Source organism: Paracoccus wurundjeri, from assembly GCF_030678915.1.
Classification (GTDB): Bacteria; Pseudomonadota; Alphaproteobacteria; order Rhodobacterales; family Rhodobacteraceae; genus Paracoccus; species Paracoccus onubensis_A.
Window position 1 is genome coordinate 1 of the sequence record NZ_JAUUTZ010000004.1, and the last position, 115,343, is coordinate 115,343.

103 protein-coding genes (1 of these 103 running past the window's edge) are annotated in these 115,343 nt (G+C 58.7%); 58 read left to right on the top strand and 45 right to left on the bottom strand.

Translation table 11 applies throughout. The features are described 5' to 3' along the window. On the top strand, window positions 1-275 hold a 275-nt coding region (locus Q0601_RS05340; RefSeq protein ID WP_305287900.1), incomplete at its 5' end, for a hypothetical protein. A gap of 204 nt (window positions 276-479) precedes the next feature. Here Q0601_RS05340 and Q0601_RS05345 read toward each other — a convergent pair. Further along, window positions 480-848: a DCC1-like thiol-disulfide oxidoreductase family protein gene (locus Q0601_RS05345; protein WP_305287902.1), complete on the bottom strand. Its 369-nt coding sequence runs from the start codon at window positions 846-848 to the stop codon at window positions 480-482. A gap of 117 nt (window positions 849-965) precedes the next feature. On the opposite strand from Q0601_RS05345, the gene Q0601_RS05350 reads away from it, so the two are divergent. Beyond that, window positions 966-2,327, top strand: coding sequence for an HTTM domain-containing protein (locus tag Q0601_RS05350; protein WP_305287904.1), 1,362 nt, complete (start codon window positions 966-968; stop codon window positions 2,325-2,327). Window positions 2,328-2,791: 464 nt separating this feature from the next. Here Q0601_RS05350 and Q0601_RS05355 read toward each other — a convergent pair whose 3' ends face one another. Continuing rightward, window positions 2,792-4,099 carry a S8 family serine peptidase gene (locus tag Q0601_RS05355; protein WP_305287906.1) on the bottom strand — a complete coding sequence of 436 codons (1,308 nt, stop codon included), beginning with the start codon at window positions 4,097-4,099 and terminating at the stop codon, window positions 2,792-2,794. A 114-nt stretch (window positions 4,100-4,213) separates the two neighbouring features. Between Q0601_RS05355 and Q0601_RS05360 the strand changes: the two genes are divergently transcribed. The 11 genes from Q0601_RS05360 (at window position 4,214) to Q0601_RS05410 (ending at window position 16,175) form a co-directional block, all read left to right on the top strand. Next, complete coding sequence (locus Q0601_RS05360; protein WP_305287908.1) at window positions 4,214-4,705, top strand: sigma-70 family RNA polymerase sigma factor; 492 nt, start codon at window positions 4,214-4,216, stop codon at window positions 4,703-4,705. Window positions 4,706-4,757: 52 nt separating this feature from the next. After that, a complete protein-coding gene (locus Q0601_RS05365) occupies window positions 4,758-5,489 on the top strand; it encodes an anti-sigma factor family protein (protein WP_305287911.1) in 732 nt (243 codons plus the stop codon). Between the two features lie 201 nt (window positions 5,490-5,690). Then, entirely contained in the window at window positions 5,691-6,203 is a 513-nt protein-coding gene (locus tag Q0601_RS05370; protein ID WP_305287913.1) for a L,D-transpeptidase family protein, read from the top strand. Between the two features lie 399 nt (window positions 6,204-6,602). Further along, entirely contained in the window at window positions 6,603-8,069 is a 1,467-nt protein-coding gene (locus Q0601_RS05375; protein ID WP_305287915.1) for an SLC13 family permease, read from the top strand. A gap of 126 nt (window positions 8,070-8,195) precedes the next feature. Beyond that, the gene (locus tag Q0601_RS05380; RefSeq protein ID WP_305287917.1) at window positions 8,196-9,356 is read left to right on the top strand and encodes a glycerate kinase family protein; all 1,161 of its coding nucleotides are present in this window, start codon (window positions 8,196-8,198) and stop codon (window positions 9,354-9,356) included. Between the two features lie 889 nt (window positions 9,357-10,245). Continuing rightward, a complete protein-coding gene (locus Q0601_RS05385; protein WP_305287920.1) occupies window positions 10,246-11,190 on the top strand; it encodes a Bug family tripartite tricarboxylate transporter substrate binding protein in 945 nt (314 codons plus the stop codon). 60 nt (window positions 11,191-11,250) lie between these two features. Next, window positions 11,251-11,757 (top strand): tripartite tricarboxylate transporter TctB family protein, encoded by a 507-nt coding sequence (locus Q0601_RS05390; protein WP_305287922.1) that lies wholly within the window; start codon window positions 11,251-11,253, stop codon window positions 11,755-11,757. Between the two features lie 15 nt (window positions 11,758-11,772). Then, a complete protein-coding gene (locus Q0601_RS05395; RefSeq protein WP_305287924.1) occupies window positions 11,773-13,281 on the top strand; it encodes a tripartite tricarboxylate transporter permease in 1,509 nt (502 codons plus the stop codon). Further along, a complete protein-coding gene (locus Q0601_RS05400; RefSeq protein ID WP_305287926.1) occupies window positions 13,274-13,984 on the top strand; it encodes a GntR family transcriptional regulator in 711 nt (236 codons plus the stop codon). Before Q0601_RS05395 ends, Q0601_RS05400 begins: the two co-directional genes overlap by 8 nt. A gap of 48 nt (window positions 13,985-14,032) precedes the next feature. Next, window positions 14,033-15,193, top strand: a complete 1,161-nt coding sequence (locus Q0601_RS05405; RefSeq protein ID WP_305287928.1) for a mandelate racemase/muconate lactonizing enzyme family protein — start codon at window positions 14,033-14,035, stop codon at window positions 15,191-15,193. 265 nt (window positions 15,194-15,458) lie between these two features. After that, entirely contained in the window at window positions 15,459-16,175 is a 717-nt protein-coding gene (locus Q0601_RS05410) for a ribonuclease activity regulator RraA (RefSeq protein ID WP_305287930.1), read from the top strand. Between the two features lie 297 nt (window positions 16,176-16,472). Here the strand turns inward: Q0601_RS05410 and Q0601_RS05415 are convergent, their stop codons facing one another. Then, window positions 16,473-17,192 (bottom strand): GntR family transcriptional regulator, encoded by a 720-nt coding sequence (locus Q0601_RS05415; protein ID WP_305287932.1) that lies wholly within the window; start codon window positions 17,190-17,192, stop codon window positions 16,473-16,475. Between the two features lie 39 nt (window positions 17,193-17,231). On the opposite strand from Q0601_RS05415, the gene Q0601_RS05420 reads away from it, so the two are divergent. The 3 genes from Q0601_RS05420 to Q0601_RS05430 all read left to right on the top strand — a co-directional run bounded on the left by Q0601_RS05420 (window position 17,232) and on the right by Q0601_RS05430 (window position 20,727). Next, the gene (locus tag Q0601_RS05420; RefSeq protein WP_305287934.1) at window positions 17,232-18,818 is read left to right on the top strand and encodes a TRAP transporter permease; all 1,587 of its coding nucleotides are present in this window, start codon (window positions 17,232-17,234) and stop codon (window positions 18,816-18,818) included. 52 nt (window positions 18,819-18,870) lie between these two features. Further along, entirely contained in the window at window positions 18,871-20,037 is a 1,167-nt protein-coding gene (locus Q0601_RS05425; protein ID WP_305287936.1) for a mandelate racemase/muconate lactonizing enzyme family protein, read from the top strand. Window positions 20,038-20,541: 504 nt separating this feature from the next. Continuing rightward, window positions 20,542-20,727 (top strand): hypothetical protein, encoded by a 186-nt coding sequence (locus Q0601_RS05430; RefSeq protein ID WP_305288357.1) that lies wholly within the window; start codon window positions 20,542-20,544, stop codon window positions 20,725-20,727. 524 nt (window positions 20,728-21,251) lie between these two features. Here the strand turns inward: Q0601_RS05430 and Q0601_RS05435 are convergent. From Q0601_RS05435 to Q0601_RS05450, 4 genes are all read right to left on the bottom strand, one after another. Beyond that, a complete protein-coding gene (locus Q0601_RS05435; protein WP_305287938.1) occupies window positions 21,252-22,001 on the bottom strand; it encodes a ParA family protein in 750 nt (249 codons plus the stop codon). Beyond that, the gene (locus Q0601_RS05440) at window positions 22,001-23,518 is read right to left on the bottom strand and encodes a CHAD domain-containing protein (RefSeq protein ID WP_305287939.1); all 1,518 of its coding nucleotides are present in this window, start codon (window positions 23,516-23,518) and stop codon (window positions 22,001-22,003) included. Before Q0601_RS05440 ends, Q0601_RS05435 begins: the two co-directional genes overlap by 1 nt. Then, window positions 23,515-23,694, bottom strand: coding sequence for a hypothetical protein (locus tag Q0601_RS05445; RefSeq protein ID WP_305287941.1), 180 nt, complete (start codon window positions 23,692-23,694; stop codon window positions 23,515-23,517). Before Q0601_RS05445 ends, Q0601_RS05440 begins: the two co-directional genes overlap by 4 nt. Before the next feature lie 329 nt (window positions 23,695-24,023). Further along, on the bottom strand, window positions 24,024-25,424 hold the full coding sequence (locus tag Q0601_RS05450; protein ID WP_305287943.1) for a serine hydrolase domain-containing protein: 1,401 nt from the start codon (window positions 25,422-25,424) through the stop codon (window positions 24,024-24,026). Between the two features lie 420 nt (window positions 25,425-25,844). On the opposite strand from Q0601_RS05450, the gene Q0601_RS05455 reads away from it, so the two are divergent. Beyond that, entirely contained in the window at window positions 25,845-27,056 is a 1,212-nt protein-coding gene (locus tag Q0601_RS05455) for an MFS transporter (RefSeq protein ID WP_305287945.1), read from the top strand. A 163-nt stretch (window positions 27,057-27,219) separates the two neighbouring features. Here Q0601_RS05455 and Q0601_RS05460 read toward each other — a convergent pair whose 3' ends face one another. Continuing rightward, entirely contained in the window at window positions 27,220-27,969 is a 750-nt protein-coding gene (locus Q0601_RS05460) for an isochorismatase family protein (RefSeq protein ID WP_305287947.1), read from the bottom strand. A 195-nt stretch (window positions 27,970-28,164) separates the two neighbouring features. Between Q0601_RS05460 and Q0601_RS05465 the strand changes: the two genes are divergently transcribed. Continuing rightward, window positions 28,165-29,148, top strand: a complete 984-nt coding sequence (locus Q0601_RS05465) for an ABC transporter substrate-binding protein (protein ID WP_305287949.1) — start codon at window positions 28,165-28,167, stop codon at window positions 29,146-29,148. A gap of 36 nt (window positions 29,149-29,184) precedes the next feature. Here the strand turns inward: Q0601_RS05465 and Q0601_RS05470 are convergent, their stop codons facing one another. From Q0601_RS05470 to Q0601_RS05480, 3 genes are read right to left on the bottom strand one after another with little or no spacing between them, the layout of a single operon-like run. Beyond that, on the bottom strand, window positions 29,185-29,709 hold the full coding sequence (locus Q0601_RS05470) for a TIGR02444 family protein (protein ID WP_305287951.1): 525 nt from the start codon (window positions 29,707-29,709) through the stop codon (window positions 29,185-29,187). Window positions 29,710-29,712: 3 nt separating this feature from the next. Next, complete coding sequence (locus tag Q0601_RS05475; protein ID WP_305287953.1) at window positions 29,713-30,537, bottom strand: alpha/beta fold hydrolase; 825 nt, start codon at window positions 30,535-30,537, stop codon at window positions 29,713-29,715. A 1-nt stretch (window position 30,538) separates the two neighbouring features. Continuing rightward, a complete protein-coding gene (locus tag Q0601_RS05480) occupies window positions 30,539-31,510 on the bottom strand; it encodes a LysR family transcriptional regulator (protein WP_305287955.1) in 972 nt (323 codons plus the stop codon). A gap of 190 nt (window positions 31,511-31,700) precedes the next feature. Between Q0601_RS05480 and Q0601_RS05485 the strand changes: the two genes are divergently transcribed. From Q0601_RS05485 to Q0601_RS05505, 5 genes are all read left to right on the top strand, one after another. After that, a complete protein-coding gene (locus tag Q0601_RS05485; RefSeq protein ID WP_305287958.1) occupies window positions 31,701-32,666 on the top strand; it encodes an ABC transporter substrate-binding protein in 966 nt (321 codons plus the stop codon). A gap of 30 nt (window positions 32,667-32,696) precedes the next feature. Next, window positions 32,697-33,530, top strand: coding sequence for an ABC transporter ATP-binding protein (locus tag Q0601_RS05490; RefSeq protein WP_305287960.1), 834 nt, complete (start codon window positions 32,697-32,699; stop codon window positions 33,528-33,530). Between the two features lie 11 nt (window positions 33,531-33,541). After that, entirely contained in the window at window positions 33,542-34,363 is an 822-nt protein-coding gene (locus tag Q0601_RS05495; protein ID WP_305287963.1) for an ABC transporter permease, read from the top strand. Window positions 34,364-34,467: 104 nt separating this feature from the next. Further along, window positions 34,468-35,565 carry an AbrB family transcriptional regulator gene (locus Q0601_RS05500; protein ID WP_305287965.1) on the top strand — a complete coding sequence of 366 codons (1,098 nt, stop codon included), beginning with the start codon at window positions 34,468-34,470 and terminating at the stop codon, window positions 35,563-35,565. A 1-nt stretch (window position 35,566) separates the two neighbouring features. Further along, window positions 35,567-36,142: a UbiX family flavin prenyltransferase gene (locus Q0601_RS05505; RefSeq protein ID WP_305287967.1), complete on the top strand. Its 576-nt coding sequence runs from the start codon at window positions 35,567-35,569 to the stop codon at window positions 36,140-36,142. A 26-nt stretch (window positions 36,143-36,168) separates the two neighbouring features. Here the strand turns inward: Q0601_RS05505 and Q0601_RS05510 are convergent, their stop codons facing one another. After that, window positions 36,169-37,146, bottom strand: a complete 978-nt coding sequence (locus Q0601_RS05510; protein ID WP_305287969.1) for an XdhC family protein — start codon at window positions 37,144-37,146, stop codon at window positions 36,169-36,171. Window positions 37,147-37,207: 61 nt separating this feature from the next. After that, a complete protein-coding gene (locus Q0601_RS05515; RefSeq protein WP_305287971.1) occupies window positions 37,208-38,851 on the bottom strand; it encodes a UbiD family decarboxylase in 1,644 nt (547 codons plus the stop codon). Window positions 38,852-39,019: 168 nt separating this feature from the next. Here Q0601_RS05515 and Q0601_RS05520 point away from each other — a divergent pair, with 168 nt between their 5' ends. The 6 genes from Q0601_RS05520 (at window position 39,020) to Q0601_RS05545 (ending at window position 45,025) form a co-directional block, all read left to right on the top strand. Then, a complete protein-coding gene (locus tag Q0601_RS05520) occupies window positions 39,020-41,470 on the top strand; it encodes a xanthine dehydrogenase family protein molybdopterin-binding subunit (RefSeq protein WP_305287974.1) in 2,451 nt (816 codons plus the stop codon). Continuing rightward, window positions 41,467-42,408: an ABC transporter substrate-binding protein gene (locus Q0601_RS05525; RefSeq protein ID WP_305287976.1), complete on the top strand. Its 942-nt coding sequence runs from the start codon at window positions 41,467-41,469 to the stop codon at window positions 42,406-42,408. Before Q0601_RS05520 ends, Q0601_RS05525 begins: the two co-directional genes overlap by 4 nt. Beyond that, window positions 42,405-42,860 carry an SRPBCC family protein gene (locus Q0601_RS05530; protein ID WP_305287978.1) on the top strand — a complete coding sequence of 152 codons (456 nt, stop codon included), beginning with the start codon at window positions 42,405-42,407 and terminating at the stop codon, window positions 42,858-42,860. The genes Q0601_RS05525 and Q0601_RS05530 overlap by 4 nt, the downstream gene beginning before the upstream one ends. Before the next feature lie 24 nt (window positions 42,861-42,884). Further along, window positions 42,885-43,382, top strand: coding sequence for a (2Fe-2S)-binding protein (locus tag Q0601_RS05535; protein ID WP_305287979.1), 498 nt, complete (start codon window positions 42,885-42,887; stop codon window positions 43,380-43,382). A gap of 10 nt (window positions 43,383-43,392) precedes the next feature. Further along, window positions 43,393-44,211, top strand: coding sequence for an FAD binding domain-containing protein (locus Q0601_RS05540; RefSeq protein ID WP_305287981.1), 819 nt, complete (start codon window positions 43,393-43,395; stop codon window positions 44,209-44,211). A gap of 124 nt (window positions 44,212-44,335) precedes the next feature. Next, entirely contained in the window at window positions 44,336-45,025 is a 690-nt protein-coding gene (locus Q0601_RS05545) for a GntR family transcriptional regulator (RefSeq protein ID WP_305287983.1), read from the top strand. Window positions 45,026-45,156: 131 nt separating this feature from the next. Here the strand turns inward: Q0601_RS05545 and Q0601_RS05550 are convergent, their stop codons facing one another. Both Q0601_RS05550 and Q0601_RS05555 read right to left on the bottom strand, forming a co-directional pair. Then, window positions 45,157-45,618: a hypothetical protein gene (locus Q0601_RS05550; protein ID WP_305287985.1), complete on the bottom strand. Its 462-nt coding sequence runs from the start codon at window positions 45,616-45,618 to the stop codon at window positions 45,157-45,159. Between the two features lie 438 nt (window positions 45,619-46,056). Continuing rightward, window positions 46,057-46,890: a serine hydrolase gene (locus Q0601_RS05555; protein ID WP_305287987.1), complete on the bottom strand. Its 834-nt coding sequence runs from the start codon at window positions 46,888-46,890 to the stop codon at window positions 46,057-46,059. Window positions 46,891-47,217: 327 nt separating this feature from the next. On the opposite strand from Q0601_RS05555, the gene Q0601_RS05560 reads away from it, so the two are divergent. Both Q0601_RS05560 and Q0601_RS05565 read left to right on the top strand, forming a co-directional pair. After that, window positions 47,218-48,144 (top strand): glutaminase, encoded by a 927-nt coding sequence (locus tag Q0601_RS05560; RefSeq protein ID WP_305287989.1) that lies wholly within the window; start codon window positions 47,218-47,220, stop codon window positions 48,142-48,144. Window positions 48,145-48,935: 791 nt separating this feature from the next. Beyond that, window positions 48,936-49,922, top strand: coding sequence for a serine hydrolase domain-containing protein (locus Q0601_RS05565; RefSeq protein ID WP_305287991.1), 987 nt, complete (start codon window positions 48,936-48,938; stop codon window positions 49,920-49,922). A gap of 167 nt (window positions 49,923-50,089) precedes the next feature. Here Q0601_RS05565 and Q0601_RS05570 read toward each other — a convergent pair whose 3' ends face one another. Next, on the bottom strand, window positions 50,090-51,094 hold the full coding sequence (locus tag Q0601_RS05570) for a helix-turn-helix transcriptional regulator (protein ID WP_305287993.1): 1,005 nt from the start codon (window positions 51,092-51,094) through the stop codon (window positions 50,090-50,092). Between the two features lie 204 nt (window positions 51,095-51,298). Here Q0601_RS05570 and Q0601_RS05575 point away from each other — a divergent pair, with 204 nt between their 5' ends. Genes Q0601_RS05575 through Q0601_RS05595 form a run of 5 tightly spaced genes read left to right on the top strand, consistent with a single transcriptional unit; the run spans window position 51,299 to window position 57,474 of the window. Then, complete coding sequence (locus tag Q0601_RS05575) at window positions 51,299-53,467, top strand: TonB-dependent siderophore receptor (protein WP_305287995.1); 2,169 nt, start codon at window positions 51,299-51,301, stop codon at window positions 53,465-53,467. Next, window positions 53,461-54,603, top strand: coding sequence for an ABC transporter substrate-binding protein (locus tag Q0601_RS05580; RefSeq protein WP_305287998.1), 1,143 nt, complete (start codon window positions 53,461-53,463; stop codon window positions 54,601-54,603). The genes Q0601_RS05575 and Q0601_RS05580 overlap by 7 nt, the downstream gene beginning before the upstream one ends. Then, window positions 54,600-55,634 carry a FecCD family ABC transporter permease gene (locus Q0601_RS05585; protein ID WP_305288000.1) on the top strand — a complete coding sequence of 345 codons (1,035 nt, stop codon included), beginning with the start codon at window positions 54,600-54,602 and terminating at the stop codon, window positions 55,632-55,634. Before Q0601_RS05580 ends, Q0601_RS05585 begins: the two co-directional genes overlap by 4 nt. Next, window positions 55,631-56,425 carry an ABC transporter ATP-binding protein gene (locus Q0601_RS05590; protein ID WP_305288002.1) on the top strand — a complete coding sequence of 265 codons (795 nt, stop codon included), beginning with the start codon at window positions 55,631-55,633 and terminating at the stop codon, window positions 56,423-56,425. The genes Q0601_RS05585 and Q0601_RS05590 overlap by 4 nt, the downstream gene beginning before the upstream one ends. Next, window positions 56,422-57,474, top strand: coding sequence for a siderophore-interacting protein (locus Q0601_RS05595; protein ID WP_305288004.1), 1,053 nt, complete (start codon window positions 56,422-56,424; stop codon window positions 57,472-57,474). Before Q0601_RS05590 ends, Q0601_RS05595 begins: the two co-directional genes overlap by 4 nt. A gap of 187 nt (window positions 57,475-57,661) precedes the next feature. On the opposite strand, the gene Q0601_RS05600 is transcribed toward Q0601_RS05595, so the two are convergent. From Q0601_RS05600 to Q0601_RS05630, 7 genes are all read right to left on the bottom strand, one after another. Then, on the bottom strand, window positions 57,662-59,287 hold the full coding sequence (locus tag Q0601_RS05600; protein ID WP_305288006.1) for an MFS transporter: 1,626 nt from the start codon (window positions 59,285-59,287) through the stop codon (window positions 57,662-57,664). A gap of 109 nt (window positions 59,288-59,396) precedes the next feature. After that, window positions 59,397-61,247 carry an amidohydrolase gene (locus Q0601_RS05605; RefSeq protein ID WP_305288008.1) on the bottom strand — a complete coding sequence of 617 codons (1,851 nt, stop codon included), beginning with the start codon at window positions 61,245-61,247 and terminating at the stop codon, window positions 59,397-59,399. Between the two features lie 77 nt (window positions 61,248-61,324). Further along, entirely contained in the window at window positions 61,325-61,504 is a 180-nt protein-coding gene (locus tag Q0601_RS05610) for a hypothetical protein (protein WP_305288010.1), read from the bottom strand. 136 nt (window positions 61,505-61,640) lie between these two features. Beyond that, window positions 61,641-62,330 carry a hydrolase gene (locus Q0601_RS05615; RefSeq protein WP_305288012.1) on the bottom strand — a complete coding sequence of 230 codons (690 nt, stop codon included), beginning with the start codon at window positions 62,328-62,330 and terminating at the stop codon, window positions 61,641-61,643. 42 nt (window positions 62,331-62,372) lie between these two features. Then, window positions 62,373-62,624 carry a DUF1427 family protein gene (locus Q0601_RS05620; RefSeq protein WP_305288014.1) on the bottom strand — a complete coding sequence of 84 codons (252 nt, stop codon included), beginning with the start codon at window positions 62,622-62,624 and terminating at the stop codon, window positions 62,373-62,375. Next, window positions 62,621-63,250 (bottom strand): alpha/beta hydrolase, encoded by a 630-nt coding sequence (locus tag Q0601_RS05625; protein WP_305288016.1) that lies wholly within the window; start codon window positions 63,248-63,250, stop codon window positions 62,621-62,623. Before Q0601_RS05625 ends, Q0601_RS05620 begins: the two co-directional genes overlap by 4 nt. Before the next feature lie 47 nt (window positions 63,251-63,297). Beyond that, window positions 63,298-64,230 (bottom strand): VOC family protein, encoded by a 933-nt coding sequence (locus Q0601_RS05630; RefSeq protein WP_305288018.1) that lies wholly within the window; start codon window positions 64,228-64,230, stop codon window positions 63,298-63,300. 121 nt (window positions 64,231-64,351) lie between these two features. On the opposite strand from Q0601_RS05630, the gene Q0601_RS05635 reads away from it, so the two are divergent. Beyond that, the gene (locus Q0601_RS05635; protein ID WP_305288020.1) at window positions 64,352-65,251 is read left to right on the top strand and encodes a LysR family transcriptional regulator; all 900 of its coding nucleotides are present in this window, start codon (window positions 64,352-64,354) and stop codon (window positions 65,249-65,251) included. 99 nt (window positions 65,252-65,350) lie between these two features. Here Q0601_RS05635 and Q0601_RS05640 read toward each other — a convergent pair whose 3' ends face one another. The 6 genes from Q0601_RS05640 to Q0601_RS05665 form a co-directional block, all read right to left on the bottom strand. Further along, the gene (locus tag Q0601_RS05640) at window positions 65,351-66,754 is read right to left on the bottom strand and encodes an MmgE/PrpD family protein (protein WP_305288023.1); all 1,404 of its coding nucleotides are present in this window, start codon (window positions 66,752-66,754) and stop codon (window positions 65,351-65,353) included. 14 nt (window positions 66,755-66,768) lie between these two features. After that, the gene (locus Q0601_RS05645) at window positions 66,769-67,869 is read right to left on the bottom strand and encodes an ornithine cyclodeaminase family protein (RefSeq protein WP_305288025.1); all 1,101 of its coding nucleotides are present in this window, start codon (window positions 67,867-67,869) and stop codon (window positions 66,769-66,771) included. A 9-nt stretch (window positions 67,870-67,878) separates the two neighbouring features. After that, window positions 67,879-69,870, bottom strand: a complete 1,992-nt coding sequence (locus Q0601_RS05650) for a tripartite tricarboxylate transporter permease (protein ID WP_305288028.1) — start codon at window positions 69,868-69,870, stop codon at window positions 67,879-67,881. A gap of 69 nt (window positions 69,871-69,939) precedes the next feature. After that, entirely contained in the window at window positions 69,940-71,061 is a 1,122-nt protein-coding gene (locus Q0601_RS05655) for a Bug family tripartite tricarboxylate transporter substrate binding protein (RefSeq protein WP_305288030.1), read from the bottom strand. 59 nt (window positions 71,062-71,120) lie between these two features. Next, window positions 71,121-72,641, bottom strand: coding sequence for an FAD-dependent tricarballylate dehydrogenase TcuA (tcuA, locus tag Q0601_RS05660; RefSeq protein WP_305288032.1), 1,521 nt, complete (start codon window positions 72,639-72,641; stop codon window positions 71,121-71,123). After that, complete coding sequence (locus Q0601_RS05665; RefSeq protein ID WP_305288034.1) at window positions 72,634-74,040, bottom strand: MmgE/PrpD family protein; 1,407 nt, start codon at window positions 74,038-74,040, stop codon at window positions 72,634-72,636. The genes tcuA and Q0601_RS05665 overlap by 8 nt, the downstream gene beginning before the upstream one ends. A 133-nt stretch (window positions 74,041-74,173) precedes the next feature. Between Q0601_RS05665 and Q0601_RS05670 the strand changes: the two genes are divergently transcribed. The 8 genes from Q0601_RS05670 to Q0601_RS05705 all read left to right on the top strand — a co-directional run bounded on the left by Q0601_RS05670 (window position 74,174) and on the right by Q0601_RS05705 (window position 84,861). After that, a complete protein-coding gene (locus Q0601_RS05670) occupies window positions 74,174-74,926 on the top strand; it encodes a GntR family transcriptional regulator (protein WP_305288036.1) in 753 nt (250 codons plus the stop codon). Beyond that, window positions 74,926-75,822 (top strand): methylisocitrate lyase, encoded by an 897-nt coding sequence (prpB, locus tag Q0601_RS05675; RefSeq protein WP_305288038.1) that lies wholly within the window; start codon window positions 74,926-74,928, stop codon window positions 75,820-75,822. Before Q0601_RS05670 ends, prpB begins: the two co-directional genes overlap by 1 nt. Before the next feature lie 40 nt (window positions 75,823-75,862). Beyond that, on the top strand, window positions 75,863-77,260 hold the full coding sequence (locus tag Q0601_RS05680) for an MmgE/PrpD family protein (protein WP_305288040.1): 1,398 nt from the start codon (window positions 75,863-75,865) through the stop codon (window positions 77,258-77,260). Between the two features lie 6 nt (window positions 77,261-77,266). Beyond that, complete coding sequence (locus Q0601_RS05685; RefSeq protein WP_305288042.1) at window positions 77,267-78,289, top strand: AbrB family transcriptional regulator; 1,023 nt, start codon at window positions 77,267-77,269, stop codon at window positions 78,287-78,289. Between the two features lie 1,210 nt (window positions 78,290-79,499). Continuing rightward, window positions 79,500-80,711 (top strand): glycosyltransferase, encoded by a 1,212-nt coding sequence (locus tag Q0601_RS05690; protein ID WP_305288044.1) that lies wholly within the window; start codon window positions 79,500-79,502, stop codon window positions 80,709-80,711. A gap of 11 nt (window positions 80,712-80,722) precedes the next feature. After that, window positions 80,723-82,615, top strand: coding sequence for a class I SAM-dependent methyltransferase (locus tag Q0601_RS05695; protein WP_305288046.1), 1,893 nt, complete (start codon window positions 80,723-80,725; stop codon window positions 82,613-82,615). Window positions 82,616-82,841: 226 nt separating this feature from the next. Next, window positions 82,842-83,879, top strand: a complete 1,038-nt coding sequence (locus tag Q0601_RS05700) for a hypothetical protein (RefSeq protein ID WP_305288048.1) — start codon at window positions 82,842-82,844, stop codon at window positions 83,877-83,879. Between the two features lies 1 nt (window position 83,880). Then, entirely contained in the window at window positions 83,881-84,861 is a 981-nt protein-coding gene (locus tag Q0601_RS05705) for a Stf0 family sulfotransferase (RefSeq protein WP_305288050.1), read from the top strand. Between the two features lie 18 nt (window positions 84,862-84,879). Here the strand turns inward: Q0601_RS05705 and Q0601_RS05710 are convergent, their stop codons facing one another. Genes Q0601_RS05710 through Q0601_RS05720 form a run of 3 tightly spaced genes read right to left on the bottom strand, consistent with a single transcriptional unit; the run spans window position 84,880 to window position 88,305 of the window. Then, a complete protein-coding gene (locus Q0601_RS05710) occupies window positions 84,880-85,608 on the bottom strand; it encodes a hypothetical protein (protein ID WP_305288052.1) in 729 nt (242 codons plus the stop codon). Beyond that, window positions 85,608-86,549, bottom strand: a complete 942-nt coding sequence (locus Q0601_RS05715) for an NAD-dependent epimerase/dehydratase family protein (RefSeq protein ID WP_305288054.1) — start codon at window positions 86,547-86,549, stop codon at window positions 85,608-85,610. The genes Q0601_RS05710 and Q0601_RS05715 overlap by 1 nt, the downstream gene beginning before the upstream one ends. Continuing rightward, on the bottom strand, window positions 86,539-88,305 hold the full coding sequence (locus Q0601_RS05720; RefSeq protein ID WP_305288057.1) for a glycosyltransferase: 1,767 nt from the start codon (window positions 88,303-88,305) through the stop codon (window positions 86,539-86,541). The genes Q0601_RS05715 and Q0601_RS05720 overlap by 11 nt, the downstream gene beginning before the upstream one ends. Before the next feature lie 1,498 nt (window positions 88,306-89,803). On the opposite strand from Q0601_RS05720, the gene Q0601_RS05725 reads away from it, so the two are divergent. After that, complete coding sequence (locus Q0601_RS05725; protein ID WP_305288058.1) at window positions 89,804-90,790, top strand: M4 family metallopeptidase; 987 nt, start codon at window positions 89,804-89,806, stop codon at window positions 90,788-90,790. A gap of 42 nt (window positions 90,791-90,832) precedes the next feature. After that, window positions 90,833-91,117, top strand: coding sequence for a protealysin inhibitor emfourin (locus tag Q0601_RS05730; protein ID WP_119749991.1), 285 nt, complete (start codon window positions 90,833-90,835; stop codon window positions 91,115-91,117). Window positions 91,118-91,160: 43 nt separating this feature from the next. Here Q0601_RS05730 and Q0601_RS05735 read toward each other — a convergent pair whose 3' ends face one another. The 6 genes from Q0601_RS05735 to Q0601_RS05760 are packed head-to-tail and all read right to left on the bottom strand — an operon-like array spanning window position 91,161 to window position 96,068. Beyond that, the gene (locus Q0601_RS05735; RefSeq protein ID WP_305288063.1) at window positions 91,161-91,919 is read right to left on the bottom strand and encodes an aminoglycoside adenylyltransferase family protein; all 759 of its coding nucleotides are present in this window, start codon (window positions 91,917-91,919) and stop codon (window positions 91,161-91,163) included. A gap of 22 nt (window positions 91,920-91,941) precedes the next feature. Then, window positions 91,942-92,649 (bottom strand): fumarylacetoacetate hydrolase family protein, encoded by a 708-nt coding sequence (locus Q0601_RS05740; protein WP_305288065.1) that lies wholly within the window; start codon window positions 92,647-92,649, stop codon window positions 91,942-91,944. Next, a complete protein-coding gene (locus tag Q0601_RS05745; protein WP_305288066.1) occupies window positions 92,649-93,401 on the bottom strand; it encodes an ABC transporter permease in 753 nt (250 codons plus the stop codon). Before Q0601_RS05745 ends, Q0601_RS05740 begins: the two co-directional genes overlap by 1 nt. A gap of 4 nt (window positions 93,402-93,405) precedes the next feature. Next, window positions 93,406-94,218, bottom strand: a complete 813-nt coding sequence (locus Q0601_RS05750; protein WP_305288068.1) for an ABC transporter ATP-binding protein — start codon at window positions 94,216-94,218, stop codon at window positions 93,406-93,408. Beyond that, window positions 94,218-95,027 (bottom strand): ABC transporter permease, encoded by an 810-nt coding sequence (locus Q0601_RS05755; RefSeq protein ID WP_305288070.1) that lies wholly within the window; start codon window positions 95,025-95,027, stop codon window positions 94,218-94,220. The genes Q0601_RS05750 and Q0601_RS05755 overlap by 1 nt, the downstream gene beginning before the upstream one ends. Window positions 95,028-95,087: 60 nt before the next feature. Continuing rightward, window positions 95,088-96,068 carry an ABC transporter substrate-binding protein gene (locus tag Q0601_RS05760; RefSeq protein ID WP_305288072.1) on the bottom strand — a complete coding sequence of 327 codons (981 nt, stop codon included), beginning with the start codon at window positions 96,066-96,068 and terminating at the stop codon, window positions 95,088-95,090. A gap of 208 nt (window positions 96,069-96,276) precedes the next feature. On the opposite strand from Q0601_RS05760, the gene Q0601_RS05765 reads away from it, so the two are divergent. Then, complete coding sequence (locus Q0601_RS05765; protein WP_305288073.1) at window positions 96,277-96,999, top strand: FadR/GntR family transcriptional regulator; 723 nt, start codon at window positions 96,277-96,279, stop codon at window positions 96,997-96,999. A 102-nt stretch (window positions 97,000-97,101) separates the two neighbouring features. Here the strand turns inward: Q0601_RS05765 and Q0601_RS05770 are convergent, their stop codons facing one another. Further along, the gene (locus tag Q0601_RS05770; RefSeq protein ID WP_305288075.1) at window positions 97,102-97,434 is read right to left on the bottom strand and encodes a hypothetical protein; all 333 of its coding nucleotides are present in this window, start codon (window positions 97,432-97,434) and stop codon (window positions 97,102-97,104) included. A gap of 163 nt (window positions 97,435-97,597) precedes the next feature. Between Q0601_RS05770 and Q0601_RS05775 the strand changes: the two genes are divergently transcribed. The 4 genes from Q0601_RS05775 to Q0601_RS05790 all read left to right on the top strand — a co-directional run bounded on the left by Q0601_RS05775 (window position 97,598) and on the right by Q0601_RS05790 (window position 101,359). Then, a complete protein-coding gene (locus tag Q0601_RS05775; protein WP_305288077.1) occupies window positions 97,598-98,053 on the top strand; it encodes an Lrp/AsnC family transcriptional regulator in 456 nt (151 codons plus the stop codon). 286 nt (window positions 98,054-98,339) lie between these two features. After that, the gene (locus Q0601_RS05780) at window positions 98,340-99,350 is read left to right on the top strand and encodes a TRAP transporter substrate-binding protein (protein ID WP_305288079.1); all 1,011 of its coding nucleotides are present in this window, start codon (window positions 98,340-98,342) and stop codon (window positions 99,348-99,350) included. A gap of 57 nt (window positions 99,351-99,407) precedes the next feature. Further along, the gene (locus tag Q0601_RS05785; protein WP_305288081.1) at window positions 99,408-100,037 is read left to right on the top strand and encodes a TRAP transporter small permease; all 630 of its coding nucleotides are present in this window, start codon (window positions 99,408-99,410) and stop codon (window positions 100,035-100,037) included. Then, complete coding sequence (locus Q0601_RS05790) at window positions 100,034-101,359, top strand: TRAP transporter large permease (protein ID WP_305288083.1); 1,326 nt, start codon at window positions 100,034-100,036, stop codon at window positions 101,357-101,359. Before Q0601_RS05785 ends, Q0601_RS05790 begins: the two co-directional genes overlap by 4 nt. Window positions 101,360-101,745: 386 nt before the next feature. Here Q0601_RS05790 and Q0601_RS05795 read toward each other — a convergent pair whose 3' ends face one another. Genes Q0601_RS05795 through Q0601_RS05815 form a run of 5 tightly spaced genes read right to left on the bottom strand, consistent with a single transcriptional unit; the run spans window position 101,746 to window position 107,328 of the window. Further along, the gene (locus Q0601_RS05795) at window positions 101,746-102,708 is read right to left on the bottom strand and encodes an ABC transporter substrate-binding protein (protein WP_305288085.1); all 963 of its coding nucleotides are present in this window, start codon (window positions 102,706-102,708) and stop codon (window positions 101,746-101,748) included. A gap of 18 nt (window positions 102,709-102,726) precedes the next feature. Next, complete coding sequence (locus tag Q0601_RS05800; RefSeq protein WP_305288087.1) at window positions 102,727-103,698, bottom strand: ABC transporter permease; 972 nt, start codon at window positions 103,696-103,698, stop codon at window positions 102,727-102,729. After that, window positions 103,695-105,188 carry a sugar ABC transporter ATP-binding protein gene (locus Q0601_RS05805; protein ID WP_305288089.1) on the bottom strand — a complete coding sequence of 498 codons (1,494 nt, stop codon included), beginning with the start codon at window positions 105,186-105,188 and terminating at the stop codon, window positions 103,695-103,697. The genes Q0601_RS05800 and Q0601_RS05805 overlap by 4 nt, the downstream gene beginning before the upstream one ends. Then, on the bottom strand, window positions 105,185-106,258 hold the full coding sequence (locus tag Q0601_RS05810) for a Gfo/Idh/MocA family protein (protein WP_305288351.1): 1,074 nt from the start codon (window positions 106,256-106,258) through the stop codon (window positions 105,185-105,187). Before Q0601_RS05810 ends, Q0601_RS05805 begins: the two co-directional genes overlap by 4 nt. Before the next feature lie 17 nt (window positions 106,259-106,275). Beyond that, on the bottom strand, window positions 106,276-107,328 hold the full coding sequence (locus tag Q0601_RS05815; protein ID WP_305288091.1) for a sugar phosphate isomerase/epimerase family protein: 1,053 nt from the start codon (window positions 107,326-107,328) through the stop codon (window positions 106,276-106,278). Between the two features lie 93 nt (window positions 107,329-107,421). Between Q0601_RS05815 and Q0601_RS05820 the strand changes: the two genes are divergently transcribed. Continuing rightward, a complete protein-coding gene (locus Q0601_RS05820) occupies window positions 107,422-108,435 on the top strand; it encodes a LacI family DNA-binding transcriptional regulator (protein WP_305288093.1) in 1,014 nt (337 codons plus the stop codon). A gap of 58 nt (window positions 108,436-108,493) precedes the next feature. On the opposite strand, the gene Q0601_RS05825 is transcribed toward Q0601_RS05820, so the two are convergent. After that, window positions 108,494-109,834, bottom strand: a complete 1,341-nt coding sequence (locus Q0601_RS05825) for a formimidoylglutamate deiminase (RefSeq protein ID WP_305288095.1) — start codon at window positions 109,832-109,834, stop codon at window positions 108,494-108,496. Between the two features lie 143 nt (window positions 109,835-109,977). On the opposite strand from Q0601_RS05825, the gene hutI reads away from it, so the two are divergent. The 5 genes in view from hutI to Q0601_RS05850 are tightly spaced (at most 12 nt apart) and all read left to right on the top strand, a layout consistent with a single transcriptional unit that may run on beyond the window. Next, window positions 109,978-111,177 (top strand): imidazolonepropionase, encoded by a 1,200-nt coding sequence (gene hutI / locus Q0601_RS05830; RefSeq protein ID WP_305288096.1) that lies wholly within the window; start codon window positions 109,978-109,980, stop codon window positions 111,175-111,177. A 2-nt stretch (window positions 111,178-111,179) separates the two neighbouring features. Beyond that, window positions 111,180-112,709 carry a histidine ammonia-lyase gene (hutH, locus tag Q0601_RS05835; protein WP_305288097.1) on the top strand — a complete coding sequence of 510 codons (1,530 nt, stop codon included), beginning with the start codon at window positions 111,180-111,182 and terminating at the stop codon, window positions 112,707-112,709. Beyond that, complete coding sequence (gene hutG, locus Q0601_RS05840; RefSeq protein ID WP_305288099.1) at window positions 112,709-113,512, top strand: N-formylglutamate deformylase; 804 nt, start codon at window positions 112,709-112,711, stop codon at window positions 113,510-113,512. Before hutH ends, hutG begins: the two co-directional genes overlap by 1 nt. A 12-nt stretch (window positions 113,513-113,524) precedes the next feature. After that, a complete protein-coding gene (hutU, locus tag Q0601_RS05845; RefSeq protein WP_305288100.1) occupies window positions 113,525-115,219 on the top strand; it encodes a urocanate hydratase in 1,695 nt (564 codons plus the stop codon). Beyond that, on the top strand, window positions 115,216-115,343 hold the 5' portion of the coding sequence (locus Q0601_RS05850; protein ID WP_305288102.1) for a HutD/Ves family protein. 406 nt of this gene lie beyond the right edge of the window; the window shows 128 of its 534 coding nt (coding positions 1-128); the start codon lies at window positions 115,216-115,218; the stop codon falls past the right edge of the window. Before hutU ends, Q0601_RS05850 begins: the two co-directional genes overlap by 4 nt.

Consider the following 115,343-nt stretch of genomic DNA (forward strand, 5'->3'; position numbering starts at 1 on the left):
AGGACGACCAGTTCGTCGTCTTGTATTTCGTCGAGGTCCAATTGCTCATGCCCAAAGGTATCACGCTGGATTCACAAGATGAATCCCGTCAACCTTTTGCGCAACAAAGCCTCGTCATTCCATCCCCCTCGGTATCCGCTGCGATGTCCTCGATCGTCATCATCGTCGTCCCGATTGAAACGGCGATGATGAAGTCCATGACGCCGGCCATCATCATCATCGTCATGATACCCGCGAGGATAATGACTAAAGCCATATCCGCGATCGAATTGTGAAACCGTATTCAGGATATAGCGCAAGCTTCGTATATCATCATCCGCTACGGCCGGCGCCGCAAGTGTCGCGGCAAGGGCTGCGACCGACATTCCGAAAATGGTTCTTCGTTTCATCCGTTTCTTCCTTTCCCATGCGACCCGCGATTGCGCGCCTCGGAAGGGATACGGTCGAACGCTCTTCTTATTCCCGGTCTGGGGAAAAAATCATCTGCCGAACGGACGACGCCCAAGCAGGTGCAGCAGCAAGCGGCGCCCCTGCCGAAGTATAGGATAGATATGGCCAGCCGTCTGTGGCGAACGGAGCAATCGGGTGGGCAGGTCTGGTTTGCCGGTCAATTCAGCAAGCATCCGCAACGCAGCCGCACCATGATGGATTTGGCCATCACAGCGCAGGATCATGCCTTCGTCCAGATCATAGCCCATGGCGACCAGTTCCTCTATGCGTGGATCGGCTAACCTGGCATCGATCAGTTCTACCGAATCGACACGCAGACGCAGCCGTGACATCCGTACCAGGGACGAGCAAAGAGGGCATTGCCCGTCATAGACGATCTGGACATGCCCGATTCCCATCCGTCCCTCCTTTTTTGAACTGTCAAGGAATACGTAGGATGCCCGCCCGTATTCCGGTAGATCGGGATTGTTGGAAAGATTAAAACCATGTTGCCTGCAAAGGATACCGCCACGCTCATGCCTCGAATAAGCGCGATACTGTCACGTCCGGTTTCCGCGCAGTCGTTGGCGATGTTTCGCATCTTTCTGGGGGCACTGCTGGTCTGGGATTGCTGGCGGTTTTTTAAATATGATCGTATCTGGCGCTACTGGGTCGAGCCGGATTTTCACTTCACCTATACCGGATTCGACTGGGTCGTGCCGTTACCAGAACCCTGGATCCATATTGCATGGGGCATGATGGGGAGTGCTGCGTTTTGCGTGATGCTGGGGCTGTTCTACCGCGTGTCCGTGATCATGCTGACAATCGGGTTCGGCTATTTCTTCCTTCTCGACAAAGCGGAATATCTGAATCATTTTTATCTCGTCCTGCTGTTCCTGATTTTGATGTGTTTTTTACCGGCACAGCGCATGCTGTCGCTGGACACATGGTTGTTTCCGAGCCAGCGTCGCGAACATATTCCCTATGTCACGGTTTTCCTCATCCGTGCACAGACGGAAATCATGCTGCTTTTCGCGGGGATCGTGAAACTGACGCCGGACTGGCTTGCGGGCGAGCCGCTTGGGCTTTGGTTGCGCGATCAAGCCGATCTGCATCCGCTGGGCTTTCTCTTTCACTATGATTGGGTAATCATTACCGGGACATGGGGCACGGTTGCGCTGCATCTGATCGGCGCGCCGTTGTTACTGTGGAACAAGACGCGACTATGGGTATTTGGCGCCTATGGCATTTTTCACATCGCCAATGCGGGATTCTTCAATATTGGCATCTTTCCCTGGCTGACCATAGCCGCAACGACGATCTTCTTTGCCCCGGATTGGCCCCAACGCTTTGCGCGATACCTGCTGAGCCGTTTCGAGCAGCTGCCAGAGTTGCCGCTTGCGGCTCGGACGGCGGGGCGCCCGATTCCCCGGTTTGCTCTGCTTGCTCTTGCGGGCTGGCTGGTCATCCAGATCGTTTTGCCCATGCGGGCCTGGTTCATCCCTTCCGAGGTCCGCTGGAGCGGGGATGGCCATCGCTTTTCCTGGCGTATGCGCATTTACGATCGGCAGGCCACGGGCGTGTTCATCGTCCGCGCCGAGGGGCAGGAATGGGTGGTGGACCCAGCGGGTTATCTGACCGAACGGCAGGCAGGGAAGATGCTTGTGCGTCCCGACATGATCCTCCAATTCGCACATCATCTCGGAACTGTCTGGCGCGAGGCCGGATATGACGAGCTGTCCGTTCACGCCAAGATCCAAAAATCGCTTAACGGCCGCGAGCCACAATATTTCGTCGATCCGGCGGTTGATCTTCTTTCGGCCCCGGTCGCCATGTTCTCGGCCGATCCGTGGATCGTGCCACTTGACGAACAGATTCGCGGCGTCTGGGAAAATTGAAGCTCCGGGTCTGATGCCGTGGCTTCACGATAGCTGGGCTTTCCGGAGGCATGGTTTTCGGAAAAGGAAATCGGGCGATCCATTTACGAATGATTGAAATCCTCGATGATCGAACGATCTCCGATCACATACGGACATTGTCTCCGACTTCCCGGGCGGGTTCCTGAATATCCCTCCAGCTATCGAAACGTGCTCAGTTACTGGGGCTTATCTGATCGTCACCAGGTTCGAAATCGATGATCTGATCGGTCTCGCCAATGAAGGCGAAACGATCAATGCCTGCGGTCCGTTGAGGCGATTGGCCGAGTCAGTACCATAGAGTATTGCCATTTTTTGCGAATCCTTACGATAAAAGATTTCCTTGCCCGAACATTTTCAGCATGGTGTGCTGCCGCATGGTTCAAGGATTCCCGGCACCCATTTGGGGGAATCAGCACAGGTTGACGCCAGAAGGCAGAAGCAGCCTATCCGGCGCCAATTCCGGTCGCAGGAGTCCGGCAGCTATCGGGTGGTGTCAGCAAGCCGTGGCCAAAGATATTGTCATGCCCTTGGCTACCCAGATCACGCGCCCGTACCACAAGCTGTTCGCGAACAGCTGCTGCGGTCAGATCCGGCCTGCTTTGCAACAGCAATGCCGCCGCTGCCGTCACGAAAGGCGCCGCATAGGAGGTGCCGGTCTTGGTGCGCGCACCGCTGATCGAAGCCGCAGTCCACACATTCACACCCGGGGCGGCCAGATCGATATGCTCGCCGCGATTTGCCCGACGATAGACCTGCCCACGCCGATCCACAGCGGTCACGGCGATGACAGGATCATACGCGGCGGGATAAGCGGGCTTGGCCGAAGGACCATAATTCCCGGCCGCTGCCACGAGCACGATATTGTCGGCTGCCATCCGGGTAATCTGAGATCTGAGCGTTGCGTTCGGCGGACCAGCCAGGGACAGATTCACGATTCTCACGTTCTGCCGGGACAGATAATCAAGTGCCTGAATCAGCGCGAAAGCATCCGTGCGCTCATCTTCCTGAACTTTCTGGAAGGCATCGACCGCGACAAGCTGTGCTTGCGGGATCAATCCCGGCGAGCGGCTGTCGGTATCGCCGACCAGCAAGGACGCTACTGCCGTACCGTGCAACAGCCCGGATGCTTCGGTCGGATCGCTTGCGGCGATTCGATGTACATGAATATCCGCATCCGAAAGTGCCGGATGTTCGGAATTCAGCCCCGTATCGACCATCCCGATAACGGGCAAGGAACCGCAGCCGGAATGCGTGGCCGGCCATGCGATGACCTGCCGCGCGAGACAATCGATGCCGTGGCAGGATTCGGCCTGCTCGCTACGGTAGTAATGGTTGAAATCCGCGCTTTCAGACGAATCCAGTTCCCGGGCGATCTGCCTTGCCTGCTGCATGGTCATTTCCCTGGGCTTGCGCATACGCATAAGGGACTGGCCGGATGACAGTTCGTGTCGCGCCAGTAGCGCAAATCCCTGCTGTTCGAGAACATCCAGTTCCTCGTCAGTCAGCCCGCGCACCAGGATCTCTTCAGGCGCGCGCCGAGGCAGTGGGGCGATCGCAGGCGCCGGGACCCGGCGGCGAATGACCCGTCCATCGTCGTCGTCATCATCCGTGATCGCGGGACGGCGAGCACGACGGGGGCCGTCATCATCGTCATCGTCTTCGTCATCCGCCAGCGCCATTCGGACCAGCCCCGGACCATCTGGACCAAGCTGGGGTTGTACGCAGAATGCCACCATAAAGATGACAGTCATGTAAAGGATTCGTGACATTGCAGCGCCTTTCGAGGTCTCGTTTCTGGACATTTACGGCCGACCCTTCCAATTATTCCGTCAGTTCAGGGAAAATAACAGGGCAGAGGAGAATCTATGGACGCCGCGTTCGGCGAAACGCTGATCGGATTGCTGCCGAATCTGCGCCGCTACGCCATTTCGCTGTCACGCCGGGCCGATGTCGCCGATGATCTGGTGCAGATCACGGTCGAACGTGCCCTGGTCAACCATGCCAGCTATGATTCGGGCATGCGGCTCGAACCGTGGCTGTTTCGTATCCTTCGCAATGCCTATATCGACATGACCCGGCGAAACCGGACGCAAGGCACCCAGCTCGATGTGTTTGAAATGCCCGATATCGTTTCCACCGATGGCGCAGCGACGGTGGAAGCGCGCCTGATGCTGCACTCTGCGCTGGACGCGATGGAAACCCTGCCGGTCGAGCAAAGGGATATCCTGCATCTCGTATGCATCGAGGAACTGAGTTATGCCGAAACAGCGGAAGTATTGGGTATACCCAAGGGAACGGTCATGAGCCGGTTGGCTCGGGCGCGGATGGCCCTTTCAGAAAAGCTGGGAATAAAATGACTGTCGGACCGTAAGTTGAAGACGATATCTACTCAAGCTGTTCGAGGCGTGCATGCAGATCGATGACGAAACACTAATGGCCTTTGCCGATGGTGAACTTGATCCGGCGACAACCACCCGGGTTGCGGCGACAATTGATGCCGATCCGGATTTGCAAGCCCGGCTGCGACTGTTTTCCGAAAGTCGGAACCGCTTGCAGGCTGAAGCGCAGGATGCGTTTGCACAATCCTCGGCACAGGATGCCCAGCTGATCGCCAGGATTCGGGCGGCATCCGTTGTCCCGGCCAATACCGCCGCAGCCACGTCCGGCGCCGTCGATATATCTGCTGCGACGCCCGGAAACATCAATCGTCGTCCCCTGGCGGCAATTGCCGCGGCTTTGGCCCTGGCCCTGATCGGCGGCGGGTTGTGGTGGCAACTGGGCGATTCCGCCGGCTCCGCTAGACTGGACGCTGCGCAGGTCGCGGCGTTGGACAATCTGCCATCGGGAGAGGCGCAGGCGCTGGATGAACAGACTACCCTTACCATGGTCGCGTCATATCGGAATGGCAAAGACGAATTGTGCCGGGAATTCGAAACACATAACGCCACTGGTATGGAGATCATCGTTGCCTGCCGTGATCGGAATGACTGGTCACCACGCTTCGCAATGGATGTCGAAGCTGCCACCGACGGCTATGTGCCAGCTGCGGGCGAGCTTGAGGAATTGGACGCCTTTCTTGCCAATACCCAAGCTGGCGCCCCTCTGACGCCGGAAGAAGAGGCTGCGGCCTTAGCCGAATGACATTCGGCGTTCGCGGCATGGCAAGCGCGGATGAATATCTTCCAAACACAACCCGGTCACTCGGGCGGTGAAAACATTCCATATGGATGTTATTCTTGTGGTCTTCCAATATATTTATTTAAAGAGATTATTTCTTTGATGTAAGGGAATATCCAATCCGAAGGCCCGTATTCAGATTGCGAGACATAGGCGTTCTTGTAAATGGATATGGAGATTGAAATGATAATATCTAAGCGGTGGGCAGTAATCCTGTCATTCATCCTGTTTCCCGCGATATCACAAGCAAATACGCAATCCGGATTGCCAAAAATAACCCAATTGCTTCTGGATAAATCCGAGCGGACACTTCACCTTCTGAACGGCAAGAAATCCGTCAGGTCATATAAGGTTGACCTTGGCCCGAACCCTTCCAGACATAAGCAATTTCAGGGGGACGGGCGTACGCCAGAGGGCGTATATTACATTACTCACAAAAATCCGAATTCCCGCTTCTTTTTGTCGCTTGGAATTTCTTACCCGAATGCACGGGACCGTGCTTTTGCGCGTGCACATGGCAAGAGCCCGGGTGGAGACATATTTATCCATGGGCAAGGGTCCGCTACACGAAACCCGCCAAAGGACTGGACACGAGGCTGCGCGGCGGTGCGTGACGATGATATGGTGGAAATCTATAATCTCGTCGAACCCGGAACCCTGATTTATATCAAACCATGAAATGCTTTCCGAGCATTGTGTTCCGCCTTATTTTTTTGGGGCGTCGCCCCATACAAATGCTTCAGTTGGAAGAGTCTGCTGATGGAAAATATATGGTTGTCGAATGCCGAAGTAAATAACCGCAATTCCATGATGGCCCCGGTATATGGAACTACGGATGTTTCTGAGAGCATTTCATTCATTTAAACGCCGCTGCTTGTAAAAAATAGCCGCCAGTATGGCTCATTGCGGCGGAACTGCTCTATTCCAGAAAAACCGGTTCTGCTTGCGAAACCTGGGTCAAAGGTAACAATCGGTACCGCGTCGCTTGATCCGGAGCGAAGAATTCTGCCCATTCTGCTGATTCCGGAATAATGCGTGATTTCAAGCGTAAACCTGTGACTGCAACAGGAGATCGTCATGAATGCGCTACATATTCTTGCCCCAAGCCTTCCGAAAGCCCGCCCGGCAATCCTGATCATAACGGTATTGACAGTGATCTGGACGGGATATGCATTACCCGGCCAGTTGTCACCCGATGGCCGTTTGACCCTGGTTGCGATGGCATTGGCAATGCTGGGATGGATCGGTACCCGATTGCCGGAAGCGGTTGTTGCACTGACGATAATATTGGGACTGGTATTGTGCGGCGTGCTGACGGAGGAACAACTGTTTGCCGCGCTTGGAAATGAGCTGGTCTGGCTGCTACTTGCCGCATTCGTGATCGCAGCGGTTTTGAAGGATGCGGAGCTGACGGAGCGCCTGATCGCTCCGTTGCTGTATCGTCCAATTCGGTTTGATGCTCTGGCTTTTGGCTTGACCGTCGCGATCGCACTGACTGCCTTTGCGCTTCCCTCGACATCAGGGCGAGCCGCCTTGTTGATGCCGGTTTTTCTGGGTCTGGCGTCAATCATGCCGAACAGATCACTGATCAGGCCCTTGGCACTCATCTTTCCCACCGTCATCTTGCTGTCGGCGGGCGGATCGCTGATTGGAGCCGGTGCTCATTTACTGGCCGCCGAAAGTATCCGCGCAACGACCGGCATGCAGATCGGGTATCTGGACTGGGCCTTGATCGGATTACCCTTCTCATTGTTGGCCAGCTTCGTAGGCACCGGTTTGATCCTGTGGCTGTTTACCCCGGCCGATCTGCGGAAGCTCCGGATCACTGCCGTCCGAGCGCCCTCGATAGCCCCGGAACTTGTGACTCGTCAGCGTCGCATTAGCATGGTTCTGCTGGTGGTAATGCTGCTATGGCTGACCTCGGGTTGGCACGGAACCAGTATGGCGACAGTTGCCTTGACCGGCGCTCTTATCTTGCTGACACGCCCATTCACACCGCGAAAAACAAAAGACATGTTCCGGGCCGTCGATGTCGAGTTGCTGCTTTACATGGCTGCCACGGTGCTGCTCGCAAGATCGATGAACCTGACAGGGGCGGATCAATGGCTGGCGGATCAGGCGCTTGGACTGCTTCCCGCGCGACTGGCGGGCAGCCTGCCGGTTATCGTGATCATGCTGTCTATTATCTCTGTATCGGCACATCTGTTCATTACCTCGCGCTCGGCGCGGGCAGCTGTGCTGATTCCGGCGATCGCCCTGCCTCTGGCCGAGTTGGGGCATGACGCGACCCTGTTGATCCTGGTCGCGGTCATGGGCACGGGATTTTGCCAGACGATGACGGCTTCGGCGAAACCGGTGGCAATATTCGCCAATACCGAGATCCCGACCTTCAAGCAGCGCGATCTGTTCAGGCTCGCTCTTCCATTGATGCCGATGATTGTGGCGATGTTGATCGGTTTTGCCCTACTGATCTGGCCAGCGCAATTGGCGTTATTGCAGGAAGAACAGATTGGCGCGGATATCGCGATGGTCATGCCGGATTGAAGCAACCGCATTGAAACATGGGGTCGACCGGGGTCACCATCATGGAAATGAAAAAAATGTCATGAATCAGGAATAACGCCCGCTTTGAAGCGTAGACGGATCAGAAATCAGGAAAGGATTGAAATAATGTCACTCTCCGTATTGATCGCACCTTCGGGGTTCAAGGAATCTCTGTCCGTCAATGATGTCGTGTTGGCTATCGCAGATGGCGTGACGCGAGCGATGCCGGATGCCACGATCTTGTCTGCCCCAATGGTCGATGGTGGTGAGGGAACCACTGAAGCATTGATCCTGGCAACCGGTGGCAAGTTACACCACACTGTTGTCACCGGACCTGTAGGCAGGCCGGTCGATAGTTTCTGGGGTGAGCTTGGCGGCAATGGCCCGCGTACCGCGGTGATCGAAATGGCCGCTGCAGCGGGCCTTTCGCTGGTACCACAAGATCAGCGCAATCCCATGCTCACCACCAGTCGTGGTGTGGGTGAACTGATGCTTGAGGCGCTGGATCACGGGGTCGAGCGTATCCTTATCGGGTGCGGTGACAGCGGCATCAACGATGGTGGCGCGGGCATGGCCTGCGCCCTCGGCGCGCGATTGCTGGATCGGAATGGATGTGATTTGCCCGATGGCGGCGGCGCTTTGGGTCAGTTGGCGAGACTGGACATATCCGGCCTGGATCCACGGCTGAAGAGGACGCGGATCGACGCAGCTGTAAACTGGCACAACATGCTGCTTGGCGCCAAAGGTGTCGCGCGTGTCTTTGGTCCCCAAAAAGGAGCCACGCCCGAGCAGGTTCGGGAATTGGAACGTGGTCTCGTGAATTGGTCAAAATATCTGCTAACAACAACAGGTTGCGATGTCGCGACAGCACCGGGCGCCGGGGCTTCCGGAGGTCTCGGAGCCGGATTGATCGCATGTGCGGGCGCCCGCCTGCATCCCCGGTTCGATATCATGCGGCAATATCTGGATTTCGACCGCTTGCTTGACAAAGCCGATCTCGTCATTACCGCAGAAGGCTCGCTGGACGGGCAGAGTCCCTATGGCAAGGTTCCCTGCGAAGTTGCACGCCGAGCCGCTGCGAAAGGTATCCCGACCATCGCCTTGGCGGGCACGATCGGGAAAGGGGCGCAACATACATTCGACCATGGCATCTCGGCTTTCGCGTCGATCGTCAAGCGCCCCTGCACTCTGGAAGATGCGATCCGCAAAGGTGAAAAATTACTGCGCCGCGCGGCGGAAGATGCAATCAGAATGTTGCAAGTCGGCCAGAAACTGGCGTTGCGGTAGTCCCGATATATGCATGCAATCCGGGCTGATCTGTAAATAGGTCATGGAAGTATAATCACTGGGTAAAGCCGCTATTCTGCCTACCAGTTTTTGACAGCCGCAAGCCGGAGTTTTTGGCCTTGGTCACGGCGGCGGGCCGGCGGCGCCGCCAGGAAAGTGCAGTGCGCTTGGGGCATTGATCCGGGTTTGAATGCCTGATGAGTGACAAGTTTATCCAGTGTTTCGGGTAAGTCATGCGCCTTCAAATAATCCCGGCTTGCGACAAGCTTTCCCTGGCTCATCCCGAAGCGCTTCTCGATAAGGTTGAAGACCTGAGGGCAGGCCTTCCTGATCGCGCAATCGAAACCTCTGACGGTTCTAGGACGAGGGTGCGGAGCTTCACGAACCTTGGCAGTCCTTGTGAGGCCATGATACGATCTCACCGGCTGTGACCGGGCTAGCTTGTATGCCCATTGCACGATTTTGTACTTACTGCGGCCGGGCGGACGTTGACCGACTGCAGGGGAAGGCTGGCTAGCCGGCGGACTCTCACGTGATGACCGGCACCGATATTATGCAGTATGGGGGCGATTTCATTCGATCGCTGCATGTTGTCCTTGATCAACTGGATACTTGACCGAGGACAACGACATCCACCTTGAAAAACGGAGTATACCTGTTCCTGACTGGGGCACCTATCGAAACAGGCGGTCCGCACGGCTGACGCACAAAGTTTGCGATCATTTTCCGGCTGACATCCTGCACGGACGCGGCAGTGCAGGTTCAATTTTGCGCTTCCGAGGAACGCATTACAGTGGGTATGCAGAAATACTTGAATTTCTGTATACAAGAATTCAGAAAAATGATACCGCTCATCCCGGAGGAGAATCCAGTCTATGGGAGGAATGTCATGAAACTGTTCCAGCTCGCATTCGCTGCGACCGCAATTTTTGCGCCTTTTGCAGTACAGGCTGAGGACTATCCCAGCCGCGACACCACTTTAGTCGTGCAAAGCTCTGCCGGCGGCGGTAGCGATATATTTGCCCGCACGATCGCGAGCCAACTTAGCGAGCTCGACATCGTGGACCGTCAACTGCTCGTCGAAAATCGCCCCGGTGGCTCTGGCAGTGTTGCCTATACCTACACGGCCGGACAGGCGGGCAATCCTTATGTGTTGCAGACCATCGCCTCAAGTTTTTTCACCACCCCGCTACTTGGCCAGAGTCCTGTCGGACCGGATGATTTTACGCCAATTGCTGTGATTGCAATCGATCCCTATGTGCTCGCGGTGGGCGCGAACAGCGAATACGAAACGCTGGAAGAGCTTGTTGCCGCGGGTTCGATCAGTGCTGGCACCACCGGTGTTGTCAATGATCAGACGATCCTGGCCGCGCTGCTCGATGAGGCAAGCGGGCTCAAAATCCGTTCGGTTCCTTTCGATGGTTCGGGCGAAGAGATGAGTGCCGTTCTTGGCGGTCATATCGATGCGATCTTTGGCAATCCCTCTGAGATCTTGCAGCAGATCGAAGCAGGTGATCTGCGTGCCCTCGCGGTGTCTACCGATAAGCGGCTGGATTCTCTTCCCGATGTGCCGAGTTTCACCGAACTTGGATATGATATCGCGCATAGTCAGATCCGGGCTATTGTGATGCCAAAGGATGTACCTGACGTTGCGGTTTCCTACTGGACTGACGCATTCGAGCAACTCGCCAATTCGGAACTGTGGCACACAAAATATCTAGAGCCCAACAATATAGAGGCAGCGTTCATCGCTGGTGACGATCTCAAGGCCTTGTTCGATGAGACTACGGTCAGTTTCGAAAGCCAGATGCAGAAAGCCGGGCTTATCCAGTAACTCGCGCCGCGAGATTATTGCGCGAGTCCAGAACGCAACTCAACTATATGGGGAAGATCCGTGAAAATCGAAATATCGATGCTTGATGTCGTTGCTTCGGCATTAATTTTGCTTTTCGGTCTCTATGTGCTGGTTCAGGCTTGGCAGTTCGGAATCACCAGCGAGACAGGCCCCGGTTCAGGAACCTTCCCGCTTGTGGCGGGGACCTTCATTACCATTTTTTCGGTACTGAACCTGACACGAAGTATTCGAACCCATTCGACAAAAAAGTCTGTGGATCCAACCGATTCAGAGCTTGACGCCCCAGCTATACATGCGGGTGAGCTTGGCAAGGTCGTCATTATCGTGACGCTGATCGCTATCTACCTGGCGCTTTTTCCGATACTGGGCGCATTTTTACACCTGCCGCTCCTCATGATTGCTGTCAGTCTCGTCATTCACTGGCGGACCGATCTGCGGTGGCTTGTCACGATCGCCGCGATTTCGGTGCTTTTCACCATCGCCTGCTACTACATCTTCGAAATTTTCCTTCGGGTTCTGCTTCCCGAAGGTCCTTTTGGATTCTGATTCCGCGAGAGCTCAATGGAAATCTTCGATCTTCTCTTGTCCGGCCTTGGTTCTGCATTAACGATGCAGAACCTTTTGGCGACTTTTGTCGGCGTGCTATTGGGGCTTTTTGTTGGCGCATTGCCGGCGCTTGGTCCGGCAGCAGGTGTTGCCATCATGTTGCCGGCCATCGTCAATCTTGATCCCACCGTCGCTATAGCGGGCCTTGCCGGAGTTTATTATGGGGCGATGTATGGCGGCGCCGTCACGTCGATTCTGATCGGTGTGCCGGGTGATTCCGCAGCCATGATGACCACGTTGGACGGTTACCCCATGGCCAAGAAGGGCGAAGCGGGGCGCGCACTTGGCATGGCAGTTTACGCAAGTTTCACCGGAGGCATCATCAGCCTGTTGCTGATGACTTTCCTGGCGGCTTGGATTGCGCGTGCGGCACTCGCCTTTGGTCCCGCAGAGATGACGGCACTGATTGTGCTCGCGCTCTGTCTCGTAACCGTCCTGGGAGGTGAGGATGCCTACAAGGGCTTCATAGGGCTTGGTCTTGGATTATGGGTCGGAATGGTTGGTCTTGATCCGATTTCGGGTACGCCACGCTTTACATTTCAGTCGATCCATCTGCTGGAAGGTATAGATTTCACGATCGTGGTTGTTGGCCTGTACGGGCTGGGCCAGATGTTCGCTGCACTCGGCAATACTGCAAGTTCCCGGCGCGAGAAGGCAGAATATTCCGTGGCGAGTCTTTTCCCGCACTTTGCGGATTTCCTGCACTGTAAATGGACATTGCTTTCAAGTGCACTGATCGGTTTCTTCGTCGGCATCCTGCCAGGAGCAGGTGCGACAGCGGCAACGGTTTTTGCATATGCGACCGCCAAACGTAGCTCCAAATCGCCTGAAAAGTTCGGTAAAGGTGCCATTGAAGGTGTTGCTGCGCCGGAAGCGGCTAACAATGCTGCCTCCTATTCGGCGATGATACCGCTATTCACATTGGGTATCCCTGGCTCCGGCACCACAGCGGTGATGCTGGGTGGCCTTCTGATGCTCGGGTTGGAACCGGGGCCGCGTCTGTTTGCGCAGCAGCCCGAATTCATCTGGACGCTGTTCGGGACCTTTTATGTTGGGAATGTGGTGCTCGTCTTCCTCACACTTCTGCTGATCCCCCTGCTTGCCGCTTTGGTGTTCGTTCGCATCTCGGTGCTATTCCCGGTCGTGGTCGCAGTGGTGATCTTTGGTATCTACTCGGTCAGCTACAACGTTGCGGATGTCATGATCTGCCTCGCTTTCGGCCTTGCGGGTTATCTGTTCCAGAAACTCGAATACCCGGTGCTGCCAATCCTTTTGGGCGTGATCCTTGGCCCGCTGCTTGAACGTTCGATCAGACGCAGTCTCATCATCAGCGAGGGTGATCTTTCGGTATTCTGGCACAGTACGATTGCTTCTGTCGTGCTGGTCGTCGCAGTGTTGCTCATTATCTGGGCTATCGTTGCGCCGCTGATCCGACATAATAAAAAGGTATCCCCGCATGCTTGATCCATCGACCTACACACGTGCGCGCGGCGGGACTATCGGAGACTCCGTTTCGGCATGGGCTTTCGAAGAGCTTTCTCGCCGCATCGTCGAGGGTGAGCTTGCTCCGTGTGAAAAAATCACGGAGGAAAGCCTCGTTCGTGATCTGGGGATCAGCCGGACTCCTCTTCGCGAAGCAATCAAGCAACTCGAGGAGCTTGGGTTGATCGAGCGGCAGCGCAATCGCACCCTGCGGGTTGCGCCGTTGCAAAGCACGGAACTGATCGAACTCGTCCGCCTGCGCGAACATATCGAAGGACTCGCCGCGTATGAGGTTGCAAAGCTGGTCGCCGAAGGCGCCGTGGAAACCGAAAAGCTCTGGGCCGTCATCGAGACAATTGAAAATGCCGAAATCCGGCTGGAGGGATCGGCGCGCATAGATCGGATCTTCGCTCTTGGGACAGAGTTTCATGCTGAACTGGTCGAACTGTCGGGCATGCGGCGCGTCGTGCGGATTCATGGCGGTCTGCAACTGGCGCTCGCCCGTTACCGTTTGGTGAATGCTCGCGATCAGCGTCGCCTCAACCATCGGTCTGCCGAACACAGGGCAATTCTCGAGGCAGTAGAAAGCGGCAATCCCGAAAAGGCCGAGACTGCCATGCGTGCCCATATTCGCGAGGGTCTGCGTGCCTATACTACCAATCCCGACGATGGAACGCACGCGTAGAATTTCAATGTGCTTTTCAACTAACCTGAAGGAGGCAAAGGCCACCCCATGATGAATCAGACCTACGCGTTCGAAGCGGATTTCGTAGCCAGCAAACAGTATATCACGCGTGCAACAATCCATAATATCCGTGGCGTACCAATCCCGCCGCCGCCCTTCCGCGACCGTCCCAAGACCGAGGGCGCTCTGCTTTTGGAACTTGAAACCAATGACGGGATCATAGGTTACGCGACCAGCGGCTATGCCCATCACTCGGCGATCCATCTCATCAATGAATTCATGGCGCCCCGTATCATCGAAGCGCGGGTAGATCCGTTCCGCACGGATTTGATCGCCGGGCTGTTCGATCGCCACACCTGGGAACGCGCGTTGGGACGGATGTTCAATATCGCGCTCGCCATGATCGATATCGCCTGCTGGGACATCAAGGGCAAGGCGGTCGGCAAGCCTGTGCATCACCTGCTGGGAGGTGCGCGTGACCGCGTGCCGGTCTATGTAACGCATGGAGCTGCCTATGAGGGTGCGCCAACCTATTCCCGCGAAGAACTGGCCAAGGAGGCCGCGCATCTGGTCGGGCTGGGCTGCACCCATCTGAAGAACACGGTCGGTCGTCAGCGTATCCCTGATCCTGTCGATGATTATCATCGCATGGCGGCGATGCGCGAAGCCGTGGGAGCCGACATCAAGCTGTCGATGGATGGTAATCTGCGCATGACATTGCCGCAGGCGATGAAGCTTTGCCAGATGTGCGAGGAGCTCGATATTGCTTTCATCGAGGAACCCATCCATTATAACGATCCGCGCAACCTCCACCATCTGCGCATGAAAACCACGATTCCGGTTGCCGCCGCAGAGAATGAACGTTTCTCGACGCTACAGCTTCTTCAGGCTGACGCGGTGGATATCATCCAGCCGAATATCAACAATGATGGCGGCATCACTGCGGCGATACGGAACGCGGCGGTTGCCCGTGCCTTTAACGTGCCGCTGGGTCACGGAAACGGAAACGGGCCGCACAATATCGCACTGCATGCCGGTTTGCAGCATGGCGGGCTGGTCGAGTACCATTTTCACAAATGGATGGCCTATAATGCGATCTTCAAAGAGGTTCCGCAGCCCAAAGATGGCTGGCTGGATGTCAGCCAGAAGCCCGGACTGGGACTCGAACCCAAGGACGGGTTGATCGCGGAATACGCCGTCAAGGTCTGAACCCGCCAACCTTCCGGGAAACGATCTGTCCCGGAATTGTTGCCAGATCAGCCCTATTTCACGGCATGGCGCGGGGTCGGGCAAAGGCATAACTGCTAATATCGTCCTGCCCGGGCGCGTGGCCACGCGGCGCATTATGGTTTGTTCGCTGAATATGCCGATATGATGAGTTTTCTGGCCAGGACTTGCGCTTCCTATGTCACCGGCAGCACGATCCGCGTCGATGGCGGCTATATCTCGAATATCTGAACAAGGGAATCACGACATGACGCTGACGCAAGAAGCCCGAACGATACTTATGAATGTGACCACTGCGACGCTGACGACAATTCTGCTCAAGAAAGGATTGCGCAATGTCTGGATCCGTGGTGCGGCGCCGCTGCATTCCGGTCAGACGCGGCTGGTGGGCGAAGCCTTTACCCTGCGCTTCGTTCCCGCGCGCGAAGATCTGGCGACCCCGGCATCCTGGGGAAGTCCGATTTCGACCCGGGCGGCGATCGAGGATATGCCTGAAGGCTGCATCGCCGTCATCGATGCAATGGGTGTCAGCGATGCCGGCGTTTTTGGCGATATCCTTTGCGCCCGCATGATGAAGCGCAAGGTAACTGCGATGATAACCGACGGTATGGTGCGCGATCTTGGCGGCGTGCTTGCCACCGGCCTGCCAGTCTGGTGCCGCGGTGCTTCAGCCCCGCCATCGGTGGCCGGGCTGACCTTTGTCGGTTGGAACGAGACGATCGGATGCGGGGGTGTTGCGGTGATCCCCGGGGATATCATCGTCGCCGACAGCGATGGGCCGGTGGTCATTCCGAAAGATCTTCTGGAGGATGTTCTTATCGAAGCGCCTGCACAAGAAAAGATGGAAGGCTGGATCATCGACGAGGTCGAAAAAGGCGCAAGGCTGCCCGGTCTCTACCCGATGAACGCCGAGACAAAGGCGCGTTACGACGCATGGCTGACAAGCCAAGGCGGAACAGGATAAGCTTTCGCCCAAGTGCAAGGGCGTACATGTCATGCCCTGGCAGCTTTCCAATGACTGGCCGTCCTGACCAATTGTCACCCGCCTGCGTCGCAAAGCCGTTGCGGGCGGTGTTTCATCTTCGGGTTTGGCCGCAGAGCCCGATCAATCCCAGACTACATTGCGCGCGGATCGCTGACAGCTTGCGATGTCTGTCGGCGAGCATTTGTTACCCGACACGCATCCTGCGCAGAAGTTAGCTATCCGATCTGCGCGACAGCGAAAGCGGAAAGAGATCCGCCCTGATCAATTGCGTCGCAGTCAACGTCGCCTGAGTGACATCCGATAGCTGAAACGGTCACCGGGATGCTGTGAGATCGAGATATAAATTGCGTTTCCCGCAGACTGATAGCGCCTTATGATCTCGAGCGCGGGGCTGCTGGGAATAGCTTGCAGGGTTTCTGCCGTTCTGTGGTCAAGCAGAACAGGGCGTATCGTCTGGATGACTTTATCGACAATTACGCCGAACCGCTCTGCGATCAGGTCGGCGATCAGGCCGCGCTGACCGGGCAACGATTTCGCGACCTCGGTATATTCGGGCGATATGTAATTGTCAGTCCAGCAGATTGGCGGCGCGTCAGAATTCGGCTCGATCCGCATGACACTGACCAGATACCATCGTTTGCCGGGTGCGCAGCCCATCCGTCGCGCCAGTTCCTCATCGGCGACGATCTCTTTCTGATCAATATGCACCCGCTCGGTTGCGGCGCCGAAATGGGCCAGTTCTTCGAGCGATGCCGTAGAGGCGTTATATCCGCCCGGATTCGCGGCGATGACCCGCGTTCCCACGCCCTTCTGCCGCGTGATGAACCCCATCGCTTCGAGGCGGTCAAGTGCTGCGCGGACTGTGGCGCGGCTGACGCCGCGTTGCGCGGCGATTTCGAGTTCGGTCGGCATCAGCGAGCCGACGGCATAATCGCCGCTCTTGATCGCCCGAACCAGATACTCGGACAATTCTGCGTAAATGGGCTGATTGCGCATTCAGACACCCTCCCGTGGGTTTTTATCCCTAGCAACGTCGTGGTCATCGAGTTCACCCGCCGTACCTCGGGGCTTGTGCTGCCGATCCTTGCAGGAATTTTCATCCTGTACGGTTTTATCGGGCCGTGGCTGCCGGGTGTTCTTTTCCATCGCGGATACGGTTTTGGCGAATTCACGACTTTCGTTTATTCGATGGAGGGCATTTTCGGGATCACGACCGCAGCGGCGGCGCTGTATATCGTTCTGTTCGTTCTGTTCGCCGCGTTTCTTCAGGTGTCCAAGGTTGGTGACTTCTTCATGAACCTGGCATTCGGCGCCTTTTGGGGGCTGCGGGGCGGCCCGGCCAAGGTGTCGCTGTTTGGTTCCATTCTCTTCGGGATAATCTCGGGCTCGGGTGTGGCCAATGTCGTCGCCTCGGGCACCTTTACTATCCCGGTCATGAAGCGGGTGGGATACCGGCCGTCGAGTGCGGGCGCGATCGAGGCAGCGGCTTCGACGGGCGGGCAACTCACGCCGCCGATCATGGGGGCGGGCGCGTTCATTATGGCCGAGGTTACGGGCATCCCATACACCACGATCATTGTCGCGGCGCTAATTCCCTGCATTCTCTATTACTTTGCGGTTTATGTGCATATCGATCTCGAGGCGCGGAAAGAAGGTATCGAGGGCTTGCCCCGTGCCGATCTGCCGCCGCTGAGACCGATGATGCGCGATGCCTTCGTTCTTGCACCTCTGGCCGTGCTGCTCATCTTCCTGTTTGCCGGGTTTTCGATCATCTCGGCAGGCTCATGGGGAATTGCGGTTTCCGTGCTTGTCATGCTGCAGCAGCGGATCGGTATCGACACGCGCATACATGCCGCTCCGATCCTGTCGGCACTGGCGACTGTCCTGCTGTTGCCGGGGTTGTCTGCTAATAGTCACGGCGGCATTGCCTTTGCGGTTGGCCTCTTTGCCATTCTCACGCTTGTGATCGTCGGACAGCGCGGGACACTCGCTGCGGCTGTCAAGGGAACGGGGCTCGATATTCTCGAGGCCCTGTCCATCGGGACGCGTCAATCACTTCAGCTGGCAGCGGTCTGTGCCTGCGCGGGTATCGTTGTCGGTGTCATTGGCCTGACGGGTCTTGGCGGCCGCTTTTCGGCGCTGCTGCTTGGGGTGGCGGGACAAAGCGAGCTGCTGGCACTGATCTTTGCCATGATCATCGCACTGATCCTTGGCATGGGGATGCCGACCACAGCCGCTTATGCCATCGCGGCCAGTGTGGTTGCGCCTGCCTTGCAGCGCATGGGATTGCCGGTGCTGCCGGTGCATCTGTTCATCTTCTATTATGCGGTGATCTCTACGATCACCCCGCCCATCGCGCTTTCCGCTTTTGCGGGCGCGGCGCTTGCCGGGGCCGATCCGTGGAGAACGGCATTCAAGTCGGTACGCTATGGCATTGCCGCCTTCATCGTCCCGTTCCTGTTTATCCACAATCAGGGCGTTCTTCTTGAAGGCAGCGTCATCGAGATTGTCAGAACCACCCTGACCGCGCTTATCGGGGGCTGGCCGAGCGCGAAAATCTCACATTGCGCGAGGCTTGTGTCCGTTCGGGGCTGGTTTCGATGCAGGAATACGATGCCCTGATCGATCCACTGCGCATGGCGAATGGTGGGCGCATGAAGAAAGGAAATACGGAATGAAAATCCTTCGCATCCTGGAGAAGGACCTGCCGATAACTTCCCCGGGTGCCAATGCCGTAGTCGATTTTGCTGGCCTGACGACATCGGCTGTCGCAATCGTGACCGATGCCTATCGGGACGGAAAGCCGCTTGTCGGCTATGGCTTCGGTTCGATCGGCCGGTGGTCGGTTGGCGGCATGTTGCGCGAGCGTTTCATCCCCCGGATCGTGGCCGCCGAGCCGGAAAGCCTTAGGGATGAGGCGGGTGGTATCGATCCGTTCGCTTGCTGGAACGCCGCGATGCGGAACGAAAAACCCGGTGGTCACGGTGACCGCGCCGCCGCGCTTGGGGCGCTCGACATGGCGCTGTGGGATCTGCGGGCCAAGGCCGAGCACGTACCGCTTTACCGTCTTTTGGCGGACCGATATCGAGATGGGCAAGCCAATGAGGAGGTCGCGGTCTATGCCACCGGCGGTTATTATCAGCAGGGTGGCGATTACCGTGCGCTCAAGGATGAACTCAAAGGTTACATCGACCTCGGCTATAACGAGGTAAAGATCAAGATCGGAGGCGCGCCGCTTGCCGAGGATATGAAGCGGATCGAAGCCGCAATTGCCGTCTTGGGTGACGGTTCGCGCCTTGCAGTCGATGCCAACGGACGGTTCGGTCTGGAGACCGCGCTCGCCTATGGCCGCGCCATGAGCGACTACGGTCTTCGCTGGTACGAGGAACCGGGCGATCCACTCGATTTCCAGTTGATGGCGGTTGTCGCCGAGCATTATGATGGTCCGCTTGCTACGGGCGAGAATATTTTTTCGTCACAGGACGCGCGCAATCTTCTGCGTTATGGCGGGATGCGGTCCGAACGCGATTTCGTACAATTCGATTGCGGTCTTGCATACGGGCTGCCCGATTATCTCAGGGTGCTGGATATCATGCGCCGGCATGGCTGGTCTCCAAGACGCCTGCATCCCCATGGAGGGCATCAGATGTCGCTGCACCTTGCGGCCGGTCTCGGTCTTGGCGGTAACGAAAGTTACCCCAGCGTCTTTCAGCCTCTCGGCAGTTTTGCGGATTGCTCGAAGGTTGAAAATGGTCGAATCCGATTGCCCGATGCGCCCGGTGTCGGGCTTGAACTGAAATCCGGGCTGAAGACCTGGCTAGATAACGCCTTCAGGCTTTAGTCGACGGACATGAGGAGGGTCTTATTGAAGTGATCCCCGCGCAGCGTGCAGAATGAAACGACAGGCAGGAATACCTCGCGGTAGAGAACCCGCGCTTTAGAAGATGATGAAGCATGGTGAAGGGGCCATCCCGGCGCCTGACGCGATATACTTCAGCGGGGGCATGGCGTGATGTGGGATTTCCCTGACAGTGCCGGCTTGTAGGCGATTACCCGGCAGCTGCGGAAACGGGGTGTCATCGTCTCGGCGGTCTGCCATGGCTATTGCGGGTTTCTGAGCATTCGGCGCTACGAGGCCGGTTGCTGGTCGGGGGACACCGAGTGACCGGCTTTTTCCGGATCGAGGAAATTGGCGCCGTTCTTGGCGAGCTTCCTGACGTTGAACCGCCGCGGAATTGCCGAAGAGTGAAGCACTCAAAGGATGAACCCTATAACGAAGAGACTGTTCTCCCTCGTCTGTCCTGCTGAACTTCGCGAACGCCGTGTTCGGTGTTTCGTAAGAACCATGCCGATTACAGCAGCGGCCCCCAGATACACGGAATGGCTGGCCAAAGCCGGGATCGAGATCTCGGTCGGCAGTGTCGGGGATGCCCATGACAATGGGCTGGCCGAAAGCATCATCGGTCTGAAGGCCGACGTCATCAACGTCCTGGAGCCTTGTCCATTGCTAAAGTCGAACGGGAGACGCTGAAATGGGTCGACCGGCACAATACCGAATGCCTGCACAGCGCCATCGGATATGTCAGGCCACACGGCGCAGAGGAGGCTTTTTACGACAACTTGAAAAGTAGCTTAACTATTGAACCAACCCCTTACGGTAAACCCAAGGCGGTTCAAAGTGACGATCTCTATTTTATAAGCTGATACAACCAAAGGTTGCTGGCCTTCTGGGCTGCGAGCCCCCCGCGACCATCCCATACTTTATTGTATTTTATAACAGCCGAAACTACGATTTCCGACACCGGAGCACTACGAAGGTACGATTGCCCAGCTTCGGGCTCGGCGGCGGGAACATCAATATTTTAAGGTAATGAAATAGTTTTGCAGGAAATACGGCTTACGTTGGATTTCAATGTCCGGGAATAATCGCTGCCTTTTTGTTACGACCGTATCCCGAGAGTATCTGTGTGGTGGTCGGATAACATTGGAGGATCGGTTTGGCGGGTAATTCGATCGGTACAGAATCATCTGCCAGAAACTTACGTTCGATCTCTTTTATCCGTTCACTCGTTCTTTGATTTCTTCGAACAGGGCCTGATAGGCTTTGCCGGCTCTGCTACCCGGTGCGGTGACCAAAACCGGGGCACGGGCGAGACCCATGCGCTCGATCTCGGAGGTGAAGGGGATTTTCGTTTGTGCAAAACGTTCAGGATACGCATCCGTCATCTCGGCAATCATTTCGCTATGCAGGCTCTTGATGCCCTGCACCATCGAAAAGAAGGCGTGGATCCTTTTCCTGGGCAGGCCGGAATCGCGGAAAAATTCCAGCAACTGCCTGAAGGTGCGTTGGGACAGCGTGGTGGGGATCACCGGCACGATTACTGCATCTGCCGCGTGAAAGACATTTTCAGACAGCATCGAGATGTTCGGCGGACAGTCCAGCAAAATGATGTCGTAATCGGATTTGACGGCCTTCAGGGCCTTTTTCAGTCGCGACTGGCCGTTCTTCATCTGTGACAGGAACAGCTCGAAATCGCGAAAGTTCATATTCGCGGGCAGGATGTCGAGATTGTCGTAGTCGCTGCCCCGGATCGCCTTGGCGAAGCGTTCGATATCCTCGAAAAAACGTGCCCCGGTCAGCTTCTTGGACGGCTTTACGCGGAAATAAAACCCCGAGGCGCCCTGAGGATCGAGATCGCATAGTAATGTCCGGTGACCCGATGCCGCAAAGGCATAGGCGAGGTTTACAGCGGTCGCCGTCTTGCCGACGCCTCCCTTGTTGGAATAGCAGGCAATGATTTGCATCAGAATCCCTTTCTGTCGTGGAACAGTTTGCGGATGGTCCGCTGCATCTTGTTGCTGTTGAAGCGCGCGAAGGCGGCGATGATCTTCTCTCGCTCTGCGACTTGTTTCTGGTGCAGCACGATGACCAGTGCGCCGATGCTCTGGGCGATTTCGAGTTTGTTCGGATCATTGGCCAGATCATCGGCAAAGGTCAGCAGCTTGGTCTGCTGCACTGCGTAATCATTGAACCAGCCCAAGGAATCCTGTAGCCTCTTCAGTGGCTTGAGGGAAGCGGTGAAGTCATCTCGCGGAAAGATCGGGCCAAAGAATTCCATCAGGTAGCGCAGCTTCTTGCATTCGATGCGCAATTCGTGAACCTGTTCGTCAGGTGTTCCGGCATTCAGATCCGCTGCGATGCGGCGGATCCGGCGATAGCGTTTCCAGATCAGTTCGCGGGCCAGACCGTAGGAGGCGCGGCTGGCATTCGGGCCGGGCAGAAGTTTGCGCTGCTTGGCAAACATCCTGGCCAGCGCCTTGATGTCCTGCTGATAGCCCTTGCTGTGTAGATGTGCGGTAAGCGTAACCTGTTCCGTGGCGCGCATGCGGCGAAGCCGCGCGAACATCTTGTCCAGCCCGGAATGCATCCTTTCCGGCACGAGATCGTAGAAGCTCTGTTGTTCCAGCAGATAGACGTCCAGATCGCGCAGTGGCCCGGTCAGCGCCATCAGCTCAGAAAACTGCGTTCTTAGTTCAGCCGTCTGTTGTGAGTCGTAGACACCCTTGAACAGACTCAGGACCGAGCGGATCTTGCGCAACGCGATACGGTAATCATGCAAAAATTCGGTGTCGAGGTCGGCAATGATACCTTGTTCATTCGCGCGGGCGACAGGCAGATAACTGTTGATCAGATTGCTTGCCGCGTCGAAGGCGGTTTCCTCGCGTCCGATCTTTATGCTCGGCTTGGCAAGATACCCGGTGCAGGCAGGCTGGATCGTTCGATAGAGATTGCCGGTCGCAAGTGGCGTAGCCCCGCAGTCACGTATGCGTGCGACCAGATCGTGCAGGGCCCGATCGTAGCCGCGCAGGCCCTGCGGCGTCAGCAAGATCACAGCATTGCCATTGGTCGCTTCCAATTCACGCAATTCGGCGCGCGCCCGGATTTTGCCCTCGTCATCGACCAGCGCCAGCCGGCCGGACCGGGTCATCCCCGAGGCGATGTGCAGCAGTGCGCGCAGCGAAGACAAATCCGCAAGCGCTGCCTTGACCGGCCCTTCGACGAACTCAGTGACAAAGCGGGCATCGGGTGTGGCGGGTTGGCAATGTGTCGCACCGGAGGCTGACAGCAACTCCATCCGGTTGCCATCTTCCCAAAGCAGCCGACGGGAACGTCGCAGGCGCTGATCGAAACAATCACGGATCGCGAAGGGACGGCTGCCTTCTGCCCAGTCCAAAACCGGCATCAGGTTCTGCGCATTGCATTCGGCCAGCTTGGTCAGCCACGCGGCCGGCATGTAATATGTTTCACCCGTGGCGATCATGCCTTCGGCTTTCGTGGCCGCCCAAGATAATCCTCGATCAGTTTTTCGATAATCTTCTGCGCACTCGTCTCTTCTTCGATTGCGCGGAGTTTGAGAGCCTTCAATGTCTTGCCGGAAAGGCGTAAAGAGGTGTTCTTCTTGTCACCTTCGTCTTTCGATCTCTTTGCTTTGGCCATGATCTGATTCTGTTTTTGTGACGTCATGATGTCATATGTTGTAGAATACGACAAACAGATAGCCGGCACGAGTGAGGAAACCGGCCGGAGGGGCCTGGTATCATCGATTTACCGTATTGGATTTATCGCATAACTGGAGAGTTGGCAGGGACATTGGCATCGCGGCTCATGTCCTGTCTTGATTCCGCCAATCGCCATGATGATGACTAAGAATGCAGCGAATAAAAATTATATCGCTGCCTGAATGAGCGCAGACCCATACAGAGGCCGCTGATCGACGCGATACCTGATATGCCGAGAAGATCGGCGCTGATCCAAAACGGGAAAATTCACTGTAGGCTCTCGCCCTGCTGTGCGCTATCGACTGAAGCGGCTGCCTTGACCACGGCTTCCACGAGGATCTGTGGTTTATAACCAAGCTTTGCCGGGGTCAGGCCCATGCGCAGGATAACAAGGTCGCGCGAGGGAATGATCGTCATGGTCTGTCCATCGTGACCAAGCAGCCAATAGGCGTCGTCCGGGATATCGTAATCCGCATCTGGTTTTTTATCCCGAGACTGACCGGTACGCGGGCCATGCAGCCAGACATGCCGGCCATATTCGCCGTCCGACGCCACCGTCGGCGTCCGCATCCAGTCGACCCAGCCCGCCGGCAGGGTGCGCTTACCCTCCCATACACCATCATTGAGCAGGAACTGCCCGAACCGGGCCCAGTCCCGCGCCGACGCGTAAAGATAGGATGAGCCCGCGAAAGTCCCCCTGGCATCCGTTTCCAGAACAGCGGTCGACATGCCAAGCGGGCCAAACAGGACCTTGCCCGGCCAATCGAGGGCGTCCCGGGGGTTCTCGAACGCGTTTTGCCAGATCCGTGACAGAAGCACGCTCGTGCCGCTCGAATAGCTGAACATTTCTCCCGGCGCCGCGATCAGGGGCTTGCCGGCGGGGACGGACGCCATATCCGGCTCGAGGTAAAGCATGCGGGTGACGTCGGTGACGGATCCGTAATTCTCATTGAATGCCAATCCGCTTTCCATCCCGAGAAGATCGGCAATGGTGATCTTTGCTCGGTCGTCCTTCCTCCATTGCGGTAGCAGTGCATCATCCGCGACGGACAGCATATCCTCGCGGACCAACGTGCCGATGAGAGCGGCGGTCACCGTCTTGGTCATCGACCAGCCGAGCAAGGGTTGATCGACATTGCCCTCCGCGCCGTAACGCTCGCCGATGATGCGTCCGTCCCGGAGCACCACGACGGCACGCATATCCGGCCCGGTGAGTTTCGGGTCGTCCAGCGCGGCCGCTAGCGCCGGATGCTCCGAGGTGATCATTACCGGCCTGTCTGGCTGATCGCTTTCAGCTGCCGCCGACGAGCGCGCCGCGGCCGCGAGATCGTCATCGGGGACCACAGCACAACCGGTTCCCTGACGATGCACCGCGAGTCCGTTGCCAAACAGGCCGAGCAGGCCCGCATGCACGGTGCCCTCGGATGCGTCGACCTGCACCCGCATCAGTCGCAGCAGGGGATGACCCGGCGCCTGGACATCCTTTGCCAGCACTGCCTCGGGATCTCGCCCTGCAATGAACATGTTGGAGCAGACGATCTTGGCAGCATAGCCCGATCCGACACGAATGAGGTCAGGGGGCGCGACGTAGAGCCAAACGGACAACCCGGCCATGAGGGTCACAAGTATGCCGATAAACCATTTCAGAATGATCCAGATCTTCCGCAAGTGAGCTTCCCCGGGCATTTTGACAAGCTTCCGGCGATGTCATGCCGGGAGTCTTCGATTTCGAACGCGTGCTTTCCCCTATCGCGGTTTTACTTAGCGTGGAAAAGGCGGCAGAGTCATGCGTGAAATTCTGGCGGTTCACGCCCTTGTCCTGAAAAGACCTTCGCCCTGATTCTAGGATAGAGGATATTGCTTGACGATGTGGGTTCTCGGTCGTCCACAATCGCGTTTGTGACGGTGGGAAGCTTAAAAGCTTTTATATCTTATTTCTGGAACTCTATTGCTCGATTTGGGCATGTCATCGTGCAACGGGCGGTCACAACATCGCCGGCAGCTCAAATCCGGGCTCCGATCCTGTCTCTTGTGACCGGGGAGGCGATGTGACAAACATATGCGGCTTCCATTTTCCAGAATACCGCCATGACATCGACCACTGCCGCCCTGTCTGTCACGCGTCCAAGAACCCATCTGGCCGTTTTGGTCATATTGGGTATGACGCATCTTCTGAACGATCTGATGCAATCGCTGATTCCGGCCGTTTATCCTTTGCTGAAGGATAGTTATGCGCTGGATTTCATACAGATTGGCATGATCACGATGACTTTCCAGATCGCCGGATCACTACTGCAGCCGGTGATCGGCATGGTCGCGGACCGCCATCCTGCGCCTTATTCGCCGGTGGTCGGTATGATGTTTACCCTATCGGGACTCGTCAGTCTGGCCTTTGCGCATAGCTATGCGGTGATCCTCGTCTCGGTCGCGCTGATCGGCATCGGCTCATCGATCTTCCATCCCGAGGCCACGCGGATGGCGCGCTACGCTGCCGGAGGCCGCCAGGGGCTGGCTCAGGGTATCTTTCAGATAGGCGGGCAGGCGGGCGGTGCGCTTGGTCCGGTCTTCGCCGCGCTGATCATCGTTCCCTGGGGCCAGCCCAGCCTTGCCTGGTTTGCCGTCGTCGCTCTGCTAGCCATGCTGCTGCTGGGCTGGATCGGTAGTCAGCAGCGTCGGGTCTTCGCTGAATTCGCCGCCATGCGGGCAAAAGGCAGGGGCGACGGCCATCATGTTTTGCACGCGCCTCTGACCATTGGGATCGGTCTCGTCGTCCTGACGCTGCTGATGTTTTCGAAAAACGCATACAGCGAAAGCTTTCGGTCCTTCTATATATTCTATCTGATGGAAAGGTTCGGTCTTTCGGTCCCCTCGGCGCAGATGATGCTGTTCATCTTCCTGCTCGCCTCGGCGGCGGGGGCACTGATTGGCGGCATCGTCGGTGACCGGATCGGACGCCAGAGAGTCATCTGGATCTCGGTGCTGGGGCCGCTGCCGCTGACGTTGATCCTGCCTTATATGGATCTGGTCTGGACCGGTGTGCTGACGGTAGCGATCAATCTGATCATGGCCAGCGCTTTCGCCTCGATTCTAATCTATGCGATGGAGCTTCTGCCTAATCGCATTGGTCTTATCGGCGGGTTGTTCTATGGCCTGAATTTTGGCCTTGGCGGTATCGCCGCTGCGATTTTGGGTGGATTAGCCGACGGCTACGGTGTCGAGACCGTCTATCGCATTTGTTCTTTCATGCCGCTTGCCGGATTGCTGGCATGGTTCCTGCCGAAGATTGACGAAAGTGGCTAGCATTAGCGACGGGCATATCGGGCCGCCGATCAAGGGATGAGGAAGCCGTGGCTGCGTAGCATCCAACTGCCTCGGATCCTGCCTGCAATGCGTCGAAGAAGCGGCATCTGACGGACAGCGAAGAACCGGGGGCATGTCAGAGCAGGTCTGGGCGGAAGAACGGTTATTCCGCCGCCCTGAGCGCAGGACCTTTCGGCAGATCGAACATCCCGCGGGGTCTTTCCTGCATGAAGGCCAGAACCTCTTCGCTTCCGATTACATCGGCATATTTGGCGTTCAGATCGCAAAGCGCTATCGCGTGGCTTGCCTCTGACCGTTCGAAACAGGCGTCCTCGACCATCGTAACGCGGTAGTTGTAGCTAAAGGCATCCACGACAGTGGCGCGGACGCAGCCGCTTGTGGCGGTGCCGGTTACGATGACGCTGTCGCAGCCCAGAAGCGTCAGATAACTCAGCAGATTGGTGCCGTGAAAGCCGCTGGGCTTCTGCTTGTGGATGACGATATCCTGTTCAGAGGGCGCGATCTGCGGCATGATCTCATTGCCGTCGATAGCAGAGGCCGCTTTCGGCTTTTCTCCGCTGCGGGCGTTTTTCCACGCCCAGCCGCCGGCATCCCAATTGTCCGCGCGTCTGATTCCGGTGGTGTAGATGACCGGCAGTTCACGGTCATGCGCGACATCGATCAGTTTGCGGATAACGGGCAGGGCGTCCCATGCCGCCTCTCCGCCCGATTGCCGCCAGCGTTTGACCGATTCGAGCAACGGTTCACGGCGGTCACCGCAGAACGCATAATTGACGTCGATAACCAGCAGTGCCGGCCGCGTTCCAAATCCCTGCCGAACGCCGTAGCCCGCAAGTTTGAAGACCTGCTTATCGCGTTCCGTCAGGAACTTATCCCAAACGCGTTCAGTCATTTTCCTTCCTCCTATCTTTTTCAAGCGATAGCCCGGCGGATCGTGGATCCTTCTTATCGGCGATTGACTTATGGCGATAATATGTTTGTATGGCAAGCATACGTTATTACTAAAATACACTATTCCACTTCATATCATCGGCACCATTTCGGGGAAAAAGCCGAAACATCTGAAGATTTCAGGGAGGGGAAGCGCATGTTTTCGAGATTGGGAATCAACTGTGTTCTGATTGCGGCGACAGGTATCGCCGCGATTGCAGGCGCGGCGCAGGCGCAGGAGGTCTGGAGGCATGGTATTGTTGAAGCGAAAGGCGATTCCGGATTTCTGTTTCAGGCTGCAGAAGGCGGTTTCGGAGAGAAACGTGGCCTTGATATCGAGATGGTGGAGTTCACCGGCGGGCCGACCGCGTTGAAGGCGCTGCTTGCGGGGGAACTGGACAGTTTCGAAGCCAGTCCCGTCGTCGCGCTGCCCGCGCTTCACCAGAATGCCGATATCAAGATCATCGGCTGCAACTGGCCGGGAATGACCTATACCGTATTCTCGTCGCCGGACGTGGCTTCCACAGAAGATCTCAAGGGGCAGTCGATCGGCGTTTCTGCGCCTGGTTCGCTTCCGATGCTCTTCACCCAGCTTGCGCTCGAGGCGTCTGGGTTGTCCGCGTCGGATGTTACCTATGTGAATGCGGGTGGAAGCGCGGATCGTGTCCGTGCGGTGGGCGCGGGGCTTGTGACCGCCGCCGCAAGTTCCAGCGAATTCGCGGTCGGTGCGGAAACATATAATGTGAAGCCGCTTCTCGCGGGGGCAGAGGTCACGCCCCAATTCGTCAAGGTCTGCGTTATGACGACAGGCGCAAAGATTGCCGAACGGCGCGCGGATATGGTGAATTTCCTTGGCGCCGAGATGGAGGGGCTGGCTTACGGAATCGGCAACAAGGACGCGATGATCGCTCTTGCCCATAAGGTCGCCCGGCTGCCCGAGGACGACAAGACGGCGGAATTCATTTATGACGAAGCTATAAAATACGACGCGATCGCCATCGATCTTGCGGTTCCGATGGAAAACCTGCAATGGACCGATGATCAGATGGTTCGTCTTGGCGCGCTTCCCGAAAATGCCGATGTCAGGGATTTCGTGGATGAAAGCGTTCGGGAAGAGGCTCTGGCAACCGTCGGGAAGTAATGCGGCCTCATTCCGTTTTTCGGCGGGACCGGAATTTCAGGAAAGATGCGGAGAATGCCGTGCCGAGCCGCCGGATTTACGGGTTGCGGCAATTGTGGCTGACAGTCCGATCCGCTTCAGGCCGTAAAAGGCGCACAGACTGTCTATCAGTTTTCGCAAGGCGTCGTCCTGCTCCAGATTAGCGCGTTCATCTATTGACGCGGCTTCCAGCCGGGCGAGGCGGGTCTGCTCCATAGTCAATTCACGCTTCAGCAGCGCTTTGCGCAAGCGCCCCGTCCGGCCATCGCGGGACAGGCGCTTTCTGACATAACGCGTCAGGAACAGATGCAACCGCGCCTGCCACGGCACGGAATATTTCAATCTCCGAAGGGTGTCCGGCCCGATACTGCACCCCCCGGATGCAAGGAACAGGGCAGCCAGAAGCAGGCAGACATCGCCTTTCTGCCGGTCCTGGAAATACAGGCATTCCTCCTTGACGCCCGGTTCGGCATAGACGGCAAGCGCGAACCGCCAGAGTGCATTCTTGTCGGACGTCCGGGGAATTCGCGCTTGCTGCCGCATCGCTTAGATTCGCTGTCCGAGTCCGGTCAGTGCGTCAGCGATCACTTCGGGAGCCTCGAGCGGGGTGAAATGGCGCATGTCGGGCAGAATTTCCATCGTCGCGCCCGGGATCGCATCGGCCATCGCCTGCGCCATTGCGGGCGGTGTCGCGTAATCGTGCTCGCCCACCAGGATCAGGGTGGGGAAATCGAATTGTGGCATTCCCTCGCGCAGGTCGGCTGCCCCCAGCATCCGGCAGGTGGCCAGATAGCTTGGCACGTCATTGGCCATGAAAACCGCGACGGCGCTGTCCACGATATCGGGATGGCTTTCAAGGAAAGCCGGACTGAACCAGCGGCTTTTCTGGAAGCCGACCAATGCGGCCAATCCTTCGTTCACGGCTTTCATGCCCCGTTCCTCCCACGCTTCCGGTGCGCCTTCACCATACCATGCGGTCGTGTCTAACAATCCCAGCGCCGACACCCGGTCAGCATGATGTGTCGCGAAGGCAAGCGCAACGCAACCGCCCATCGAGGCACCGGCCACAATCGCGTCCTGCCAGCTGAGATGGGCCATGACATCGGCAAGATCGTCGGCGAATTGCTCGACGGTGAAGGGTCCCTCCGATTTCGTGGACCGGCCATGTCCGCGGCAATCGATGGTCAGTACTGCGGCATCCGCTGGCAGGCAGGCGATCACCCGATCCCAGAATGCGCCATTCATGGCCAGCGAATGGATCAGGGCGATCCGCGTCGTACCTGCCGGATTGGCGATGCGCCATGCGATTTCGGCGCCATCACGGGTCTGTGCCATTCCCTCATGCGGAGTTTCATTGATGGTGGTGTCCATATTATCTTTCCTTCATCGTCTCGAAAGCTGTTGGTGGTGGACGGTGAAACCCATCCGGCGGATCCTGTTGCAGGGTTCGGGCGGCCGCGTGGATTTTGCGGATCATCCATTTATGCGAGGGCAGCGAGGAACGTGGCTGGCTCCAGACCAGATCCGTGCGCACCTCAAGTCCATCGACCGGGACATCGGTAATGTGCAGTTCCGATGTGTCGAACATTGACAACATGCGTTCCAGCATCAGCGACAACAGATTCGTTTTGGTCACGATGGCGGGGGCCGCGACGAACTGATGTACGGTGGCGAATATATTCCGCTGGATGCCGTGTTCGGCCAGTAGAACATCGGCCCGGCTGGAATCTCCGGGGCCGGGTTTTACGGCAAGATGTTCCGCCTGAACGAATAACTGCCGCGTCAGGGGCTGTCGCGCCAATTGGTGATCGCGGCGCATGATGCAGACATAGCGGTCATGAAAAAGCGATGTGCGCGAAAAGCGGCGCGGCAGATTGGGGATCACTCCGATCGCGAAATCGACGGCATTGCGATCCAGCAGATCGACGAGCTGTTCGTTGCTGTGCGATTCCGCGAGAACGCGGATATTCGGCGCAACCTTTGCCAGATGGGCCATGAGCGCGGGTAGCAGGACAACCGAGGCATTTTCTGATACCGCTAATGTGAACACCCAGGGCGTATCCTGCGGTTGGAAGTCCTGCGGCACCAGAATGTTCTCGATCTGGCGCAATGCGTCATTCAGAGGTACGGCCAGTTCCTGCGACCGCGCGGTTGGCTGCATCTCGCCGCCGACACGGACGAAAAGCGGGTCGTTGAACAATTGTCGCAAGCGATTCAGGGCGTTACTGGTCGCCGGTTGTGACATGCCCAGCCGCGCAGCGGCCTTGCTGACCGAATGTTCGGCAAGCAGTGCATCCATGACGACCAGCAGTCGCATCTCGATAGAAGCCAAATTCACCGTCATGATAGTGTTCTCTCGGATTTGAATTTGCCAGTTTCTGTTCTTTGCAATACTGTCATACATACATACAGTAGTATAGCAATGCAATATTGCAGCCGATGGAAGGAGTATGCGAGTGTCCCGCGCGGAAGTGGGGCGAATCTCGCCATCGGCCGTAATCTAGAAATGGGTCTCGAAATTTGGGGAGGAGAATATGAAAGGTAGGATGTGCACCGTGATCGCGGCGGCAGCGGTGGCAATAAGCGGCCCCGCATTCGCGGATGTCTGGCGGCATGGTGTCGTGGAGGCCAAAGGCGACGCGGGCATAATCTTCATGGCCGAGCGTTTTGCCGAGAAATACGGCATCGATCTGGAGATGGTGGAGTTCGTTAGCAGCACGGTGCCGGTCAAGGCGCTGCTGGCCGGCGAGATCGACAGCTATGCAACCTCGCCTCTGGTCGGTCTTGCGGCCATGGCCGAGAAGGCGCCACTGCGCTTTGTCGGCTGCAACTGGCCGGGAATGACTTACAACATCTATGCGAAATCCGAGATTACCTCGGTCGAGGACCTCAGGGGAAAATCCATCGGCGTCTCTGGGCCGGGATCATCACCGGATTTGTTCGCGCGTGAAGTGCTGTACGCGCATGATATCGATCCGGGTGAGGTCAAGTTCGTCAGCGCCGGCGGGGGCGGAGACCGTTTCCGCGCAGTCGTCGCAGGCATCGTTGATGCCACCGCAACCTCAAGTGAATATGAAGAGGAAGCGGAACGTCAGAATGTGAATGTGATCGCTCGTGCGCCGGACGTCACCCCGAATCTGCTGCGGAATTGCATCGTGACCACACAGGACGCCATCGACAACAGGAGCGATGAGCTGGTGCGGTTTCTTGCCACGCAGATGGAAGGACATGCCTATGCGTTGGAGCATCCCGAGGAAACCTATCCATTGGCACGCGAAATCACCAATATGGCCGAGGACGACAAGAGTCCCGAGTTCATTTTCGACGAGGTCGTCAAATATTCCGCTGTGACTCCCGATCTGGAGATGGATGCCGAGAAGCTTCAGTGGAACGTGGATATGATGCAGCGCAATGCCCGCATTCAGAACGTATTCGATGTCACTGAATTCATCGATGATGGCCCGCGGCAGCAGGCTCTTGAGCTTGTGAAACAGCAGTAACGCTCCCACGCAAAAACTGGAGACGGCTATATGTCCCATGTAGAACTGAAAAACGTATCCAAAACCTTCAATTTGCGCTCGGGTGGTGCAAACATCAAAACCCGCGCGCTTGACAATCTGTCCCTGAATATCGAACGCGGCGAGATCGTCGCGCTGACCGGTCCCAGCGGCTGCGGCAAGACGACGGCGCTGCGCATCATCATGGGCCTGGAAGAAGCCTCGGGCGGGATGATCCGCGTCGCCGGGAAAGAGATCAATGGCTGCGGTCTGGATCGCGGCATGGTCTTTCAACATGCCGAATTGCTTCCGTGGCGCTCGGCGGTCGATAATATCCGCTTCGCGCTGGAGGCGAACGGGGTTGCTGCCTCCGAGATTGCCGAGCGTGCCGAACGGTTCATAGATCTTGTTGGGCTGAGACATGCCATGCACCACCGCCCTCACCAGCTGTCGGGTGGCATGAAGCAAAGGGTCGGCATCGCCCGCGCGCTGGCCATCGATCCTGAAGTGCTTCTGATGGACGAGCCTTTCGGCGCACTGGATTCGCAGACCCGTGAAGTATTGCAGATGGAACTGCTGGACATCCATCAGCGGACCGGCAAGACGATTATTTTCGTCACGCATGATCTGGACGAAGCCGTGTTGCTGGCAGACCGGATCGCGGTCATGGTCAAGGGCCGGCTTCGCGAGATCATCGATGTGAATATCGAGCGCCCGCGCAACGATATGCGGGCAATCCGTGGTTCCGAGGAATTCGCACGCAAGCGGCATCTGGCCTGGGACGCGCTGCATAGTCATCCCGAGGACGCCGTTGCGGCGCACGGGTCCGAAACATCCGACACTACGCCCCTTCGGGCCACGGCCTGAGAGGTGCCTGAATGACCATTTCAAACTATCACGAATCCATCGCTGTCAAGAAACCACGTTTTTCGGTCAAAGACATGCCGAGCTGGTCGATTACGCTGATCTCCGTCGCGACCCTGATGATCGTGTGGGAATTGTGCGGGCCCTGGATAAACCCGCTTTTCGGCTCCTATCCTTCGCAGATCATCCGATCTTTCCTGGATATGATGAGTGACGGCATGCTGGTGCGCGCCTTTGTGCAGAGCATCCAGCCATTCGTCGTGGGCTATGCGCTTGCTGCCCTCGCAGGGATTCCGATCGGGTTGTTGCTGGGCCGTTACCGGGTCTTCGATGCCGCGTTCGGTATCTATATCACGGCGGGTTATGCGACCCCAAGCATCGCGCTGGTGCCGCTGCTGATGATCTGGTTCGGGCTTGGCTTCAGCGTCAAGGTGGTGATCGTATTCCTGATGGCCTTCTTCCCGATCTGTATCAATACCACCGCCGGCGTGAAGGCAGTTCCGAAGACGCTGATCGAAGTGGGCACGGCATTCTGCGCATCGCAAACCAAGATCATGCGACAGATCGTTCTGCCGGCGACGCTGCCCTATATCATGGCGGGCCTCAGGCTGGCCGTCGGCAAGGCCGTGATCGGGATGATCCTTGCGGAATTCCTGACCGCGCTGTCGGGGCTGGGCGGGATCATCATCAACGCCGCGAACAGCTTCCGCACCGCCGAGATGTTCGTGCCGATCATTCTGGTGATGATATTGGCGGTCGTGCTGGAAAAACTGCTGGCCCTACTTGAACATGTCGTGGCGCCCTGGCAGCGGGAGATCTCGGGCGACGGTCACTGATAACGCCCGCCCCCAAGACGCACCTGCCAGACTTCGCCGGTCCCGGAACAATCCGGGCCGGCAATTCCGTTCCATCGTCAGAAACAGGCCGACCGAATACCGATATGGAGAGAAACAACCGACAATCGCCCGATCCTTCGGCTATGCGGCCGTTCAATATGCTTCTTGCGATGACATTGGGGATTTGCGGCGGCGCCACTTTCTTCTACCTGCATTTGCCGCTGGCATGGATGATCGGCTCGCTGGCGTTCTGCCTGTGCGGCAGCCTTGCGGGGCTGCCGCTTCACATGCCGCGCAAACTGCGCCCGATGATGCTGGCGCTGATCGGGGTGCTTCTGGGATCGAATTTCGATCCCTCGTTATTTGCGCATCTCGATGCATGGTTCGTCAGCCTGTCCTTTCTGGGGCTTTTCATCGTGGCCAGCGGGTCGCTATGCTATCTGTTCCTGCGCCATGTCGCAAGGTTGCCCGTGCCGACCGCCTTTTTCAGTGCTTTGCCTGGTGGTCTTGCCGAGATGTCGGCTTTTGGCGAAAGCATGGGGGGCGATCTTCAGCGGATCATTCTGTTGCAGTCGTTCCGGATCCTGATCGTCGTGTTGACCTTGCCGCTGGTGTTATGGGTGGTGCTGGGCGTCTGGCCCGCGCCGCTGGTCGGTGCAGGAGGCAATACCGCGTGGTGGCCTGGCCTGAGTGAAAGCCTCTGGCTGCTTGTGACGGCGGCGGTTGGCTGGAAACTGGCGGTGTTGGCGCGGCTGCATTCGCCCGCGCTTATCGGACCGCTTGTGCTGAGCGGTGTGATTCATCTCACCGGGATCAGTTCATTCCATCCGCCATTGCTGTTCATCGCCGGAGCTCAACTGGTGATGGGCACCTCGCTTGGTACGGGCTTTGCCAATATGCGCAAGCGCGATTTCGGCACCAGTATCCTTTGCGCCGCCGCCACGACATCGATCCTTATTCTTTCGGGTCTGGCTTTCGCGTGGGTGCTGATGCATTTGACCGGCTTGCCGCTGGTTGACCTGATGCTGGCCTTTGCGCCGGGGGGATTGTCCGAGACCAGCCTTGTCGCGCTGTCATTGCAGGCGACGGTTTCCTTTATCGCAGTGCATCATGTGGTGCGCGTCTTCTTGATTACCCTGCTTGGGCCGGTTTTCTACCTGAGAATGAATCGCGGCCTTAACCAACCTCGAAGGAGCAACTGACATGCGAAGACTGATCGTCGCGATCACGGGTGCCTCCGGGGTGATCTATGGCGTCCGGGCGCTGGAGCTTTTGCGCGCCGTTCCGGATATCGAGACCCATCTGGTCATGTCGTCTTCCGCGGTCAGGACCATCCGCGAAGAGATCGAGCAGGAGCCGGATGATATCCGCGCGCTTGCAGACCGGACCTACAGCTACAAGGATATCGGTGCGGCGATCTCGTCGGGGTCGTTTCGGACCATGGGAATGCTGATCGCCCCGGCGTCGATCAAGACGCTGAGCGGCATTGCCAACTGCTATAACGATGAACTGATCGTGCGGGCCGCCGATGTGTGTCTGAAGGAAAGGCGGCGCGTGGTGCTGATGCTGCGCGAGACGCCCCTGCATGCGGGTCATATCGCCCTGATGCAGCAGGCCACGCTTAACGGCGCAATCATCATGCCGCCGACGCCCGCCTTCTATACCCGGCCCCGGACGATAGACGATATCGTGACCCAAAGCGTGGCGCGGGCGCTGGATCTTTTCGATATCGATCTTGCCGTTACGCGCCGCTGGGGTGAGCCTTCATCGGGTGATTGATGTATTGCGGTTCCGGCTGGCGCTTTTCAGCGGGAATGCAGCGCCAGCACTTCGGCGAGAACCGAGATCGCCAGCAGCCGGGCGTCGCGGGCCGAGGCGATAACGCCGATCGGACCGCGCAGCCTGCCAAGCGCGGCTTCATCGACACCCTCGGCGCGTAACGCGGCGATGCGGGCGCTTTGCGCACGGCGGCTGCCCTGTGCGCCGATATAGAACCCATTGCTGGAAAGCAGTTCCTGAAGGATCGCCGTTTCATGGCGATGTTCATGATAGAACAGGACCGCGGCGGTGTCGTGATCCACATCGACATCCCCGAGCGCGCCGCCTTTGCCGATCCTTCGGGCTGTCACGCCGATGGCCGCCGCCTGTGCAAGAGTCTCGTCATCGTGGCTAAGCACCATGCCCGGAAGCAGCGCCGCCTGAACCAGACCGGCGAAGACGGGGACCTCTGGTCCCTTGCCGAAAATCAGGAAACGCGGATCGGGGCGAAGCCGGGCATGGAAAATACCCTCTCCATCCTTCCCGGTTGTGCGGTCCGGCCCGATGGAAATGCCGCCATCCGCAAGATTGAATGCCAATGCGAAGGGCTTTCGCGCGGCGCGCAGCTGGGCAACGCGGTGCAGCAAAGATGACCGGGGGCGGGGGAGAAGCAGGATTTCCAGACCGCCCCCGCATGGCAATTGTAGATCGAAGAAAGGCGAACCGGCACCGTAGCGCAGCAGCATGGAGGAGCCATGCGCCATCACTTCCCTCGCGTGAAGATGCAGATCGGTCTCTATGCAGCCCGAGGACAAGTTTCCGATGCGCTGCCCGTCAGGCAGAAACGCCATCATCGCGCCGGTGGGGCGATACGACGCGCCCTCTACCGTCGTGATGACCGCCAGCGCGCCCCTGCCGCCGGTGCGAGTCAACGCGCCCAGCGCATCATGAGCTTCGCGCGTCACGGCGCGGGGGTCGAAGGGCAGAAACTCGACATTGGAAAGATCAGCGGCTTGCGATCGCATTCGTCTGCTTATCCATTTTGTTCGCGCTTTTCGCCCGGCATCGCCCCCTGCGGGCCGGGCGCTATTTCCGCTCCGGTTGCGTTTCCACATTGCGCACCGGTGTTTCCGGCTTGATGCTTCCGCGCCGACGCGCCAGCGTCTGCTGGCCCGTGTCGCGCCAGTCACCCTTGATGGCGGCCTCGGCGAAGCCGCTCCAGCTGTCGTCCCAATCCCCAAGCGAATAACCATGCCAGGGCGGCTGCGGCGACAGGGCGGGAAGTTGAAGTTCCTCCCAGATCTCGCGGGCGCGGGTCATATAGGGTTCCGCCGGCAGCGCCAGCGGCGGCATCGGCGCCTTCAGCGTCGCGTCGATCATCAACGTGCCCTCGGCCGATTTCGACGCCGATTTCGGCCCATGCCCGCCCGAGCGGTAAGGGGTGACGTGCAGATCTTCGAGGATATTCGCGCGATAGGCAATGGACCAGAAGACCGCATCCGCGTTGCGGGCGTCGATATCATCCGAGACGGCGATGACGACCTTGCCGCATTGCGCCTGAAGCGTCGCCGCGCCCTGCATCCCCCGCCAGATTTCCGACTGGGGCGTTCCCTTCTCGAATTCCAGAAAGATCACTTTGCGGATATTGGTCAGCGGCTCGTGCATGACGACGCGTCGGATCCCCTTCACATTCATATGGTGGCGCAGATGTTCAAGGAATAACGGCTCATAGGCCACGCGTTTCAGGACGCTGGATTCGCTTGGCGTCACCTGAGACACGATGGACACCAGAACCGGTTTGCGCTTGCGCGTGATCGCCGTCACCTGCATCGACATGTTGAAATCTTCAAGCGCGACATGGCCGTGGCTTTCGCCAAAGGGACCTTCGGGTTCCAGAAGATCGGGATCGATCAGCCCTTCGATCACCAACTCGGCATCCGCAGGCACCATCAGATCGATGGTCTTGCATTTGACCGTACGGACAGGGGCGCCGATCAATCCCCCGGCCACTGCCATCTCGTCGGTGTCGATGGGCAATTTCTGCGGGCCGGTGAACAGTACCGCGGGCGCGCAGCCGATGACGATGGCGCAAGGCATCGGCTGATTCAGCTTCTTGTATTTGAGCCAGTGCTGATAGCCTCCGGCTCCGCTGAGACGGCTGGCCATGCGCACCCCTAGACGGTCTTCCGCTTTCAGGGCGGCACGATAGGTGCCCATGTTCTGAATGCCGTTCTCGGGGTCTTTCGTCACGCAGAGCGTGGCGGTGAAATAGGGCGCGCTGTCGAAGCCCGGGGTAGAAACCGGCACCGGCAGGCTGCCTAAGCCCCGGCCGTGCTGGCGCAGCTCTTCGCCGGTGATGACCATTTCCTGGCAGGGGGCGGTCTCGACCTCGACGGGCGGGATGGGATTGGCCATGGCCTTGACCCAGACATCGCCGATCTGATCTTCGCTGACCCCCAGACCGATCGCATAAATAGCCGGTGTGGCAGCCAGAACGCCTACCGCAACGGGAATGTCGTATTCCACACCCTTGCTGTCGCGGACATCGGTGAACAGGAAGCCGCGCCGCTGATCTTCCTGCAAACCGCCCTGAAACTGCCAGCGGGCAAGGGGATGCAGTTCCGCGTCCTTGTCTATCGGCGTCTGTATCCGGGTCAGAAGCCCGGCCTTTTCAAGCCGTTCGATATGTTCTTGCAGGTCCAGTGGCGCCTTGCTGTCTTCCTGACCCATAGGGTGCTCCCTCTCATCATTGCGTCCTCTGGCCCGGGCAAACGGGGTGGTGTCGAGGCGATTCAATTGCTTGACATACTGTCATACATTGTGACAGTAATGTCAAATGACAAATGTAAGGTTCCTGCCCTAGTGGACAGTCATGAAATCGGGAGGAAAAGGCAGAAAATGAACAAGAATGCGCTGCCGCGCCGAGCGGTCCCCGCGCCAACAGCCAGCCGCGAGGTCAGTTACCGGCATGGTGAACCAAGTCCCGAGCTGAAGCTTGTGACGGATGCGCTGTTCCGCCATATCGGAAAGCCCGTCCCCCGGAAGGAAGATGAGCGGCTTATCACCGGAAAGGGTCGTTTCACGGATGATTTCAACCTGCCGGGGCAGGTTTACGCTGCGATGGTCCGTTCGCCGCATCCGCATGCGGTGATCGGCCGGACCGACGCCTCTGCCGCTTTGGCGCTGCCCGGCGTTCTGGCCGTTCTGACGCCCGAGGACATGCTCGCGGACGATTTGCAGCCGATTCCCCATAATCCGGTTCCCTCGACGAATTACGACGTAAAGCTGCGCGCCAGTGACGGCAGTTTCCCGTTCGTTGGCCCTCATTATCCGCTGCCGCTGAAGAAGGTGCGGCATGTGGGCGAGGTCGTCGCGCTGGTCGTGGCTGAAACACCGGCGCTGGCGGAAGAGGCGTCCGAACTGGTCGATGTCGAATATGATGTGCTGCCGCATGTGACCGCCACCGCCGAGGCATTCCAGGAGGGTGCCCCCGCTGTCTGGGACGAGGTGCCGGACAATGTTTTGGTCGACAGCCGCTTCGGTGACGAAGAGGGCACGGATGCCGCCTTCAGACGCGCCGCCCATGTGGTGAAGCGCCGTTTCCATATAGATCGCGTCACCGCGGTCACTATCGAGCCGCGCGCCGCCTTGGGGCATTTCGATGCGGAAACTGGCCGCTATACGCTTTATGCAGGTTCGGGTGGTGCCGTCCGGCAGAAAGGCGAGATTTCAAAGGTGCTGGGCGTCGATCGCGAGCGTCTTCGCGTCCTCTCCTTTGATGTCGGCGGGAATTTCGGCGCCCGCAACCGGGTCTATGTAGAGTTTCCACTGATCCTCTGGGCTTCGCGCAGGGTCGGACGGCCGGTGAAATTCACCGCTACGCGGTCGGAATCCTTTCTGACCGAATATCAGGGCCGCGACCTGATCACGACGGTCGAATTGGCCTTCGACGAAGCAGGCTATATCCTTGCCATGCGCGCCGACAATATCTCGAATGTGGGTGCGCGCTGCGTTTCGCTGTCTCCGCTGTCCAAGGGATCGGGGTTGATCTCGGGATCGTATCATATCCCCTGCGCCACATTGCGCGCCCGCGCGATTTTCACCAACACGATGTGTACACAGGCTTATCGCAGTTCGGGCCGCCCGGAAGTCACCTTTGCCATCGAGCGGATGATGGATCTGGCGGCGGAAGAGCTGGGTATGGACCGGGTGGAATTGCGGCGTCGGAACCTCGTGCCGCCTGATGCCATGCCCTACACCAATCCGGTCGGGCAGCATTATGACAGCGGCGAATACGAAAAGAACATGGACCGCGCCATCGAGCTGTCCGACTGGGACGGGTTCGAGGCCCGCAAGGCCGAGGCGCGTGCGCGAGGCAAACTGCTGGGCCGTGGCTTTGCCAATTATGTCGAGTCTTCGATCGGTACCCCGAGGGAGCGCGCCGAGATTACCGTGACCGAGGATGGCCGTGTCGAGGTGATCATCGGCACTCAGCCCAGCGGGCAGGGTCACGAAACCAGTTTCGCGCAGGTTGTCGCCGATATGCTGGGCGTCCCGGTAGAGCGGGTACAGATCATCCTGGGCGATACGGATATCGTGAAAGAGGGCGGGGGATCGCATTCCGGGCGGTCCATGCGACATGCGGGAACGGTCATGGCCATCGCTTCGGCCGAACTGCTTGCTGACGCGAAATCGCGTTTCGCCGATCTGCACGGGATCAATTCGTCGGATATCGATTTTCATGACGGGGTTTTCTCGGCTGCCGGGGTCAGCACGGATATCTTTGCGCTGGCGCAGGCGACCGCGGCCGACAAGGGGGCGCTGCATGCGGCCCATACGAACGAGATGCACACGCCGGTCTTTCCGAACGGCACCGCGATCTGCGAGATCGAGGTCTGTATGCATACCGGCGCCCCGGTGATCACCCGCTATGTCACTGTCGACGATGTCGGGCGCTGCATCAACCCGCTGATCGTGCACGGGCAGACTCATGGCGGCATCGCGCAGGGCGTCGGCCAGGCCATGTGGGAGCTTTGCGCCATCGATGAAGAGACGGGGCAGCCGTCGGCCGGCTCATTCATGGATTACGGCATGCCGCGATCCGACAATATGCCGTCCTTCACCTGTGAAATCGCCGAAGTTCATTCGCCGACCAATCCGCTGGGCATCAAGGCCGGCGGAGAGGGCGGAACGACCCCGGCTTTGGCGGTGATCGTCAGCGCCATTGTCGACGCGCTTTCGGAATTCGGCGTCCGCGACATTTCCATGCCGGTGACCCCGCAGCGGATTTGGCAGGCGATGAGATCCGCACAGCGCAATCAGGATAATCTTGACAGGAGCAACAGATGACCGAATTGAACACCGTCCGGGTCATTGCCTTTCCCGGCGCCCCGAACCTGCCCGTTTTTGCGGCGATGCGGAACGGGGATTTCGCCGAAATTGGGCTTGATGTCACGCTTGAGCTGACAGCCAGTTCCATCGAGCAGGCAGAGCGCACGGCGCGGGATGAGTTCGATATTATTTTCACCGCCTTCGATAATGTCGTCGCCTATAATGAAGGGCAGGGCGCGGCAGCCGAGGGTGTGGATCCTGGCTATGTCGCCATTGCCGGCGCCACCCGGCTGGATCTGGCGGTGGTGACCGGTAAGGAGATCGTGGATTTCGCGGCCCTTGCCGGACGCAAGGTCGCGCTGGATGCGCCGACGACCGGCTTCGCTTTCGCTTTTTACGATATGTGCGCCCGCAATGGCATCACGCGCGATGCCTATTCGGTCGATGCCGTGGGCGCCGCTCCACAGCGTTGGGAAGCGTTGAAAGCCGGTCTTTGCGACGCCACCTTGCTGATCGAGCCCTTTACCTCGATCGCGAAGAATGCGGGCTTCAATGTGCTGCAACGCTCGACCGAAGCCTATGCGCATTATCAGGGCGGCGTCATCGCAGCGCGGCGCGGGTTTCTTGAGCGGCATCCCGATCTGGTCGCGCGGTTCCTGCGGGGATACATGGCCGGGCTGCGCTGGAGCCTGCGTCCGGAGAACCGGCAAGCCGCACAGGATCTTCTGGCAAGCAAGATGCCTCAGATCCAGCCCGCCGCGATGAATTTCGTGATGAACAGCCTGTTGTCGCCCGATACCGGGCTGACGCCGGAAGCACGGTTCCTGGATCAGGGCGCGCAGCAGGTTCTGGCTCTTCGCAATGCTTATGGAAATGCGGCACCTGTGAACAGCTATGCCCGCTATGTCGATCTGTCCCATCTCAATGCTGTTCTGACCGGGGAGAATGTAGAATGAAACTTGTCGGTGAACGTCTTCTTGAAACGTCGCGCCATGTGGTCTGGCGGCTGCTGAACGATGGCGAGGTCTTGCAGCGCTGTATCCCGGGCTGTGAAAGTCTCTCCGGCAATCTGGATGACGGATACGACGCCAGGGTGGTCCTGAAGATCGGCCCGATCAAGGCCCGTTTCACAGGCGCGGTCACCTTCAGCGAGGTGCGCCCCGATGAGGGTTACCGTATTTCGGGAAAGGGGCAGGGCGGGGTCGCGGGCTTTGCCAGCGGAGGCGCGCTTGTCGAATTGCATGACGACGGTGGCGGCACCCGACTGGTTTACAACGCCGAGGCGCAAGTGGGCGGTAAGATCGCGCAGCTGGGTGCGCGGCTGATCGATTCCACTGCCCGCAAGCTGACCGAAGCGTTCTTCACCAAATTCGCTGAAGAGGTTGCGGCTTATGAAGCCCATGCCTGACATGTTCAGAGAGAGGATGTTTCCATGACATTGGTCAATCTCACGGTGAACGGGCAGGAGCGTGAATGCGACGTTCCGGACGGAACCCTGCTTGTTCACCTTCTGCGCGATCATCTGGGCATGACGGGGACACATGTCGGCTGCGACACGTCGCAATGCGGAGCCTGTACGGTTATCCTTAACGGCGAGGCGGTCAAGTCGTGCACGATACTTGCGGCCTCGGTCGGGAATGCCGAACTGCAAACCGTCGAGGGATTGGCGGAGGGCGATAGCCTTCATGACGTGCAGACGGCGTTCCGGACCCATCACGGCCTGCAATGCGGCTTCTGCACGCCGGGCATGATCATGGCGGCGGTGAATATGATCGACCGGCACAAGGGGCAGCTGGACGAGACGCTGGTGCGGCATGATCTGGAAGGCAATCTCTGCCGTTGCACGGGCTACCACAATATCGTCAAGGCGATCCTGTCGGCGGCCGAGACGTATCGCGCGCGGCATCAGGCCGCGATGGCACAGGGCTGAGAGAGGATTCATGTATCTTTACGACACCACCTATCTGCGGCCGGGCTCCATCGATGAGGCAAAGGCGCTGTATGACGCAGGTGAATCGCCCGCCTTTCTGTCGGGTGGCCACACGCTGCTGCCTGCGATGAAGGGGCATCTGGCGCGCCATGACCGCCTGATCGACATTCGCCGGATTCCGGAACTTCAGGGCATTGCCGAGGATGAAAGCTATCTGACCATCGGCGCTGCCACCCGTCACTGTGATGTGGCGGCCGCGCCTGTCGTGCGAAACTGTATCCCCGCGTTGGCGGGCATGGTCGGCACCATTGGCGATGTTCAGGTCCGCCATGTCGGCACCATTGGCGGATCGCTGGCGAATAACGATCCCGCTGCCGATTATCCTTCCGCCGCTCTGGCGCTTGACGCGATATTCCGTACCGACCAACGGACGCTGACGGCCGAGGAATATTTTCAGGGGCTTTACACGACTGCGCTGGAGCCCGGAGAGCTGCTTGTTTCGGTTTCTTTCCGGAAGCCGGAACATGCCGGTTATGCGAAGTTCCGGAACCCCGCCTCTCGCTATGCGCTTGCCGCAGCCTTTGTTGCGGTTCATGCGGATGGCGTCAGGGTCGCGATCACCGGGGCGGGCAATGACGGCGTTTATCGCTGGCACGAGGCCGAATCGGCGCTTGGTCACAAATTTGAGAGTGAAAGTCTTGACCCTCTTCGGGCGGACATGGAAAATATGTCGTCTGACATGCATGCAAATGCGGAGTATCGCGCGGAACTGGTCAAATTCTGTACCCAAAAGGCTGTAACCAACCAGAATTGCATTACGCTGCTATAGCCACGCCACCCCGGTCCGGCGGGTTAATGGACAGCGGAGCTTCTGTTGGATATGTACACACGGAAACAACGAACGCGCGGAAATACGCATCCTGCAAGGCGCATCCAAACCCTGGAGTTCATGAGTGACAAGCAAGGCAGAAGGATTGACCGCTCTTGTCGCAGAGGCAGCCCCTTTGCGGCAGAAAATCATGCGCTCGCTGCGCCGCGCGATCGAGACGGGAGTGCTGGAGCCCGGAACCCGGCTGATCGAGAAGGATCTCTGCCAGCAGCTTAATGTCAGCCGCACGTCGCTGCGTGAGGCGCTGCGGCAATTGCATGCGGAAGGCATCCTGACCGAGGTTGGCAATCGCGGCCTGACCGTTGCGGCGGTGACGATCGAGGATGCCCGCAATATCTATCGGCTTCGTGGGGCCATCGAAAGCCTGCTGGTCCGGCAGTTCATGGAGAATGCGACCGAACTGGAGTTCGATCAGCTCAAGGTGATGCGGGACCGGCTGATCGAAGCTTATCAGAATGGCGGGGCAGAAGAGATCGTCGGCACCAAGCGTGAATTCTATGACCTGATCTCTGCCGGGGCGCGAAATCCGCTTGGTCATGACATTCTGAATAAATTGACCTTGCTCACCTCGCCCTTGCGGCGCAAATCGGTCGTGCGCCCCGAGCGCCGCAAATCCAGCACCAAGGAGATCAAGGATCTGGTCAGAGCGATTCTGAACGGTGACATGGAAGCGGCGTCAGAGGCCGCTCAGGTGCATATCGCGCATTCCGCCGAATCGGTCATCCACGCGCTTCGGGAGGCCAACGGCAGCTAGACGCGATTGAGCCGGAAGATGCCTGGCATCGGGCGGGCCTGTCGTTTCACTGATTGCGACGGTCTTTCGACCTGCGGCTGCAAAGCTTCAGACGTCAGGCGTTTTGCAGCCGCACATATCGATTCATACAGTCACTGGCTGGAATGAAGCTTCAGCCAATTCACATATGGTGTCATGAACTTTCCGAAACCGTTCGTACTTGTGTCCAGAACTGACATGGCCATTGGAACGAATACCAGCATAGCTACCAGTGCGAATATCCTCGGGATCCATTTCAGAATTGCTTTTTTCCCGCTGGAAAGCATCTGACGCTCATGAGTGCCCGCCATTGCCGCCGTAAAGGCGGCGCAAGTCAGCAAAAGCGCAAACAGGGAAATTCCTGTGAAAAAAGCGGCAACACCCCACATGGCGCTGGCGAGTTCCGGAAAATCTTTGGCGCGAAGCAGGAAATCGAACACAAAACCGATTCCGATGAATGGTGCGACCGCAAGGGCCAGTAACTGGGACTTCCACTCTGCGAGATAAGTTAGAATCGGGTTTGAATCCTGTTTTTCAGGAAGTGCCGTTGTCTGGTCCGGGTGATTATCTGTCATGTAAATACTCCATCGTTAACAAATTTGAATCCGTGCATATCGTCAAAATCCGTGAATGCGCGTATAAGATATTCACGAAGATGCGTGATACCCTGCCGGGATCACCTGAATCGGTGTGTTTTGATCTGTCTATGATTATCAATATGTGTCAATTGCCTGACTGGAACTTATTACTATACTTCCCTCATCCTGCATAAAGCGGACGACAAGGCAATATCGGATGCGGAGCGGGGCGCTCTGATCAGCTAACACAGATATATTGCTTTCTAGGTCCGCTGATAGTTGCCTTCGCTGAAATGATGAAGGCGGGCCATCCCCCGGTATCGGTCAGGTAATGTGCCGGCCAATAGCTGTTCCGGAAAGCGCACCAGAAGGCCGGTATTAAGGCCGATGAATCATCTGGTGGTTCTCGCCGCCGACAGAGCGTTTGAACGGCCGTTACGCGCCGTCCTTTTTTCCCGCCACCAGCGTTCGTACCAGATCGCCGGCAGCGTGCATGATTTCTGCGACAGCATCGACGTGGTCAGCGTCAGGGTTCCAGTTGGCGATAATACAATAGCTGCAGGCATTCCTTCCCATAACGAGGCCGGCATCCGCGCGCACACCTCTATCTGAGCCCGTCTTGTTATAAATGCCGAAAGCGCCAGGAGCCGAACCATGTATCAGGGGGTCGAGGTTCAGCGCGGAGGCAACCATGGAATGATCAGTGCCTGTTCCAAGCCAGTACTCGACCTGTGCATCGACATGTTTGGAAACCAGATGCCGGCGGTGCATACGCGCGAACAGATCGACCCAGTCCGATGCCCGCCCCTTGCTGACGGTCGGCGGGTGCGCCGGCCCCCGATCGTCCCTGATATAGTCAGCCAGCACAGTTTCAGGATATCCCAGTCTTTCACTTCGGACTTGTACAGCGTCGAGACCAACGCGATGCAACAGTGCATTGGTTGCCCAATTGTCACTGACAGCCGCCACGAGCGTCGCAGCATCGGCAAGAGGAAGGATATCGGTTTTCAGATACCGCCAAAGACCGGAATCCTGCACCTTCGGAACGTTGCGGCGATCAATGGGCTCATCCGCCGCAAGTGTCCTCTCGCTCAGCCGTGCAGCCACTTCAATAAGCAGGAATATTTTTGCCAGGCTCGCTGTTTTCAGGACCTGCGTCGCACCCAGCGAAAAGGCTGTCGTGTTGGTTGAAAGGTCATGAATCTCGATACTCCAACTGATATCCGGAGTGCGCGCGATCAGACTTTCCAAAGAAAAATTCTTATTCAACTTCCATCCATCTGTTTGTCTCGATTATGGCGGGCCTTGTTGATGGCGTAAATGGATTTATCGTCATCGCCTCGTTGATGACGTTCCGCGATAAAGAAAAGCTGTTGCTTGACAGTGGCCTTTTGTCGCGCTTATCGGCCGCGACCCGTAAGTCGGCTTTACGCGTTGTTTCGGGCAGGATGCGGGGCCAACCCAATCCGGCCCTGTCGCTGGAACGGCAACTCGCGATGTTCAGCCGTTGTTTGTCCTGATATGGTCTTTCGTCAGGTCTGCAATTCGGTTCGGGATTAAAATATGTCTCTTCAGAGATCACCCCTTTCAGAGAATTTGAAGCGCCGCCTGAACGCCGTGCTCAGCGACATCGAGGCAGAATTAAGGGAAAGCACCGAGCGCGGCGAGGTTGCGGGCTATATCCCACCTCTGGCAGGTATCGATCCCGCTAAATTCGGAATCGCGGTTGTTCTGCCCGATGATACGACGCTGCTGGCAGGGGACGCCGATGAAAAATTCTCGGTCCAAAGTATTTCCAAGGTTTTTGCGTTAACTCTGGCTCTTGGCAATAGGGGCGATAGTATCTGGCAGCGGGTTGGCCGCGAACCGTCCGGCGATCCCTTCAATTCCAGCGTCCTGCTTGAACTGGAAAAGGGTATCCCGCGTAATCCATTTATCAATGCCGGAGCAATCGTCGTCGCGGATATTCTGCTTGGTGCTTATCAGCCCCGAGAGACGATTGGTGAGTTCTTGCGTTTCATGCGGTTTGTCACTGCCGATGATGATATTTATATCGATCATCATGTTGCCCAAGCTGAAAATGATTCCGGCTTCAACAACGCAGCTTTAGCCAATCTGCTGAAAGCCAATGGTAATCTTGACGGTGCGCCCGCGCATGTTCTTGGCGTCTATCACCATTATTGCGCCCTTGCCATGTCGTGCCGGCAACTTGCGCGTGCCGGGCTGTTTCTTACATCATCTGGACGCAATCCGATTACCGATACGCGGATCGTGGCCGCTCAACGCGTGCGCCGAATAAATGCGTTGATGATGACTTGTGGTCATTATGATGGTTCGGGCGATTTTGCGTTTCGGGTCGGCATACCAGCAAAAAGCGGCGTTGGGGGCGGTATTCTGGCGATTGTACCTGGGATCGCATCAATCGCTGTCTGGTCTCCGGGGCTGAATCGGCACGGTAACTCTCTTCTTGGGACGCAAGCGTTGGAGATGCTATGCCAGCAGATGAACTGGTCGGTTTTCTAAGCTTATGCTGATGTCTGAATAAAGTTCCGGTATTCGTCGGGATCAAACACTCACATCTGGTGACCCATTCTGTCAGATCGATCGATCTGCCCGGGTTTGGCAAGATTTGTGCAGGGCGCGGAAATCGTGAGTATATATTTAGTCATAAAAAGCCCCGCGCGGGGAGGAGGGAGCGCGGGGCCTCTTATTGCGCCCGCAGGGAGGAGGAGGGCGGGCATAGGCTTCCTGTTGAACTTCGGCCTGTCTTGATTGTTACCTCTTTTCTCCGCAGCACCAATCTTTGGCGTGGAAAATCTGTGGCAAAAGCATCGGATGCTGCTTATTCCGGCAGGACTCATGCTGCGATGCAGAAATATCGGGCATGAAGAAGCCCGCACCACGGAATCGGGTTTCCCGGAAGAGATTTCGGAACGCCGATCATGCAGGCGCTTTTCTGGCTGCTCTGCGAAACAGGAGATATATGAGGGTAGGTCCATCGGTCGTGAAGACTGTCAAAACCGTTCTCTATATTTGGCGAGCGAACGTGATATCCGAGTTGAAAAAAAAGTAATTACCATGCTTCCGGACGAATCGGCATGCTGAGGGCTGAGCGCGACGATCATGGTGGAGCATGAATTCATATCCCATACAGCGCCCAGCATATTGCGGTTCCGAAAATATACCAATCCATTTCAGATGGATGCATGTTATAGAAAAACGTTCCACAATCACTTTCCCGAGCTGGTTCCTGGCCTGTTAAATTCGTGCGATGCCTGTGAGACAGTCGCGTATATCCGCAAGAGAGGTATTCCATGTTGAACCGCCGCGCCTTCTCGGCTGCTCTTCTGTCGGCGGTTGCCGCCCCCGTTGTCATCCGGGCACATGCCCAGACCATAAGCGATCTTCGCTTGGAGGCGATGGAACTATCCCAGCTTCACGCGATCATTGTGCAGCGCGGTAGCGATATCCTCGTTGCAGAAGCCCCGCGTGGCCCCGGCCTCGACCGTGCCGCGAATATCAAATCCTGTTCGAAAAGCATCGTGGCGTTGCTGACTGGTGCCGCGATCTCGCAAGGGGCCATTGCCGGGGTCAGCACGACGCTGGGATCAGTCGCGCCCGGGATCATTCCTGCGGATGCAACGGCCGGCGTCGCGGACTTGACGATCGAGGATCTGATTACGCTGCGTGCCGGCCTCGAAGGCACTTCGGGCGGCAATTATGGAAGCTGGGTAAATTCGGGCAACTGGGTTGCGTTCGCTTTGCGCAGGCCGATGATCGCCCGGCCCGGCCAACGCATGATCTATTCGACCGGCAGCACGCATATTCTTGGTGCCGCGCTTGCGACGGCGACCGGCGAAAACCTGCTTGAACAGGCGCGGACCGTTCTTGGGCAGCCGCTCGGGATTGAAATTCCAGCCTGGACCCGCGATCCGCAGGGCTTCTATATGGGCGGTAACGAAATGGCACTGACGCCGCGTGCCATGTTGCGGATTGCCGTTCTCATGCGCGACGGCGGGCGGTTCGAGGGCCAGCAGGTCATTTCGCCCGACTGGATTCGGGCCTCGGTCCAGCCCCGTACGCGCTCACCCTATTCGGGCCTCAGCTACGGCTATGGATGGTTCCTCAGCGATAGCGGTTTCATCATTGCCCGTGGTTATGGCGGGCAGATAATCGCTGCCCATCCCGAACATGCGCTGGCGGTTGCCATCACGTCGGACCCGAATGCCCCGGCGAGATCGGATGGGCATTTCGGACAATTGATGGACTTGCTTGATGGCGCTGTGCGTGCTTTGACTTGACGCACATGCCGCGCCGGTCCTGCGCCGCATCTGGGCCGATGGCATGACCTTCCGGCTGAGGGGCCGCGGGCGAATTGGCTTGTCGCCCGTGCCTGCCTGATCGCGGGACCCGCCCGGTGGGGAGGATCAATCAGGCATCGGTCAATATTCGGGGCATCCCGTAGCTCTTACTTGCCGATCAGCAGGCTGGGGGTAACCGCGAAACGCTTGCGGAACGCCGTGGTGAAATTCGCCGGATGAGAATAACCGGCGATCATTGCCGCCTCACTGATGCCGAACTCGCCGCGCGTCAGCCCCTCTTTGGCGCGTTCAAGCCGAATGCGGCGGACATATTCGAAAACGCCGCAACCCTCATCCTGACGGAACAGCGATTGCAGGCCGCTGACACTGACGGCGGCCTCTTTCGCGATACGGGTAACGGAGATGTCATTGCAGGCTTCCACGGCAATGAACTCTTTGGCCCGCCGCAGTGCTGCGGCCCTTCTTTTAGATGATCCGTTCAGCCCTTCGGTGATCGATGTCCCGCGCTCTGTCGCGCAGCATATGGATTCCGCGACGATCTGAATCGTCAGGGCCTCGGTATATAAACTTTGAAGCGGTGCCCTGTCGGTGGATGCGGCCATCACGGCCCGAACAAGTTCCAGTAACCGCCGCGGCACAAGCCAGCGGTGATCGATCAGGTTCTCGGCGAACAAGGTCTGCGTTGCGCCTTTGTCCCGAGCCGTATCATGACCGTGAATTTCCAACCATTCCCGCGATGCATCAATGACCAGGTGAGTGACTTTCTGCCGGGACAAGGTGCGGCGCGAGAATGTCTCGGCGCGAGCATTCATCATCGTTACCGCGTGGACCGGCTGTCTGTCGAACGCTTGAAACCCAAAGCGGCGGTCGCCAATGCGGGTGTCCACCGTACCGTTCAGGAAGAAGATGCAGGACAACCCCTCTTCGATCGACGAGTGAACGTTGAATGCCCGTTCTTCGATGAAATCGCCGCCATGCAGGGTCAGGCCGTTTCCCAGTTTTCTTTTCAGGAACCGGCCAGACATCAGTGCCGTGTCCTCGTCGGCATCCGAAGGGATATCCAGGCGGATATCACGGCTTGCGCAAAGATCCGAAACAGTCACCCGCTCGGCAGGAGCCGATATGCTGTCCACTGATCCGCGCTCGTACATTCGCCCTGCCTTATCTTCAGTATTTGTCGTTTCGCATAAATCTTTTGCACATGCGCAAAACCCTTTGGCTTGGCGGAAGATTAGCAGGCGGCTACAGACTAGGCAATCTTGACTGTTCCTATCAGATTAATCACGGAGCCAGCGATGCGTAACGGAAATTGCAGGTCAGTTGGCAGACGCGTCTTGCGGAATGGCGCGGCCATCTTGTCGATTACCGTATCGATGGCGAGTTTCGCCGCTGCACAGGATGCCCGCGACGCAAGCAGGCAGCCCACGGTTCTGGACGAAATAACGCTGAACGCGCAAAATGACGCGACCGGTGGCGACATGCTGATACCGCAAGACAGCCGCTCGGCGACCAAGACGGATATCCCGCTGACACGAACGCCTCAGACCGTGAGCGTGGTGCCACGCGCACAGTTCGAAGCCCAGTCCGCCGATCTGATCACGGAAGCGCTGCGCTATACGCCCGGCGTTATGGCCGAATCCAATGGCTACGACATCCGATATGACTGGCTGTGGATCCGCGGCTTCGACGCTTATGGCTATACGTGGCAGGACGGTCTTCTGCTTCCGGGTGAAGCGGCGAATTACGCCACTCCGGCGATTGATCCGTTCACACTGGAGCGTGTAGAGGTGATCAAGGGGCCGGCATCGGCGCTTTACGGGCAGAATATGCCGGGCGGCATGATCAATCTGGTCAGCAAGCGCCCTCAACCCGAAGTCAGCCGCGAGGTTTTTGCTAAGACCAGCAGTCTGGGTGGCTATCAAATCGGCGGGGATTTTACAGGGCCGCTGAACCGGGACGGCTCGTTGAGCTATCGCCTGATCGGCACTGCCAAGAATATGGGCAGCCAGATCGACCGGGAACGTAATCGCAAGTTGACCTTCGCGCCCAGCCTGACATGGGAGCCGGACGACAGCACCCGCCTGACCGCATTCGCCTATTACCAGAAGGACAAGGACACGTTCAGTCCGCGCTTCTATCCGGCCCACGGGACATTGCTGCCGAACCCGGCCGATGAAATCCCGCGCGACCTGTATCTGGGCGATCCGGCAGCGGATGAGTTCAACCGCGAATATGCTGCGATCGGGTATGAGCTGGAACATGACCTTACGGCCAATTGGACGCTGCGCCAGAACCTGCGTTATGCGCGTTCCAGGCAGGACATGTTCCTTGTGCTGGTTAACCCCGCCTTTTCGTGGCCCGGCTGGCCGGGAACCCCCGGCCCGGTCATGAACCGCGTAACCGCTGCCTCGGATGACGAATTGCGCAGCCTGGCAATGGATCTCAGCGTCGAGGGCAGGTTCGCAACGGGTGCCGTCGAACACACGGCACTGATCGGTGTGGATTACAGTTGGGTCCGATCCTCGACCAATTTCGGCAACTCGGCCATGGATGTTCCTGTTCCGGGACTCGACTTCACCGACCCGGAATATGGCGGCTTCCCGGTGGAGCGGCCGCCCTTTACCCGCTCGGCCATGCAGAACCGGCGCCAGCTTGGGGTCTATGTTCAGGATCAGTTAAGTTGGGGCTCGTGGATTGCGACTGCTGCGCTGCGCTATGATAGATCTGAAATCGATACATTCGATCGTATCGCGGACACGCGCCAACCCGACAATAATGACGACGCCGTTACGGGGCGTCTTGGGATTAGTTACCAGTTTGCGAATGGGGTATCACCCTATGCCGCCTATTCCAGCTCGTTCGTTCCGCAGTTGGGTGTCGGAGACGATGGCAAGCCCTTCGAGGCAAGCGAAACCGAAATGTACGAGATCGGTTTGAAATATACGCCGCCGGGCACCAGCAACATGTTCACCGCGTCATTATTCCAACTGACCGAGGACAACACCCTGATCCCCAATCCGCTGGATGGCTGGGCGACGATACAGGGCGGAGAACAGCGCGTACGCGGGCTTGAGCTCGAGGCGAAATTCGCCATGACGCCCCGTCTGGACGTGATCGCGGGCTATGCCTATTCCGACTCGGAAGTGCTCAGTTCGGTTTACGAAAGCGCTGTTGGCAATGAGGTTCTGCGCCTGCCGCGCCATCAGGCATCGCTGTGGATGCAATATAAGGATGCTGGCTTGCCGGGCCTGGATATCAGTGCGGGAATCCGCGGCGTCTCGGACTATCAGTCCAGCCCGCAGCATATCGAGGAACTGCGCATCCCCGGCTATGGGCTGGTTGATCTGGGCGTCACCTATGATCTGGCCGAATCTCCCTGGAAGGTGGAAGGGGCGACGGTACAACTGCATGCCAGCAACATCTTCGACAGACGGTTCGTCGCGCAATGTCTTAACCTGACGGGTGGAAGCTGTAATTATGGCGAAGGCCGCACGGTTGAGGCGAAAATCGGTTACAAATGGTAATACGCACGCAAAAGAACGGCGCTTGGCGGGCAGGCGGCATCATTTTCATCGCCGCATTGGCGTTCACGCTGTTATTGGCGGCGACAGCGCGTGCCGAGATCACGTTGACGGATGCGACGGGGCGCAAAGTCGTTCTGGATCAGCCAGCCAGTCATATCGGGATCAACGAAGCCGACCTGATCCTGTCGCTGATGCTGTTGACCGACGATCCGGTCGCGCCAATCGCCGTATGGGGCAGCGCGCAGCGGCTGGATCCCGGCATCAAGGCTGCCTTGCGGGCGAAATTTCCGCAGATAGACCAAATCCCCGAAGCAGGCTCGGCTACGCCGTCGGATTTTTCAGTGGAAGGTGTCGTTGCGCAGGCGCCGGATCTTTATGTCATTCGCATCTTCGATCCCATGTGGGAGCCAGTTCGCAAGCGTCTGGAGGCAGCGGGAATTCCGGTGATCTATCTGGACAGTCCCGATCTGCAGGTGGCCGCGCCCGAGGATCGCGTAATCTTTTCGCTGACGCTTCTGGGCGACGCCATCGGTCAGGGACAGCGCGCGCGGGAATATGCGGAATTCATTGCGCCGCGCTATGCGCAGGTTGCCCGTCTTGTCGCCGATGCCCCGGCCCGCCCACCGGTGCTGGTCGATGGTCATGCGACGCCGGATTGCTGCTGGGTGCCGGGTGCAGGAAATCGGCTGGGCGATCTCGTAGATTTCGCGGGAGGACAGATTGTCGGCTCCGAACTGGTTTCGGATTATGCCGGCCAGATCGCCGCCGAACATATCCTTGCCGCCGATCCACAAGTCCTGATCGCGACAGGTGGCCCGCATCTTCAGGTGTCGCATGGGCTGGTGCTGGGCGTGGGGCGCGATGAAGACTCGGCGCAAGCCTCGCTCGATTCGGTGCTTGCGACTGGCATTCGCCCGGAATTATCCGCCGTGCGAGAGGGCCGTGCACATGGCATCCTGCACCTTCTGACGATCTCTCCCTTCGAGGTTCTTGCCGTCGAGACCTTTGCTCGCTGGATACATCCCGAAGCAGCAGACGATATCGATCCCGCCGAAACATTGGCAGAGATGAACCAGCGCTTCCTGCCGGTGCCATTGGAAGGTACATTCTGGGTCGATCAGCAGGCGGCGCCGTGACATCCGCCGCCGAACAGATTGCTCTCTACAGGCGCAGTCACCGACGGCGCAGGATATTTGTTGTATTCTTGGCAATAGGCTGCCTGCTGTCGTTTCTGGCTTCGCTCATCGTGGGACCATCGGGAGTATCGCCGGGACAAATTATTGCCGCGTTGTTCGGTCAGAGCGATCGGACAACCGGCGTGATTCTGTGGCAATTGCGGCTGCCGATGGCGCTGCTGGCCCTGTTGGCCGGCGCGGGGCTTGGGCTGGCCGGGGCCGAGATGCAGACTGTTCTGGATAACCCATTGGCCGAACCCTACACGCTGGGGGTTTCATCTTCGGCTGCATTGGGCGCGGCACTGGCCATCGTATTGGGTATCTCGGTTCCAGGTTTTGGCCTCTGGGGCGTACCGTTGAACGCGTTCCTTTTTGCTTTTGGGGCACTTTCCCTTGTGCAATTGCTTATCCGCCTGCGCGGCGCGGGCACCGATATGCTGGTCCTGTTCGGGGTGGGCGTCGGGTTGACGGCCTCGGCCCTGTTGTCGCTGATCCAATATGTCGCCAGCGCAGACACGCTGCAATCTCTGGTGTTCTGGATGATGGGCAGCCTGACGCGGGCAGATGCGCCGTCGCTGGCCGTTCTGGCCGTGGTTCAACTGGCTGTCATTCCCTGGTCTCTGATGTCGGCGAATGACCTGATGGCGCTGCGGCTGGGCGAAGATCGCGCCCGCGCCATGGGTGTCGCGGTCGAGCGCGTGCGGCTTTTCTCGCTGATCCGTATCAGTCTGCTGGCTGGAACCGCGGTGGCTTTTGTCGGCATCATCGGGTTCATCGGTCTGATCGCTCCACATATCGCACGGCTTTGTATAGGCGAAAATCATCGCCTGCTCTTGCCTGCGAGTTGTCTGACAGGGGCGCTTATCCTGTCGCTTGCGGGCATCGCCAGCGCAGTGATCGTGCCGGGCGTGATCATCCCGGTCGGGATCGTGACAGCATTGGTCGGGTTGCCGGTCTTTTTCGCAGTCATCCTTCGCCCGGGACGCAGATGACAGCGGATTTCCGGATCAAGAAGCTAAGCTGCGGCTACCGCAACCGGGCAGTGATCCACGATATCACGCTGCCATCGTTACAGCCTGGGACCATCGTGGCGTTGATCGGCCCGAATGGCGCGGGTAAATCCACGCTGCTGCGGGGACTTGCGGGATTGCTGCCTGTTACCGGCTCAGTGACGCTGGACGGGCAGGAACTGACACATTTGCCCCCGCCACACCGTGCCGATCTGATCGGCTTCATGCCGCAAGGGGTGATCGGACGGGTCGGGCTAAGCGTACTCGAATGCGTCATGACCGCGCTGCCACGCCATTCGCCCGATGGCATGGAAGCAGATGTGGCCGCCCTTACCGTCCTTGCGCGACTTGGTGCCGACGATCTGGCCAATCGCGCCGTCGGGCAATTGTCGGGAGGCCAACGGCAGGCTGTCGGTCTGGCCGTCGCGATCGCGCGCGATCCAAAGCTGCTGTTGCTGGATGAACCGACAAGCGCACTGGATCTTGCCCGCCGTCACATGATCATGCAGCATGTCCGTGATCTTACGCATGAGGGGCGCATCGCCGTCGTCGTGCTGCACGATCTCGCTTATGCGGCGCAATGGGCCGACCGGATCGCCATTCTTCACGAGGGCCGGTTATTCGCTTTCGGGACGCCGGACGAGGTCCTGACCCCCGATATGCTGCGCCATGTCTATCGGATCGACGCACGGGTTGAGCGTTGCTCGGCCGGTCGATTGCAAATCATGACCGACGGCGCCGCCCCACTTACCCAACAGGAAGCCAGAGGATGAGCCATTTGCTGACCGCACGGGCGGATATCGCAATCCGCGAACCCGCAGCGATGCTGAAACAACTATGCGAACATATTGCCGAGCATGGAGCGGTCTACAACCGATCCGAAAGCCGCCATGATCTGCGTTTTCCGTTCGGCACGGCCGTCCTGCATGAAGACGCCGGGCATGTGCAGGTCGAAGTCGTGGGCGGAACGTTTCCGGCATTGTTCAATCTGCGCAGCATCATCGCGGGCCACATGCAGGAATTCGCGCCGCAGCCCTTGTCCATTCACTGGACGGGTGACGGCGCCCGCATGACACGGCCTCCCAATTACCGGGTGCTGCGCGTCATCGAAATGCTGGATCTGACCCCGCGCATGCGCCGCATCCGTTTCGCTTCCGACGATCTGTCGCTTTTCGCGGGGTTGGACAATATCCATGTCCGGCTTGTCTTTTCCTCTGATGGGCATGGGCTGGCAGAACCCCGCATCAGCCCGGACGGGTTGGAGAGATGGCCGGACGGCCCCGACAAGCCGGAATTCCGCCGCTATACCATCCGCGAAATCGACGTTACCGCCGGTGTGCTGGATATCGACTTCGTGCTTCACGCCGAGGCGGCAGGTCCGGGCAGCCGGTTCGCGGAAACAGCCCGCACAGGTGATCGTATCGGGATGATCGGGCCGGGCGGCGGCAGCTTGCCGATGGATCGCGACTGGTATCTGATCGCGGGGGACGAAACGGCTTTGCCCGCCATCGCGCGCTTTCTGGAACTGTTGCCCGCTGCGGCGCGGGGGCATGTGATCATCGAGATCGCGAATGAGGCAGAGCGCCAACCCCTGGCGTATCGCCGCAACATGAAAGTCGAGTGGGTTCTGCGCACAGACGGTCTCGTATCGGCGTTGCAGCGCCATGCCCCACCCAAAGACGCGCAGTCCCCATTCATCTGGGTCGGATGCGAAGATGGCGCCTTTCGCGAATTGCGCAGATATGTCCGAAACGACCTGGCACTGAAAAAGGGCTATCACAGTATCGTCGCCTATTGGCGTGAAGGCCATGCGGCGGATTAAACAGACGGTACCGTCACGGAAATTCGTCAATGTGGGACATATGCGATGAGTGATCCTGACCAGCCTCATCTGAATGGTGCGGCCTGATTGTTCGTCAGGCGGAGATAAGCGATGCGGCGGCATCTTCCTCGATGTTATCATCCGCGCCGCTATCGCCATTTTCCGAAACTGAAGCCTATAGCTTTTCCTAGCCCTGGAAGGATGTACTGCGAGAAATGGCATCAGGCAACGGCCGTAAAAGATGTTGCACGACCGGAGGCCGATCCCCCAGATGGAAGGCGTTGAGGGTCGTCTGGTCCAGCTGATCGGCATGGGTGACGCGCGCGTGCTGGCGCTGATGCTCTATCCAGCTTTCGACGACGAAAGCCTCGATCACCCGGCCAGGTTCAGCCATATCTTCCCAGACGTCCCAGCGGATTGCTCCGTCGCGATAACGGGTCGACCGGAACTTGCGCAGGGCGGCGATAAATTCGCCCAGCCGATCAGGATCGACACGATATTCGATCTCGATCAGCACCGGACCACGATCATTTTCGGGTGGAACGGCGACCACGGGTTCGGCCCAGTGATTGGAAGGAGCCAGATCGGTGGTGGAATCATTTGGCAGGTGCCAGAACCGCGCCAGTGCCGACGACAGAACCAATCCGACCGCAGCGACAATTAATGCTGTATGCACATGGGCTTTCGTTGCGATCACCCCCCAGACGATGCTGCCGCCGGTCATCGCGCCCTGGAACACCACCAGATAGACCGCCAATGCCCGGGCCTTCACCCATCCTGGCGAGGCCATCTGTGCCGCGACATTGAGCGAGGTAAGCATTCCGATCCAGGAGAGCCCTGCCAGAAACAGCACGGCACCTGCGATCCAGACATTGGGAACCAAGGCAAGGGCAAATGTCGCAAGCGCGAAGAGCAGCGTTGCCCAGACGGAAATCGTATTGCTCGGCACTTGGCCGCGCAACCGCTTTAGCAACAGCGCGCCCAGCACCGCTCCTGCGCCCATGCAGCCCAGCAATGCCCCGTAGCCAGCTGCCTCCAGCCCCAACGCGCGCCGCCCGATCAGAGGCAGCATCGCCCAAAGGGCGCTGGCAAACAGGAAGAAACCCGCTGAACGCAGCAATACCAGCCGCAATGCCGGGGAATGCCGAGTGTAGCGGTATCCCGCACGCAGGGCGCCGAAGAAATGTTCGGGCGGCAAGCTATGCGCTGTCTCCGGGCGCTTCCAGAAGAACAGCACACCCAGAACGGCCAGAACAGAGAGTGCGTTCAGGGCAAAGACGGCAGGTATCCCTGCAGCCGCGACAATGATGCCACCGAGCGCAGGGCCGATGGCGCGTGAGATATTCACGCCGAGCGAGTTCAGCGCCACCGCGTCGGGCAGAGCCTGCTTGTCGACGAGTTCTGGTACGATGGCCTGAAAAACGGGTGCGCTGAGTGCGGCCGAGACACCAAGCAGGAAGGTTACACCCAGAAGCATCCACGGGGTCGTGAATCCCAGCAATGTCAGAATCGACAAGGCCGCCGCCGCGGCAAGGCCGAGCGATTGAGCTGCGAGCAGCATCTTGCGGCGGTCGATGATATCCGCCATTGCCCCGGCGGGAAGGGCCAGCAGGAACATGGGCAGCGTCGTTGCCGCCTGTACCAGCGCGACCAGCAGCGGGCTTGGCGAGAGCGAGGTCATCAACCATGCGGAGCCGACATCGTTCATCCAGGTGCCGACATTCGAGATGATCGTGGCAATCCAGAGTGCGCGGAACACCGGGAAGCTCAGGGGGGCGGAGGTTGCGGCTGGTTTCACACTTGGTTCAGTCATATCGGTTCCTTGTCGGCGGCCAGCTGGAATTTGCGTTTCAGCCGTATCGGGGAAGACGGCAGTGCGCGTTTGCGGTGCGCGCAGGACAGGTTTCGTTGGCAGGGACGGTTCAGACCGCCCAGCAACCGCAACCGAAGGCGCCCCAGAAGGTGCGGGCATCGGCGGCGGGTACATTGGCGCCAAGCGCGGCCGCGTGGTTGTGACCATGTACCGCGCAATCATTGGCGCAGCCGCAATGAACCGCCAGTTTTGCCTGTGCCTCGGATGTCTTGTAGTAGCCGCCGAAAGCCGCAACCGGCGACCAGTCAGGCATCGGTGCGGGCAGGGCGGGCGCAAGCGGGCCAAAATCACCATCGGCATGTACAACATTGCCGCCCAGCACGGTCAGAACCGAGCGCAAGTGAACGATCTCATCCTCGGGAACAGAGAAATAGTCGTCGGAGAGCAGAGCAAGATCCGCCAATTGACCGGGCTTGATCTGCCCCTTTTTACCCTCTTCGTTTGAAAACCATGTATTGGTCTCGGTCCAGAGCCGCAGTGCCGTCTCGCGATCAACCCGGTTCGCGGCGGGATAGAGCCGGGTGCCACCCAATGTCTGTGAAGTTACCAGCCACGAGAGTGAAACCCAGGGGTTATAGCTGGCGACCCGCGTCGCGTCCGTGCCTGCGCCGAGTGGCACGCCAGCTTCCATGATCCGCTTGATTGGCGGGGTGTTCTCTGCTGCTTTCGCGCCATAACGCTCAATGAAATATTCGCCCTGATACATCATCCGATGCTGCACGGCGATGCCGCCGCCCAGCGCCGCGATCCGGTCGATACTCTTCTCGCTGATCGTCTCGGCATGGTCGAAGAACCAATTGATCCCCTGAAGCGGAATATCCCGGTTAACCTTCTCGTACACATCGAGCGCACGGGAAATCGTTTCGTCATAGGTCGCATGCAGGCGCCATGGCCAGCGATGCTCGGCCAGCAGGCGGATGACCGGTTCGAGATCGGTCTCCATGTTCGGTGGCATCTCGGGACGCTCAACCCGGAAGTCCTCGAAATCGGCGGCCGAATAGACCAGCATCTCACCCGCCCCGTTGTGGCGGTAGGTATCGTCACCCTGACCGGGGCTGACCTGTTTCACCCAGGACGAGAAATCGGACAGTTCTTCTTTCGGCTTCTGGGTAAAGAGGTTGTAGCTGATCCGAACCGTCATCTGGCCGTCGGCATGTAGCTTCTCGATGATTTCGTAATCATCGGGATAGTTCTGGAAACCGCCGCCGGCGTCGATCACTGAGGTGACGCCGAGACCGTTCAGCTCACGCATGAAATGGCGTGAGGAGTTGATGGCGTAATCAGGATCCAGCTTCGGCCCCTTGGCCAGTGTCGAGTAAAGAATCGTCGCATTGGGCTGTGCCAGCAGCAGACCGGTCGGGTTACCCTTCGCATCGCGAACGATCTCGCCCCCCGGAGGGTTTGGTGTATCCTTCGTATAACCCACTACCCGCAATGCGGCGGCATTCAGCAGTGCCCGGTCATAAAGATGCAGGATGAAGACCGGCGTGTCGGGCGCCACGGCGTTGAGTTCGTCAAGGGTCGGCAGGCGCTTCTCGGTGAATTGATGCTCGGTGAAACCACCCACCACACGTACCCATTGCGGCGCGGGTGTGCGATCGATCTGGGCTCTGAGCATTGCCATCGCCTCGGAAAGGCTCGGCACCCCGTCCCAACGCAGTTCCATGTTGTAGTTCAGACCGCCCCGGATCACATGGGTATGGCTGTCGATAAGACCGGGAATAAGGCGACGGCCGCCGGCATCGATGATGGTGGCGGTGGGTGCGGCCGCCCGCGCCTCGCCTTCGGAGCCAACCGCCAGAAATTTTCCGTTCTGGATCGCGACCGCCTCCGCGGCAGGTTTTTGCTTATCGAGTGTGGTGACTTTGGCATTGACGATGATCAGAGCGTTGTCGGTCATCGGGATCTCCTTCACAGGTCTGGTTGGTGAAGCGTGCTGCGGGAAGCGCATCCCGCGACTGGCGGAGGCGGAAACCTTTAGATGATCTGTGAACTGTCATGCGCAAATATCTCGCTGAGCGTCACGAAGGTTCCGGTTACATCCGCGATAAACCGGCCCATCGGCGCGGAGGCTGCACCGCTTCCTTCCTTTACGCCGGCCACCGAAATGCCGCTGATGATCAGAACATCAGATGAGATGCCTGGTTCACACTCCATTCCGTCGCCATGTGTGGCATAGCGGTCTTTGGTTTCGTGATCTTCGCAAAAAATCTTGATGGTTTTTCGGATATCGGGGCCGGCCTTTCTGCAAAGGGTAGGCCCGGCCGCGCGGGACAGCCGGGTCGTTGCCGTGTCACGCCGGTTGGGGATCGAGGCGCGGAGCGGAGTGCTTGGTGCGGGCAGGCGCGTTGTGAACCATGGTATAGGCGTAATCGACGCCCATGCCGTAGGCCCCCGAATGTTCCTTCACAATATCAAGGGTCGCGTCATAGGTCTCTTTGCGGGCCCAGTCGCGTTGCCATTCGAGGAGAACCTGTTGCCAGGTCACAGGCACGACGCCGACCTGAACCATACGGTCCATGGCGTATTTGTGGGCATCGGCGGAGGTGCCGCCCGAAGCGTCCGCGACCATGTAGACCTCGTAATCGGTATCCTTCAGGCAGGAGAGAGCAAAGGTCAGGTTGCAGACCTCGGTCCAGAGGCCCGACACGACGATCTTCTTGCGGCCTTCATCGGCACCCTTGGCAAGCGCATCACGGACCTTCCGGTCGTCCCAGGAATTCATCGAGCTTCGTTCCAGAAGCGGTGTCTCGGGATAGACGTCAAGGAGTTCCGGATAGGTCGGCCCCGAAAAGCCGTCGGTCTCGACTGTGGTGATCGTTACCGGTACGCCGAAGACCTTGGCCGCCTTGGCCAGCGCCACCGTATTGTTCTTCAGCACCTGCCGATCGATCGATTGTACGCCAAAGGCCATCTGAGGCTGGTGGTCGATGAAGATGACCTGGCTGTTCTGTGGGGTGAGGACGTCGAGTTTGCTGGACATGAATGGTCTCCTGGAAACGGGGGTGAATAAATGGGATGCGCCTCAGGCGGCGTCACGATCCTTCGCCACTTCCTTGGAAGTTTTGAGCGCGAAGGATTTTTCATGCAGGCAGGCCTGCACGAAACTCGTATGACCCTTCAGCCATTGGATTCCGGCTTCACCGGCGAGCATGCCAAGAAGGCCAAGCAGGGCGATAATCGGAGGGGCAGGGGATCTCACCGACAAAAGGCCGTAGATCACACCGATCCCAAGACCCACGGCGAGGGAAATGAAATAAGGCTGTACTTGGCTCATTGGATGAACTCCTGTCCAACGGGTGTCCGCATGAACTGCGCGAGCGCGTTAAGTTCTGCAGGGCGGATTTCATGGCCGCCCGCTTCGATCACGCTTTCCACTTGGGCTTCCTGCTTCGAAAACCAGTCGATCAGTGCCAGCGACTGCGGCAGCGGACAAATCGGGTCTTGTCGTCCTGCACTGATGAAGACGGGTCGCCCCTTGAGGTCGGGTTGCGGATCGGGGGTCCAGGGGATCAGCGGGTGCAGCAGCGCTGCCCGGTCGAAAAGCCTGGGTTGTCTGAACAGCATTGCGGCAAGGATGTTGGCGCCGTTGGAATAGCCGAGCGCATAAAACCGTCTGCCCGCGTATTGACGCCGGATACCGTCCACGAAGCCCAGCATCCTGCCGGTGCGGACGGACAGGTCTTTCATGTCGTAGATACCCTCGCCGGTGCGACGGAAAAACCGGTTCGCACCGGATTCAGAGACATCCCCACGCGGCGCGATGAGTCCCGCATCAGGAAGAATCTGCCGCATAATATCGGTGAACTGATGCTCGTCACCGCCGGTTCCGTGCAGGGCGAGGACGACTGGTGCATCCGCCGCGCCGTCGTGACGATAATGGATATAAGCCGCGTCTTTCATGACAGTTCTCCTTGATCTGGCTTCGTTTTCGCGAGGAAAACGAGTCTTCAGCCGGACAGCGGAACAAGCCCTGCCTCGATGCGCTTGCGAATAGGCTCGTAGCGGGTCGGCAGTTTGAGGGCTTCGCCCAGATGTGCTGTATCCTCATCCCGATCAAACCCGGGTTCGTTGGTGGCTACCTCGAACAGAACTCCGCCAGGGGTACGGAAATAGATTGCCTGGAAATAATCCCGGTCAATCACCGGCGTGACCTGGTAACCGGTATCCATCAATGCCCCGCGTATCTCGAGCTGTGCCGCATGATCGGGGACGGCGAAGGCGATGTGATGAACCGATCCCGCTCCCTGGCGGGCGAAATGTGACCGGGGCAGCGACTCAAGATCGATCGTATCCGCGCCATTCCCGCCGGGAATGACAAAACGGGTGACGTTACCTTCTGTCTCGGAGAGCCGATAGCCCATGAATGCCAGAAGTTCCTCTGTTGCAGCGGTATCCTGCAAGCGCAGTCTTGCACCGCTGAAGCCGCGGATTGCCGCGTCATCGGGGATCCCTGCGCCGGTCCAGCCCGCGCGCCCGTCATCGCCTAGTTCAATCAGCGAAAACCCGTCACCGTCCGGTCCCTGGAACCTCAGCCTGCTGGTCCCGAACGTCGTGTCCTCTTCGAGACCTGCGACACCCTTTGCCGCAAACCGCTTCCTCCAGAAGGACAGCGATCCCTTCGGCACCGAAAACTGGGTTTCCCCGACTTCGCCGACACCGGGACGTCCCCGGACGATGTGCGGAAAGGGGAAGTAGGTCATTACCGTGCCCGGCGTGCCTGTCTCGTCACCATAGTAGAGGTGATAGACGCTTGGCTCATCGAAATTAACGGTCTTCTTCACACGGCGAAGTCCAAGCGTATCGGTGAAAAATGCGTTGTTCTGGCGGGCATCCGCCGCCATCGAGGTGACGTGATGCAGGCCCTTGATCTGACTGATCATGATTTGCCTTTCCGCGGCATGACCGCATTGCAACCTTGTTGATCGCAATTTAGTGCAATTGATACTTGCCTGGAATTGACGTAATAGTTAGCTTTGAATTACGTAAATCGTAATAATTGACATGAATGAGCTCAAAGCCCTCAGGGTATTCCTGCTCGCCGCCCAGGCTCGAAATTTTGCCCAGGTCGCGCGAGACATGAACATGACGCCGGCCTCTGTTACCCGGACGATTGCCGCGCTGGAGGCACAATTCGGCGTGCAGCTCTTTGTGCGTACGACGCGGCAGGTTTCGCTTACCTGCGATGGCGCGATCTTTGCGGCGCGACTCGCCCCGGCCGTACGAGCGCTCGATAATGCGCGGGCCGAGTTGATGAATGCCAACAAGGCAGATGAAGGTCTTTTGCGCATCAACGCGCCGATGTCATTGGGGCAACGGGTGCTGCCGCAAATTCTATGTGGTTTTCGGAAGCTCTATCCGAAAATTGACGTCCAGATTTCCTTGACCGACCAGCTGCTGGATATGCTTGTGGAAGATTTCGACCTTGCCGTCAGGATATCGGAGCCCCCCTCCGACAAGTTCACGATCTGGCGCAAGATCTGCACCATCAAGCGCATACTCGTTGCCGCTCCGGGAACACCCTACGCGACTTTCCGGCATCCCGACGAACTGGAGGCGGATGCCTGTCTGGGCTATACATCCGACCGGCACCGTGAACGCTGGGAGCTTTCGGATGGAGGTGCCAGCGTCACGATCTTGGCAGGACGCACGATCTCGGCAAATAATGGCGAGGTGCTGGCCCGCATGTCCGCTGATGGTGCTGGCGTCGCGCTTTTGCCGGTTTTCATTGTGGCAGAATATCTCCGGTCCGGGCGTCTTGTTCAGATCCTGCCCAGTTGGTGCCCGCCGCAACTTTGGCTGACGCTTTACTATCCACCCTATCAGAAGATGCCGCCAAGAATCGCGTCGTTTTCGGACTTCTTCGAACATGAGATTCCTGCACTGGTCACGGCGTTGGAATAGAGGCGCATCTGTTCGCAAGGCGCAACGCCGATGACTGCCTGCCGGATGGATTTGCGCGATCAACCCTGCCCACACCGATATCAGGCACTGCCTACCCGGTCAGGGCGAGCGGGCGGTATCGATGGAGCTTGATATGTCGATCAGCTTTTCTTCCCAGACGTGTTTTTCAGGAATATCGGCAGTCATCAATTCGAACTTGCTGTCAAGCCAATCCGGTGCTGCCTCCTTGATATCGGCACCCGAGAATCCGTGACCGGACCGCTCAATTATATTTCCATCCTGCAATGCCAGTTTTAGCTTGAAGCTCCACCCTTTCTTCTCGCCATTTCCGCAGATATCGATTGTTTCGGAACATTTCCGAATATGCGGATCGTGCAAAAGCTCTTCAGTGACCGATCTTGGATCGTCCAAATCCACGTGCAATGCCGCCGCCGTCATGAAGGGCACGCTATATTGCGCCGACATGATATCGTCGGGTTGCGGAATATTGTGGTGAGACAAAACCTTATCGCTCATTTCCAGAGAGATTCCGGCAATATCCCGTGGCTTGAGACCATGTTGCCCGACGGTCTCGCGAAGCGCTTCGGCTGGTCCATGCACGGTGATATGGGCAGCATAGCGCTTGAAGCAGGTTTGCCGGATTTCCCATTTCTCGCCCAGATCACGCGTCAGAAGAGAAGGATCCGAATGCTCGCAATAGGCGTCCAGCAATCCGAAACGGCCTTCCAGAACGGCCAACGGGCCCTCGAAGCCACGCCGCGACAGTGCGGCGGCGGTCATACCGGCTTCGGCAGCGCGACCCAGATGCAGGCGCTTGACCATCCCCCCGTCGCCCGCTTTCGCGAAGGCCAGAAGCCCGCCGCCCAGCGACCCCGCGATGCCAAAGGCGCGGGCCAGCTGATCGGCATTCATACCCGTCAACACAGCTGAAACGGTTGCTGCACCGAATGCTCCGGTCAGGCCGGGGGCGTGAAAACCGCGTGTCTCGGGGGAATGCATGGTCGCGGCCCCAATCCGGTACATTATTTCGCATCCGGCGATGATTGCGACGATTACCCGATCGGCAGTTAACGATGGATCGGCAAGAGCATGAGCCAATGCGGGAAGCGCCACAGTCGCGCCCGGATGCACGCCGGCACCAGGACTGCGCAAGCTGTCAAGCTCATAGGCGTGGCACATTGTCCCCAACAGCAGACCTGCCTGCGGCAGTGGCAGGGCCAGCCCCCGAAAGCCCTCGATCGGAACCTGTGGCCGTCCGCCAAGATCGCGCAGATGCTCTGCCACCGCCTGTGCCCACGGGAAGCGCGCGCCGAACAGTGCGCATCCCGCCGCATCCTTCAGGATCGCGGCGGCGAGTGGCGGAATATCCTGCGGCACGCGATCCAGACGCAGATCGCAGGCGAAACGCGCCAGCTTTTCCGCGGCGGTCGCCCCAAGCCGGTCGTTATGCTTCATGTCTGTGGATGAAACGCCCTGCATGCTTTGCTCCGTGCTTCTAGCCATACCGTTCCGCCATCCTAGTTTCGTATGTCTTGCAGGAAGCCATCGGCGGGCTTGGACCATTCCATCCCTGCACCGGCCCGCAGGGCAGCCTCGTAAACCTCGCCCGCGGCGGCGGCGAATTGAATGCCGTGGATATTACCGCGCTGCGAGAAGGTGATCTGTTCCGCGTCCCGTCGCATTGTATGGCTGCCGCATTCCACCAGCGTTCGTTCCACCCCTTCGGTGAAATGCGCGAATTGTGCGGTTCCGCCAAAGGCCAGCCTGGTGGGGGCGTTGGAATAGACCATCGATTCCTCGTCATGCTTCCAGTCATCGAAGCCAAGCGGTGCGGTTGCGGTGCCGAAGCGCAATGCATAGTCGACGAGCGCCACTGCCTCGTTGGTCAGCCCTCCGCCAATGGCGGTGATATGCATGCCCTTGGCAAGCAGAGAGACATCGACGACGGGTTCCGCCGAATTGGTGCAGGAACACAGCAGATCAGCCCCCCGCGCCGCCTCTTCAGGAGAGGCGCATGCCAGCGTTTCGATGCCGGTTTCGTTCCGCATTCTGGTAGCAAAATCCGCACAATGGGCAGGCGTAGGGCTGAAGACCCGGATCTGGCGCAAAGGACGCTCGTGCCGGATGGCGAGGACATGACTTTCTGCCATGCCTCCCGAACCAAGAATAGCCAGTATTTCGGCATCGGGCCGCGCCAGCAACCGCACGCCCAGGGCACTGTCGCAACCAACCCGCATCCGCTGTAACCAGCCATCCTGCATGACGCATAAAAGCCGTCCGTCGCGCGGATCAAACAGCAGTACCAGCCCCAGATACCTGCCGGGCTGCCCTGCCCATTTCCGTTTTCGCAAACCCCGCGGGCCGCTTTCGCGTTCGACACGATCTGATTTCACGCGCAACGCGGCATAGGGCCGCTGGTCATTTGTACCCGCATCGGCCCCGACGGCGAGCCCCAGCTGATAGCCCTGATCGGGTCCGGGACCGGGCAGCTGCACGTCCAGGCGAGGCGGGGTCACGCCCCCGCCCTGCGCAAAGCGGCGGTAAGTCCGCTCCAATCTGTCCGTCATCCGCCGGGGCTCCAGAACCCGCTGCACATCGGCATTGTCAAGATAAAGCATTCTGCTTCCTCACCACAGCCGATAGATGAAACGACTGGCCGGCAGCAAATCCTGAAGATAGCCTTCCGGGAATTGCAGCAGCAAGACATTGGCCAGTACGATCTCGATCAGCAGGATCACTACCGCTCCGGATAGCGCGCCAATCCAGCCAAGCCTTGCCTTGCTGCGCAGGAAACCCAGCACATAAAGCGGCGCGGCATAGATGAAGCCGATCAGATAGCTCAGCGCCGGAAGAACCAGAATCCAACCCAGCAACCGAAAGCTGCCCGGTGTGCTGCCGTCGCCACCGGCCTCGGTATCGGTGATCAATCCGGGCCAGGGCGCGCGACGGATCATGCCGAACACCATCCAGGCGCAGAAGGCCAGCATCAATGCGCAGACACTGACCGGAAAAACCCATGCAAGGAAACGTAGCTGCAGCAACGTCGCAATGAACCACACCCCGACAGCCATAACGATCAGCGTGAAACCGATCTGCACTCCCAGCGTGCCGAGGGATGCCTCGTATTCGCCGCGTTCGGCGTCGCTGACCGAATGCGCGCGATTACGCCAGGCATATATCAGCGAGATCGCCGCCAGCACCATGATAACAACCGAGATCGGTCGCAGGAACAGGTCCCAGCCGTAGATCTGGACACTGCGATAGAGCGCAGCCTCCAGTCGCGGTGCCAGCACGAAGCCGATCAGCAATGCAGCACGCGACCAGCCCAGACGTTTCATGAAGATGCCCAGAACGCCGATGGCGACCAGCGTGATGAGGTCACCCCATTCACGCGTCGCCTGATAGGCCGACAGAAACACCATTACCAGAAGGAAGGGCGCGACCCGTGCAAAGGGGATAACCGTCACATGCGAAATCGGCTTGGCCAGCAGCACGCTGATCGCGGTGCCCAGAATATTGGCCAGCGCAATGGACCAGATGATCAGGAAAACCAGATCCATATGGCTGGTTACCATTGGCCGTCCGGGTGTAATTCCGATCACCACCAGGCCGCCAAGCAGCAGCGCCATCGTGCCCGAACCGGGAATCCCGAAGAACAGCGTCGGGATAAGAGCGCCGCCTTCTTTCGCGTTGGCAGCGGATTCCGGGCCAATCACGCCGCGAATGTCGCCTTTGCCGAACCGGGATTTGTCTTTCGAGGTCTGTACGACATGGCCATAGGCGATCCAATCGATCACCGATCCGCCCAAGCCGGGCAACGCCCCGACGATGGCGCCGATAAATGAACAACGCAAAACGATCCACCAATGCCGCAGCACATCCCGGATGCCTTGCATCCAGCCGCCACCCAGCGCACCGGCTTCGGAAATACGTGCATGTTTGCGCAATACATCAATGATCTCTGGAAAGGCGAAAATCCCCAGCGCCACGACAACCAGCGGGATCCCGTCCGAGAGATAGATCGTGTCGAAGGTAAAACGGTACTCGGCCGTTGCCTGCGATGCGCCGATGGTGCCCAGAAGCAACCCGATGCAGCAGGAAGCAAGTCCCTTGGCCATACTGGGACCCGTTAACATACCCACAAGCGTTAGCGCGAAAACCACCAGCATCAATTGTTCGCCGAAACCCACAGCCAGTAGCACCGGCTTGGCGAGGACGAAGGCAATAGACAGGAGTAAGGCCCCGAAGATACCGCCCAGCATGGAACTGATAAACGCCGCGCTCAATGCGCGCGCCGCCATACCCTGCCGGGCCAATGGGAAGCCGTCCAGCACCGTCGCCTGCGCGCTCGAGCCGCCCGGCACCCCGACCAGAACCGACATGAACGTGTCAGAAGTCGAGGTTGTGGAAGACAGCCCGATCATCATCGCCAAGGCGAGTCCCGGGTCCATTCCGAACAGAAAGGGCATGATGATCGCCATACCGGCGATCCCGCCCAGTCCCGGAATGAGGCCAATGGTCAACCCGATTGTGACTCCCATAAACAGATACAGGAAATGCGTTGGCGAAAGCAGCGTCAGTAATGCTTCGATCGCATATTGAAAGATAGTAGCGTCCATCTGAATATTATCCTGGGCCGTATGAAGGGCTGGGACAAATCACTGTCCCAGCATTAGGCGGCAGTGGGCTTAACGTGACACGTCAAATTCACTTTCAAGCCAATCGAACAGCCAGGCGCGGGCCTCGTCGGACATTTCGAGACTTGCTTTGAATACCGTTTCGGCATCGGCGCCGACCCGTTGCGGATATTCACCAAGGGTTGCCTGTGCCGCCTCGGTCTTGAATTCGTCGCCTTCCACTGCCGCTTCGGCGGCATCGGCATATTGAGCCACGATTTCGTCTGACGTATCAGCCGGAAGGACCAGCATCTTCGAGCCCATAACCCGGATATTGAATGCGGCTTTCCAGACTTCGTATTCGATACCCTCCAACGGCTTGCCATTGATTGCCTCGTAGATTTCGAGGAAGGTCGGAACGTCAGGCAGCATCGGGTCCCGCACGATTTTCCCGTTTTCCTCGAAGCCAAGCGTAAAGAGCGGACGCGCCGTCCCGTCATCCACAAGCGGTTTCACGGCTTGCGCCCATGATGCCATATTGTCGTAATTCAACCCGAATTCACCCCGCTCGAATCCGGCGCGGGTCTCCGCGTTGCTAAGGCCGAACACATATTGCGGCTTGATCCCAAGCAACGAAAAGGACAGCAGGACCGGCAAATCCGACGAGGTTGGCCCCGATGCGCCGTAGATCGGCGGGTTCTCGATAAGTTGCCGGACATTCTCGACGGAATCGTCAGAGGTCGCCATATCGGTACTTGCATAGACCAGCAGCCCGAAAGGAGAAGCGAGGAAGGGGCGGAAGCTTGGCAGATCATATTCGACCGCCGGGTCTTTCAGCAGATACTGGAAAAAGGTTCCCGTGGCGATTGCGGCAATATCCAGCCCGTCCGGATTGGCCCGGGCGGCAAACTGGTTGATACCCCGCACCGAACCACCCCCGTCGATATTCTCGACAATGATGGTCGGCTGACCGGGAAGGTGCTTTTCCAGCCCGATCGCGAATAACCGGCCATGAATGGTCGAACCGCTCCCCTCCTGATAGGGGATGATCATATTGACCCGCTCGCCGGACAAATCGGTTTGCGCCTGGGCAGGCGCGGCAAATCCAAGGCCAAACCCGGTCACCGCGACAAGCACGCCGCGCCGTGCGCGGCGCGAAACCGCGGGCCAAAGATTCGTTAATCTGATGTTCATCTTATCCTCCCTTCATTGACTGCGCCGCGCGCTCGCGCTGCGGCGCCTCGGTAGTGCTTTCACGCAGCGGAAGACGCGCCTTTCGCACATGCGAAATCGGCTGCGTTGCGGCCAGCCTGACGACCGAAGGTTGCTCCGCTCATCAGTCCGGTGCCGCTTGCATAATTGTGGAAGAACAACCCGCCGGCGATCTCGCCTGCCGCATAGAGCCCTTCGACCGGTGATCCATAGATTGACTGTACCTGCGACGAGGTGTCGATCCTCAGGCCGCCAAAGGTGAAGGTGATGCCGGCAGTGACGTGATAGGCGTGGAAAGGCGGGCTATCCAGCGGTTGTGCCCAATTGCTCTTGTCGATCTCAAGACCCTCGGTCGACTTGCCATCAAGGATGTTGGGATCGAACTGCACATCCGTCCGGCAGGCCGCATTGAAAGCGCGGGCGGTGGCAAGGAAACCCTCGGCATCGACGCCTTCCATTTTGGCAGCCAGTTCCTCCAACGTGTCGGCCACGACTTTCGTGCAGCGGCGGATACGGTATTCGCTGCGCAGCAGATGTGTCACCTTGTCGTCAAAGATCTGCCAGGCGAACTGGCCGGGCTGTTTCAGGATCTCGCCGCCATATTTGGCATAGGTATGGCTGTGAAAATTCTCGCCTTCGTCCACATAGCGACGTCCCTTGGCGTTGACACAGATGCCATAGGGATAATTGTGCTTCTGGAACTGGTCGCCCACCGTCAGGTCACCGAAAGGCGGCGCGTTCACATCCCAGGCAACGGCGTGGCAGCCCGACCAATGCCCCGCCGGCGCGGCGCCGGCTTCCATGGCCATCCGGTGGCCCAACCCCATGTTGAAGCGGCTGCCCCGAACCTTGGCCAGATCCCAGCCCGGGCCCAGATATTCGGCCCGCATCTGCGCATTCGCCTCGAAGCCGCCGCAGGCAAGGATGACTGCGCCGGCCCGTAACTCTATGTCGTGCCCGTCATGGCGGGTCACGACGCCGCAAATCCTTCCGGCTTCCGTGACAAGGGAAACCGCCGGGCTTTCGTAGACGACGCGGATCGCGGGGGTTGCCGCCACTTTCGCGAACAACGCCTCCAGCAAAGCTTCTCCACCACCGTTGATATGCAATGCCAATCCGCCCCAGAACTTGAATTTGCCGTCTACCTGATAAGCTTGACGGCCAAGCCCGGGATGCAATTTTACGCCATGACCCGCCATCCAGACGGCGGTATCCAGACTGTTGCGGACCAGATATTCGCACAGGTCGGCATCGGTCCGGTATTGGGTCAGTGCATACATGTCGTCGAAGAACTGGTCCTCGGTATAGGTGCCAAAATCGACATTGCTCAGATCCTCGTCGGCCATCGAAGGCGAGACCTTCAGCAGGTCGTCGATCCCGTTATAGGCGAAACGGAAAGCGCCTCCGGTGAAACGGGAATTCCCGCCTCGTTCGTCTTCGGGTGCGGCCTCCAACACCAATACCCGCGCGCCCCTTTCGGCAGCCGAAAGCGCGGCACACAGTGCGGCGTTTCCCGCCCCGACCACAATTACATCCAAGTTTTCCCCGGTCACGTCATGCATCGGCAGTACTCTTCCTTTGATGGTTGTCTGTGTCAGTGCGCAGCGCAGCGAATATCTTTTGGCAGGAGGCCGCGGCGGGTAATCCTGCCAAAGCGTGGTCAAGCGCGGCTGCGCCTGCTTCGCCCAGGCGCGGGGCGGTGCAGGCCATGAACTTGGCGCGTAACGCCCCTTTGGGCAGGGGGTGGTCGCGGTCGCGCCCCAATGGCCGGTCGATCTCACCCCTCAAAAGCCGCCCATCGGTCAGTTCGATCTCGACTTCGGCGAAGAAATGCTCGGTCGAGGCCATATCCGCCTGGGGATGCGGCGCGGCAGTGATGCGCGCCATCAGATCGCGGATCTCGGGGCGGCTGATCTCGGTATCGTTGAAGACATCGGGGCGGACCACGCCCTCGGCCAGTGCCCGGGCCAGCGCGTATTGCACGCTGAACTTGCCTTCCAGCCCGGCTTTCGGATCCGGCCGGTTGGTATGGCGCAGCCGGCGCGGATGCGTCAGGCTGCGGACGGCGACAATCTGATCCGGGGTGATGCCGTGATCGCGACGAAGCGCAAGCGCGACATCCACCGCCGGATGGGTGCTGGCGCAGCAGGGGTGCTGTTTATAGGCAATGCCCACCTCTTCAATATCCAGGGGCACCGCCCAATCCGCCAGCAGGCGGTCGGCATCATAGCGGCCCTCGCCATTATAGACACGAAAGAAGCCCTGCGGGTGTTCCAGCGCGTCGGGATTGGCGCTGAGCCCCTCGGCGGCCATCAGTGCCGCCAGCAGGCCGTTGCGTGCCGATTGCCCGACATGAAAGGGTTTCACATCAGTGCCGAAATTCGCTTTGATCCCCGCAGCCATCGAGGCGGCGATCGCAAGTGCCCGCGCCGTTGCCCGGGCGTCAAGGTTCAGAAGGGCGGCGGCGGAAGCTGCCGCGCCGAACGTCCCCAATGTGGCCGTCGGATGCCAGCCCTTTTCATAATGCTCGAAATTGGCCGCGCGCCCCAATCGCGTTTCAGTCTCAAATCCGGCCAGGTAGGCGCGAAGGAAGGTTGCGCCGTCGACATCGCTTTGATCGGTCAGCGCCATCAGTGCCGGCAGGAGCGGGGCAGAGGGATGCCCGCCCATGCTGTTGCTGCAATCGTCGAAATCCAGCGCGTGGGCCGCCATACCGTTGATCAGCGCTGCGCTGAGGATGTCGACTCCGCGGGATCGGGCGACACACCAGGCAGGACCCGGCGCGATGCAATTCTCGGTTGCTCGGATCAGCGCCTGCAGCCCGGGCTCGTCTGCACCGGCCAGAAGTACCGCGACAGTATCGGTGATGGCCTCGACCGCTGTGTTTACAGCAAGCTCCGGCATATCCATGGTTCTGAAATCCACCAGCCGCTCCGCCAGCCTTTCAAGCAAAGCTTGCATTTGCGCCCTCCATATTCAGATGGCGGTCTCTGCCATCTTGTAGACAGTTTGGTAGCGTGTCAGATTATGATTGTAAACATGATTCGCGTTATTGTAGGATGAATAGAATAATAACAAAGGTTTTGTAGACATAATGACTGTTAATGTAGACAATTCGTCCGATGCGACCGAAAAGGGTGCGTTACTTGCCGATCGTGCGCATGCGCATCTGCGCGAACAGATCATTTCCGGTCGGCTTGCCCCTGGTGCGCGGTTAAGCGAAGTCGAAATCGCCCGGCAGGTCGGCGTAAGCCGCGGCCCGGTGCGCGAGGCGATCCGCCGGCTTGTTGCCTCGGGGCTTGCGACCCAGGCGCCGAATCAAAGCGCGCGGGTCATCGAACTGGATGAGCAGCGTATCCTTAGCGTCTATGACGTGCGCGAGGCCATCGAATCGATGGCGGCTGCCTGTGCGGCGGAACGAATGACCGAGGCAGAGCGGACAGCGCTGGATGATCTGCTGACAGCGCATTCTTCGGCTTTGGGAGATGTGCCGGACAGCTATCCTTCAGGGCCGGGGGACTGGGATTTTCACCATCTCGTCCTGACCGGATCGCGCAATTCGCTGGCCTATCGCATCTGCGTGGGCGATTTGCGCGATCTGCTGGCTTTGCTGCGCGCCGGCCATCGCAATATCCGCGGCCGCGGCGAGCGCGCATTGCTGGAACATCGCTGGATCGCCAATGCGATCATTGCAGGTCAGGCGGATTTGGCCCGCACATTGATGGCGACACATATCCGCGCATCGCGCGACGGCTTCTTGCGGCAGTGGCGCGAGAGGAACACGGCAGCGGCCAGCGGGCGGCAGGCTGCCGCAAGCGACAAGAATCGCAACAGAAAGGAGAAGTGATGGCGACCGACTGGATGATGTCCGACTTTGGGACCGTATCGCGCGGCGACGACTTGCGGGCCTTGCTCGCAGCGGGGAAATCCGTGCAGACGGCAGGTGCCTATGATGGCATGACAGCGCGGCTTGCCCGCGATGCAGGCTTCGAGGCGCTGTATCTGTCGGGCGCCGCATTGTCGGCATCGATGGCGCTCCCTGATCTGGGGTTGCTGACATTGGAGGATGTGCGTCTGCGGGCCAAGCAGATTGTTCGCGCCTCTGACCTGCCATTGATCGTTGATTGTGATACCGGTTTCGGCGAGGCGCTGAACGTCATGCAACTGGTGCGCGACATGGAAGAGATCGGGGTCGCCTGCATCCAGATCGAAGATCAGAAATTTCCCAAGAAATGCGGGCATCTGAACGACAAGCAGCTTATTTCGCGCGACGATATGTGCCGCAAGATCGCAGCGGCGCGCAAGGCTGCGGACCGGCTGATCGTCTGTGCCCGCACGGATGCCGCCGCCGAATCGCTGGACGATGCGCTTGACCGCGCCCGCGCCTATCGCGACGCCGGGGCGGAACTGATCTTCGTCGAGGCGCTCGCCTCGCATGAAATCATCCGCAGGGTGCGTGAACAGTTGGATATGCCGCTTCTGGCCAATATGACCGAGTTCGGGCGCACCCCTCATATATCGATGCGGGAATGGCAGGAAATCGGCTACGAGGTGGTCATCTATCCGGTATCGGCATTCCGGGTCGCGATGAAGGCCGCTCGGGATTTTTATGCGAAGCTATACGCCGGCGGCACGGCGGAGCCCACGCTTGATACGATGCTGACGCGTGCGGAGCTTTACGAAACCATCTCTTATTATGACTACGAAGCACTGGACGAAAATATCGCCCGAACCGTTCTTTGAAGCTGCTTCAACCGTATTTTCCGTTCAGGGAGGACTAATTTTGTCGAACCATCACGCCTCTGGTGCGAATCCGCATACACGCGCCATTGCCCAGTTTGTCTCTGGATTGAGTCTTGAGGATATCCCGCCCGATGTACTGCATCGGGTCAAATTGCTGATGCTGGATTCTTTCGGTTGCGCGCTCTACGGGGCAAATCTGGAATGGACGCGCATTCTGAAGCAGACCTTGGCCGAGACAGATCGCAGCGATGGTAGCGGAACCTGGGGCGGACCGGAGCGGTTTTCCGCTCCGCATGCCGCATTGGTGAATGGCCTGCAGGTGCAGGGGTTCGAACTTGATGATGTGCATCGCCATGGCGTGCTGCATGTCGGCGCCGTCACCCTTCCGGCCGTGCTTGCGGCAGCATCCATCAAACCGGTTGACGGCCGCGAATTGCTGACCGCCATCGCAGCCGGTTACGAGATCGGGCCGCGTGTTGGAATTGCGATGGGGCAGGAACATATCGGGCAAGGTTGGCATTCGGGTGCAACCGTGGGGGTATTTTCCGCGGCAGCAGGCGCGGCGCGGTCGCTGGGACTGGATGCTGAACAAACGATCCACGCTCTTGGCATCGCGGGCACCCAGTCGGCCGGGTTGATGGCCGCGCAATTCGGGGCGATGGTCAAGCGGATGCACGCAGGCCGCTCGGCGCAATCCGGACTTTATGGCGCTATGCTGGCCCGAAACGGCTTCACCGGAATCGTCGACGTGTTCGAAGCCCCTTATGGCGGGTTCTGCACGACATTCTCGCGCTCGACGGACCGGTTCGACCTCGATGCGCTGAGTGCCGGTCTTGGCCGTGACTGGGAAAGCTTGCGCATCTCGCTTAAATTCTATTCCTGCGTGGGATCGAACCACACCACGCTGGACGCATTGCGCAATATCAAGCACCGCCGTGACTTTACCCCTGACACGATCCGCGAGATCGTCGTTTACGGCTCGCAGGTGACTGTCGATCACGTTGGATGGCCCTACGAGCCGCAGGGGCTTACTTCGGCGCAACTCAATCTGCCATTCTGCGTGGCGACGCTGCTTCTGGAGGAGGATGTCTTCGTCACACAATTTCCGCCGGAATGCGTGAATGATGCCGCCCGCATAGCCTTGTCCCGCAAGGTGCGCGTCGTTCATGATCCCGAGATCACCGCTCTGGGCTCGAAGTTCCGGCACAAGGTCCGCGTTGAGGTTCATTACGGCGACGGCCATGTCGAGACCGAGACCGTGGAAGCCCCGCGCGGCAGTGAATTCTCTTTCGCCAGCGATGCGGATATCTGCGACAAGTTCCTGAAGCTGGCAACCACGACGATACCGCAAGCGAGGGCGCAGGAGATTGTAGACATTGTGATGACGCTGGAGCACCACGATTCGCAGCGCCTCTCGGGACTTCTGGAAGGTGCCTGAGCAACGATGAGCCCGACGCGGTCCAAGCTTCTGTCGATTGCGATCGCGGCAATCTGCGGTGCTGCGATGTCGCGCCTGGGATTGCCGCTGGCCTGGGTGATCGGCCCGATGGTCTCGACGGCAATCCTGTCGCTTTCGGGGCGGGTCGTCTTTGCCGATATCCGGGCGCGCCGGACGGGACAGATCCTTGTCGGCGCGGCCATCGGGCTGAAACTAACGGCATCGTCGCTTTCCGGGCTGTGGCTTTGGGTACCTGTTGCGGTCATCCTGAATTTCGGCGCTCTCTGGGTCGCGTTACTATTTGGGCGGCTGTTTGCGCGCTGGCTGTCGACCGATACGGTAACGGGCTATTTCGCGATGGTCCCTGGCGGTTTGTCGGAGATGTCCAATGTCGCTGCCGCCGAGGGCGGCACGATGGAGATTGTCGCCATCGTTCAGGCGCTGCGTGTCGCCTGCACTGTATGCATCCTGCCCCCTCTGCTTCTCTGGCTGGACCTGCATGGAACCTTCTCATCCAGCTTATCGACATCTTCGCTGGGGTGGACAGGGTTGGGAACGGTACTTGCCGCCGGAGGCGCGGGGGCCTGGGGCGCGCGCCTTTTGCGGATGAACAATCCCTGGATGATCGGGGCCCTGGTCGGGGCCGCCTGCCTGTCTGTCGGCGGCCTTATCAGCGGAGAACTGCCGAGGCTTCTTTTCTGGCTGGGACAGATGATGATCGGCATGACGATCGGCGCGCGCTTCAAGCCCGTGCATCTGCGCCATATCGGACGACAGCTTCCAAAGGCCATAACGCTCATCTTGTCCATGATGGCCCTGACTGCCGTAATCGGGACGGTTTTCGCCCGGGTCAGCGGTTTCGATCCGGCCAGTTCTGTGCTTGCGATTTCGCCCGGAGGATTTTCTGAAATGGCCACTACCGCGACAACGCTGCATCTGAATGTCGCGCTGGTCACCGTCTTTCATGTCGTCCGGGCGTTCATCATCAACGGTTTTTCAGCGGTGTTCTGGAGGAAATTCGGGGCCTGAGAATGGCTGCGGGTGCCGTTGCGAAGATTGCGCCGATATCCGGAAACCATCTTCTGGGTTTGCCGATACCATCCGGGATGCCATCGGGTGCACCCGCACCACACCAATTCCGTCGCATACCGATCCTGGCGTCAGCAGGATCGCCCCGATCAACTGATCGAACTGGAGGCCCGACATGTGCCACCGAGACACGGTGATGCGGCGCGACTGACAAAGTGGTCGTTTATCCGCCGGACCTGCGGACTGTGCAGGAAAATGGATAGATCACAATCTTATGGTATGTTACCTGATGAGGCGCAAACCGTTCGAAGGATGCTGTCAGACAGAGACCATCATTTTCAATACACAACCTTATTAACGATCATCACCCAGAAGAAGCGCAACATCTGCGCGAAATGATCTCGGATTTTAATTCAGTAAATCATTGCGTTGTCAGAAAAGCTATTCAGGGGGGCGAAATTTGTCTAGCCCAGAAAGTACATGTTGCGCGTTTCGTTATCCGAAAAATTCGACAGAACCAAGCCTGTCAGAGGCGCGTGCGAGATATGAAGAACTGAAGCGAAAGGCACCTCGTCAGGCAAGCGAATTTGCGCTGGCCATGGCGCCGGTATTTGCATCGCGACAGTTCTTTTACAGAAGACTTCTGTCAAAGGATACGGATCTGGACCTTCGGCGGCAAGCGGCCGCTTCGGCATTGGAGATGGCAAAGAGCGGGGTAAAAGTAGATTACAAGATACTGGTCAGGTCCGCGAAAATACTTGCCGAGTTGTCTGGCGAAGAGACCGGCCAGCAGCCATTGGACTATCTTGATCGTATCGGTCCCGCAGGAAGCAAGATCGCGCTTCTGGCGGCATTCCATCAGGCAAAGCTCGAACGGCGGTGGGACGATGCCTACAGAATACTTGCGCAATATGTGAAAGAGCATCCGAAGGACGCAAAGCGAAGGCGCGAACTGGGGCTACTGGCCTATCGCAGCGGTTCGTGGGGAGAGCGCGCCTCTGCCATCCGGGGACTGAATGATTTTCGCCAGGACAAAAAGGCCCAAGAGGCATTTGCAGCTGTCAGTTCCTTTTTTAAGGCCTGTTCTGTTTCTCTTACATCTCGGGCGGATATAGGGCGCCGCACAAACCTGCAAAGCCCGGCATCCGTGTTCCGGCATGTTCTAACCTCTTGTCCCCCGACGCAGGCCGGAAACCGGGAGGGGGTCGTCATGATTGCGCCGTCGCTTGCTGGTGGAGGGGCGGAAAGGATCGCCGCCACGATCTGCGGCGATCTTTCGGCCAGGGGCAAGCCCGTGGAAATGGCGATCTATGATGTCGACGGCAAGACCGGTCGCGATCCTCTGTTCTATTTGCCGATGACGGGTCTTGATCGGGAAGACATCCGGGTGCTGGATCTGACCGCGCCTCTGCGGGAGCCTTTCTGCTGGCTGCCTCCGAATCTGTCCCACAAGTCGCAGGCCATCCATGATTTCCTGATGTGGCGTCGCCCGCATACACTATATTTGACGCTGGACATGGTAAATCTGGCAGGGGGTTTTGCGGGGTTGCTTGCGGGCGTTCCGAACATCATTCTGCATTCTCATAACCAACGGCCTTCGGATGTATATGCAGGCCTCGGGATGGAGGGATGGGCTGCCGCTTATCAGGCATTGCTTGAACGAGACGAAATTCGCATGATTGCGGTCAGCCAAACCGTTGCCGAGGATTACGCCGACTGGACCGATACCCGGTCTGACCGGATCGAAATCGTTCGGAATGGTCTTGATCTACAACAGCTCCTACGTCCGGACAAACCGTTTCTCGAGACCTTCAGATCTGAACTCGGTATTCCTCGAAAATCATTGATCGTAGGAACGGCCTTTCGCTTCGAAGAGGTCAAGCGTCCCGACCTTTGGCTTCGAATGGCCGGGCGCGTCGTCAAGAAAAGACCGGATGTCCATTTCGTTCTTTTCGGTGAAGGCGCGCTTCTTGAAAGGGAGCGGTTGCGATGCCGGGATTTCGGGATTGAGAAGCAGGTTCATTTCACGGGGCATGTGAACGATCTTTATCATCGGTTGCCCCTTCTGGATATCTTTGTTCTGTCATCCCGGTCAGAGGGACTTCCGAACGTCCTGCTGGAAGCGCAGGCAGGAGGCGCAATTCCTGTTACTTTCGATGTGGGAGGCTGCCGGGAGGCGATGAATGACGGCGTAACGGGTCTTTTGGTTCGCGAGCAGTCGGACGAAGCTCTGGCCCGCGCCGTTCTGAAAGCATTGAACGATCCGGAATGGCGACGCGCGGCGACGAAGGCAGGAAGGAAGTTTGTCCGCAGTCATTTCTCGGTCAATCGCATGCTTTCCGCCTTCAACAGGTTCTTGAGTGCTGCCGAATCCGGCGTTAACCGGCCTATCCATTCACTTGGCGGGCATAGGACAGAATAAGGAAATAACTATTGGAACGTCTTAACCTCGCGCTTCCTTACAGCCCGACCGAATTCGCCATCCACAGTCTGCGCTATCTTCCGTTGCGGGGCGTCGTGGCGGGCAAGCGCGTTCTTGATATCGCTTGCGGCGAGGGCCTGGGGACATCGTTGATCAGCAAATGGGGGGCTGCTCAGGTGGTTGGCGTCGATGTTGCGGAGACTGCGATTTCCGCCGCCAGGGCACGTTTGCTGGAAAGAGAAAAAACGAATGTCGAATTCGTCCGCGACGATGCGATCAGTTATCTCGAAAGGACAACAGAGGATTTCGACATCATCATCAGTGCGGAAACCATAGAGCATCTGGAAGATCCCCGCCGCTTTCTGGAATTGTGCAGATCGCGCCTGACAACAGACGGAAGTTTCGTGGTTACATGCCCCAATGACCACTACTATTATGGTGGCGGGCAGACGATGAACAGATATCATCTAGCCAGCTATCGGTTTGAAGATTTCAAGGCATTGGCGGAAGATGTTCTGGGCGCCGGAGAATGGGCCCTTGGGGCGCCACTTAGCGGTTTCGGGCTGTTTCCGCTGGCGATCACCGAATTGGATGCCGGTGATTACAGGGACGCGTTGATGCGGCGGCGGGGGATGGGCGGCGAAACCGTTCCTGTGCCGGACGTGGCGCGGAATGGCCTGACGCCAGTCAATTCTCTGTTCTATCTGGGAGTTTGGGGATCTTTGCCGCTTCGCCGGGCATTTGGTGTCGCTATCCCCCGTGGATCGAATTATCGGCTGGGCGATTTGCGCAGTGTATCGGAAGATATCGCGCAAGGTGCTGTTCGCCGCATGGCTCTGGTGCATGATGGTGAGATCACTGCAGACGAGGTCACTGCGCTTCGTAACCTGCTGAGAGGAAAATATACCGTCGAGGCTTTCGCATGGGCCGGCGACGCCAGGGCGCTGGGGACGGCGCTTCTGAATGGACCGATATTCGACAATATTCACTTCGAAACCCCGGCGGCTTTTGAGGCCGTGGCAGAATGGATGATCATGTCGGCGCCGATGCCCGAGTTTCTGGACCGGTATGGTGCGCGCTGGTCTGCGGCGACTCTGACGGTGCGCCCGGATATACAATATCCGTCCGACCACAATCTGGCTTTTGCGGATGGAGCGTTGGGACGGGCCGCCGCAATACGCAAAGCGCGGACAGCTACGGGGGACCGCGCGGTGCTCTGGTGTGCGGAAGCATCAATCACCGGAAGCCCGGATGCCACAGCGCCGGCCGCTGCGCATCGCATTGCAGTGGTCATGCCCGCCCACGCAGAATGTGATTCCGTGCATGCGCTGATTGCTGCCGCCCAGGCGAAGGCCGGATTGACGGGACTGACCATCATACCCATCGATGCCGGTGCGCCGCCGCAGAAGATCATATCCAGCCTGGCGGAAGCAGATGCATTGCTGTGCCTTGACGGGGCAGGGACCGCGCGCCGCGCCGCAGAGCACGCTATTCGCCATGGGCTTGCAGTGATGATGCCGTCTACACATCCGCTGGCCTCTATACTGGGAGATGCCCAGAAGCCGCTGGTGATGGTGCAGCCGGATGTGATCGCGTTGGATCATGCGCTTAAGGTAATCTATCTGGAACCTCGTGCCAGAAGCCGTATCCGGGCCGAGAACCTGGCGCTGGCCGAGCATATGACCACGAATGCCCGAGGTGTTTTCTGGACTCGGGCGCTTGCGCAGGCGCAACTGTCATGCAATCGATACGGTGCTCCATTGCGGGCGGCGGTGCTGAAGGCCGCAGCGCAGGTTACCCGATCCGTTCCCCCAATCAATCTGCTTGCAATCGAGGCGGAACGCGACGCGCTGCGGGCCGAGTGTGAACGTCTGCGCCGCAGAGTTCATGACAACCCGCAATAGAGGATTTTGTCACATGTGGCGAAGCGGATCATCTGTAGTGGAAGCGTGCCCGCAAAGCTTCGTTATGCCGGGCATGTATGGGGAGATATTGGTTTTATTCATGCCGTTTACATTGGCGATAATCCTCTGAAAACCGGATGATACAGACATTCTCGATTGATTCATCGCACAACTTGAACGATACAAAACAGGCTTTGGCAGCATAAGATGGGAAGGAAGCAAAGACGTGCGTTCGGTGATATATGATGGCGGCGACCTATGCGTTCTTCTCTCCTCCTGTGGCGCGGATAAAGGTGTCATAACCTTTGGTTCGTGGCTGCGGCAGCCGCTTCAAGATCGCCCGGCCACGGCTGCCAAGGGGTTCGGTGATGGCGTCTTCGTAAACCGTGGGGTTGACGAACTGCACATCGTTCCGCGCCGGAACCACTGGTATCAAAGTGCCGAGATGGCCGAGGTCGAGCGTCTGGCGCGCTCCTTTGCGTCCTCTCGGAAGGTGGTGACATATGGTTCCAGCATGGGCGGTTACGGAGCTGCCCTTATGTCTGCGCAACTGGGTGTGCCCGCCGTGTCTCTGGCACCTCAATTCACGCTCGATGCCGGAATTGTTCCATGGGAGACCAGATGGCGCGAAGACGTGCGGATGATCGAGAGCTTCGATACAGACGCGATGACACGCCGGGGACCTGCCAGCGGATATCTTTTCTATGATCCGTTCACGGGGCTTGATGCGAGGCAGGCCAATCTGTTTCGTGGATGTTCCAATCTCACTTTCGTTCCCTGTCCGTTTTCAGGCCACGCCACGAGTTCACTGGTCAATCGTATCTATTCCCTCAGGCGGCTCGTTCTCGAGGTGCTCGAGGGAACCTTCTCGGTCTCGGAATTTGTTGAGACGCGCCGCAACTCCGGACGGGAGCGAGACGATATGTATGTGGCGATGCTTTATGTTCAGGCCGTTACCAGAAAGAAGCCCGCGGTCGAAGCATGGGCCGGGAAGCGCCTGAAGGGCCTTGAGGGTCAGCTTGGCGCCAAATCGCTTCGCACGCTGTTTTCGTTCGAGCTGCGCCGTGGGCGCAAGGATCTAGCGGCAGGATGGGCTGAAGCCGCGTCACAGCTTTCTCCTGCGACGGCCGGCGACTGTTTCATTGCGGCGAAGCTGGCGGCCCATGCCAAGCTGTATGACAAGGCACGCGAAATCCTTTGTCACGGCCTGTCTATCGCGCCGGCAAATGCCGCTCTCAAGCAGGAACTCGCTTCCCTCGCATGAGGTGGAATGGATATCTCGATCTCAAGAAAATCACCACAAAACGCCGGGGGCATTCGATTGCGCGGCGTTGAATTGCCGAGGGATGCGCATGCCGGAAACCTCGCCTTGCGGTTGTCCGGCATCTTACGTACAGATAGGCGACATTTGCAAGCAAGGTGAATATATGGAAGATTTTCTCAAGGAAATGAGAGAGATCGTCGGGCTTCCCGAGCCCGCCATTGCTCGCAACATGCCCGACCCATTGACCTTTGATACACAAGGGCAGGGCTTCAGAGATGGTTTCATGAAATCGGCCATTCTGTGCACGGCGCGGTCAGGCAGCTCTCTTCTTTCGGTTGCGCTGGAGGCCTATGGTTTTCAGTTCCGGGAATATCTGAACACCGGCGATCTGCTGAAGAGAGTGGTACAAAATGCAGGGGTGACATATACCTCGGATCTGGCGCGTCCCTTCGAAGAGTTCGCGACGCAAGACGGGCGCATGTCGATCAAGATGCCTCCTCTTGGCCTCGTTTTCCTTTTCATGATGGGCGAGTTTCCGAAAAATCTGGATCGGTGGCGTTTCGTTTATCTTCGCCGGCAAAATCTGGTTCGTCAGGCCATCTCGGGGGCCGTTGCGCGGCGTACGGGTCAATGGACACATGTGATGGCGGCAAGATCCGAAATTTCTGACGATGATTATTCGTTTGAAGAAATTCTTCGGATCCTGAACTCGGCTAACCAGGAAAACCGCATGATCGAGCGTTTTATCGGTATGCTCGGGCTTCCGGTCTATAATGTCATTTACGAAGAGTTCGTCACCAACCAGAAGGCGGTTCTTGCTGAAATCGCGTCTTTTTTTGGCTGCGACCTGAACGATTATCCTGAAGCCGCGAACCACAAGCCCTGGATCGAGCGACAATCCACCGATTTAAACAAACGGTGGGAGGATCGTTTTCGCGAAGATCTTCTGAAGCGGCTTGGCACAGAGGCGACGATTGCCTGAAGCGATTGAGGGCGAGGATCACACCGATAATTCGGTGCTGATCCCTCGCTCGGTCGCGATTTGCATCAGTTCTTCGGCATTCTCGACCATGTCCGATAGTTTCGTCGATCCGAATTTACCGCTTGTCACTTTGAAATCATAGGCCGGAATTCCTGCCTCCGCCAGAATTTCGGTAATGACGCTTTTCATATCTTCGACCAGCTGCTCGTAAAAAAAGCTTTTGGCTCCGGCGTCTTGTGTGATCTCCGCAATGTTATCGCGGCCCCTCTCGATATTCGCGAATGCTGCCTTCAGGTTCAGCGGATTGATAAAGGGGCGAAACTGCACTTCGAGCCCTTTGGGAATGGACCACGAACGTGTCTCGCCCTTTTCAGCGGCTTCATTCACCCATGCCCTTGTCCGTAGCGCCGAAACCGCCGTTGCAAGATCATCATGCCGGTCGAGGATGAGATAATTCGGTGAGAACCCGGCCATGTAATCCTTGAATGCTGCGGCGTCCCCAAGCGCGTTCGCATTGAGGTTGAGGAATATCCGTTCCTCATTGCTTTTGCCTATATGTTCGCGCATCCACTCCAGTTGCGCGGGCCAGACATCCGGCTGCGTGCCGCCCCCACCGATCACCTTTGTCCGGACGGCTGTAAGCGGTTCATTCCAAACCCGGCAGGAGCGGGATTTCTGGACGATACTGTTAACCAGATTACTGCCGACACGGCCCCATGGCATGAGAAGCACAGTGATTTGTGGCATCAGGTATTCCTATTAACTTCAAGTGAATTCCAGAGCGATGTCAGCCCTTTGCGAAGATCCGTCTGTGCTTGAAAGCCAAGCTCGTTATATGCCAGCTCCGGACTGCCCAGCGACATGCGGATATCTCCGGCGCGCGGCTCGACATGGGATATTTCGGTCGTGCCACGACCTGCCACGCTGTCGATCTCTTTTGCCAGATCAAGCAACGTTTTCTCGGATCCCGTACAAAGATTGTAGACTGACGCTCCGCCGGTATCCGCAGCCCTGCCACGCGCGCTGACCAGCCCCCTGGCAATATCACCCACATAGATGAAATCGCGGCTTTGCAACCCGTCACCAAAGACCGTATGCGGCATGTCTGCTGCGCGGTTGGCGCAGAATTTCGAGATCACTCCGGCATAGGGCGAACGAGGATCTTGCCGTGGACCGTAGACGTTGAAGAAGCGAAGTCCAGCCGATCGCAGCCCGTGGATCTCTGCCATCGCGCGGGCCTGATGCTCGCAGCCCAGCTTGTCGGCGCCATAGGGAGAGATCGGCATCGGCAGGCTGTCTTCGCGGCATTCCGACCCGGAACGGTTGCCGTAGATCGCCGCCGATGAGGCATATACGACCGGTATCCCTTTTGTTGCGGCGGCACGAAACAGCCCGATCGTGCCGCCCAGGTTGATTCGATGCCCCAAATCCCAGTTGCTTATGCATTCCTGCACGATCACAAGCGCGGCAAGGTGAAAAACGCTATCCACATCGCGCACCAGATCGGCGACCAGCTCTGTGTCAAGGATGTCGCCTTCTACCAGCCGGGCTCCCGCAGGCACGTTCTCTCGCGCGCCGCTGGAAAGGTTGTCGAGGATTACAACTTCCTCGCCATCGGCAAGCAGGCGATCGGCAAGGTGACTGCCGATAAAGCCGGCGCCGCCGGTCACAAGCGTCTTACGTGTCATTGCAGTCCTTTTTTGTCTTGCCGCCGGCTGTCCGAGCCGGCTGGCCTCCGTAAACGAGCTGATGCAGGGCGGTGACCATCCGGTCGAGAGAAAAGATCTCACGCACGAAGCCCATTCCGGCGCGCTTCATCTTCAACAGGCGACGGCGGTTCGTCAGCAGCCCTGTGACTTCGGCCGCAAGAGCATCGGCGGTTTTGTCCGAGACGATAAGGCCGGTGCGCCCCGGCATCATCGTCTCGCTACAGCCGCCAACGCCAAAGGCGACCGGTACGACGCCTGCCGCTTGCGCCTCGATCAGTACGTTCGGAAAGCCTTCGGATCGCGAGGAGAGCATCAGGATATCGAACACCGGCAGCCGGTGAGCAAGATCCGAAACACGGCCGGGGAAATGTACGCAATCACCAAGCCCCAATTCCTCGGCATATGCGCGGGAAGCCTCTAACAGTGCTCCATCGCCATAAAGGATGAAGTGGGTCTTCGGCACCGCCTCGCGGATCTGGCGCGCGGCATCCAGCCAGACCAGCGGCTGTTTGACTTCCGTAAAACGCAATGCGGCGCCCACTACGGGGCTGCGCAGGGGGATACCCAACTCCCGCCGGATGCTGCGCGGGAGATCATCATCTTGTGACTCGTCTATGGTGGAAAAATCGACGCCATTATGGATCACCGTCACCCGGCAATCTGCAGGGTTCACTTTGCACCAGCCAAGGTAATCGTCCACAGCGGCCTGGGCCACGTTGATATACTGGACATTGGGCCGGGCCAGTAGCGCCCGGAATGCGCGGTCCCACCCAAAAGACAGGCGATCGTCACCATGAAGGTTCGGCGGGCTCATATTATGGCAATGCAGGACGATTTCCGGCACCCCCGCCATGACTGCGGCAATGCCTCCGGCAATGATCGCCTCGTCCAGAGTTATATAAAGGACACGGGGCCGTACCCGCATCAGGTCATCATAAATGGCCTGCGCCCGCTGTGCATAAAAGGGCGGCAGCCAGCAGAAGGGTTCGCCGGGTTTCTGGACGGGATCGATGATATGCAATTCATCTTCGCAAAGCCCGGTCAACGGAAGATAAAACAGCGCATTACCAGCCGCACCATCAGTCTTGGAAAATAGCCATAGCTGCGGGCTTTCATCGGATTCCATCCTGCGAAACCCCTGGAGCATCGTGGCGACGATCCGTTCTGCGCCGCCTCCGGCCAAAGAGCCCGTCAGAAGCACGACTCCTTGCCGCGCGTCCATATCCGGCGGCGGTGCGTGTTCCATTGCGTATTCATAAACCGCGCCGGGCGTCTCGAGCAATTCCTGCTGTATGATAAGGTCATCGGGTGAGGCGGAAGATAGCCCTTGTGCGGTCCGGAAGCGTTGAAACAAGTCCAGGATCTCATTGCTGCGGGCATTTCCTTCGATCGATGCCAGGGCCAGAATTTCGTTGCAGTATCGTCCCCAACGTCCGGTCTGCATTGCAGCCGTGGCGCGCAGAACAAGAGCCGGCTTATGAGACGGATATAGCGCAAGATGCGCCGAGGCCTCTTGCAGCGCGGTATGATGATCGCGTTCGCGCCGGGCGAGTTGAGCGCGAAAGAAATGCCGTTCTGGCGACGCCTCTATCAGACTGTCGCGCAGATTGACCGCTTCGACACGTTCCGATGAGGTCACATCGGGCGAGGCAAGAAGGACGTCGGTCGCCGTAAAGACGGGCTGCAATTGAACGCTGCCTTCTCGCTTCGCGACATCCAGCACCAAGCGCGCCACTCGCAATTCATCCCCGGTTGTTTTGGCAAGATCCAGCGCATGTGAGGGAAAAAATGGTCGGTCCGGATGAAGCGGGATCAGCCTGCATGCCAGATCAATAGCATTTCTTTCATCTACTTCCTTGATGGCGAGCCAATGTGCCCGTGCCTTGGGAAACGGGAGCCGTTCTAAGTTCACGTTTTCGTTAGACAACATAGGGTTCCCAAATGGAAATGGACTAAAATCTCATGGTCGGCATACATCTGTGGGGGGAAAGCAAACTAAAATAAAACCTTCGGCGACTGCGTCGGGGCAAGTGCATGTCACCCTAGTCGCCGCTTGGTGACCCTTTTATGACCGGTATCCTCGTCCCTTTCAAGCTCACGATGCTTTCGTCTACCCATCAGAAGGGCACCGCAAGATTGAGGCAGTTTCCCGCGTAACGCGATATGGAAGCATGGCCGATACACGCCTCTATCGTGGCCGCAACTTCCCGCTATTCATGCCCTTTGGCTATGTTTCCGGCCTCTGCTGAGCCTTCGGATGGTCGCAAATCTTCTGACCAAACGCAGCATCATCCTGTCGCGTCGGACGATACGGGTTTGGGCGGAACAGGTGTGGACCGGAAAATCCGGCGGAAATTCGCGCAAATGACCCGCCGTTGGTTTGACCGGCAAACTTCGCGCATCCGGCGGCAAAGCGCGGGATCGTGCCGGGGGCGGACCTTGCTCGTACAGGAGCTTGAATGACCTAAATGTCAGCGGACGGGTATATGAGACGCCGATGCAACATCCGATCCTCCTCATGATGCCCGTTTTTGATTAAAGTGAGCGGCGCAGATTGCTCTGCGTCGCTCTTGTTTTGAAATTTATTTTCAAATTAATGATGAAATGTCTTCGTTAAATTTCAATTATGAATATAAATATGGTGAGTTATTGCTGCGTATAAGGGAAATTAAAATCAAAAATTTCCCATATGGATGATTTAGAATTTTCAGAATGATTAATTTTCAACATCTCCTTTCGCGAATGTGTCAGAGATTTTTTGCTGTGTCACGCATAAACAAAAAACTAGTTAACCTACACCCGGTACATACTCACCAATTGGCATGTTTCTGTAAAGTCCATTTGCTAAATAAATAACTCCGAATTGTTCCAAATTTGAAACAAATATCATTTTATTTGGTCCGAATTCTCTTGGTGGTTCAGAGCCGGAATGAGGTGTAAATCGGATGCAAGCGCTGCCCCATCGGCTCTTCCATATCGGCATTGTCGTGCCGCAGGCCGGTAAGGGCTGGTTTCGGTGTGTTCACAATTGATCTCAACGGATTAACAGCAACGAATCTGCGTGAGCATTTTCAAACCACCCCGATTCGGATTAAGCTGGACCCATGAACAAGCCAGAGGCTGCGCCCATGTGTTTTTCGCTGTGCTCTTCCACTCATCACCCGATCAACTGCATAGTTCCGCCTCATATGTTGCGGGTTTTGGCGCTGCGCGGCGATGAGAAAACCGCCCAGATGGCCCGCAGCCTGCTGAAGCAGACAGAGAAACTGCGCGATGATCGGGCAGGGCAGGTTACGCCGCCATTACCGGTCAGGACGGATGCGCTCGGCGGACCTGCGCTTGACGATGCCGGAAAGATTTGTTGTCCGGATCGCCGTATTCATGACGGCGAATACAAAGCTGCCTTGCCCGGCAAGCTGGTCCGCAGCGAAGGCGACCCGCCCTCGGGTATCGAGGATGCCGATCTTGCTTACGACGGCGCGGGTCAGGTATTTTCGCTTTTTGCCGAAGAATATGGCCGCAACTCGCTGGACGGTTCGGGCATGCCGCTGATTGCCTCTGTACATCATCGCCGGAACTACAACAACGCTTTCTGGGATGGCAGCCAGATGGCCTATGGCACCGGCGACGGCAAACTGTTCCGCAGCTTTCTGGAGCTTTCCGTCATCGGGCACGAGATGGCGCATGGCGTTATCCAGCATTCGGGCGGGCTGGTCTACGAGAATCAGGCTGGGGCGTTGAATGAAAGCATCGCCGATGTGTTCGGCAGTCTCACGCTGCAACGCAGCCTTGGTCAGCAGGTGCATGAAGCCGACTGGCTGATCGGCCGTGGCATCCTTGGCCCTGATATCAATGGCGTGGCGCTGCGCAGCATGAAGGCGCCCGGCACCGCCTATTCGGACGATCTGCTGGGGCAGGATCCGCAGCCATGGCACATGGACGGATTCGTCTCGACCGGCGAGGACAATGGCGGTGTGCATATCAATTCAGGCATCCCCAACCATGCCTTTTACCTATTCTGCAATTATATCGGCGGCAAGTCGTGGGAATTGCCGGGTCGCGTCTGGTATCGTGCGCTTGAGCGGCTGAACAACCCGATGGCCTCATTTGCGGAATGGGCGCGGCAGACAATGGATGCGGCGACGGAACTGGCAGGTCTGGGCAGTTCCGAGACCGCGATGCTGAGGCGGGCATGGAAACTTGTCGGAATCGGCATCTGAACCTACATTCGGCACAGGCGGAACTTTACAGGCAAAAAGGTCATGCTCATTGAAATCGACGCTCAGGGAGGATTTGGCGGCATTGCCGCGTCGGCTCTGCACAAGCGGATCGATGTGGATGCACAGGCCGAGCCGACCCGGCAAGAGCTGAATGACGCTTTCCGCCCGGCAGAGCTGCAGCGCCTGGCTGCCCGCGATTGCGGAGATTGTGCCGACCGGGTGACCTATCATATCACCGTTACGATCGAGGGGCGCGGCAGCCGCAGCTTTACCCTGCGCGAAGATCAATTGCCGCCCGAGATGCTGGATCTGATCGACCGCTTCTAGAACAGCCCGCCCGTCCCGAATGCTTCCGGTTGAGTGCGAGTGATCACAGCGACTCGATGACCTGATCTCGCAGATATGCGGCCAAACGCTGCGTAGCATCACTGCGACTGCCCCAATCATCTGCAATCTCGCCCAGATAAGCGCGTCGCGCATAGTCCAGTGTCGAAGCATCCCGGTTCTGAATTTGCGGGATTGCCCAAATGGCCGCCGCATCTTTCGTGACGAATTCTCCGGTGCTGGCCGTGCGCCACATCCTCGCAAGCGTCAGCAGGACATTGCGCTCGTCCCCGTGTATTCCGCCCAGTAACGCCGGTAGCGCATCGCCTATGGCTCGCCGGACATATTTCTGCGGAATTTCGGGCAGAAGCTTATCCGCGCCTGCGCCGAACAGAGGGATGGCATCCTGGCGCGCCTGCGCCAGAACCAGCGTATGCTCGGGATCCTGCGTGGGCATTGGCCTTTCACCAGCCTCGAAACCGTCGCGTAGCCATTCGCCATAGATAAACTCTGCCCGCGCCGGGTAAGCGGCGCGGGCAAGGTCAGATCGGCGAAACAACATGACTTCAAGGCAGCGGGCGCCTCCTGCAGTGGCTGGATGGCGACCGGAAATCCGCAGCAGAGCCGTCAGCAGCCCGTCGCGCTGATCTTCAGTCAGGTTGCGCTCTGTAATGGCCAGAAGATCGATGTCGCTTTGTGGCTGAAGACGGCCCGAAACCGCCGATCCATGCAGATACACAGCCAGCAGCGTATCCCCAAGGACGCTATGCAGGGCCGCCAACGCGGTCTGAATCTGCTCGGACATGTCAGAAATAGGCTCCGGCGAATCAGATGACCCGGACGGTTAACTCTCCCAGGCCGGCAATGCTGCCTGTCATCACGTCGCCCTTCTTGACCGCGCCTACGCCGGCAGGTGTGCCGGTCATGATCAGGTCGCCGGGCTGAAGGTCGAAATACTGGGAAAGGATCGCGATCATCTCGGGAATCTTCCATATCATCTGGTTCAGATCGCCTGATTGCCTGCGTTCGTTATTGATGTCCAGCGTGATTTCACCCTCGGTCGGATGGCCGATCTCGGATGCCGGACTCAGCGGGCCGCAGGGGCCAGACTGCTCGAAACTCTTGCCGACTTCCCATGGGCGGCCCATTTTCTTCGCCTCACCCTGCAGATCGCGGCGCGTCATGTCGAGACCGATACCGTAGCCCCATACATGATCAAGGGCCGTCTCCTGGGGAATATTCCGCCCTCCCTGTTTCAACGCGACGATCAGTTCGATTTCGTGATGCACATCCTCGGTCATCGGAGGATAGGCGAAGGTTCCGTCAGAGGTCAGGTTACCCGGGCTTTTGAAGAAGAAGAAGGGTGGCTCGCGATCAGGGTCGTGCCCCATTTCTACGGCATGCGCGGCATAGTTTCGTCCGATGCAAAAGACCCGATTGACTGGAAAGACCTTGTCGCTGCCTGCGACCGGCAGGCTGGCCACGGGTGGGGGCGAGATCACGAATTCGGGTGAGATTTGACGAGTATCGGGCATCAGTTTCTTTCTCCTGCATAATATTGAATGCGTTTTTCAAGGCGTGCGACCAGTTCGGCAAGGGATAATGCGCAAGCAAAAAGCAGAAGAACAAGCGCCCAGAAATGGGCCATCTGGAAATTCTGCTGATAAAGCGAAAACAACGCTCCGACACCGATGATCGAGACGAGAAGCTGACCAATCACAACGCCTTTCACGCCACGGATCATTCCAAGCCGGATACCGGCCAATATCTCGGGCAATGCGGCCAGGAAGATGATCTTGAACAGCTCGGACCATGAGGCGCCGAAAGACCGGGACATCTCCAGCAGCGAAGGCGCGACATGCCGGACGCCCGCGCGTGTGTCCAGCACGATGATCCATACCGCGAACATGAAGACCGTCACGACCACCGTCGGCGTTCCCAGCCCGAACAGGATCATGAAGACTGGCACCAACGCGGATAGAGGCGCCGAAAGGAAAGTGTTCACCCACATGTTCAGAAGCTTGTCGGCAGTCCGGGAAAGCCCCATGAGAAAGCCAAGCGGGATCCCCAGAACAAGCGCAAGCGCCAGCCCCAGAAGATAGGATATGACCGTTATCCTGATCGCCTCTGCGAAGCTGCGGGAAGTCACGACCTCGCCCATCGCCGCGATCACTTCGGTGAAGGGCGGAAACAGCATGACCAGACCGAAGCGACCAACGATTTCCCAAAGGATGACCCAGACGATCAGCGAGGCCATCTTGGGCACATGATGTCCGTAAAGGGTCATTACATTACTCCACGTATTTCTTGATACCGGTCCAGATACGCTCAACGGTATCAAGATAATTTTCGTCACGGCGCAGGTCGTCGGGCGAAATCTCCCTGGAGATCTGCGGATCGATGATCTCGGATACGCGGCCCGGACGCGGCGACAGCAATACGATCCGGTCCGAGACATAGACCGCTTCCTCGATCGAATGGGTCACGAACAGGAAGGTTTTGTTCTCGACTTCACGCAGGCGCATCAGATCTTCCTGAAACTTGCGCCGCGTCTGTTCATCCACGGCCGAGAAGGGCTCGTCCATCAGCAGAATATCGGCGTCGACCGCCAGCGCACGGGCAAGTCCGACGCGCTGCCGCATTCCGCCCGAAAGCTCATGCGGGTATTTCTTTTCGAAACCGTGAAGGCCCACTTCGCCGATATAATGCCGGGCGCGGTCCTCCCGTTCGGATTTCGCGATGCCTTGCACCTTCAAACCGTAAGCCGCGTTTTCAAGTACTGACGCCCAGGGCATCAATGCAAAATCCTGAAACACGAAGGCCCGTTCCGCTCCGGGACCATTCACGGGTTTGCCTTTGACCCGAATCTCGCCCGAACTGGGCTGCAAAAGACCGGCCACGATTTTCAGCAGGGTTGTCTTGCCACAGCCCGACGGCCCCAGCAGGCTGGTCAGATGGCCCTTCTCGAAGCTGAGATCGATATCCTGAAGGGCGACAACGGTGTTCCCGTAAAGTTTCGAGACATTTCTGACCTCGACAATCGGCTCGCGGACCGGGGCGACCGGAACACCGGGGCCGGCTGTTGCTGTCATCGAAAGCTGCATCATTCTCTCCTTTCGGGGCGGAACAGTCTCGCCTCGACCCATTGCAACAGGCCAACAACGATGATTGCGAATAGAACGATGGCCACGATGGTCGCGTACATATGCGCGAAATTGGCGATCGAGCGATGATAGGTGATCAGGTCGCCGACTCCGGTTGGGGTGATCAGAAGCTCGGCCAGCACGGCGCCGGAAAAGCCTTCCGCCACGCCAAGCCGCAATCCGGCGAACATCATCGGGCTGGCCGCGGGCAGAATGATCTGGGTGATCTGCTGCCGGCGCGTTCCCGTATAGGATCGGCACATGTCGACAAGCGAGGGCGACACGTTCCGTACGGCCTTGTAGCTGTTCATCGCGATGACCGGCAGTGACAGCATCACGACCGCCACGACTTTTGAGGCAAGACCAATGCCATAGACGAATGTCACAAGCGGGATCAGCGCGGCCATCGGTGCGGCCTGCATGGTGATGAAGATCGGCAGAGTTATCCATTCAACGTCGGAACGCAGGCCCATGGCGATCCCCGAGCCCACACCCACGACGATGGAAAAGACCAGGCCGATCACCAGCGGTTCCATCGTCCGCAGGAAAGCCGCGATCAGCGATCCGTCCGCAAGCATTTCCCATAATGCAGCGATCATGGCCGTGAAGGATGGAAAGGCGAAATTGAAACCGCTCATGGCAGTAAGCTGCCAGATCAATGCGAACAACGCGACCGAGGCGATTTTCCAGGGGAGCCCGGACCGCAGAGCGCGGGTAAAAAGACCGGGATCGGCTGTATTGCGCATCCGGTGGATATCCATGCTGGTCATTGTAAGATCCTGTAACCGGCAGACGATGACGCGGATATTGGCGTCATGCTCCGTGAAGTGTCAGTTCCGGGCGGCGTTCAGCAGATCGAAATCCCAATATGCATTGATATCCACATCACCCTCGGGCGCATCGACCTGACCCGCCGCGGCGAGAAAGTTCAGATCATCCACGACATCTTCAGGTTCACCCCCCGATACCGGTAAAACCCCGTCCTGTGCGGCGCCGGTGTAATAAGGCACGATATCATTCACCGCGTCTTCCGGCAGATCCGGCAGCAGGTCATATTGCGTCCGGAGTTCGGCCACGATTTCGGGATTTTCATTGATTTCCGCCCAGGTGCGCATCAGTTCTTCGACAAATACAACCACATCGGCTTCGCGCTCGTTAAGGAAATCAGAGCTGCCATAAAGGGCTTCGTCGGTTGCGTTCACTCCTTCTATGGGAAGCCGTTCGAACTTATCGCCGCCCTGCTCGGTCAGAAGGCGGAAGGACGACGAATCCACGATCGACGCCTTCACGGTGCCTTGCAGCATGGCGCCGGCCCGGACCTCGGCGCCGGGGACATAGCTGATCGCCGAATATTCGATTCCGTGCTGTTGCTCCATAAGGCGCATCAGTGCTTCGGTGCCCGAGCCTCGCGAATGGACGGTCACTTCCTGACCGTCAAGATCTTCCCAGCTGCTATAATAATCGGTGTTGACGACCGGAAAGAAGAGTAATGAGCTAAGCCGGTAGAACATGCGCAGCGGCGCCTGCGAGTTCTCGATAAAGGCATAGGGGGCGCCAACCCCGATATCCGCCTGTCCGCCGACGATTGCCTGCGTGGCGACATCTTCCGAGTTGAAGAACGTCAGTTCCATCGGCACGCCGCGCTCTTTTGTGCGCTCCATCGCGACAAGCAGGCCCAGCGACTCAACCGAGGCGATATCGCCCATGGCCACCCGGATCGGCGCGTCCTGCGCCTGTGCCGGAATTTCAGTGACGGCAAGCGCCACGGTGCCCGCAATCAATCCCAAGAGTTTGCTTCTGATTTCGATCATCCCGCACATCCTCCCCGATGCTGGAACAGTTATCCAAACCAATCTTAACCAATCACCATGATTGGTTAAGCTAATTCCATGATATTAATCCTGAGTCAACGTGGAATCGCATATAATTTCTCTGTAATTGCAAGAATCACCTAGATTGACAGATTGCATGAGCTGTTCTAGATGCTGATCAATATGGAAATTGGTTGGGAAATATCAGGTGCCTGACGTTACGGGAAAACGCTTTTCCTCCGCTCAACCTGACGCGGATCCTCATCAGGCGACGCTTGTGCAATTGCGCGCATGGCTTGCCAATCAGGATCTCGCGGCCGGAGAACGGTTGCCGCCAGAGCGTGAACTGGGCGATGTCCTGGGCGTATCTCGGGGGGAGTTGCGCAAGGCGCTGGCTGCGCTTGAGGCAGAAGGCCAGTTGTGGCGTCATGTCGGTAAAGGGACATTTATCGGTGCCCGGCCGATGAATGTGCTGAACCTGTCCGAAATTGGCCGCATAACCAATCCGGCAGAGGTGATGCGCACGCGATTGTTGATCGAGCCGCTGATCGCGCGCGAGGCGGCATTGCACGCGACCCAGGCCCATCTTGACGCGCTGCATGTCTGTGTCAGCCGGACGCATTCGGCGACAAGCTGGCGTCAATACGAGGCGGCCGATAACGAATTGCATCGCCTTGTCGCGGAGGCCACGGAAAATCGCCTGCTATTGGCTTTGTTCGATGCGTTGAATGCGGTCAGGCGCACCGTCGTCTGGGGAATGCTTCGTGCCGGTAATCAGAAACCTCCGCCCAATCATCACTCTTTCGAAGAGCATGACCGGCTGATCGGCGCCATCGAACGACGCGATCTGGATGCCGCCGGCAAGGCGATGTTTCATCACCTGCAGGTGGTTCAGCAGAAAATGGTGACTCCCGCGATGCCGGAAGCCTGAATAATAGGCTGCCCGACAAGAGGCAATGGATCGGCGTTCCACGCAGCAGACATCATGAACCATCGCCACCGTCATGTAGCTTGCGATCAAAGAGGCAGCAGCTTAGCCGGTTTCGTCAGCGGCGTTTTCTGCAAGTAGAATATCATAATGCTGCGCGCGCTCGTCAAAGCGGGAAAGCACCTCTCGCGCCCGGGGCGGCACATGGCTGAGTTCGAAATCTTCGCCGGTGAAGGCGCGGATGGAATCAATATCGCGAAACCACATGATGGTGATGAATTCCACCTCTGTGTCGCGGTCCCGGCGAAACAGCTCGATCTTTTCGAAACCCGGTATTTTCATCGCCAGAATATCCGGGATGACCTCGTCGGTGACGATGGTCTGATAGCTGTCTGCGTTATCGGCTGTGGTGTAGCCATACCAGATGCGGCTGATCATCGGCATCTCCTGCCTGTCAGATTTTCATGTTCCGGGCGGAGCCGGAATATCTGTCAGGATAAGCGTTATCCAAAGGATATGTCCTGCCAAAGATTGTTGCTTGTGATGCGATTATTGGCATATATAGCTAATAAATTTCATAAGATTAATGTATAATGCCATTATGGATGATATAGATCGCAGAATCACAGCCGCGCTTCAGGAAGATGGCCGGCTCAGCAATGTCGATCTGGCGGACCGGGTCGGTCTTTCCCCGTCCCCCTGCCTCAGGCGCGTCAAGCTGCTCGAGGAGCGGGGCGTGATCACCGGCTATACGGCACATATCGATCGCGAGAAGGTGGGGCTTTCGCTGACGGTCTTCGTCGAGATCACGGTGGGGCGGCATTCCCGGCAGAATGCGGCGGCTGTCGAACAGGGTTTCGCCAAAATCCCCGGCCTTGTCGCCTGCCATATGGTGTCCGGGGATGCCGATTTTCTGGCCGAGCTGGTCGTGGCCGATCTCAAGACCTACCAACGTATCCTGACGGAAAACATCCTGACGATCGAGGCGGTGGAACAGGTTCGTTCGAATTTCTCGCTGCGGCCGATCCGCATCGCCCAGCCCCTTGCGCTGCCCTAGATTTGCCGGGCGGGATGTTGCGGCCTGCAAGCCCGTCATCCTTCGCAGCCGGAGCCGATCCCCAGAGACGCGATTTTGCATGGCTCTACCGCGTTTTGGCATATCATTTGAGTGTCGAAATCCCGTAAGCGCTTGCCTTGATGCTTTTTCGGGTGAAAAACGGTATCCGGTTTTGCCGGAAATGCTTTATTGTGGATATCCACAATAGCGCGCGCGTGATCTACGCGATTTAATTGGCAAAATTCAGGGAACCGCCGGGAGGGCGGTAAACAGGAGGAAAGATCATATGCTGACTCGTCGCAGCTTCACCCGTCTCGCGGGTGCCGCGGCCATTGCGCTTTCGGCTAGTTTGCCGGCGCAGGCTCAGGACACCATCGTCATCAAGTTCAGTCACGTCGTCGCCCCGGATACGCCCAAGGGCAAAGGCGCCGAAAAATTCAAGGAACTTGCAGAGGAATATACCGAAGGCAAGGTCAAGGTCGAAGTCTATCCCAACAGCCAGCTTTACAAGGACAAGGAAGAGCTGGAGGCGCTGCAGCTTGGCGCTGTGCAGATGCTTGCGCCGTCGCTGGCGAAATTCGGCCCGCTTGGCGTCCAGCAGTTCGAGCTGTTCGATCTGCCCATGCTGGTGGACGGTTATGACGATCTGCGCAAGATCACCGATGGCGAGATCGGCCAGGAGTTGTTGGCCATGCTGGAGGACAAGGGCATCAAGGGTCTGGCCTATTGGGACAATGGCTTCAAGATCATGTCGGCCAACAGTCCGGTGATCGTGCCCGACGACTTCCTTGGGCTAAAAATGCGCATTCAGTCCTCGAAGATTCTCGAGGCGCAGATGGAAGCGCTCGGCGCAGTGCCGCAGGTCATGGCCTTCTCGGAAGTCTATCAGGCGCTGCAAACCGGCGTTGTTGACGGCACCGAGAACCCGCCTTCGAACATGTATACCCAGAAGATGCACGAAGTGCAGTCGCATGCCACGATCTCGAACCATGGCTATCTGGGCTATGCGGTGATCGTGAACAAGACTTTCTGGGAAGGGTTGCCCGACGATGTGCGCGGCAACCTTGAAAAGGCCATGGCCGAGGCGACCACCTATGCGAACTCGATCTCCCAGGAAGAGAACGACACGGCGATGGAAGCGATGAGGGCCGCTGGCACGACCGAGTTTCACGAGTTAACTGACGAGGAGCGCGCCGAATGGTACGAGATTCTTAAGCCCGTCCACGAGGAAATGTCGGGCCGCATCGGCGAAGACCTGCTTCAAAAGGTCTATGACACGCTTGGCGTAGAAAGCTGATCCTGTCTTAACCGCGAGGACCCGCGAGGGTCCTCGTATCAATCATCGGGGTTCGCCATGTTACTGCGCTTCCTCGACCGCTTCGAAGAAATCCTGATTTCTGTGCTCATGGCTCTTGCGGTCATGCTGATCTTCGTTGCGGTCGTCCATCGTTTCTCGATCGGCTTTGCCGCGGATATCGTCGGCTGGGCCCGGGCACATGAGATGCCTGGACTTCAAGATTTCGCCCGAGCGACCTTCAAGGCGATCAATTCGCTCAAGCTGACCTGGGCGCAGGAGGCCTGTATCTACCTGTTCGTCTGGATGGCCAAGTTCGGCGCCGCTTATGGCGTGCGCATCGGTATTCATGTCGGGGTAGATATCCTGGCCGAGAAACTCGAAGGCGCCGCCCGTAAGGCCATTACCACTATTGCCATGTCCGGCGGTATCATCTTCACCTTCATCATCGCATGGATCGGAACGACTTTCGTCTGGGAGGTTGCTCGGGGCGGTCAAACCTCGCCCGATCTCGAGATGCCCATGTGGATCATTTATCTGGCCGTGCCGCTGGGTTCCGCGCTCATGTGCTTTCGCTTCATCCAGGCGCTCTGGATCTATCTGACCACCGGCGAGATCGCCCATCATGACCTCAACTCGGTCGAGGGCGTCGAGGAACAGGCCGAAGAAGCCGCAGAGGGTAAGTCATGACCGCACTCATCATCTTCATGATCCTGGCGGTGCTGCTGATCACCGGCATGCCAGTATCGATCGCGCTTGGTCTTACCGTCTTCGCGTTCCTGTTCGGCTTCACCAGTATTCCTTTGGACAGCATCGCCCTGAAGCTGTTCACCGGCATCGAGAAATTCGAGATCATGGCGATCCCGTTCTTCATTCTGGCCGGAAATTTCCTGACGCATGGAGGTGTGGCGCGACGGATGATCCGTTTCGCGACCTCGATGGTGGGGCATTGGTATGGCGGTATGGGACTTGCCGCGGTGGTGGCCTGCGCGCTTTTTGCCGCGATTTCCGGTTCGTCGCCGGCTACGGTAATGGCGGTAGGCTCGATCCTTATTCCGGCCATGGTCAAGCAGGGATATCCGCCCCAATTCGGTGTCGGCTCGATCGCTGCCGCCGGCGGTCTGGGCATCCTGATCCCGCCCTCGATCGTGATCGTCATGTATGCTGTCGCGACCTCGGGTATGGTGGTGACCGATGCCGAGGGCAACTCGGTCATGTCAGCCTCGATCGGGACGCTGTTCATGGCGGGTGTGATCCCGGGTCTGATGCTGGCAACCATGCTTGGAACAACGACATTCTGGCGGGCCTGGAGGGGTGGCTATCCGCGCATGCCCAAGGCCACCTGGGGCGAGCGCTGGACGACATTCCGCCAGTCGATCTGGGGATTGATGCTGATCATTATCATCATGGGCGGCATCTATGGCGGTATCTTCACCCCGACCGAGGCCGCCGCCGTCAGTGCCGTTTATGCCTTTGTGATCGCTGTCTGGGTCTACAAGGACATCCGGTTGCGCGACGTCCCGCGGGTCTTGCTGAGTTCGGCCGCGATGTCGGCGATGCTGCTCTATATCATCACCAATGCGGTCATGTTCGCCTTCATTCTGACATCCGAACAGATCCCGCAAGCCATGTCCGCCTGGATCGTGGATATGGGGCTGGGCAAGATCGGCTTCCTGCTGGTGGTCAACCTGATCCTGCTTCTGGTGGGCATGGTGATGGAGCCATCGGCCATCGTGCTGATCATGGCCCCGATCCTTTACCCGGTCGCGGTCAAGCTGGGTGTGGATCCGGTGCATTTCGGGATCATGATGGTAGTCAATATGGAGATCGGATTATGTACGCCGCCTGTCGGATTGAACCTCTATGTCGGGTCAGCGATTTCCCGACTGGGGCTGACTCAGGTTAGCAAGGCGGTTCTGCCGTGGTTGCTGACGGCTCTGACCTTCCTGATGCTGATCACCTATATTCCTGAAATCACATTGTTCCTTCCGCGATTGCTTGGATTGCACTGAGAAGCCGGCGACGATCCCGCTTCATCGTGTTATCCGGTTGCGAAGATACTGCTGCCCTGCCACCGGCCATTGGCCGGTGGTTTTACTTTTTAGCGGCAGCGGCATTCTGTGCTTTGCGGCGCTGTCACCTTCGTTACCTTTCCCGGATGACCGCCCATGCATGAAACGGCGGGCGGAACCGGCCTTTCCCAAGTCCTTAAGGCCTTTACGGGCAGGGTGAGTTTGCCTGCCGGGCTGCCGGAAAGTCACCCTGGTTCGGGCAGTTCAGGTAGTGGAACCCGCCGGGCATCCTGCACCTGGTCTGCGGTGCAGCAAGGCTTCCAATGAAAAACGACGCGACCGGTGACGGTCGCGTCGTGTCAGGTGCGTTACCCGATCCTGTCAGATCAGAACGGACTGTCGGGATAGAAGAAGTTTTCTGCGTTATCGGGCGTGATCAGCTGGCTACCGATGATGAAGCGGCCCGTCATCGGGGCGTTCGAGACGAAGTTGAGCGCCGTCATCTCGATGGCCGAGGAAATCAGCGCCGGCGGATAGGTCACGTTCACCGGCAGTTGCGGATCGCCGTCCATGATGCGCTGGACGATTTCCTTCATCCCGGCACCGCCGATCACCCACATTTCTTCGTCGCGGCCTGCGGCAGAGATAGCCTCGAGCACGCCGATAGCCATGTCGTCATCGGCAGCCCAGACCGCGTCGATCTCGGGATATTTCGACAGATAATCCTGCATGACGGTAAAGGCGTCATCGCGGTTCCAGTTGCCGTGCTGCATATCCAGGATTTCGACCTCGGAGCCTTCCAGCGCCGCTTGAAATGCCTCGACACGTTCATTGTCCAGCGTGGTCGGAATGCCGCGCAGAACGACGATTTTAGAGCCCGCCTCCAGGTTGTCACGGAAATATTCGCCCGCCACGCGCCCGAAAGCGGTGTTGTCGCCCGCCACATACAGATCCTCGATACCTTCCTGCGACAGGCCGCGATCCACCACGGTCACGAACTTACCTGCATCCTTCACTGCAGCGACCGGCGCGGTTAGCGGCTCGGATTCGAAGGGCAGCACGACCAGCCCGTCGATATTGCGGGTGGCCATCATGTCTTCGATATCATTGACCTGCTTGGCCGCATCACCCGCGGTCGACAGAACGAATTCGATATTCGGATATTGCTCGCCCAGACGATTGATCGTGTCCTGAGCATGCCAGTTCAGTCCGCCCATGAAGCCATGGGTGGCCGAGGGGATCGACACACCGATGGTCACTTTCTCGTCGTCCTGCGCAAAGGCGGCACCGGATGCCATGCCCAGCGACATGATCAATGCGGTGGCTTTCATCAAGCTTCTGCGTTTCATTGATTTCCCTCCCAGGAATTACCGCTCGTCGGCGGTACGTTTCTCCCGCTGCAACACGACAGCAAGAACGATGATGACCCCCTGGATGGCCCCGTTGAGATAGGGGCTGACCAGATCGGCCAGATTCAGAATATTGTCAATCAGTGACAGGATCAGGACGCCGATAACGGTGCCCCAGACCCGGCCGCGGCCACCTTTCAGGGCGGTGCCGCCGATGATCACCGCCGCAATCGCCTCGAGCTCCCACAGCACACCGGTGGAGCCCGAAGCCGAGCCAAGGCGTGGGACGTAAAGCACCGTCGCAAGCCCGACCAGCAGGCCCAGCAGCAGATATGTCAGAAGTTTCACGCGATTCACGTCGATCGCGGAATAGCGCGCCACCCGGTCATTCGAGCCGATGGCCTCGACATGGCGCCCGAAACGGGAATGACGCATCGTCCATTCGCCCAGCACGGCGATGATGGCGAAGACGATGATCGGCCATGTGATCCAGCCGATGCCTCCGTAATAGACCGGGCGGTAAAGCGTGCGCAGCCCGTATTCGAGACTAAGAGTCCCGCCATCGGCCAGCCAGGTGACGAGCGAGCGAAAGATGCCCATCGTGCCAAGGGTAACGATGAACGGCTCGATTCTGGCCTGCGTGATCAGAAGGCCGTTCACCAGCCCGGCGATGATCCCGCCCAGAATGGCGACGCCCATCCCGATCAGGATGGTACCCCAGTTCTCGCCGATCTCCGGCAAGGCGGCATTCATGGCGATGATCGTGATCCCGGCCAGAAACGCGGCCATCGAGCCGACCGACAGATCAAGCCCGCCTGCCGTGATGACGAAGGTCATGCCGACGGCAATGATCCCGATGAAGGCCGACCGGGCCAGCACATTGGTGATATTGGCCGGAGCCAGAAAGGCGCTGTTCAGCAACGCGCCAAGAATAACCAGCGCGATCAGTGCGACCAGCGGGCCAAGGATATGAAAGTCAAATTTTTTCATGCGGCTTTCCCGCTGTCAGAGGTAACGCCCATGGCAAGGCGCACGATGTTGTCTTCGGTCATGGCATCGCCTTCGACCTCGCCCACCAACCTGCCTTCGCGCATGACCAGCACGCGGTCGGACAGGCCGATCACTTCGGTCATTTCGCTGCTGATGACGATGACGCTGCGGCCTTCGGCGGCCAGCTTGCGGATGAAGGCATAGATCTGCCGCTTGGTGCCCACGTCGATGCCGCGGGTCGGTTCGTCGATGATGATGATCTCAGGATCGGGCAGCATGGTCTTGGCCAGCAGCAGCTTCTGCTGATTCCCGCCAGACAGCTTGCCCGCCAGCATATTGGGGTCCTTGGCGCGGATGTCGAAATCCTGAGTGGCGCGGGCAAGTGCCTTGTCCTCGGCATGGCTGTCGATGCGCCATGTACCGAATTTCTCCAGCGTGGCCAGCGTAAGATTGACGCGAAGACCCTTGTCCAGAAGCAGTCCGGCTTCCTTGCGATCCTCGGTCAGATAGGCCAGCCCCGCCGAAAAGGCGTCGCGGAGGTTGTTGATCCTGACCGGTTTGCCGTTCACGCGGATTTCGCCGGTGGAACTGCGCAAGCCGACAAGGCCTTCGGCCAGCTCTGTGCGCCCCGATCCGACCAGCCCGGCTATGCCCAGCACCTCGCCCTTGCGCAACTGCAGGGAGACGTCATGGACACGGCCGGGCACGGCCAGCCCGGAGGCGGAAAGGGCTGCCTCGGGCGCGGGGTTGCCTTTCGGTGGATAGAAATCCTCCAACTCGCGTCCGACCATGGCGGTGGCCATACCGTCCTCGGTCAGATCCCCCCGCAATGCCTGCCGAACCACGCGGCCGTCGCGCAGTACGGTGATGCGGTCGGCCAGATGGGCAACCTCGTCCAGACGGTGTGAGCAATAGAGGATCGCAACCCCTTCGGCCCGCAGCCGGTCGATCTGTTCGTAAAGCGTGCCGACCTCGCGATGGGTCAGGACGGCGCTTGGCTCGTCCATGATCAGGACGCGGGCATTGCGGGACAGGGCCTTGGCAATCTCGACCATCTGCCGGTCGGGAACCGAGAGGCGCCCGATCTTCGCGTCGGGCGAGATCTTCGTGTTCAGCCGCTTCAGCAACGCCGCAGTCTGTTCGCGCATGGCGGCGTGCTTCAGGCGGAAGCCGCCCAATTCGCGACCAAGGAACACATTCGCCGCAACCGTAAGGTCAGAAGCAAGGTTGAATTCCTGATGGATGACGACAATCCCCTGTGCTTCGGCATCTGGGCCGCTGGCGAAAGCGACCGGCTGGCCGTCCAGCACGATCTGCCCCTCGGTCGGGTCCAGAAACCCGCCGAGGATTTTCATGATTGTCGATTTTCCTGCACCGTTTTCACCGATCAGGGCATGAACCTCACCCGGTTCCAGCGCCAGATCGACATTATGCAGGACCTGAATCGGCCCGAAGCTTTTCGATACGTTTTGTAGGGAAAGGATACTCATGGCAAAACCTCGATCCATGCGCCGTCGCGGATGGCGGATGCCTGCGCGGCGGCGATGAAACTCATGCCGGACAAACCGGCCTGAAGACCCGGAACGCGATCAAAAGGGGTCGAATCACCTCGAATAATCGATGCGATATCGCTATAAAGATTAGAAAATCCTTCAAGATAGCCTTCGGGATGGCCGGGTGGTGTCCGGAAGGATCGGCTGCGGTCTTGCGCGCGGGTCAGGATCCGGGCCGGCTCGTCCCTGGGCGTGACGATCAGCTCTTCAGAGCGTTGCAGCCGCCATTCCAGTGCGGCTTCCGTGCCGAAGATGCGTAGTGACAGACCGTTCTCCTGTCCCACGGCGACTTGAGACGCCCAGATGCCACCCTTGGCCCCCGAGGCATAGCGCAGCGCGATCCGCGCGTCATCGTCAACCTGACGCCCCGGTACCATGCTGGACAGATCCGCCGACAGGAAGGCGGGTGTTTGCCCGGTCACATATTCGGCCAATTGCCATGCATGCGTTCCGATATCGCCTATCGCACCGGCACCCGCCCGCGCGGGATCGGTGCGCCATTCGGCCTGTTTGCTGTCCGTCTGACCAGCCAGCCAGCCCTGAAGATATTCCACCTGTACCAGTCGGATCGCGCCAAGCGCGTTTTCGGCCACCAGCGCCCGCGCCTCGCGGACCATCGGCAGGGCGCTGTAGTTATGGGTCAGGAAGAAATGCGCGTTGCTGGCCTTTGCGGCCTCGGCAATCTTGCGCGCCTGTTCCGCCGTCGCGGCCAGAGGCTTGTCGCAGATGACATGGATGCCCGCCCGCAGGAAGGCCGCGGCAGGGGCGGCATGCATGTGATTGGGCGTGACGATGCTGACGGCTTCGATACCGTCTTCCCGCGCGGCCTCGGCCACCGCCATGTCGTTGAAGTCGGAATAGCTGCGGATCCCCAGTTCCGCCGCGCTTTCCGCCGCGCGTTCCGGGTTCGAGGACAGAGCCCCCGCGATCAGCGCGAAATGCCCGTCCATCCGTGCGGCGATGCGGTGGACGGCGCCGATGAATGCGCCGCTGCCCCCGCCAACCATGCCAAGCCGAACGGGAGTCACAGGCCCAGCGCCTTCTCAAGCGCCGCATGATCGACATGGCTTGCCGCGAAATCGTCAAAGGCATGTGGAGTGACACGGATGATATGGTCGCGGACGAAACCCGCGCCTTCACGGGCGCCGTCTTCGGGGTGTTTTAGTGCGCATTCCCATTCGACCACCGCCCAGCCGTCAAAGCCATATTGGGTCAGCTTGGAAAAGACCGCCTTGAAATCCACCTGCCCGTCACCCGGGCTGCGGAAACGACCGGCGCGCTCCGCCCAGGATTGATAGCCGCCATAAACGCCCTGCCGCCCGGTGGGGCGGAACTCGGCATCCTTGACGTGGAACATGCGGATGCGGTCGTGGTAAATGTCGATATTCTGCAGATAATCCAGTTGTTGCAGCAGATAATGCGACGGATCATAAAGCATGTTGGCGCGGGCATGCCCGCCGACGCGGTCAAGGAACATCTCGAAGGTCACACCATCATGCAGATCTTCACCCGGATGAATTTCGTAGCAGATATCGACGCCCTGATCCTCGGCCAGATCCAGCAGCGGAGACCATCGCGCGGCCAGCGTATCGAAGGCGGTCTCGATCAGGCCGGGCGCACGTTGCGGCCATGGATAAAGATAGGGCCAGGCCAGCGCGCCCGAGAAGGTTGCCATCCGATCCAACCCCAGAAGGCGGCTGACGCGAATGGCCTTTGATACCTGATCGACCGCCCATTCCTGCCGCGCCGAAGGGTTACCGCGCACCGAATCAGGTGCGAAGGCGTCGAAGCCCGCGTCATAGGCGGGGTGGACCGCCACCAGCTGGCCCTGAAGATGCGTGGAAAGTTCTGTCACCCCGACGCCGTTCTGCCGGGCGGTACCCAGAAACTCGTCCCGATAATCCTGTGATTCCAAAGCGCGATCCAGATCCAGAATGCGCGGATCATTGGTCGGAACCTGTACGCCGACATAGCCGCATTCCGACGCCCAGCGGGTAATCCCGTCCCATGTGTCGAAGGGACCGTCATCGCCAATAAATTGCGCCAGAAACAGTGCGGGGCCTTTGATCGTATGCATGTTCACCTCTTCCCGGCGGTCAACCTGCACTGCTCTGCAATCGATTGCAAACATTTTCTTGTCCCGACCGCATGTCGCGCATAATGTCTGGCCATGGATAAACCGATCATCCCGCCCGGCCGGGTCAAATTGCTGGATGTCGCGCGGGTAGCGGGCGTGTCGACCTCGACCGTCAGCCGCGTATTGTCTCAGCCTGATCTGGTGGCCGAGGCGACGCGCGAGGCGGTGATGAATGCGGTGGCCGAAACCGGCTACCGGATGAACCACGCGGCGCGAAACCTGAGGATGCAGCGCACCGGCTGCGTGGTGGCCCTTGTTCCCAATCTGGGCAACCCGTTCTTCGCCAAGATCCTTGATGGCATGGGCCGCGAACTGGCGGCTGCCGGATACGACCTGCTGGTTTCGGATACACAGGACGGGGACGGGCGGCATGTCAGCCTGCACCGTTTCCTGGACCGGTCGCGTGCGGATGGGATCATTCTGACGGATGGGCTGGTGCCGCAGGCGGGGTTGGAAACGCCGGATTCGCCCCCGGTCATCACCGCGTGCGAGTGGATCGAGGGGGCAAAGCTGCCGCGTGTCATGCTGGACAATCGCGAAGGCGGTCGCATGGCCGTGGCGCATCTGCGCGAGTTGGGCCATCGCCACATCGCTGTGATAGGCGGACCGCCTGACAATGTGCTGCACAAGGCGCGTCTTGCCGGGGCAGAGGAAGCCGCCGGAGATAGGCCGCTGACGGTCTTTCGGGGCGATTTCACCTTGCAGGCCGGCGCTGCCGCCGCGCAGGCATGGATGGCCTTGCCGGTGTCAGAGCGCCCGACGGCGATCTTCGCCTTCTCGGATGAAATGGCCTGCGCCTTTACCGCCCGACTTCAGCGAGCGGGAATGCAGGTGCCGCGAGACGTCTCGATCGTGGGATTCGACGATATCGAGATGGCCTCGCATCTGGCCCCGGCACTGACCACGATCCGCCAGCCCAAGCGCGAGCTGGGCATGCAGGCGGCCCGCGTGATCCTGCGCCGGATCGAGGGCCGTGAGGTTGCGCCGATGACGCTGCTGCGCCCGCTTCTGATGCTGCGGGAGACGACTGCGCCAGTGAACCGCTAGGCGGTTCGGATGCCTCAAATTGGCCCGGCGATCCCCGTCGGGGGCAATCTACAGGTGATCAAATCCGGTTCAGGACATCCCGGATCGCCTTCGCATAATCCGCCGCGATTCGGGTGCGGTGGATGTGACGCCCCTCGCGGACCAGATGGACGCCCGCGGCCCAGAGATCGGCTACCCGCAGGTCGCGTCCAAAGACCCAGCGGTCCATCAACCGGTCATCGGCCATTTCCAGCCGGCAATCATCGCTCAGGGCGACCAGGTCGGCAGGGTGTCCGACGGCAAGTGCCGGATCGGGGGCACCAAGAGACTGTGCGCCTCCGCTGAGCGTGGCATGAAACAGGCTGGCACCGGTCGAACCGTTCACAGCCAGCGCGTTGCGCAGCCGCAGCGACAGGCGTTGCGAATATTCCAGCTGTTTCAATTCTCCTGACAGGGTGATTTCCACATTGCTGTCAGTGCCGATGCCGATCCGTCCCTGCTGCGCCAGAAATTCGACGGCGGGAAAGATACCGTCGCCCAGATTGGCTTCGGTGACTGGACAAAGTCCGACCACGGCACCAGAGGCGGCTATGCGTCGGATTTCATCCTTGTTCAGATGGGTTGCGTGGATCAGGCACCATGATGGGCCCACCGGTGCATTGGCCAGCAGATATTCCACCGGCCGCGCATCGGTATGGGCCAGGCAATCCTCGATTTCCCTGACTTGTTCGGCGATGTGGATATGAAAGGGCCGGTCGGGAAACGCTTCGGCAAGGGAGATGATTTCGGCCATGGTCGCGGCCCGCAGGGAATGCGGGGCGATGCCGACGCGGTCCTGTGGGCGGGTATATTCATCGCAGGTTTCGATCAGCCGCAGATAATCCTCCAGCCCGTGCAGGAAGCGCCGCTGCCCGTCGCCTGCCGGTTCCGGGCCGAAACCGCCATGGGCGTAAAAGACCGGCAGATGGGTGAGGGCGATTCCCGTATCCGTCGCTGCCGCGAAAATGCGCTGCGACATCTCTGCCGGGTTATCATATGGCTGCCCGTCCGGCCCATGGTGCAGATAGTGGAATTCGCCCAGCCGGGTATAACCGGCCTCGAGCATCTCGATACAGGCCAGTGCGGCAATGGCCTGCGCTTCATCGGGCGAAAGGCCCAGCGCGAAGCGATACATCATCTTGCGCCATGTCCAGAAATTGTCCTGGCCCGGTCCGCGCTGCTCGGTCAGGCCGGCAAAGCCGCGTTGAAAGCTGTGGCTGTGCAGATTGGCCATGCCGGGCAGCAATATCTCTGCGCGATGATCGCCCGGCTGCGGCGCGATCCCGGTCTGTACCTGTTCGATCGTCGCATCGGTGAAGGTGATGCGCACATCGCGCGTCCAGCCGTCGGGAAGAAGTGCGGCCGCGGCATGGATTGTCATCGGATCCCCCAGTTTGCATTCGCCGAAAAAAATCGCTTTGCTTGGCTCTTTCAATATGTATATACTTGAAAGATGCCCAAGGAAAGCGGTAACTGCCCCTTGGACGTATTTCCGGGCAGATCGCAAGCAGGGGAGAAGGCCGGATGACCGCGACGCTATGGACCAATGCGAGAGTCGTTACCTGCGACGGTGACGTGGAACGCGCGCCGCTGCCCGCTGCGCTGGAGGTCGAGACCGAGGATGGCCGGATCACGGCGGTCGGTGCCGGCTTGCCCCGGCGCGGCCAGCAAGAGGTCGATTGCGGTGGTCGGCTGATGACGCCGGCGCTGATCGACTGTCACACCCATCTTGTTTTCGGTGGTGACCGAGCGAATGAATTCGAGATGCGGCTGGATGGCGCGACATATGAGGAAATCTCGCGTGCAGGCGGGGGTATCAGGGCTTCGATGCGTGCGGTGCGCGAGATGGGGGTCGAGGAACTGGTCAAGGTCAGCCTGCCACGCCTGGATCATCTTCTGGCCGAGGGAGTGTCCACCATCGAGATCAAATCGGGCTATGGGCTTTCGGTTCCGGCGGAACTGAACATGTTACGCGCGGCGCGGCGGCTGGCGGAATTGCGGCCCGTGCGGATCCGTACTACATGGCTGGCCGCCCATTCCTTGCCGCCGGAATATGCGGGGCGCGCGCCGGATTATATAAGCGAGGTCGCGATTGCCGGTCTGAACGCCGCTCATGCCGAAGGACTGGTCGATGCGGTGGACGGTTTCTGCGAGGGTATCGCCTTTTCGACCAGGGAGCTTGAACCGCTCTATCTGCGCGCGCGCGAACTGGACCTGCCGGTGAAAATCCATTCCGAACAATTGTCGCATTCCGGCGGCACCGCCTTTGCCGCCCGCCATGGTGCATTGTCCGCGGACCATCTGGAACATGCGACCGGGGCGGATGCGCGCGCCATGGCGGCGGCGGGAACGGTGGCGGTGCTGCTGCCCGGCGCCTTCTACATGCTGCGCGAGACGGTTCGTCCTCCGGTTGCGGCATTCCGGGCCGCCGGCGTGCCCATGGCATTGGCGACGGACTGCAATCCGGGGACATCGCCGCTTAGCTCGATCTTGCTGACAATGAATATGGGGGCGGTACTGTTCGGCCTGACGGTGCCGGAATGCCTTGCAGCGGTCACCAGCCATGCGGCCCATGCGTTGGGGCTGCAAGATGAGATCGGGCGGATCGCGCCCGGTCTTTCGGCCGATTTCGCGCTGTGGGATGTCGAAACGCCTGCACAGCTTGTTGCGCGGATCGGATTCAACCCGCTTCATGCGCGGATTTTTCACGGAGAAACGGTCTGAACGTGCCTGAATTGCTGACCCCCGGATCGGTCCCGCTTGCCGCCCTGCGCCGCATCTATTGGGAGGAGATCGCACCTAGCCTCGATCCGGCGTCGGCGGCGGGGATCGCCCGTTCGGCTGACCGCATTGCAGAGGTGGCAGCGGGCGAGGATGCCGTTTATGGCGTCAATACCGGTTTCGGCAAGCTGGCCTCGATCCGCATTCCGGCAGAGGATGTGGCGACGCTTCAGCGCAATCTGATCCTGTCGCATTGTTGCGGCGTCGGAGAACCGTTGCCCAAGGCGGTGACGCGACTGATCCTGACGCTGAAGCTGATGTCTCTGGGACGCGGGGCTTCGGGCACACGACCCGAGGTGGTGGCGTTGATCGGCGATATGCTGGCGAAAGGCGTGATGCCGGTCATCCCTGAAAAAGGCTCGGTCGGGGCGTCGGGCGATCTTGCGCCGCTGGCGCATATGGCCGCCGTGATGATTGGCGAGGGCGAGGCGGTCTTTCAGGATCAATGCCTGCCGGGGGCCGAGGCCCTGGCACGCGCGGGGCTGAAACCCGTGGTGCTTGCCGCGAAAGAGGGGTTGGCGCTGATCAACGGCACACAGGTGTCATGCGCGCTGGCATTAGCGGGATTGTTCCGGGCCGAACGCGCATTGCGTGCCGCTATCGTGACCGGTGCACTGTCTACCGATGCGGCCATGGGCTCGACCGCCCCGTTTACCGAGGAAATCCACATGCTGCGCGGGCATCAGGGCCAGATCGAGGTGGCCCGTGCCCTGCGCGCGCTGCTGGCCGACAGTCAGATTCGGGACAGCCATGTCGAAGGGGACGAGCGGGTGCAGGACCCTTATTGCATCCGCTGTCATCCTCAGGTCGCAGGTGCTGCGCTGGACGTGCTTCGCCAGGCCGCCCGAACACTCGAGATCGAGGCGAATGCAGCAACCGACAACCCGCTGATCCTGTCCGACGGCCTGGTTGTTTCAGGCGGGAATTTCCATGCCGAACCGGTGGCTTTTGCCGCCGACATGATCGCTTTGGCCGTAGCCGAGATCGGCGCCATCGCACAGCGTCGCATCGCGTTGCTGGTCGATCCGGCGCTGAGCTATGGTCTGCCCGGCTTTCTGACGCCGGCGCCGGGCCTGAATTCCGGCATGATGATCGCCGAAGTCACCACTGCCGCACTGATGAGCGAAAACAAGCAGATGGCGCATCCGGCCAGTGTGGACAGCACGCCGACCTCGGCCAATCAGGAGGATCACGTGTCGATGGCCTGTCACGGCGCGCGCCGCCTTTTGCCTATGACCCGGAACCTGTGGTGGATCATCGGCGTCGAGGGAATGATCGCCGCGCAGGGCGTGGATCTGCGCGGGCCGCTGAAATCCTCGCCCCGGCTTCAGGCCGCGATCGATATCATTCGGGCGCGGATCCCGGCTTTAGAAGGAGACCGTTTCATGGGCAATGATATGGAGGTCGCGGGGGCGCTGGTGGCGGAAGGCGGACTGGACGCTGCCGGGGCGGATATTCTTCCGGAGGTAGGTTGATGCAGCCGGTTCGCGTCGAAAGGGGCAACAGCCCGGTGATCCTTGCCTTTCCCCATGTCGGCACCGAGCTGCCGACGGAAGTGGCCGATCGTCTGAACGAAGAGGGTGGGTTACTGCGCGACACCGACTGGCATATCCATCGGCTTTATGACGGGCTGCTGCCGGAGGTGACAACGGTAACCGCCATCCAGTCCCGCTATGTGCTTGACCTCAATCGCGATCCGTCGGGCGTCAGCCTTTATCCGGGACAGGCCACCACCGGGCTGATCCCGTTGACCACTTTCGACAATCTGCCGATCTGGCACGAGGGCAGGGAACCGGCCGATCGGGACAGGGACCACTGGCTGAATGCGGTGCATCGCCCCTATCACGATGCCCTCTCGGCCGAGATCGCGCGAGTGAAGGCCGTTCATGGTGTGGCGATCCTTTATGACTGCCACTCGATCCGTTCGCATATCCCGTGGCTTTTCGACGGACGACTGCCGGATTTCAATATAGGCACCGATGGCGGCGCGACCTGCGCCCCGGAGCTGGAGGCCGAAACGCTGCGCATCTGTCAGGCGTCGGCGGATCACGTTACCGTCCTGAACGGTCGTTTCCGTGGCGGCTGGACCACGCGGCATTACGGCCATCCTGAAACCGGGGTTCATGCGATCCAGATGGAACTGGCGCAGATCTCGCATCTGGCCAGTGAAGAACCGCCATTCGAGCTTCACCCCGCGCGCAGCACCCGTATGCGTGAAATTCTTGCCGATATCCTCAACGCGCTGGCCGGGCTTGCTCCGCGCCTGGTCCGTCCCTGAAAGGTCACTGACATGAACAACCCGCGTCACAATGCCCGCATCGTCTATCCTGCTACCGGCACAGAGCTGACGGCGAAGTCATGGCTGACCGAGGCGCCGCTGCGGATGCTGATGAACAATCTGCATCCGGACGTAGCAGAGAATCCGCATGAGCTTGTCGTTTACGGCGGTATCGGTCGCGCCGCCCGCACCTGGGCCGATTTTGACAGGATCTGCGACAGTTTGCGCGATCTTGAAGCCGATGAGACTCTGCTGGTGCAATCGGGCAAGCCGGTCGGCGTGTTCCGCACGCATGAGGATGCGCCCCGCGTGCTGATCGCGAATTCGAACCTTGTGCCGCATTGGGCGACTTGGGAGCATTTCAACGAACTCGACCGGAAAGGGCTGATGATGTACGGCCAGATGACGGCCGGGTCATGGATCTATATTGGCACGCAGGGCATCGTTCAGGGTACCTATGAAACCTTTGCCGAAGCCGGACGCCAGCATTACGATGGCGATCTGTCTGGCAGATGGATACTGACCGGCGGGCTGGGTGGCATGGGCGGTGCGCAGCCGTTGGCTGCCGTCTTCGCCGCTGCCTGCTGTCTGGCGGTCGAAGTGGACGAGAGCCGGATCGATTTTCGTATCCGCACGAGATATCTGGATGCCAAGGCCGCCACACTTGACGAGGCGCTGGCTCTGATCTCCGGCTGGACCGCGAGGGGCGAGGCGAAATCGGTGGGTCTGCTGGGAAATGCGGCCGAGATCTTTCCCGAAATCCATCGCCGGATGGTGGCGGGCGAGGCGCTGCCCAATGGCCGTCCCGATATTGTGACCGACCAGACCTCGGCGCATGATCCGCTGCACGGCTATTGCCCTGCCGGTTGGGCCGTGGGCGACTGGCGTGCGCGGCAGGAAACAGCCCCCGAACAGGTGGTGACGGCTGCCAAAGCCTCGATGCGCGATCAGGTCGAGGCGATGGTGGGCTTTCACGAAGCCGGCGTGCCGACGATGGATTACGGCAACAATATCCGTCAGATGGCTCAGGAAGAAGGATTGCGGAATGCCTTTGCCTTCCCCGGTTTCGTGCCTGCCTATATCCGCCCGCTTTTCTGCCAGGGTATCGGGCCATTCCGTTGGGTGGCGTTGTCCGGAAACCCCGAGGATATACGCAAGACCGATGAAGCAATGAAGAAGCTCTTTCCCGAGAACAGGCATCTGCATCGCTGGCTGGATATGGCAGGCGAGCGGATCGCCTTTCAGGGATTGCCGGCGCGGATCTGCTGGATCGGGCTTGGCGAGCGTCACCGCGCCGGTCTGATGTTCAACGAAATGGTCCGCAACGGCGAGTTGCAGGCCCCGGTGGTGATCGGGCGCGATCATCTCGATTCGGGATCAGTTGCCAGCCCCAACCGCGAGACCGAAGCGATGATCGATGGATCGGATGCGGTATCGGACTGGCCGCTGCTGAACGCGATGCTGAACGTGGCCGGGGGTGCCACCTGGGTCAGCCTGCATCACGGCGGTGGCGTCGGCATGGGCTTTTCGCAGCATTCTGGCGTCGTCATCGTTTGTGACGGGACCCGGGCCGCCGATAGGCGCCTTGAGCGAGTATTGTGGAACGACCCTGCAACCGGCGTCATGCGCCACGCCGATGCGGGTTATGACATCGCCAGGGATTGCGCGCGCGAACAGGGGCTGCACCTGCCTGCGATCCTTGGATGAGGGGCGTTTACCCGCTGAGTGGTCGGAAATTTCACCGATGGAAGAACGGCCGGGGCGAGACGGCGGAAATCCTTGTCTTTCCTGCCGATGCCGGATTTGACGATTTCGACTGGCGGATCTCGAC

Excerpts from the sequence above, each read along its gene's own strand:
- Q0601_RS05435 (WP_305287938.1), bottom strand. The coding sequence starts at position 22,001 with ATGCAAATCATTGCCTGCTATTCCAACAAGGGAGGCGTCGGCAAGACG.
- Q0601_RS05790 (WP_305288083.1), top strand. The coding sequence starts at position 100,034 with ATGACCGCACTCATCATCTTCATGATCCTGGCGGTGCTGCTGATCACC.
- Q0601_RS05405 (WP_305287928.1), top strand. The coding sequence starts at position 14,033 with ATGATGAATCAGACCTACGCGTTCGAAGCGGATTTCGTAGCCAGCAAA.
- Q0601_RS05430 (WP_305288357.1), top strand. The coding sequence starts at position 20,542 with ATGCCGATTACAGCAGCGGCCCCCAGATACACGGAATGGCTGGCCAAA.
- Q0601_RS05800 (WP_305288087.1), bottom strand. The coding sequence starts at position 103,698 with ATGAAAAAATTTGACTTTCATATCCTTGGCCCGCTGGTCGCACTGATC.
- Q0601_RS05365 (WP_305287911.1), top strand. The coding sequence starts at position 4,758 with ATGCAGATCGATGACGAAACACTAATGGCCTTTGCCGATGGTGAACTT.
- Q0601_RS05395 (WP_305287924.1), top strand. The coding sequence starts at position 11,773 with ATGGAAATCTTCGATCTTCTCTTGTCCGGCCTTGGTTCTGCATTAACG.
- Q0601_RS05740 (WP_305288065.1), bottom strand. The coding sequence starts at position 92,649 with ATGCCCGATACTCGTCAAATCTCACCCGAATTCGTGATCTCGCCCCCA.
- Q0601_RS05750 (WP_305288068.1), bottom strand. The coding sequence starts at position 94,218 with ATGCAGCTTTCGATGACAGCAACAGCCGGCCCCGGTGTTCCGGTCGCC.
- Q0601_RS05640 (WP_305288023.1), bottom strand. The coding sequence starts at position 66,754 with ATGGCTAGAAGCACGGAGCAAAGCATGCAGGGCGTTTCATCCACAGAC.
- Q0601_RS05505 (WP_305287967.1), top strand. The coding sequence starts at position 35,567 with ATGCGAAGACTGATCGTCGCGATCACGGGTGCCTCCGGGGTGATCTAT.
- Q0601_RS05760 (WP_305288072.1), bottom strand. The coding sequence starts at position 96,068 with ATGATCGAAATCAGAAGCAAACTCTTGGGATTGATTGCGGGCACCGTG.
- Q0601_RS05355 (WP_305287906.1), bottom strand. The coding sequence starts at position 4,099 with ATGACTGTCATCTTTATGGTGGCATTCTGCGTACAACCCCAGCTTGGT.
- Q0601_RS05565 (WP_305287991.1), top strand. The coding sequence starts at position 48,936 with ATGTTGAACCGCCGCGCCTTCTCGGCTGCTCTTCTGTCGGCGGTTGCC.
- Q0601_RS05810 (WP_305288351.1), bottom strand. The coding sequence starts at position 106,258 with ATGGTTGGCGGGGGCAGCGGCGCATTCATCGGCGCCGTCCACCGCATC.
- Q0601_RS05590 (WP_305288002.1), top strand. The coding sequence starts at position 55,631 with ATGACAGCGGATTTCCGGATCAAGAAGCTAAGCTGCGGCTACCGCAAC.
- Q0601_RS05730 (WP_119749991.1), top strand. The coding sequence starts at position 90,833 with ATGCTCATTGAAATCGACGCTCAGGGAGGATTTGGCGGCATTGCCGCG.
- hutU (WP_305288100.1), top strand. The coding sequence starts at position 113,525 with ATGAACAACCCGCGTCACAATGCCCGCATCGTCTATCCTGCTACCGGC.
- Q0601_RS05785 (WP_305288081.1), top strand. The coding sequence starts at position 99,408 with ATGTTACTGCGCTTCCTCGACCGCTTCGAAGAAATCCTGATTTCTGTG.
- Q0601_RS05665 (WP_305288034.1), bottom strand. The coding sequence starts at position 74,040 with ATGCAAGCTTTGCTTGAAAGGCTGGCGGAGCGGCTGGTGGATTTCAGA.
- Q0601_RS05600 (WP_305288006.1), bottom strand. The coding sequence starts at position 59,287 with ATGACTGAACCAAGTGTGAAACCAGCCGCAACCTCCGCCCCCCTGAGC.
- Q0601_RS05370 (WP_305287913.1), top strand. The coding sequence starts at position 5,691 with ATGGATATGGAGATTGAAATGATAATATCTAAGCGGTGGGCAGTAATC.
- hutI (WP_305288096.1), top strand. The coding sequence starts at position 109,978 with ATGACCGCGACGCTATGGACCAATGCGAGAGTCGTTACCTGCGACGGT.
- Q0601_RS05825 (WP_305288095.1), bottom strand. The coding sequence starts at position 109,834 with ATGACAATCCATGCCGCGGCCGCACTTCTTCCCGACGGCTGGACGCGC.
- Q0601_RS05770 (WP_305288075.1), bottom strand. The coding sequence starts at position 97,434 with ATGATCAGCCGCATCTGGTATGGCTACACCACAGCCGATAACGCAGAC.
- Q0601_RS05380 (WP_305287917.1), top strand. The coding sequence starts at position 8,196 with ATGTCACTCTCCGTATTGATCGCACCTTCGGGGTTCAAGGAATCTCTG.
- Q0601_RS05755 (WP_305288070.1), bottom strand. The coding sequence starts at position 95,027 with ATGACCAGCATGGATATCCACCGGATGCGCAATACAGCCGATCCCGGT.
- Q0601_RS05425 (WP_305287936.1), top strand. The coding sequence starts at position 18,871 with ATGAAAATCCTTCGCATCCTGGAGAAGGACCTGCCGATAACTTCCCCG.
- Q0601_RS05670 (WP_305288036.1), top strand. The coding sequence starts at position 74,174 with ATGACTGTTAATGTAGACAATTCGTCCGATGCGACCGAAAAGGGTGCG.
- Q0601_RS05345 (WP_305287902.1), bottom strand. The coding sequence starts at position 848 with ATGGGAATCGGGCATGTCCAGATCGTCTATGACGGGCAATGCCCTCTT.
- Q0601_RS05745 (WP_305288066.1), bottom strand. The coding sequence starts at position 93,401 with ATGACCCTTTACGGACATCATGTGCCCAAGATGGCCTCGCTGATCGTC.
- Q0601_RS05820 (WP_305288093.1), top strand. The coding sequence starts at position 107,422 with ATGGATAAACCGATCATCCCGCCCGGCCGGGTCAAATTGCTGGATGTC.
- prpB (WP_305288038.1), top strand. The coding sequence starts at position 74,926 with ATGGCGACCGACTGGATGATGTCCGACTTTGGGACCGTATCGCGCGGC.
- Q0601_RS05375 (WP_305287915.1), top strand. The coding sequence starts at position 6,603 with ATGAATGCGCTACATATTCTTGCCCCAAGCCTTCCGAAAGCCCGCCCG.
- Q0601_RS05630 (WP_305288018.1), bottom strand. The coding sequence starts at position 64,230 with ATGATCAGTCAGATCAAGGGCCTGCATCACGTCACCTCGATGGCGGCG.
- Q0601_RS05715 (WP_305288054.1), bottom strand. The coding sequence starts at position 86,549 with ATGACACGTAAGACGCTTGTGACCGGCGGCGCCGGCTTTATCGGCAGT.
- Q0601_RS05460 (WP_305287947.1), bottom strand. The coding sequence starts at position 27,969 with ATGACTGAACGCGTTTGGGATAAGTTCCTGACGGAACGCGATAAGCAG.
- Q0601_RS05690 (WP_305288044.1), top strand. The coding sequence starts at position 79,500 with ATGATTGCGCCGTCGCTTGCTGGTGGAGGGGCGGAAAGGATCGCCGCC.
- Q0601_RS05550 (WP_305287985.1), bottom strand. The coding sequence starts at position 45,618 with ATGACAGATAATCACCCGGACCAGACAACGGCACTTCCTGAAAAACAG.
- Q0601_RS05635 (WP_305288020.1), top strand. The coding sequence starts at position 64,352 with ATGAATGAGCTCAAAGCCCTCAGGGTATTCCTGCTCGCCGCCCAGGCT.
- Q0601_RS05475 (WP_305287953.1), bottom strand. The coding sequence starts at position 30,537 with ATGGACACCACCATCAATGAAACTCCGCATGAGGGAATGGCACAGACC.
- Q0601_RS05685 (WP_305288042.1), top strand. The coding sequence starts at position 77,267 with ATGAGCCCGACGCGGTCCAAGCTTCTGTCGATTGCGATCGCGGCAATC.
- Q0601_RS05525 (WP_305287976.1), top strand. The coding sequence starts at position 41,467 with ATGACCGAATTGAACACCGTCCGGGTCATTGCCTTTCCCGGCGCCCCG.
- Q0601_RS05570 (WP_305287993.1), bottom strand. The coding sequence starts at position 51,094 with ATGTACGAGCGCGGATCAGTGGACAGCATATCGGCTCCTGCCGAGCGG.
- Q0601_RS05415 (WP_305287932.1), bottom strand. The coding sequence starts at position 17,192 with ATGCGCAATCAGCCCATTTACGCAGAATTGTCCGAGTATCTGGTTCGG.
- Q0601_RS05400 (WP_305287926.1), top strand. The coding sequence starts at position 13,274 with ATGCTTGATCCATCGACCTACACACGTGCGCGCGGCGGGACTATCGGA.
- Q0601_RS05625 (WP_305288016.1), bottom strand. The coding sequence starts at position 63,250 with ATGAAAGACGCGGCTTATATCCATTATCGTCACGACGGCGCGGCGGAT.
- Q0601_RS05795 (WP_305288085.1), bottom strand. The coding sequence starts at position 102,708 with ATGAAACGCAGAAGCTTGATGAAAGCCACCGCATTGATCATGTCGCTG.
- Q0601_RS05620 (WP_305288014.1), bottom strand. The coding sequence starts at position 62,624 with ATGAGCCAAGTACAGCCTTATTTCATTTCCCTCGCCGTGGGTCTTGGG.
- Q0601_RS05535 (WP_305287979.1), top strand. The coding sequence starts at position 42,885 with ATGACATTGGTCAATCTCACGGTGAACGGGCAGGAGCGTGAATGCGAC.
- Q0601_RS05385 (WP_305287920.1), top strand. The coding sequence starts at position 10,246 with ATGAAACTGTTCCAGCTCGCATTCGCTGCGACCGCAATTTTTGCGCCT.
- Q0601_RS05530 (WP_305287978.1), top strand. The coding sequence starts at position 42,405 with ATGAAACTTGTCGGTGAACGTCTTCTTGAAACGTCGCGCCATGTGGTC.
- Q0601_RS05520 (WP_305287974.1), top strand. The coding sequence starts at position 39,020 with ATGAACAAGAATGCGCTGCCGCGCCGAGCGGTCCCCGCGCCAACAGCC.
- Q0601_RS05815 (WP_305288091.1), bottom strand. The coding sequence starts at position 107,328 with ATGCATACGATCAAAGGCCCCGCACTGTTTCTGGCGCAATTTATTGGC.
- Q0601_RS05510 (WP_305287969.1), bottom strand. The coding sequence starts at position 37,146 with ATGCGATCGCAAGCCGCTGATCTTTCCAATGTCGAGTTTCTGCCCTTC.
- Q0601_RS05540 (WP_305287981.1), top strand. The coding sequence starts at position 43,393 with ATGTATCTTTACGACACCACCTATCTGCGGCCGGGCTCCATCGATGAG.
- Q0601_RS05775 (WP_305288077.1), top strand. The coding sequence starts at position 97,598 with ATGGATGATATAGATCGCAGAATCACAGCCGCGCTTCAGGAAGATGGC.
- Q0601_RS05445 (WP_305287941.1), bottom strand. The coding sequence starts at position 23,694 with ATGGCCAAAGCAAAGAGATCGAAAGACGAAGGTGACAAGAAGAACACC.
- Q0601_RS05515 (WP_305287971.1), bottom strand. The coding sequence starts at position 38,851 with ATGGGTCAGGAAGACAGCAAGGCGCCACTGGACCTGCAAGAACATATC.
- Q0601_RS05495 (WP_305287963.1), top strand. The coding sequence starts at position 33,542 with ATGACCATTTCAAACTATCACGAATCCATCGCTGTCAAGAAACCACGT.
- Q0601_RS05605 (WP_305288008.1), bottom strand. The coding sequence starts at position 61,247 with ATGACCGACAACGCTCTGATCATCGTCAATGCCAAAGTCACCACACTC.
- Q0601_RS05655 (WP_305288030.1), bottom strand. The coding sequence starts at position 71,061 with ATGAACATCAGATTAACGAATCTTTGGCCCGCGGTTTCGCGCCGCGCA.
- hutG (WP_305288099.1), top strand. The coding sequence starts at position 112,709 with ATGCAGCCGGTTCGCGTCGAAAGGGGCAACAGCCCGGTGATCCTTGCC.
- Q0601_RS05805 (WP_305288089.1), bottom strand. The coding sequence starts at position 105,188 with ATGAGTATCCTTTCCCTACAAAACGTATCGAAAAGCTTCGGGCCGATT.
- Q0601_RS05455 (WP_305287945.1), top strand. The coding sequence starts at position 25,845 with ATGACATCGACCACTGCCGCCCTGTCTGTCACGCGTCCAAGAACCCAT.
- Q0601_RS05615 (WP_305288012.1), bottom strand. The coding sequence starts at position 62,330 with ATGTCCAGCAAACTCGACGTCCTCACCCCACAGAACAGCCAGGTCATC.
- Q0601_RS05725 (WP_305288058.1), top strand. The coding sequence starts at position 89,804 with ATGGCCCGCAGCCTGCTGAAGCAGACAGAGAAACTGCGCGATGATCGG.
- Q0601_RS05580 (WP_305287998.1), top strand. The coding sequence starts at position 53,461 with ATGGTAATACGCACGCAAAAGAACGGCGCTTGGCGGGCAGGCGGCATC.
- Q0601_RS05710 (WP_305288052.1), bottom strand. The coding sequence starts at position 85,608 with ATGCCACAAATCACTGTGCTTCTCATGCCATGGGGCCGTGTCGGCAGT.
- tcuA (WP_305288032.1), bottom strand. The coding sequence starts at position 72,641 with ATGCATGACGTGACCGGGGAAAACTTGGATGTAATTGTGGTCGGGGCG.
- Q0601_RS05500 (WP_305287965.1), top strand. The coding sequence starts at position 34,468 with ATGGAGAGAAACAACCGACAATCGCCCGATCCTTCGGCTATGCGGCCG.
- Q0601_RS05650 (WP_305288028.1), bottom strand. The coding sequence starts at position 69,870 with ATGGACGCTACTATCTTTCAATATGCGATCGAAGCATTACTGACGCTG.
- Q0601_RS05410 (WP_305287930.1), top strand. The coding sequence starts at position 15,459 with ATGACGCTGACGCAAGAAGCCCGAACGATACTTATGAATGTGACCACT.
- Q0601_RS05490 (WP_305287960.1), top strand. The coding sequence starts at position 32,697 with ATGTCCCATGTAGAACTGAAAAACGTATCCAAAACCTTCAATTTGCGC.
- Q0601_RS05360 (WP_305287908.1), top strand. The coding sequence starts at position 4,214 with ATGGACGCCGCGTTCGGCGAAACGCTGATCGGATTGCTGCCGAATCTG.
- Q0601_RS05470 (WP_305287951.1), bottom strand. The coding sequence starts at position 29,709 with ATGCGGCAGCAAGCGCGAATTCCCCGGACGTCCGACAAGAATGCACTC.
- Q0601_RS05440 (WP_305287939.1), bottom strand. The coding sequence starts at position 23,518 with ATGATCGCCACGGGTGAAACATATTACATGCCGGCCGCGTGGCTGACC.
- Q0601_RS05350 (WP_305287904.1), top strand. The coding sequence starts at position 966 with ATGCCTCGAATAAGCGCGATACTGTCACGTCCGGTTTCCGCGCAGTCG.
- Q0601_RS05735 (WP_305288063.1), bottom strand. The coding sequence starts at position 91,919 with ATGTCCGAGCAGATTCAGACCGCGTTGGCGGCCCTGCATAGCGTCCTT.
- Q0601_RS05480 (WP_305287955.1), bottom strand. The coding sequence starts at position 31,510 with ATGACGGTGAATTTGGCTTCTATCGAGATGCGACTGCTGGTCGTCATG.
- Q0601_RS05595 (WP_305288004.1), top strand. The coding sequence starts at position 56,422 with ATGAGCCATTTGCTGACCGCACGGGCGGATATCGCAATCCGCGAACCC.
- Q0601_RS05645 (WP_305288025.1), bottom strand. The coding sequence starts at position 67,869 with ATGCTTTATCTTGACAATGCCGATGTGCAGCGGGTTCTGGAGCCCCGG.
- Q0601_RS05485 (WP_305287958.1), top strand. The coding sequence starts at position 31,701 with ATGAAAGGTAGGATGTGCACCGTGATCGCGGCGGCAGCGGTGGCAATA.
- Q0601_RS05465 (WP_305287949.1), top strand. The coding sequence starts at position 28,165 with ATGTTTTCGAGATTGGGAATCAACTGTGTTCTGATTGCGGCGACAGGT.
- Q0601_RS05780 (WP_305288079.1), top strand. The coding sequence starts at position 98,340 with ATGCTGACTCGTCGCAGCTTCACCCGTCTCGCGGGTGCCGCGGCCATT.
- Q0601_RS05610 (WP_305288010.1), bottom strand. The coding sequence starts at position 61,504 with ATGGAGTGTGAACCAGGCATCTCATCTGATGTTCTGATCATCAGCGGC.